103 protein-coding genes, 2 tRNA genes, 7 pseudogenes and 1 riboswitch (2 of these 113 cut by a window edge) are annotated in these 115,343 nt (G+C 62.2%); of the genes and pseudogenes, 74 read left to right on the forward strand and 38 right to left on the reverse strand.

Annotated elements, in window-relative coordinates:
• The 3 genes in view from HPTL_RS09915 to HPTL_RS09925 are tightly spaced (each overlapping or abutting the next) and all read left to right on the forward strand, a layout consistent with a single transcriptional unit that may run on beyond the window.
• Positions 1-887 carry the end of a RelA/SpoT family protein gene (locus tag HPTL_RS09915; protein WP_119335830.1) on the forward strand. It extends 1,327 nt beyond the left edge of the window, so the window shows 887 of its 2,214 coding nt (coding positions 1,328-2,214); the start codon falls outside the window, past its left edge; the stop codon is at positions 885-887.
• Positions 871-1,905, forward strand: coding sequence for a tRNA glutamyl-Q(34) synthetase GluQRS (gene gluQRS, locus HPTL_RS09920; protein WP_119335831.1), 1,035 nt, complete (start codon positions 871-873; stop codon positions 1,903-1,905). Before HPTL_RS09915 ends, gluQRS begins: the two co-directional genes overlap by 17 nt.
• Positions 1,902-2,324 carry a CoA-binding protein gene (locus tag HPTL_RS09925; protein WP_119335832.1) on the forward strand — a complete coding sequence of 141 codons (423 nt, stop codon included), beginning with the start codon at positions 1,902-1,904 and terminating at the stop codon, positions 2,322-2,324. The genes gluQRS and HPTL_RS09925 overlap by 4 nt, the downstream gene beginning before the upstream one ends.
• On the opposite strand, the gene HPTL_RS09930 is transcribed toward HPTL_RS09925, so the two are convergent.
• Complete coding sequence (locus HPTL_RS09930; RefSeq protein ID WP_119335833.1) at positions 2,308-3,966, reverse strand: ATP-binding protein; 1,659 nt, start codon at positions 3,964-3,966, stop codon at positions 2,308-2,310. The two genes, HPTL_RS09925 and HPTL_RS09930, sit on opposite strands and share 17 nt — an antisense overlap.
• Before the next feature lie 208 nt (positions 3,967-4,174).
• On the opposite strand from HPTL_RS09930, the gene HPTL_RS09935 reads away from it, so the two are divergent.
• The gene (locus HPTL_RS09935) at positions 4,175-5,131 is read left to right on the forward strand and encodes a DnaJ C-terminal domain-containing protein (RefSeq protein WP_119335834.1); all 957 of its coding nucleotides are present in this window, start codon (positions 4,175-4,177) and stop codon (positions 5,129-5,131) included.
• A 200-nt stretch (positions 5,132-5,331) separates the two neighbouring features.
• Here the strand turns inward: HPTL_RS09935 and HPTL_RS09940 are convergent, their stop codons facing one another.
• Complete coding sequence (locus tag HPTL_RS09940; protein WP_119335835.1) at positions 5,332-6,519, reverse strand: porin; 1,188 nt, start codon at positions 6,517-6,519, stop codon at positions 5,332-5,334.
• A gap of 271 nt (positions 6,520-6,790) precedes the next feature.
• Between HPTL_RS09940 and rpoH the strand changes: the two genes are divergently transcribed.
• Both rpoH and thiD read left to right on the forward strand, forming a co-directional pair.
• Entirely contained in the window at positions 6,791-7,720 is a 930-nt protein-coding gene (rpoH, locus tag HPTL_RS09945) for an RNA polymerase sigma factor RpoH (protein WP_119335836.1), read from the forward strand.
• The gene (gene thiD / locus HPTL_RS09950; RefSeq protein WP_119335837.1) at positions 7,717-8,640 is read left to right on the forward strand and encodes a bifunctional hydroxymethylpyrimidine kinase/phosphomethylpyrimidine kinase; all 924 of its coding nucleotides are present in this window, start codon (positions 7,717-7,719) and stop codon (positions 8,638-8,640) included. Before rpoH ends, thiD begins: the two co-directional genes overlap by 4 nt.
• On the opposite strand, the gene HPTL_RS09955 is transcribed toward thiD, so the two are convergent.
• Entirely contained in the window at positions 8,628-9,569 is a 942-nt protein-coding gene (locus tag HPTL_RS09955) for a CysB family HTH-type transcriptional regulator (protein ID WP_119335838.1), read from the reverse strand. The two genes, thiD and HPTL_RS09955, sit on opposite strands and share 13 nt — an antisense overlap.
• A 123-nt stretch (positions 9,570-9,692) precedes the next feature.
• On the opposite strand from HPTL_RS09955, the gene HPTL_RS09960 reads away from it, so the two are divergent.
• Positions 9,693-10,460, forward strand: a complete 768-nt coding sequence (locus HPTL_RS09960; protein ID WP_179949078.1) for an IclR family transcriptional regulator — start codon at positions 9,693-9,695, stop codon at positions 10,458-10,460.
• 27 nt (positions 10,461-10,487) lie between these two features.
• On the opposite strand, the gene HPTL_RS09965 is transcribed toward HPTL_RS09960, so the two are convergent.
• The gene (locus HPTL_RS09965) at positions 10,488-11,348 is read right to left on the reverse strand and encodes a serine hydrolase (protein ID WP_170141339.1); all 861 of its coding nucleotides are present in this window, start codon (positions 11,346-11,348) and stop codon (positions 10,488-10,490) included.
• Between the two features lie 77 nt (positions 11,349-11,425).
• Between HPTL_RS09965 and HPTL_RS09970 the strand changes: the two genes are divergently transcribed.
• From HPTL_RS09970 to HPTL_RS09985, 4 genes are all read left to right on the forward strand, one after another.
• Positions 11,426-12,598, forward strand: coding sequence for an aminotransferase class I/II-fold pyridoxal phosphate-dependent enzyme (locus HPTL_RS09970; protein ID WP_119335841.1), 1,173 nt, complete (start codon positions 11,426-11,428; stop codon positions 12,596-12,598).
• Positions 12,599-12,722: 124 nt separating this feature from the next.
• A complete protein-coding gene (locus tag HPTL_RS09975) occupies positions 12,723-13,730 on the forward strand; it encodes a Fe(3+) ABC transporter substrate-binding protein (RefSeq protein WP_119335842.1) in 1,008 nt (335 codons plus the stop codon).
• Positions 13,731-13,762: 32 nt separating this feature from the next.
• Entirely contained in the window at positions 13,763-15,409 is a 1,647-nt protein-coding gene (locus tag HPTL_RS09980; RefSeq protein ID WP_197713684.1) for an ABC transporter permease, read from the forward strand.
• Positions 15,403-16,506: an ABC transporter ATP-binding protein gene (locus tag HPTL_RS09985; RefSeq protein ID WP_119335843.1), complete on the forward strand. Its 1,104-nt coding sequence runs from the start codon at positions 15,403-15,405 to the stop codon at positions 16,504-16,506. The genes HPTL_RS09980 and HPTL_RS09985 overlap by 7 nt, the downstream gene beginning before the upstream one ends.
• Here HPTL_RS09985 and HPTL_RS09990 read toward each other — a convergent pair.
• From HPTL_RS09990 to HPTL_RS10025, 8 genes are all read right to left on the reverse strand, one after another.
• Positions 16,438-17,226: a transglycosylase SLT domain-containing protein gene (locus HPTL_RS09990; protein WP_119335844.1), complete on the reverse strand. Its 789-nt coding sequence runs from the start codon at positions 17,224-17,226 to the stop codon at positions 16,438-16,440. The two genes, HPTL_RS09985 and HPTL_RS09990, sit on opposite strands and share 69 nt — an antisense overlap.
• Positions 17,227-17,426: 200 nt before the next feature.
• Positions 17,427-17,981, reverse strand: coding sequence for a 1,6-anhydro-N-acetylmuramyl-L-alanine amidase AmpD (ampD, locus tag HPTL_RS09995; RefSeq protein ID WP_119335845.1), 555 nt, complete (start codon positions 17,979-17,981; stop codon positions 17,427-17,429).
• A gap of 3 nt (positions 17,982-17,984) precedes the next feature.
• The gene (locus tag HPTL_RS10000; protein WP_119335846.1) at positions 17,985-19,286 is read right to left on the reverse strand and encodes a cobyrinate a,c-diamide synthase; all 1,302 of its coding nucleotides are present in this window, start codon (positions 19,284-19,286) and stop codon (positions 17,985-17,987) included.
• A complete protein-coding gene (gene cobO / locus HPTL_RS10005; RefSeq protein WP_119335847.1) occupies positions 19,283-19,930 on the reverse strand; it encodes a cob(I)yrinic acid a,c-diamide adenosyltransferase in 648 nt (215 codons plus the stop codon). The genes HPTL_RS10000 and cobO overlap by 4 nt, the downstream gene beginning before the upstream one ends.
• 16 nt (positions 19,931-19,946) lie before the next feature.
• A complete protein-coding gene (locus HPTL_RS10010; RefSeq protein WP_119335848.1) occupies positions 19,947-20,252 on the reverse strand; it encodes a helix-turn-helix domain-containing protein in 306 nt (101 codons plus the stop codon).
• Entirely contained in the window at positions 20,236-20,748 is a 513-nt protein-coding gene (locus HPTL_RS10015; RefSeq protein ID WP_119335849.1) for a copper chaperone PCu(A)C, read from the reverse strand. The genes HPTL_RS10010 and HPTL_RS10015 overlap by 17 nt, the downstream gene beginning before the upstream one ends.
• A gap of 59 nt (positions 20,749-20,807) precedes the next feature.
• A complete protein-coding gene (locus HPTL_RS10020) occupies positions 20,808-21,407 on the reverse strand; it encodes an SCO family protein (RefSeq protein WP_119335850.1) in 600 nt (199 codons plus the stop codon).
• Between the two features lie 51 nt (positions 21,408-21,458).
• Positions 21,459-21,827 (reverse strand): DUF2946 family protein, encoded by a 369-nt coding sequence (locus HPTL_RS10025; RefSeq protein WP_119335851.1) that lies wholly within the window; start codon positions 21,825-21,827, stop codon positions 21,459-21,461.
• 143 nt (positions 21,828-21,970) lie between these two features.
• On the opposite strand from HPTL_RS10025, the gene HPTL_RS10030 reads away from it, so the two are divergent.
• From HPTL_RS10030 to HPTL_RS10130, 21 genes are all read left to right on the forward strand, one after another.
• Complete coding sequence (locus HPTL_RS10030) at positions 21,971-24,244, forward strand: TonB-dependent receptor plug domain-containing protein (RefSeq protein ID WP_119335852.1); 2,274 nt, start codon at positions 21,971-21,973, stop codon at positions 24,242-24,244.
• Positions 24,245-24,497: 253 nt separating this feature from the next.
• Positions 24,498-25,160 carry an energy transducer TonB gene (locus tag HPTL_RS11570; protein ID WP_269461311.1) on the forward strand — a complete coding sequence of 221 codons (663 nt, stop codon included), beginning with the start codon at positions 24,498-24,500 and terminating at the stop codon, positions 25,158-25,160.
• Positions 25,161-25,202: 42 nt separating this feature from the next.
• Positions 25,203-25,895, forward strand: a complete 693-nt coding sequence (locus HPTL_RS10040) for a MotA/TolQ/ExbB proton channel family protein (protein ID WP_119335854.1) — start codon at positions 25,203-25,205, stop codon at positions 25,893-25,895.
• Entirely contained in the window at positions 25,892-26,329 is a 438-nt protein-coding gene (locus tag HPTL_RS10045) for an ExbD/TolR family protein (RefSeq protein WP_119335855.1), read from the forward strand. Before HPTL_RS10040 ends, HPTL_RS10045 begins: the two co-directional genes overlap by 4 nt.
• A gap of 59 nt (positions 26,330-26,388) precedes the next feature.
• Positions 26,389-26,574: riboswitch (cobalamin riboswitch) on the forward strand.
• A gap of 114 nt (positions 26,575-26,688) precedes the next feature.
• The gene (locus HPTL_RS10050; protein ID WP_119335856.1) at positions 26,689-27,387 is read left to right on the forward strand and encodes an energy-coupling factor ABC transporter permease; all 699 of its coding nucleotides are present in this window, start codon (positions 26,689-26,691) and stop codon (positions 27,385-27,387) included.
• 27 nt (positions 27,388-27,414) lie between these two features.
• Entirely contained in the window at positions 27,415-28,245 is an 831-nt protein-coding gene (cobM, locus tag HPTL_RS10055; protein WP_197713685.1) for a precorrin-4 C(11)-methyltransferase, read from the forward strand.
• Entirely contained in the window at positions 28,242-29,219 is a 978-nt protein-coding gene (locus HPTL_RS10060; RefSeq protein WP_119335857.1) for a sirohydrochlorin chelatase, read from the forward strand. Before cobM ends, HPTL_RS10060 begins: the two co-directional genes overlap by 4 nt.
• Positions 29,216-29,896: a precorrin-8X methylmutase gene (locus HPTL_RS10065; protein WP_119335858.1), complete on the forward strand. Its 681-nt coding sequence runs from the start codon at positions 29,216-29,218 to the stop codon at positions 29,894-29,896. The genes HPTL_RS10060 and HPTL_RS10065 overlap by 4 nt, the downstream gene beginning before the upstream one ends.
• Positions 29,897-29,910: 14 nt before the next feature.
• Entirely contained in the window at positions 29,911-31,149 is a 1,239-nt protein-coding gene (locus HPTL_RS10070; RefSeq protein WP_119335859.1) for a cobalt-precorrin-5B (C(1))-methyltransferase, read from the forward strand.
• The gene (cbiE, locus tag HPTL_RS10075) at positions 31,146-32,414 is read left to right on the forward strand and encodes a precorrin-6y C5,15-methyltransferase (decarboxylating) subunit CbiE (protein WP_170141340.1); all 1,269 of its coding nucleotides are present in this window, start codon (positions 31,146-31,148) and stop codon (positions 32,412-32,414) included. The genes HPTL_RS10070 and cbiE overlap by 4 nt, the downstream gene beginning before the upstream one ends.
• Positions 32,411-33,331 (forward strand): precorrin-2 C(20)-methyltransferase, encoded by a 921-nt coding sequence (cobI, locus tag HPTL_RS10080; RefSeq protein ID WP_119335861.1) that lies wholly within the window; start codon positions 32,411-32,413, stop codon positions 33,329-33,331. Before cbiE ends, cobI begins: the two co-directional genes overlap by 4 nt.
• 7 nt (positions 33,332-33,338) lie before the next feature.
• The gene (locus HPTL_RS10085; RefSeq protein WP_231999987.1) at positions 33,339-34,721 is read left to right on the forward strand and encodes a cobalt-precorrin 5A hydrolase; all 1,383 of its coding nucleotides are present in this window, start codon (positions 33,339-33,341) and stop codon (positions 34,719-34,721) included.
• A 12-nt stretch (positions 34,722-34,733) separates the two neighbouring features.
• Positions 34,734-35,693 (forward strand): precorrin-3B C(17)-methyltransferase, encoded by a 960-nt coding sequence (cobJ, locus tag HPTL_RS10090; protein ID WP_119335862.1) that lies wholly within the window; start codon positions 34,734-34,736, stop codon positions 35,691-35,693.
• Positions 35,683-36,381, forward strand: coding sequence for a 5,6-dimethylbenzimidazole synthase (gene bluB, locus HPTL_RS10095; protein WP_119335863.1), 699 nt, complete (start codon positions 35,683-35,685; stop codon positions 36,379-36,381). Before cobJ ends, bluB begins: the two co-directional genes overlap by 11 nt.
• Positions 36,382-36,388: 7 nt before the next feature.
• On the forward strand, positions 36,389-36,700 hold the full coding sequence (locus HPTL_RS10100) for a 4a-hydroxytetrahydrobiopterin dehydratase (protein ID WP_119335864.1): 312 nt from the start codon (positions 36,389-36,391) through the stop codon (positions 36,698-36,700).
• 9 nt (positions 36,701-36,709) lie between these two features.
• Positions 36,710-37,318: a bifunctional adenosylcobinamide kinase/adenosylcobinamide-phosphate guanylyltransferase gene (cobU, locus tag HPTL_RS10105; protein ID WP_119335865.1), complete on the forward strand. Its 609-nt coding sequence runs from the start codon at positions 36,710-36,712 to the stop codon at positions 37,316-37,318.
• An 11-nt stretch (positions 37,319-37,329) separates the two neighbouring features.
• Entirely contained in the window at positions 37,330-38,364 is a 1,035-nt protein-coding gene (gene cobT, locus HPTL_RS10110) for a nicotinate-nucleotide--dimethylbenzimidazole phosphoribosyltransferase (protein ID WP_119335866.1), read from the forward strand.
• Positions 38,365-38,393: 29 nt separating this feature from the next.
• Positions 38,394-39,182, forward strand: a complete 789-nt coding sequence (locus HPTL_RS10115; protein WP_170141341.1) for an adenosylcobinamide-GDP ribazoletransferase — start codon at positions 38,394-38,396, stop codon at positions 39,180-39,182.
• Positions 39,167-39,724, forward strand: coding sequence for a histidine phosphatase family protein (locus tag HPTL_RS10120; protein WP_119335868.1), 558 nt, complete (start codon positions 39,167-39,169; stop codon positions 39,722-39,724). The genes HPTL_RS10115 and HPTL_RS10120 overlap by 16 nt, the downstream gene beginning before the upstream one ends.
• A 10-nt stretch (positions 39,725-39,734) precedes the next feature.
• Positions 39,735-40,877: a glycosyltransferase family 4 protein gene (locus tag HPTL_RS10125; protein ID WP_119335869.1), complete on the forward strand. Its 1,143-nt coding sequence runs from the start codon at positions 39,735-39,737 to the stop codon at positions 40,875-40,877.
• Between the two features lie 242 nt (positions 40,878-41,119).
• On the forward strand, positions 41,120-42,103 hold the full coding sequence (locus HPTL_RS10130) for an IS5 family transposase (protein ID WP_108079864.1): 984 nt from the start codon (positions 41,120-41,122) through the stop codon (positions 42,101-42,103).
• A 119-nt stretch (positions 42,104-42,222) separates the two neighbouring features.
• Here HPTL_RS10130 and HPTL_RS10135 read toward each other — a convergent pair whose 3' ends face one another.
• From HPTL_RS10135 to HPTL_RS10145, 3 genes are read right to left on the reverse strand one after another with little or no spacing between them, the layout of a single operon-like run.
• On the reverse strand, positions 42,223-43,569 hold the full coding sequence (locus HPTL_RS10135; protein ID WP_232000037.1) for an O-antigen ligase family protein: 1,347 nt from the start codon (positions 43,567-43,569) through the stop codon (positions 42,223-42,225).
• A gap of 10 nt (positions 43,570-43,579) precedes the next feature.
• Positions 43,580-43,996: a DUF2782 domain-containing protein gene (locus tag HPTL_RS10140; protein WP_197713687.1), complete on the reverse strand. Its 417-nt coding sequence runs from the start codon at positions 43,994-43,996 to the stop codon at positions 43,580-43,582.
• A gap of 12 nt (positions 43,997-44,008) precedes the next feature.
• Positions 44,009-44,734, reverse strand: coding sequence for an LOG family protein (locus HPTL_RS10145; RefSeq protein ID WP_119335871.1), 726 nt, complete (start codon positions 44,732-44,734; stop codon positions 44,009-44,011).
• A 76-nt stretch (positions 44,735-44,810) separates the two neighbouring features.
• Between HPTL_RS10145 and polA the strand changes: the two genes are divergently transcribed.
• The 4 genes from polA to HPTL_RS10165 all read left to right on the forward strand — a co-directional run bounded on the left by polA (position 44,811) and on the right by HPTL_RS10165 (position 51,649).
• A complete protein-coding gene (gene polA, locus HPTL_RS10150; protein WP_119335872.1) occupies positions 44,811-47,729 on the forward strand; it encodes a DNA polymerase I in 2,919 nt (972 codons plus the stop codon).
• Positions 47,726-49,759 carry an ABC transporter ATP-binding protein gene (locus HPTL_RS10155; protein ID WP_119335873.1) on the forward strand — a complete coding sequence of 678 codons (2,034 nt, stop codon included), beginning with the start codon at positions 47,726-47,728 and terminating at the stop codon, positions 49,757-49,759. Before polA ends, HPTL_RS10155 begins: the two co-directional genes overlap by 4 nt.
• 134 nt (positions 49,760-49,893) lie before the next feature.
• Positions 49,894-50,541: a DUF1640 domain-containing protein gene (locus HPTL_RS10160; RefSeq protein ID WP_119335874.1), complete on the forward strand. Its 648-nt coding sequence runs from the start codon at positions 49,894-49,896 to the stop codon at positions 50,539-50,541.
• 13 nt (positions 50,542-50,554) lie between these two features.
• The gene (locus HPTL_RS10165) at positions 50,555-51,649 is read left to right on the forward strand and encodes a mitochondrial fission ELM1 family protein (RefSeq protein WP_119335875.1); all 1,095 of its coding nucleotides are present in this window, start codon (positions 50,555-50,557) and stop codon (positions 51,647-51,649) included.
• A gap of 71 nt (positions 51,650-51,720) precedes the next feature.
• Here the strand turns inward: HPTL_RS10165 and rlmD are convergent, their stop codons facing one another.
• From rlmD to HPTL_RS10200, 7 genes are read right to left on the reverse strand one after another with little or no spacing between them, the layout of a single operon-like run.
• On the reverse strand, positions 51,721-53,058 hold the full coding sequence (gene rlmD, locus HPTL_RS10170) for a 23S rRNA (uracil(1939)-C(5))-methyltransferase RlmD (RefSeq protein ID WP_119335876.1): 1,338 nt from the start codon (positions 53,056-53,058) through the stop codon (positions 51,721-51,723).
• Positions 53,058-54,320 (reverse strand): outer membrane protein assembly factor BamC, encoded by a 1,263-nt coding sequence (bamC, locus tag HPTL_RS10175; protein WP_119335877.1) that lies wholly within the window; start codon positions 54,318-54,320, stop codon positions 53,058-53,060. The genes rlmD and bamC overlap by 1 nt, the downstream gene beginning before the upstream one ends.
• Positions 54,321-54,343: 23 nt before the next feature.
• Entirely contained in the window at positions 54,344-55,234 is an 891-nt protein-coding gene (gene dapA / locus HPTL_RS10180) for a 4-hydroxy-tetrahydrodipicolinate synthase (protein WP_119335878.1), read from the reverse strand.
• 42 nt (positions 55,235-55,276) lie between these two features.
• Positions 55,277-56,452 (reverse strand): cardiolipin synthase ClsB, encoded by a 1,176-nt coding sequence (gene clsB, locus HPTL_RS10185; protein ID WP_408610122.1) that lies wholly within the window; start codon positions 56,450-56,452, stop codon positions 55,277-55,279.
• Between the two features lie 16 nt (positions 56,453-56,468).
• On the reverse strand, positions 56,469-57,215 hold the full coding sequence (locus tag HPTL_RS10190) for an endonuclease/exonuclease/phosphatase family protein (RefSeq protein ID WP_170141342.1): 747 nt from the start codon (positions 57,213-57,215) through the stop codon (positions 56,469-56,471).
• A 14-nt stretch (positions 57,216-57,229) separates the two neighbouring features.
• Positions 57,230-58,381 carry a quinolinate synthase NadA gene (nadA, locus tag HPTL_RS10195; RefSeq protein WP_119335881.1) on the reverse strand — a complete coding sequence of 384 codons (1,152 nt, stop codon included), beginning with the start codon at positions 58,379-58,381 and terminating at the stop codon, positions 57,230-57,232.
• A 17-nt stretch (positions 58,382-58,398) separates the two neighbouring features.
• The gene (locus HPTL_RS10200) at positions 58,399-58,851 is read right to left on the reverse strand and encodes a rhodanese-like domain-containing protein (RefSeq protein ID WP_119336185.1); all 453 of its coding nucleotides are present in this window, start codon (positions 58,849-58,851) and stop codon (positions 58,399-58,401) included.
• Between the two features lie 164 nt (positions 58,852-59,015).
• Between HPTL_RS10200 and HPTL_RS10205 the strand changes: the two genes are divergently transcribed.
• From HPTL_RS10205 to HPTL_RS10270, 14 genes and pseudogenes are all read left to right on the forward strand, one after another.
• Positions 59,016-60,137, forward strand: coding sequence for a cation diffusion facilitator family transporter (locus tag HPTL_RS10205; RefSeq protein WP_170141343.1), 1,122 nt, complete (start codon positions 59,016-59,018; stop codon positions 60,135-60,137).
• A 139-nt stretch (positions 60,138-60,276) separates the two neighbouring features.
• Positions 60,277-61,686, forward strand: coding sequence for a type I glutamate--ammonia ligase (glnA, locus tag HPTL_RS10210; RefSeq protein WP_119335883.1), 1,410 nt, complete (start codon positions 60,277-60,279; stop codon positions 61,684-61,686).
• On the forward strand, positions 61,683-62,144 hold the full coding sequence (locus HPTL_RS11300) for a hypothetical protein (protein WP_170141344.1): 462 nt from the start codon (positions 61,683-61,685) through the stop codon (positions 62,142-62,144). Before glnA ends, HPTL_RS11300 begins: the two co-directional genes overlap by 4 nt.
• Positions 62,122-63,198 (forward strand): nitrogen regulation protein NR(II), encoded by a 1,077-nt coding sequence (gene glnL, locus HPTL_RS10215; protein WP_170141345.1) that lies wholly within the window; start codon positions 62,122-62,124, stop codon positions 63,196-63,198. Before HPTL_RS11300 ends, glnL begins: the two co-directional genes overlap by 23 nt.
• The gene (gene ntrC, locus HPTL_RS10220) at positions 63,195-64,838 is read left to right on the forward strand and encodes a nitrogen regulation protein NR(I) (RefSeq protein WP_119335885.1); all 1,644 of its coding nucleotides are present in this window, start codon (positions 63,195-63,197) and stop codon (positions 64,836-64,838) included. Before glnL ends, ntrC begins: the two co-directional genes overlap by 4 nt.
• 47 nt (positions 64,839-64,885) lie before the next feature.
• On the forward strand, positions 64,886-65,155 hold the full coding sequence (locus HPTL_RS10225; protein WP_119335886.1) for a DUF4160 domain-containing protein: 270 nt from the start codon (positions 64,886-64,888) through the stop codon (positions 65,153-65,155).
• Positions 65,148-65,405 (forward strand): DUF2442 domain-containing protein, encoded by a 258-nt coding sequence (locus HPTL_RS10230; protein WP_119335887.1) that lies wholly within the window; start codon positions 65,148-65,150, stop codon positions 65,403-65,405. Before HPTL_RS10225 ends, HPTL_RS10230 begins: the two co-directional genes overlap by 8 nt.
• Before the next feature lie 49 nt (positions 65,406-65,454).
• On the forward strand, positions 65,455-65,889 hold the full coding sequence (dksA, locus tag HPTL_RS10235; protein ID WP_119335888.1) for an RNA polymerase-binding protein DksA: 435 nt from the start codon (positions 65,455-65,457) through the stop codon (positions 65,887-65,889).
• Between the two features lie 84 nt (positions 65,890-65,973).
• Positions 65,974-67,383, forward strand: a pseudogene (gene cysS / locus HPTL_RS11385) (cysteine--tRNA ligase); the annotation flags it as partial.
• Between the two features lie 204 nt (positions 67,384-67,587).
• Positions 67,588-67,740, forward strand: a pseudogene (locus tag HPTL_RS11690) (CysS/YqeB C-terminal domain-containing protein); the annotation flags it as partial.
• A gap of 390 nt (positions 67,741-68,130) precedes the next feature.
• Positions 68,131-68,874, forward strand: a complete 744-nt coding sequence (locus HPTL_RS10255; RefSeq protein WP_119335890.1) for a YjbF family lipoprotein — start codon at positions 68,131-68,133, stop codon at positions 68,872-68,874.
• Complete coding sequence (locus HPTL_RS10260) at positions 68,823-72,383, forward strand: YjbH domain-containing protein (RefSeq protein ID WP_231999988.1); 3,561 nt, start codon at positions 68,823-68,825, stop codon at positions 72,381-72,383. Before HPTL_RS10255 ends, HPTL_RS10260 begins: the two co-directional genes overlap by 52 nt.
• Positions 72,384-72,555: 172 nt before the next feature.
• Positions 72,556-74,751, forward strand: a complete 2,196-nt coding sequence (locus HPTL_RS10265; protein ID WP_197713689.1) for an SLBB domain-containing protein — start codon at positions 72,556-72,558, stop codon at positions 74,749-74,751.
• Positions 74,752-74,764: 13 nt separating this feature from the next.
• The gene (locus tag HPTL_RS10270) at positions 74,765-75,928 is read left to right on the forward strand and encodes a GumC family protein (protein ID WP_197713690.1); all 1,164 of its coding nucleotides are present in this window, start codon (positions 74,765-74,767) and stop codon (positions 75,926-75,928) included.
• A 3-nt stretch (positions 75,929-75,931) separates the two neighbouring features.
• Here HPTL_RS10270 and HPTL_RS10275 read toward each other — a convergent pair whose 3' ends face one another.
• The 4 genes and pseudogenes from HPTL_RS10275 to HPTL_RS10290 form a co-directional block, all read right to left on the reverse strand.
• On the reverse strand, positions 75,932-77,005 hold the full coding sequence (locus HPTL_RS10275; RefSeq protein WP_197713691.1) for an MraY family glycosyltransferase: 1,074 nt from the start codon (positions 77,003-77,005) through the stop codon (positions 75,932-75,934).
• Positions 77,006-77,050: 45 nt separating this feature from the next.
• Positions 77,051-77,581, reverse strand: a complete 531-nt coding sequence (locus tag HPTL_RS10280; RefSeq protein WP_331838638.1) for a glycosyltransferase family 4 protein — start codon at positions 77,579-77,581, stop codon at positions 77,051-77,053.
• A 150-nt stretch (positions 77,582-77,731) separates the two neighbouring features.
• Entirely contained in the window at positions 77,732-78,715 is a 984-nt protein-coding gene (locus HPTL_RS10285) for an IS5 family transposase (protein ID WP_108079952.1), read from the reverse strand.
• Positions 78,716-78,805: 90 nt separating this feature from the next.
• Positions 78,806-79,048: pseudogene (locus HPTL_RS10290) on the reverse strand (IS3 family transposase); the annotation flags it as partial.
• A 99-nt stretch (positions 79,049-79,147) separates the two neighbouring features.
• Here HPTL_RS10290 and istA point away from each other — a divergent pair.
• Together istA and istB are read left to right on the forward strand one after the other, a co-directional pair.
• Positions 79,148-80,291, forward strand: a pseudogene (gene istA / locus HPTL_RS10295) (IS21 family transposase).
• Positions 80,279-80,927, forward strand: a pseudogene (gene istB / locus HPTL_RS10300) (IS21-like element helper ATPase IstB). The pseudogenes istA and istB overlap by 13 nt, the downstream one beginning before the upstream one ends.
• A 95-nt stretch (positions 80,928-81,022) precedes the next feature.
• Here istB and HPTL_RS11505 read toward each other — a convergent pair.
• From HPTL_RS11505 to HPTL_RS10335, 7 genes and pseudogenes are all read right to left on the reverse strand, one after another.
• Positions 81,023-81,241 (reverse strand): annotated as a pseudogene (locus HPTL_RS11505) (IS3 family transposase); the annotation flags it as partial.
• A 70-nt stretch (positions 81,242-81,311) separates the two neighbouring features.
• Positions 81,312-82,686 (reverse strand): annotated as a pseudogene (locus HPTL_RS10310) (IS701 family transposase).
• A gap of 87 nt (positions 82,687-82,773) precedes the next feature.
• The gene (locus HPTL_RS10315) at positions 82,774-85,131 is read right to left on the reverse strand and encodes a polysaccharide pyruvyl transferase family protein (RefSeq protein ID WP_119335896.1); all 2,358 of its coding nucleotides are present in this window, start codon (positions 85,129-85,131) and stop codon (positions 82,774-82,776) included.
• 9 nt (positions 85,132-85,140) lie between these two features.
• Positions 85,141-86,415: a flippase gene (locus HPTL_RS10320; RefSeq protein WP_119335897.1), complete on the reverse strand. Its 1,275-nt coding sequence runs from the start codon at positions 86,413-86,415 to the stop codon at positions 85,141-85,143.
• A 174-nt stretch (positions 86,416-86,589) separates the two neighbouring features.
• Entirely contained in the window at positions 86,590-87,663 is a 1,074-nt protein-coding gene (locus HPTL_RS10325) for a GDP-L-fucose synthase family protein (protein WP_119336187.1), read from the reverse strand.
• A gap of 23 nt (positions 87,664-87,686) precedes the next feature.
• Positions 87,687-88,769 carry a GDP-mannose 4,6-dehydratase gene (gmd, locus tag HPTL_RS10330; RefSeq protein ID WP_119335898.1) on the reverse strand — a complete coding sequence of 361 codons (1,083 nt, stop codon included), beginning with the start codon at positions 88,767-88,769 and terminating at the stop codon, positions 87,687-87,689.
• Position 88,770: 1 nt separating this feature from the next.
• Positions 88,771-90,198, reverse strand: a complete 1,428-nt coding sequence (locus tag HPTL_RS10335) for a mannose-1-phosphate guanylyltransferase/mannose-6-phosphate isomerase (protein WP_119336188.1) — start codon at positions 90,196-90,198, stop codon at positions 88,771-88,773.
• A 160-nt stretch (positions 90,199-90,358) separates the two neighbouring features.
• Here HPTL_RS10335 and HPTL_RS10340 point away from each other — a divergent pair, with 160 nt between their 5' ends.
• Genes HPTL_RS10340 through ptsP form a run of 4 tightly spaced genes read left to right on the forward strand, consistent with a single transcriptional unit; the run spans position 90,359 to position 94,094 of the window.
• Positions 90,359-90,646 (forward strand): DUF3460 family protein, encoded by a 288-nt coding sequence (locus HPTL_RS10340; protein WP_119335899.1) that lies wholly within the window; start codon positions 90,359-90,361, stop codon positions 90,644-90,646.
• Between the two features lie 17 nt (positions 90,647-90,663).
• Positions 90,664-92,067, forward strand: coding sequence for an exonuclease domain-containing protein (locus tag HPTL_RS10345; protein WP_170141347.1), 1,404 nt, complete (start codon positions 90,664-90,666; stop codon positions 92,065-92,067).
• A 4-nt stretch (positions 92,068-92,071) separates the two neighbouring features.
• Positions 92,072-92,341, forward strand: coding sequence for an HPr family phosphocarrier protein (locus tag HPTL_RS10350; protein ID WP_119335901.1), 270 nt, complete (start codon positions 92,072-92,074; stop codon positions 92,339-92,341).
• A gap of 4 nt (positions 92,342-92,345) precedes the next feature.
• On the forward strand, positions 92,346-94,094 hold the full coding sequence (gene ptsP / locus HPTL_RS10355) for a phosphoenolpyruvate--protein phosphotransferase (RefSeq protein ID WP_119335902.1): 1,749 nt from the start codon (positions 92,346-92,348) through the stop codon (positions 94,092-94,094).
• A 39-nt stretch (positions 94,095-94,133) separates the two neighbouring features.
• Here ptsP and HPTL_RS10360 read toward each other — a convergent pair whose 3' ends face one another.
• The 3 genes from HPTL_RS10360 to HPTL_RS10370 form a co-directional block, all read right to left on the reverse strand.
• Positions 94,134-95,489, reverse strand: coding sequence for a TolC family outer membrane protein (locus HPTL_RS10360; protein WP_231999989.1), 1,356 nt, complete (start codon positions 95,487-95,489; stop codon positions 94,134-94,136).
• A 185-nt stretch (positions 95,490-95,674) separates the two neighbouring features.
• Positions 95,675-97,135, reverse strand: a complete 1,461-nt coding sequence (locus HPTL_RS10365; RefSeq protein WP_119335904.1) for an HlyD family type I secretion periplasmic adaptor subunit — start codon at positions 97,133-97,135, stop codon at positions 95,675-95,677.
• Positions 97,135-98,988, reverse strand: coding sequence for a type I secretion system permease/ATPase (locus HPTL_RS10370; protein ID WP_119335905.1), 1,854 nt, complete (start codon positions 98,986-98,988; stop codon positions 97,135-97,137). The genes HPTL_RS10365 and HPTL_RS10370 overlap by 1 nt, the downstream gene beginning before the upstream one ends.
• A gap of 306 nt (positions 98,989-99,294) precedes the next feature.
• Here HPTL_RS10370 and HPTL_RS10375 point away from each other — a divergent pair.
• The 4 genes from HPTL_RS10375 to HPTL_RS10390 all read left to right on the forward strand — a co-directional run bounded on the left by HPTL_RS10375 (position 99,295) and on the right by HPTL_RS10390 (position 102,227).
• Positions 99,295-99,370 (forward strand) — tRNA-Asn (locus tag HPTL_RS10375).
• Positions 99,371-99,455: 85 nt separating this feature from the next.
• Positions 99,456-100,331: a tRNA 2-thiocytidine(32) synthetase TtcA gene (gene ttcA, locus HPTL_RS10380; RefSeq protein ID WP_119335906.1), complete on the forward strand. Its 876-nt coding sequence runs from the start codon at positions 99,456-99,458 to the stop codon at positions 100,329-100,331.
• A 122-nt stretch (positions 100,332-100,453) separates the two neighbouring features.
• Entirely contained in the window at positions 100,454-101,500 is a 1,047-nt protein-coding gene (locus tag HPTL_RS10385; RefSeq protein WP_119335907.1) for a histidine kinase, read from the forward strand.
• A gap of 10 nt (positions 101,501-101,510) precedes the next feature.
• Complete coding sequence (locus HPTL_RS10390) at positions 101,511-102,227, forward strand: LytR/AlgR family response regulator transcription factor (protein ID WP_145981815.1); 717 nt, start codon at positions 101,511-101,513, stop codon at positions 102,225-102,227.
• 42 nt (positions 102,228-102,269) lie between these two features.
• Here the strand turns inward: HPTL_RS10390 and HPTL_RS10395 are convergent.
• Positions 102,270-102,343 (reverse strand) — tRNA-Gly (locus HPTL_RS10395).
• 102 nt (positions 102,344-102,445) lie between these two features.
• Positions 102,446-102,937 (reverse strand): flavin reductase family protein, encoded by a 492-nt coding sequence (locus HPTL_RS10400; RefSeq protein ID WP_119335909.1) that lies wholly within the window; start codon positions 102,935-102,937, stop codon positions 102,446-102,448.
• Positions 102,938-102,949: 12 nt separating this feature from the next.
• Between HPTL_RS10400 and mutY the strand changes: the two genes are divergently transcribed.
• The 14 genes from mutY to HPTL_RS10470 all read left to right on the forward strand — a co-directional run.
• Positions 102,950-104,017 (forward strand): A/G-specific adenine glycosylase, encoded by a 1,068-nt coding sequence (gene mutY / locus HPTL_RS10405; protein WP_119335910.1) that lies wholly within the window; start codon positions 102,950-102,952, stop codon positions 104,015-104,017.
• Between the two features lie 39 nt (positions 104,018-104,056).
• Positions 104,057-104,737, forward strand: a complete 681-nt coding sequence (locus HPTL_RS10410) for a thiopurine S-methyltransferase (RefSeq protein ID WP_119335911.1) — start codon at positions 104,057-104,059, stop codon at positions 104,735-104,737.
• A 26-nt stretch (positions 104,738-104,763) separates the two neighbouring features.
• Positions 104,764-105,783, forward strand: a complete 1,020-nt coding sequence (gene msrB, locus HPTL_RS10415; protein WP_119335912.1) for a peptide-methionine (R)-S-oxide reductase MsrB — start codon at positions 104,764-104,766, stop codon at positions 105,781-105,783.
• Positions 105,783-106,970 (forward strand): multidrug effflux MFS transporter, encoded by a 1,188-nt coding sequence (locus HPTL_RS10420; protein ID WP_119335913.1) that lies wholly within the window; start codon positions 105,783-105,785, stop codon positions 106,968-106,970. Before msrB ends, HPTL_RS10420 begins: the two co-directional genes overlap by 1 nt.
• Before the next feature lie 121 nt (positions 106,971-107,091).
• Entirely contained in the window at positions 107,092-107,601 is a 510-nt protein-coding gene (locus tag HPTL_RS10425; protein ID WP_119335914.1) for a YeeE/YedE thiosulfate transporter family protein, read from the forward strand.
• Between the two features lie 3 nt (positions 107,602-107,604).
• Positions 107,605-108,192, forward strand: a complete 588-nt coding sequence (locus tag HPTL_RS10430) for a YeeE/YedE thiosulfate transporter family protein (RefSeq protein ID WP_119335915.1) — start codon at positions 107,605-107,607, stop codon at positions 108,190-108,192.
• A 66-nt stretch (positions 108,193-108,258) separates the two neighbouring features.
• Positions 108,259-108,642 (forward strand): hypothetical protein, encoded by a 384-nt coding sequence (locus HPTL_RS10435; protein WP_119335916.1) that lies wholly within the window; start codon positions 108,259-108,261, stop codon positions 108,640-108,642.
• A 29-nt stretch (positions 108,643-108,671) separates the two neighbouring features.
• Positions 108,672-109,634, forward strand: a complete 963-nt coding sequence (locus HPTL_RS10440) for a sulfurtransferase (protein ID WP_119335917.1) — start codon at positions 108,672-108,674, stop codon at positions 109,632-109,634.
• Positions 109,580-110,335, forward strand: a complete 756-nt coding sequence (locus HPTL_RS10445) for a DUF6969 family protein (protein ID WP_119335918.1) — start codon at positions 109,580-109,582, stop codon at positions 110,333-110,335. The genes HPTL_RS10440 and HPTL_RS10445 overlap by 55 nt, the downstream gene beginning before the upstream one ends.
• Before the next feature lie 17 nt (positions 110,336-110,352).
• Positions 110,353-110,709, forward strand: coding sequence for a divalent-cation tolerance protein CutA (cutA, locus tag HPTL_RS10450; protein ID WP_119335919.1), 357 nt, complete (start codon positions 110,353-110,355; stop codon positions 110,707-110,709).
• A 20-nt stretch (positions 110,710-110,729) separates the two neighbouring features.
• Entirely contained in the window at positions 110,730-112,754 is a 2,025-nt protein-coding gene (dsbD, locus tag HPTL_RS10455; protein WP_170141349.1) for a protein-disulfide reductase DsbD, read from the forward strand.
• 41 nt (positions 112,755-112,795) lie between these two features.
• Positions 112,796-113,608: a molybdate ABC transporter substrate-binding protein gene (modA, locus tag HPTL_RS10460; RefSeq protein WP_197713692.1), complete on the forward strand. Its 813-nt coding sequence runs from the start codon at positions 112,796-112,798 to the stop codon at positions 113,606-113,608.
• A gap of 28 nt (positions 113,609-113,636) precedes the next feature.
• Entirely contained in the window at positions 113,637-114,311 is a 675-nt protein-coding gene (gene modB, locus HPTL_RS10465) for a molybdate ABC transporter permease subunit (protein WP_119335921.1), read from the forward strand.
• Between the two features lie 4 nt (positions 114,312-114,315).
• Positions 114,316-115,343 carry the 5' portion of an ABC transporter ATP-binding protein gene (locus HPTL_RS10470; protein WP_119335922.1) on the forward strand. The gene runs 124 nt beyond the window's last position, so 1,028 of the gene's 1,152 nt are visible here — the first part of the coding sequence; its start codon is at positions 114,316-114,318; the stop codon falls past the right edge of the window.

Raw genomic sequence — 115,343 nt, forward strand, 5'->3', positions numbered from 1 at the left:
CAGCGATCGCGTGCCGCATCAACGGTGAGCTGATGCCGCTGCGCACCGAGCTCAACAACGGCGACCGCGTCGAAATCATCACCAGCAACACCCCAAGCCCCAACCCCGCGTGGCTCAACTTCGTCCGCACCGCGCGCGCCCGCGCCGCGATCCGCCGCTTCCTGCGGCAAGAGACCCAAGAGCAGGCGGTGATCCTGGGTGAACGGCTGCTCGACCAAGCGCTGCGCCCCTACGGTCTGACCTTGGGCGCGATCTCCGCGCTCACGTGGGACCGGCTGCTGCGCCAACTCTCGGGCAAAAGCAAAAAGCAACTCCTGCAAGAGGTGGGTTTGGGGCACCGCAACGCGATCGCGCTCGCTGAACTCCTCGTTGCCGCACAGGACCACGAGAGCGGCCGCAGCGGCCTTCTGAAACCACAACCGCTCTCCCGCCTCAAAGTGGGCGAACGCGCCGACGCCTCGATCACCTTCGCCACCTGTTGCCGCCCCGTGCCCGGCGACGACATCGTCGGCATCCTGCGGCAAGGGCACGGCCTCGACATCCACCGCAGCGAATGCCCCATCGTGCGCCGCGGCGGCAAACCGCGCTGGGTCGAAGTCACATGGAGCGACACCATCCCCGAATCGCGTCACTTCCCCGCGGCGCTCACCGTCGTCGCCCGTGACGAAATCGGAATGCTTGCGCGGATCAGCGCCGCAATCGCACAGGAAGGCGGCAACATCGTCCATGTCCAGCTCGACGCGCAACCCGAAGCCACCACCCTGATCCAATTCGTGATCGACGTGCGCGACCGCGTCCATTTGGCGCGCATCATCAAACGGCTCCGCCGGGAACGGGGCCTTGTGCGCATCCAACGCCTTTTGGCAAACCATGGTGAACGCCGCTAACGCGAACCCAACCGCGGCACCTGCAGCCAGCGCTGACCCAAACCCCGCCACGGAACCCGCACCACCGCCCTTCGCGTATCACGGCCGCTTCGCCCCCTCGCCCACCGGGGCGCTCCACTTCGGCTCGCTCGTCGCGGCGCTCGCGAGCTACTGCGACGCGCGCGCGCATCAGGGATATTGGCACGTTCGGATCGACGACCTCGACACCCCTCGGGTCGTTCCGGGTGCCGCCGAAACGATCCTTCGCCAACTCGAAGCGTGCGCACTCGAATGGGACGGCCCCGTCACCTACCAGTCGCACCACCGCGACGCCTACCGCGACGCGTTCGAAACCTTACGCCAAAACGGTCGCCTCTACCCGTGCGGCTGCACGCGCAAAGACCTTGCCGACGCCCCGCGCGCCATCGACGGCAGTCGCCGCTACCCCGGCACCTGCCGCAACGGCCTTGCCCCTCAGCGCACACCCCGGGCGTGGCGCTACCGCACCACCGAAACCCTGAGCTTTTGCGACCGCATCCAAGGGCGCGTCACTGAAAACCTCCCCGAAGATCTGGGCGACTTCATCGTCTGGCGTGCCGATGGGGTTGCCGCGTACCAGCTGGCGGTCGTGGTCGACGACGCGCAGATCGGCGTCACCCACGTCGTCCGCGGCGCCGATCTCCTCGGCTCCACCTGCCGCCAGATTGCGCTCGCTCGGGCGCTGGACCTACCCGTTCCCCAGTACGCCCACGTACCGGTCGCGCTTGCAGCGAACGGCCAGAAACTCTCGAAACAGAACCTCGCGCCACCGCTCCCCTACGACGACCCCCGAACACTTGCCGCTGCGCTCGTTGCCGCGCTCACCTTTTTGCGGCAAAATCCCCCAAAGGCGCTCTGCAACGCATCCCCGAAAACCATCGTGGCATGGGCCGTTGCCCACTGGACCCCAGCCGCGATACCCGCAGTCACCACGTTGCCGGTGGCCGGTACGACCGCAGCTTCACTTGGCACATTGACCCTTTCCGGAGCCACACGATGATCCCCAACCCAAACGACGAAACGCTCAAAACGCTCCTTACGAACGCGCGCCGCATCGCAGTGGTCGGCATCTCCGACAAGCCCGACCGCGCGAGCTACCGCGTCGCACGCTATCTGCGCGACGCCGGCTACGAAATCCTCCCGATCAACCCGCGGCTAACCACCTGGGAAGGCTTGCCCGCCTACCCGACGCTCGCTGACGTGCCCGGTGCGATCGACATCATCGACGTCTTTCGCAAAGCCGAAGACGTCCCGCCAGTGGTCACCGCAGCGCTCGCCAAAGGGTGCCAAACCTTCTGGCTACAGCTTGGGATCCGCAACGACGCAGCGGTAGAACCCCTGATCGCGCGCGGCATCACCGTCGTGCAAGACCGATGCCTCAAAATCGAACATCAGCGGCTCATCACCCCGCCGAACTGACCGCAATCCGATTCACCTCCCAACCGGCAATGCGCTTTGTGCGCGGCGAAAAGGCCACCCCGACCTCGACCACTTGGGTCACGCCGGGTGCATTGCGGTACTTCGCGGCATAATCCCGGGCTCGAAGCTGAGCAAGCGCCTCCTGTGCCCCTTGCCCTTCCCCCACCTTGAATTCGAAGACCCAAACGGTACCGCCGTGCTGCACCGTCAGATCGATCCGACCCTGGTTCGTGACATCCTCGGCAACGATGGTCACGCCCAGGCTTGCCAAATGGCTGTAACAGACACTCGCGAAATAGCCCTCGTACTGCGCGATCGGGTTCTTACGATACCAATCGTGCGGTATCGCCGCAAAAAGCCGTTCGAAATGATCGCGCAGCGCGGTCGCATCACCCTTGGCCAAAATGTCGTACACAGCAAAGGTAGCCGCGTTGGCAAGCGCATTGACCTGTGGCGGCGCCCAGACGGTGAGCAACGCCTCGTTGAGCGCAGAGCGCACCTCTTGGTTAGGCAACCGCAAGCGGTAGACCACTCCCCTATGGGAAGGGATAGCCGCCTCGATCGTCAGGTAACCGCTCTGCCACAGCATCGCTTCCGGTTCGATATGATCGACATCGAACGCCGACAGCAGCTGTTCCGTGGCGAAGGTCTGTTCCAGCGCAGGGGTAAAGTAGCCGCGTGAGCGAAGCCAGTCGACCAAATACGAAGAGGTCCCCGTCTCGAACCACCAGGGCCGAAAGACACGTTCGGCAAAAAGCAGCAAGATGTCGAACGGGTTGTATACCGGCTCGCCCTCCCACGCGTACCCGTTATACCATCGGCGCACCGTTTCCCGCTCCAATGGCACACCCGCTTCTGCCGCTGCGGCGAACTCGGGCTGAAAAACGGAATCGAGATCGTGCTCCGTATAGCCACAGATCGTGGCGAACGCGCGCGACAAAGTAATGTCACGCAGATGGTTCAACCCGGAATAGAGCGAAACCTTGCTGAACTTCGAAACGCCGGTCAGCAATACGAAGCGCAGATCGGCATCACGCCCCTTCAGTACCGAGTAGAAGTTTCGCAACCCCTCGCGCATCGCCCGCGCCACCTGCGGTTCGGTGAGATTGTCGAGGATCGGCTTGTCGTACTCGTCGATCAATACCACCACCCGCTCGCCGTACCGCTCTGCCACGCGCGAAATCAGCTGTTGAAACCGGATATGGACGTCGCTTGCGCGATCCGAGATCGGCACTGCTAACCGCTCCGCGTTCTCTTCCAGGACCGCATGGATGTGTTCCTCGAGCTGCGCCCGCCGCTCCAATCGCCCCTCGGCAAACGAAACCCGAACGATCGGATGGCGCTTGCCCCAATCCCAATGGTCGGCAAGATAAAGCCGCGGGCGCGCAGCCGCTTGCGGATCAGCCCCAAGCCGCTCGGCGCGCGCTCCCCCCTCGAACAGCACACGATTTCCGGCAAAAGCTTCGGCCACGGTATCGAGGAAAAGCGACTTGCCGAAGCGGCGTGGACGAGACAGAAAATAGGCGCCGCCACTCTCGGCAAGCAGGGCAACGAGCGGGGTCTTATCCACGTAGTAGTAACCTTCGTTGCGGATCTTCGCAAAGGTCTGAATACCAATGGGAAGTTTGCGACGGCCGAGCATAGAGCACCTCCCCAAGCTGTTGCCCGATTCTACCGCACCACCTTGTCACCCCGTTTGGCCTTGCCCGCCACAACCGCACCACCTTGCCGCCCCGTTTAGGCTTGTCCACCACAACCGCTCCGCTCCCACCCGCAGCGCGCCACTTGAAAACCCATCCGCGCGCGCCTACATTGAAAACAGGCAATGCAAGCAGAAAAAGGCTGAGCGGATGGAATTTCGCGACTACTACCAAATCTTGGGTGTGCCGCGCACTGCGACCCAGGACGAGATCAAAAAAGCGTACCGCAAACTGGCGCGGCAGTACCACCCAGACGTCTCGAAGGAGCCGGATGCCGAACAGAAGATGAAAGCGATCAACGAAGCCTACGCGGTCCTTTCCGACCCGGAAAAGCGCGCCGCGTACGACCAACTGGGCGCCCACTACCAGGCCGGGCAAGAGTTCCGGCCGCCACCCGGGTGGGACGCCGGCTTCGAATTTCGCGGCGGCCCCTTCGACGCTGCCGAGATGGGCGACTTCTCCGACTTTTTCGCCGAACTCTTCGGCCGCATGGGTGCCGGACACCGAGCCCATCACCGCGCCCACACCGGAACCCAAGCGTTTCGCGGCGAAGACCACCACGCGAAGATCCTCATCGACCTGGAAGAGGCCTACCGCGGTGGCACCAAAACCGTGACCTTGCGCACTGCGGAGTTCGACGCGCACGGCCATCTCGTGGTCAAACCGCGTACGCTCGAAATCAAGATCCCCAAAGGCATCCGCGAAGGGCAGATCATCCGGCTGGCAGGCCAAGGGGGCCCTGGGATCCACGGCGGCCCGAACGGCGACCTGCTGCTCGAAGTCCATTTTCGCCCGAGCGCCGACTACCGCGTCACCGGGCGTGACGTCTACCGGAAACTGCCGCTCGCACCGTGGGAAGCAGCGCTGGGCGCGGTCGTCCCGGTGCGACTGCCCGACGGCAGCGAACTCAAAGTCCGCGTGCCGGCGGGCGCGCAGAACGGCAAGACGCTGCGCGTCAAAGGCCGCGGGATTCCCGGAAACCCGCCGGGCGACCTCTATCTGGAACTCACCGTCGTCCTTCCGCAACCTGCGAACGACGCGCAACGCGCCGCGTATGAGGCGCTTGCGAACGCCTTCCCGGAATTTGACGCAAGGAGCCACGCATGAAAGCGCCGCGCCGAATTGCGTTCGACGCGGATTTGCTGGAACAACGCGCGATGCGCAACAACCGCCGCTGACGGAAGAATAGCGCACCGAACGCCAACCGCAACGTTTAGGTAGTTCGGTACGCATGGAGCACAAAAGGCAAAAAGAAAAGGGCGCCTGCGCGCCCTTTTCATCATGATCGAACCGTTCAGCCGATGCGATCAGAACTTGTGGTTCAAGCCGACCACGAAGAGGTCTTTGTCGTCAGCCTTGGTCTTACGGTCGTTCAAGCCATCGTAGTCAACTTTCTGATAGCCAGCGTACGCGGTGGTGCGCTTGGAGAACGGATAGGTGTACGCCAAGGTGTAGGAGGCAGGTTTCCAGTCCTTAGCGCTGTTAACACCACCCCACGCTTTGGTTGCCGTCAACACATTATCCACGGTGCTTTGCGCGTAGGCGAAGTGGAGGTTGCCACCGCCCAGCGGCACGATCACACCCAGGTTCCACAACTTGGCGTCGAGATCCCGGAAATTGCCAGAATCCGACACCTTCTGATAAGAACCGACCACTTTGGCCACACCAAAGTCATACCCAGCACCGATCAACCACTCCTTCTGGTCCGGATTGGAACCCGGGCCACCCACGTTGTGGTAGATCACGCCGACATTGACCGGGCCATTGGCGTAAGCGGCCGACAAGCCATATTTGTTGTCATCGTTGACGCCGGTAACATCCGATTCAGTGTTACCCATCGAGTAGATGGCTTGCACGTTTACCGCGTCGAAGCTACCCGTGTACTTCACGGAGTTGTCCCAACGTGCTGGCGAGTTTGGCGTAATGGTCATGCCGTTCAGAACGGAAAGCGTGGATTGCGGGCTGATCGCAGAACTCAGCAATGCGTCATAATCGGCCACGAAGTACCCCGGCGCGTATTGACGACCCAGCGACACCGTACCGAAGCTGCCCTGCAGCCCGACCCACGCTTGACGGCTGAAGACGCTGTCACCGACGGACGGACTGGCCGCACCGGTATCGATTGCGTAACCTTGCTCCAGGGTAAAGACCGCTTTCAAGCCATTACCCAGATCTTCCGACCCTTTGAAACCGATACGGGAACCGGCCAGCCCGCCGCTATTGATTGACGACAGGTCTTTATTGGAAATCGACATGGTTGGCGCAAATCCAGTAATCTGCGATACAGACTTAGGAGAATTGTCTTGAATCTTGCCGTTACCATCCAGATCATAATTTACAATCTTTTCATTTGCGCCAGTCCCAACGGAAAAACCAGGCTCGCTCCCAAACCCAAAATAGGCGTCCGCCACGCCATAAATCGTCACGTTCGACTGAGCCATCGCCGGCGCAGCGACCAGCCCGGCAACTGCCAGAGCGATCAGTTTCTTTTGCATCGTGCTTCTCCTCTGCATGAGATGTTAACCCTGGGTGCGCCTGCACCCGCCAACTGAGCACCGCAAGCGCGAATGCTTGCCGCTTATTGTGACCACGATCACGCCCCAACGCAAGAGGGGCGGAACAATTGTTCCGCTCTCTGCGTACCGAGCTGTTGCATTTGCGCCACAAAAGGTTCGAGACGGTTTTTTGCGGAACTTTCCGTCCGTTTTAGCACTCGAAAGGTAAGAGTGCTAAAATGACCATCGGGTCGAGGAAGGAGGGATCACGATGCGCGAAGCCACAACGATGCTACCCCAACCGCTTGCATCTGGCGTCCACAGCACCGCGGCGCTGCCCGCGGCGTGGCAGGGGTCGCTACCCAGTCCGGTAAGCAGTTTGTCCCGCTACATTCAGGCGGTGAACCGTTTTCCCGTGCTTTCTGAAGCGGAAGAACACGAACTGGCACGCCGCTTTCATGAAACGAACGACCTGGACGCCGCGCGCAAGCTGGTGCTCGCGAACCTGCGCTACGTGGTGATGATCGCCCGGCAATATTTCGGCTACGGTTTGCCGGAAGCCGACCTCATCCAAGAGGGCAACGTGGGGCTCCTCAAAGCGGTGCGCCGCTTCGACCCGTACAAAGGGGTGCGCTTCATCACGTTTGCGGCGTACTGGATCAAAGCGGAGATCCACGACTATATCCTGCGCAACTGGCGGCTGGTGAAGATCGCGACCACCAAGGCGCAGAAAAAACTCTTCTTCAACCTGCGCAAACTCCTGGGCAGCGAACCGCTCACCCGCGCGAAAGCCGACGCGATCGCCGAAACGCTGGCGGTGAAACCGGAAGAGGTCGCAGAGATGCACGCGCGCTTTGCCGGTGGCGACGTTGCGCTGGAGGCGCCGATCGATAGCGACGAAGAGGCCGACTGGCGCGCGCCGCTCGCCTACCTGCCCGACCCCAGCGGCACGCCGGAAGAAGCGGTTGCCGAAGCGGAAGCGGAACGGTTGAGCCATGAGGGGTTGCAGCAGGCGCTCACGCAGCTCGACGAACGCAGCCGCGCGATCGTCACCCGCCGCTGGCTCACCGAAAAACCGGCAACCCTCCACGAGCTTGCTGCGGAATACGGCATCTCCGCCGAACGGGTGCGGCAGATCGAAGCGGCGGCGCTGAAAAAACTGCGGGTGTGGCTCTCGCCGCAAGCAGACGCGGTGTTATGACCGAACCCCACTCCACCCCTATCCCCAACTGCGTCGCGATCGCCGGTGTCGACCCGTCTGGCGGCGCGGGGCTCTTGGCCGACATCAAGACCTTCACCGCACTGGGCGCGTTCGGCTGCGGCGTGGTCACTGCGCTCACCGCGCAGAATACCTGCGGCGTCACTGCGATTCACACCCCGCCCCCCACCTTCCTTGCCGCGCAGCTCGACACCCTCTTCGCCGACCTCCCCGTTGCCGCGATCAAAACCGGGATGCTGGGTAACCGCGCGGTGATCGAAACGGTTGCGGCAGCGTTGCGCCGCTGGTTTCCCGACCCTGCAGCACTGCCGCCCCTTGTCGTCGACCCGGTGATGATCGCGACCAGTGGCGACCGGCTGCTCGATGCCGACGCGGTCTCCGTTTTGGTCGAACAGCTGCTGCCACTTGCGACCGTGGTAACCCCGAACCTGCCGGAAGCCGCAGCGCTCACTGGCTTACCGGAAGCGACGTCGCGCGCCGAAATGCGCCGCACCGCGGAACGGCTGCGTGCACTCCTTCCCGCCACATCCGGGCGATGGGTCGTGCTCAAAGGAGGGCATCTGCCGGGCGACGAGCTGATCGATCTGGCGTTCGATGGGGAAACGATGCTGGAATTCCGCGCCCCCCGCCAACCCTATGGTGCGCTTCACGGCACCGGTTGTACGCTTGCCGCGGCGCTCACTGCGGAACTCGGCTTTTGGTATACAGAAAAGAAAGCGGCTTCCGCACGCAGCCCCAAAGCGACCCCACTCCCCCCGATCCTTACCGCCGATGCCGCCCAAATCTGTTTTGCCGCGGCGCACCGCTACCTGCAACGCGCGATCGGTGCGTGCCCCCACATTGCTGCTGGGCGCGGCGCGCAGCCCCTTGGCCACATGCCGCTTCGCGGTCACAATTCGTAAAAACTGCCCTCACCGCGTACCACGCGCGCCACCACGTCGCGCTTCAAATGGGGCGCAAGCGTTTCGATGAACGCATAGACGAAGCCGCGCAGGTAGGCGTTGCGCAGGATCCCGATGCGGGTGACGTTCGATTCGATCAAATGGCCGAGATCCCGCTGCACCAGATCGCCATCGACAGCGGGGTCGAACGCCATCTTCGCGATGATCCCAACCCCCAGCCCCAAACGCACGTAGGTCTTGATCACGTCGGAGTCGATCGCCGTGAGCGCTACCGTTGGTTTCAGCGCCCGCCCCAAGAACGCTTTGTTGATGTGGTCGCGCCCCGTGAACGCGCCGTCGTACGTGATGAGCGGATAGTGCGCGATCGCTTCGAGCGAGAGCGGCTCGACGGTAGCGAGCGGATGCCCTTTGGGCACCACCAGCGAATGGGTCCATTGGTAGCACGGCAATTCGACCAGTTCCGGGTATTGGCTGATCGCTTCGGTGGCGATCACCAGGTCGGCATCGCCCGCCAAGACCATTTCGCACGCGTACCGGGGGCTCCCCTGATGGAGCGAAAAGCGCACTTTCGGGTAGAGGCGACGAAAGCGGTCGATCACCGGCGGTAGCACATAGCGCGCTTGGGTATGGGTGGTGGCGATCGCCAACACGCCGTCGTCGCTTTTCGCGAACTCTTCCGCAACGGTATAGAGGCTATGGACGTCGCGCAGAATCCGCTCACAGAGCGCAACCACCTGTTTGCCCGGCTCCGTCAATCCGGTGAGGCGCTTGCCGTGGCGCACGAAAATCTCGACACCCAGCTCCTCCTCGAGCGCCCGAATCTGTTTCGAAACACCAGGCTGCGAGGTAAACATCGATTCGGCGGCGTCGGAAACGTTCATGCCGTGGCGAATCACCTCGACCACATAACGCAACTGCTGTAGATTCATGTGCAGGACACCTTTCGCTGTTTCGTGCACTCTAAACAGTTCGAATCCTACCGTCAAGGGAAGCGTTATTCCATATGATGGAAAGTACGGTACAATGACGGGATCGTGATCAGCCCAAAAAAGATGAACGCCCCCCACGAGAAGCCCTCCGGAATCCAAGTCATCGACCGCCTGGTGCGCCTCCTCGATCTCCTGGCCGAACACAACGCCCCCGTTGCACTCCGGGATCTGGCCGCGCAGGTGGGGCTCCCGCCGTCCACCGTGCACCGCATCCTCAACGCAGTCGTCCCAAGCGGCCTCGTCGAACGACTCGACGGCGGCCAATATCAACTGGGGCTGCGCCTCTTGGAACTCGGCGCGAAGGTGAAAGAGCGGCTCACCGTGCGGGACGTCGCACTTCCCTATCTCCAACAGCTCCACGACGCCACGGGCGAGAGCGTGAATCTGGGGGTACGCGATGGCGACGAGATCGTCTATATCGAGCGCGCCTCGGGTGGCCGCTCGTCGGTACGCGTGGTCCATATCGTCGGCTCGCGCGCGCCGCTCCATACCACCGCCACCGGCAAGTGGTTCTTGGCCGAGATGTCGCCCTCTGAGCGCGCCGCCTATTGTGCCCGTACGGGTCTGGCGCCGCAAACCCCCCATTCGTTAACCACGCGTGCTGCACTCGAAGCCGAACTCGCCAAGTTGCCTCAGGAGGGGGTTGCGTACGACTTGGAAGAACAGGAGCTCGGCGTGCGCTGCATCGCCGCACCGATCCGCGACGAAACCGGGACACTCGTTGCCGGCATTTCGCTTTCGACCCCTGCGGAACGGTTCGACCGCGACAAAGCACCACTCGTCAAAGCCACCGCGGCAGCGATTTCGCGCGCGCTTGGGCACAAGCAGTAGCCGAACGCAACCGGCCCGTACCCACGGTCAACCGGTACGGCGACCACCCTGCTGCGCGCGGGCAGGCAACGGTTTGCCCGTTTCCAACCAATAGCGCAACCGCTTGGCGTCGGCAATGCGGGTATATTTCCCCCAGCTGTTCAAGAGGACGAAAATGGTTGGGCGCCCTTTGACCGGAGTCACCAGCGCCAGACAACGCCCCGCTTCGCGGGTATAGCCCGTCTTTTGCAGCGCAACGGGCATGGAGTCGTTGCGCACCAACGCATTGGTGGAACGAAACCGCACCAAGCCGCTTCGGGTTCGCACCACGGTTTCCTCTTGCGTCGAATAGTCGCGGATCAACGGGTGTTGGTAGGCGGCGCGCACCAAGCGCACCAGGTCGGCCATCGACGCGACGTTCTCTGGGGACAACCCCGCGGGATCGACGAAGCGGCTGTGGCGCATGCCAAGCATCTTGGCCTTCACGTTCATCGCGCGCACGAACGCCGCTTGTCCGCCAGGGTAGTGGCGCGCAAGCGCCATTGCCGCGCGGTTGTCGGAAGCCATCAGCGCCACTTTGAGCGCTTCGCTGCGGGTGAGCTGCGTTCCCGCAGACAACGGGGATCGCGTTCCCTTGATCCGGTCGTAATCGGCGTGGGTGATCGTGATCCGCTCGTCCAACGGTTGCTGGGCGTCGAGCACCACGAGCGCCGTCAAGAGCTTGGTGATCGACGCAATGGGCCGCGGCTCTTCTGGATTCCCGTGCTGCGCCAACACCGCGAGCGTCTGGGCGTCGACCGCCAGATAGGCTTCCGACCGCACCCCTGGGCCTGCGGCATGGGCGAACGACAGCCACATGCCTAAGAGGAAACCCACGGCCACACGCCGTATGACCTGCATCATCGCCATCTGCACGCATCCTCTAGCCAATCGCTGGCGAACATGATAAAACATTGGCGCTTGTCTGACAACGTGAGTAGGAAACGATGCCCTCCTGGACGCTCGCCCCACGGGTTGCGGAAATCGCCCCTTTTCATGTGATGGAACTGCTGCGCCGCGCGCACGCGCTCGAACGCGCCGGTCACGACGTGATCCACATGGAGGTGGGCGAACCGGACTTCCCCACACCGGAACCGATCGTCGCCGCAGCTGAACGGTTTCTACGATCGGGGCGTGTCCCCTACACCAATGCCGCAGGCCTTCCCGAGCTGCGCGAAGCGATCGCCCATGATTACACCGAACGGTTGGGGGCGGCGGTTACCCCAGAACAGATCGTCGTCACCGCGGGCGCGTCGGCTGCGCTGACGTTGGCCTTGGCGCTCACCACCCATCCGGGGGACGAATGGCTGCTGCCCGACCCCTCTTACCCCTGCAACCGCCATCTGATCCGCCTCTTCGAAGGGCACGCTCGGTTGCTCCCCGTGCATCCCGAAACAGCGTTCCAACCGACGCCGCAGGCCGTTGCCGAGGCTTGGACGCCGCGCACCCGTGGACTGCTTCTCGCCTCTCCCAGCAATCCCACGGGTACGATGATCACCCCCGCGCAGGCTGCCGCGCTTGCCGACGTGGTCCGTGCCCATTACGGCGTGCTGATCCTGGATGAAATCTACCAGGGGTTGACGTTTGAGAGCCCTCGCGCAACGCTCTACCAAACGGTTCCCGACGCCTTCCTCGTCAATAGCTTTTCGAAATATTTTGGCATGACCGGCTGGCGGCTCGGTTGGTTGCTGTGCCCCGACGCCGCGATCGCGCGCGAAGCGGAAAAACTCGCGCAGCACCTCTACATCGCGCCTTCTACCGTGGCGCAACACGCCGCACTCGCTGCGTTCTCGCCGGAGACGCTGGCAATTTTGGAGGCACGGCGCCAGGCGTTTGCTGAGCGCCGCGAAACGCTCCTTGCAGGGTTGGCCGCGCTTCACCTCACCCCGCCCGCGCACCCGCAAGGGGCGTTTTACGCCTACGTCGACATCGCGTCGCTTGGAGACGACGCCGACACCTGGGCCCACCGTTTCCTGGAAGAAGCGTACGTCGCGGTGACCCCGGGGCGCGATTTCGGCGAACACAACGCCCACCGCTACCTGCGCTTTGCTTACACCACCGACGCCGATCGCATCGCCGAAGCGTGCGTTCGGATCGCGCGCCTGCTCACTGTCGACTGAGCGGGAAACTTACGCCTCTCTTTCGGCGTCTTTGCTGCGCACAAAATTTCTCGGAAGTTATTGCAAACGATTCTTGTTTGTTTTATCATGGCGCGTGTCTTCAACATCACAGGAGCCCACAGCAATGCAACGCCGAACGTTTCTGACCGCACTCACCGCAGCGCTGATCGCTGCGCCCGTTTCGGCAACCGTTGCGGCCGAGACGCTTACCGTCTATACGTCGCGCAACGAACAGTTGATCCAACCGGTGTTCGATGCGTTCACCAAAGCCACTGGCATCACCGTCCGCTTTACCACGGACAAAGACGGCGCGTTGATCGAACGGCTCAAAGCCGAAGGCGAAAACACACCAGCCGACGTCTTGATCACCGTCGACGCGGGCAACTTGTGGCTTGCGAAGAGATCTGGTGTGCTGCAACCGCTTACCAGCGACGTCGTCTTGCAAAAAATTCCCGCCCATCTGCGCGATGCAGACAACCACTGGTTTGGCGTGAGCCTGCGCGCCCGCACCGTGATGCGCCACGTCGAGCGGGTCCGCGCCGACGAAATCGCGCGCTATGAGGATTTGGCCGATCCGAAATGGAAAGGGCGTTTGTGCCTGCGCACGTCGAAAAACGTCTACAACCAATCGCTCGTTGCGACGATGATCGCCGATCTGGGTGAAGCCAAAACCGAAGCGATCGTCAAAGGGTGGGTCGCGAACCTTGCCACGCTCCCCTTCCCCAACGACACGGCCGTCCTGGAAGCGATCGCGCAAGGAATCTGCGATGTCGGTATCACCAACACCTACTACCTGGGACGGTTGGTCGCCAAAGACCCACAATTCCCCGTGGTGCCGGTGTGGCCGAATCAACAGGACCGCGGCGTGCATGTCAATGTCTCAGGGGTTGGCGTGACGAAACACGCCAAACACCCGGAACTGGCGAAACGGTTCATCGAGTGGTTGGTTACCTCTGACGCGCAAAAGATCTTTGCCGAGCAGAACCACGAATACCCGGTGGTGGAAGGCACACCGGTGAGCCCCGTCGTCGCCCGCTGGGGTACTTTCCAAGCGAGCCAGACGCCGCTCAGCAAAGCGGGTGAATTGCAGCGCGCAGCGGTACAATTGATGGATCGCGCAGGCTGGCGCTAATCGGTCACTTGTATACGTTGAAACGCTTTGCCGTGACGGGCACACCTACGGGTGTGCCCCGTTTCACTTTTTGGCACGTGGTCGTGGCGGGGCTCGTTGCCCTTGCCGCCGCACCGCTCGTTGCGATCGTCGCGTCGTTTCGCGCGATCGATTCTGACGTGTGGCACCATCTCACCACCTATCTCTTACCGACACAACTCCTAGAGACGGCGCAGTTGCTGCTCGTCGTCTTGCTCTTGGCGTTCGGGTTGGGGGTGGGGCTGGCGTGGCTTACCACCGCGTACCGATTTCCCGGCGTAGCGCTCTTTCGTTGGGCGCTTTTGCTGCCACTCGCGATGCCTGCATACGTGCTCGGCTTCGTCTATCTTGCCTGGTTCGACGTCACCGGTAGCGTCACCCTCCTCTTGCGGCGCTGGGATATTCCCCTACCGCAGGTGCGTACGCTCTGGGGCGCAGCTTGGGTCCTTGCGCTCGCGCTCTACCCTTACGTCTATTTGGCGGCGCGCGTTGCCTTCGTGACCACCAGCGCCCGGGCGCTGGAGGTGGGTCAAGCGCTGGGGCTGACCCGGCGACAAGCCTTTTGGCGTGTCGCCGTCCCGCTTGCTCGTCCGGCGATCGTTGCGGGGTGCGCGCTCGTTGCGTTCGAAGTGCTTGCCGATTTCGGGGTCGTCGCGCTTTTCGGCGTCGAAACGTTGAGCGTCGGGATCTACAAGGCGTGGTATGCGCTCTTTTCCTTACCGACTGCGATGCAGATCGCCGCACTGCTTGCGTTTTTGGCAATTCTGGCGCTGCTCTTCGAACAGTGGGCGCGCAAGCGGGCACGTTTCACCACCACGGGCCGCAGTCAGCCACTTGCTCCGACACGGCTCGCATCACTCCCCGCCTGGAGCGCAACGCTCGTCTGCACCGTGGTGTTGGCAGTCGCGCTCCTCTTGCCCGTTGCGCAACTCGGCGTTTGGGCGTGGACACTGGGGCGGGACGCGTTGACGAGCCGTTACTGGCACTTTTTCGCCAATTCGCTCTTGCTGGGCGGTAGTGGCGCATTCGTTACCGTGTTGCTCGCGGTGCTCCTTGCCTACGCGCAGCGGCTCGATGGTCGCCCGCTCATGCACACCGCAGTTCGCATCGCCACCGTGGGCTATGCGCTGCCGGGTGCAGTTCTGGCGGTGGGCGTCGTTGCGGTTACCAGCGCGGTCGATCACGCGTGGGTCGCGCTGGGCAGAGGGTTCGGAGCCCAATGGGCACCGCTTTTGGGCGGGACAGTCGTGGCAATGCTCATCGCCTATGCGATCCGTTTTCTGGTGGTCGCGTTCGGCCCTGTCCAGTCGGCACTGGGACGGGTGACGACGCGAATGGACGAAGCGGCGCACAGTTTGGGCGAAACCCAATACGGCGTTCTGCGCCGCATCCATCTTCCGCTGTTGCGTCCGGCCCTTTTCGCCGCGGCTGCGCTCGTCTTCATCGATATTTTGAAAGAGTTGCCGATCACCCTCATGACCCGCCCCTTCGGTTGGGAGACGCTCGCCACCCGTATTTTCGAATTGACCAACGACGGGCGCTGGGAAGAGGCGGCACTCCCGGCATTGGCGGTGACGTTGGCGGGCACCGTTCCCGCCTGGTTCCTTGCCAAAGAGGTCACCCATCCCACCTCGGCACACACTCGGGAAACACCATGCTGACACTGGAGCAGGTCACGAAGCGATTTGGCACCCATACGGTTCTGCGCGATTTCTCGCTGACGCTCGATGCGGGCATGATCGGCTGCCTGCTGGGGCCGAGCGGAAGCGGCAAGACGACGGTGCTGCGGCTGATCGCCGGTTTCGAGACACCCGACGCCGGAACGATCGCGATCGGCGGCGCGCCCGTTGCCGATGCCCGTCGCGCGCTCGAACCCCATCGCCGCCGGGTGGGCATGGTATTTCAGGACCATGCGCTCTTTCCCCACTTGACGGTGGCCGAAAACATCGCGTTCGGGTTACGGGCGTGGCACCCCACGGAACGCACGGCGCGCGTTACCGCGCTGCTGCGCTTGATCGATCTCGACGACGCTGCGCACAAGTATCCGCATGAACTCTCCGGGGGACAGCAGCAACGCGTTGCGCTAGCCCGGGCGCTTGCGCCACGGCCTCGGCTTCTGCTCTTGGATGAGCCGTTCTCTAACCTCGATTCGATGCTCCGCGAACGCTTGGCGATGGAAGTGCGCCGCATCCTCAAACACGAAGCGGTCACGGCGCTACTTGTCACCCACGACCCATTCGAGGCATTTGCAATCGCCGACCGTTTGGGCGTGGTGGCAAACGGCCAGCTTGCCCAATGGGATACCCCGTATGGGCTCTACCATCAACCGCACAACCGCTTCGTTGCTGAATTCATCGGAGAGGGGGCATTTCTACCAGGAACTTTCGAAGCGCCCAACCAAGTGCGCACCGAATTGGGGACGTTACCCTGTCAGGACGAACCCGCCCTTTCTCCGGGAGATGCGGTCGACGTGCTGCTGCGGCCAGATGATCTCGTACACGACGAAGCCAGTCCGGTGATCGCGCGCCCGATCCATGCGGTCTTTCGCGGTTCGATCATTCGCTACACGTTGCGGCTTGCAAGCGGCGCCACCGTTCTCATGGACCACCCCAGCCACGACCCTTTGCCGCTCGAGAGCGCAATCGGCGTACGGCTCGACACCCGCCACGTCGTGGTGTTTCGCCGGACCTCAGCGGGTATCGTCGGTGCCGGGCACAACCGCAACGCGCGCACCTTCGAGCCCAGCCACACGCTGTAATTGCCGATAGCGCGCCAGCACCTTTTTGCTGTAGCGCTTTTGTGGATCTTTCAAACTGCCGTTGTAGTACTGCAGCGCCAATTCCAACGAACCGAAACGCTGCAACCCTTCGGCCAACACTTCGATCCCCACCGCGATATTGACTTCGGGATTAAAGAGGTGGTCCGCTTGCGGCTCGCCATCGACACGCGCATCGATCTTGTCCAGGTGCCACTTGGGGATCACCTGCATCAGGCCCAATGCCCCTTGATCGCTCTTCGCTTTCGGGTCGAACCCCGATTCGACCGCGATCATCGCGACGATCAGCAGCGGATCGAAGCCATAACGGCGCGCTTCGGTCTCGATCGCCTTGAACCAGCGCACCAATTGCTGCTCCGGCGTATCGTAGCGCTTCGCGACGAAACGGCGCAGTTTTCTGAGTTCCGGCGTACTTTCCGTGAGCGAATAGATCTGCAACGAGGTTTGGGCACCGAATTCGGCGCGATCGTCGCCTTGCGTTACGGCGACCCTGGAACGACCCTCTGCGTTCGCGGGAATCGCCAGCGGACGATCCTCGCCTTGGTATCCGACGAACGCCGGCGGAAGCGCAGGCAAATTGGCGGCGTTCACCGGTTCGATCGACCAGGTCAAGAGCGGACGAGGATCGTGATGGGCAACATAAAGCAGCCCGGAAAAAAAAGTCAGGGCGGCCGCCTGACCAAACCACTGTACCCATCTCATTGTGTGACTCCTTTTTTTTGGACCACCCGACTCGTGTCGGGCGAAGAAGTTCCCACCGCTTTAGGCAAACGCCCAGCGGCAGTGTCTTCTCTTTGGGGGTGTCGCTAGGATAGCGCCAAAAGCTTGACGTTTCAAGAAAAATTACGCAAAAACAAGCAGAAAGCGGATAAGGTTGTGGCGAATCTGCGACACCGCTGCGATCACGTGTGGGGAAAGTGCCAGGATAGGCCGGTAGGGTACAAGCGCTCAGCGAGTGCCGCCCATGAGAAAAGCGGCCCGGGATCGGTTTTACGACCGGGCGCGATATCGCAATGGCCCGCGAGGTCGACCATGTGCGGGAAACGGTGACGCAGCGCCGTCAGCAATGTGGCGAGGCGATCGTACTGCGCCCGCGCAAACGGCGTGCTGTCGTCGCCTTCGAGCTCGATCCCGATCGAAAAGTCGTTACACCGATCGCGCCCGCGCCAGCGGGAAACTCCCGCGTGCCACGCCCGTCGTTCGGGCGGGACGAACGCGATGGTCGTACCATCGCGTCGAATCAGGTAATGCGCCGAGACGCGAAGCCCGACAATCGTGCGAAAAAACGGGTGCGCGTCTGGGTCGAGTCTGCCGAGGAAAAAGCGCTCGATCGCGTCTCCGGCAAAGTGGCCCGGCGGCAGGCTGATCGCATGGATCACCGCGAGCGTCACCACGGCGTCGGACGGGCGTGCGTCGGCATGGGGGGAATCGAGGACGCGATCGACCGGCAAGCGCACCGCTCACTCCGGCTTGCCACCCAACCAGGCGGCGATCACGGCAGGTGCCGAAGGGAAATACCAGTGGACGTAGCTTGCCGTCAATGACTCCACCCGGTAGATCGCTTCGCCGTGCGCTCCCTTGTCCCGTGGGGGGTGATATTCCGCGAAGCGCCACGGCGTCTGCGGTGGCGTTTCCCAACGGGAATAGTGAAAGGTGTGGCCTGTGAGGGTCCCTTCCGGCAGCACCAGCCGCTGCCCGCCCAATGCCGCAAGGCGCGACTGCATCACGACATGCCCCGGGAGCAATCCAGCCATCGGATATCGCTGCCCATCGAGCGTTTCGAGCGTGGTCGCCACCGCCACCATCCCGCCACATTCGGCAAGGATCGGAACCCCAGCAGCATGGGCGGCGCGAAGGCTCATGCGAAACCGCTCTGCTGCCGCCAGCTCCGCTGCGAAACGCTCGGGGTACCCCCCGGGGAGCCAGACGGCGTCGGCAGCCGATGGCACAGCCTCATTGGCAACGGGGGAAAACGGGATGAGCGTTGCCCCCAGTGCTTCAAGACATTCGCGGTTCGCTGGGTAGAGGAACGAAAACGCCGCGTCCTCTGCCACCGCGATGCGCTTGCCCGCAAGCAGCGGCGGCAGGTTCGGTGCAGGCGCATCCGGCAAATCAACCTCAGGCCAGGGAGCGTCGGCAACCCACGGCAGAATCGCGTCGGCCAATGCGTCGAGCCGCGCGTCGAGGTCGGCGATCTCAGCAGCCTGGAAAAGCCCCAGATGGCGTTCGGGCAACTGCGCCTCGGATCGCTTAGGCAACGCGCCGACGAATGCCAGCCCAGACGGCAACCGTTCGCTGAGCATTGCCGCGTGACGCGCCCCCGCGACACGATTCGCCACGACCCCCCAAACGTGCAATTCGGGGTCGAACGACGCCAACCCGTGCGCGATCGCCGCAAAGGTCTGCGCCATCTTGCCTGCGTCGATGAGCAGCAACACCGGCAATCCGAGGCGTTTTGCCAGTTCGGCCGCCGACGGATCGCCGTCGAACAGGCCCATCACCCCTTCGACGAGCACCACGTCGGCATCCCGAGCCGCACGCGCCAACCGCCAGCGCGCATCGTCGAGCCCACACATCGCAAGGTCGACGTTCTCCACCGGCGCGTCTGAGGCCGCAGCGAGCACCATCGGATCGAGAAAATCGGGACCGCACTTGAAGAGCCGCACACGTCGCCCCAGCTTGCGGTGCGCGCGCGCAAGCGCCGCGGTTACCACCGTCTTCCCCTGCCCCGACGCTGGGGCAGCAAGCAACGAAGCGATCAAAACTCCACCCCCGGCATCGCGGCAACGCCCGCCTGAAACGCATGCTTCACGAGCCGCATCTCGGTCACCGTATCGGCAGCGGCGAGCAGTTCCGGCGGCGCGCCGCGCCCCGTGATCACCACGTGCTGCATCGCCGGACGGTTGGCGAGCGCCGTCAACACCCGCTCGAGCGGCAGGTAGCGGTACTTCAGCACGATATTGAGTTCGTCGAGCACCACGAGACCAACCGTAGGGTCCGCCAGCGCCGTTTCGGCTGCATGCCACCCCGCTTCTGCCGCCGCGACATCGCGCGCTCGACTCTGCGTCTCCCAGGTAAACCCTTCGCCGCTCACCACCCAGGTGACGTTCGCCTGCCGCCGGAAAAAGGCCTCTTCGCCCGTGTCGCTTCGCCCCTTCACGAACTGCACGACGACGGCACGCAAGCCATGACCGAGCGCCCGCGCCAGCAACCCAAACGCCGCGGTCGATTTCCCTTTGCCTGGCCCCGTATGGACCAACACCACACCGCGTTCGGTTTTCGCCGCAGCGATCTTCTGGTCGATTACCGCTTTTTTGCGCGCCATCCGCGCCTGGTGGCGCGCTTCGGTTGCATCGGTTTGCGTGGGCGCTGGCGTTGCCAGCGCCCGTTCGGGTGCGTCTGCCATCGTCGGGGAAATCCGGTCACGAACACGAAGCGACAATCCTACCACGCTCTCGTGACAGGAGGCGCGAGACCGTCTCCACCTGCAACCCAGTGATCGCGGCGATGTCGCGCAGCCTTGGCCACGGCGCCCCCGGTGCAGCACGGTCGAGCAGCCTGCGCAACCGTTGGAGCCGCGCGAGCGCCGAACCTGAGCGCAAGAGCGCCCCTTCGTGCGCCCGTTCGGCGTGGCGCGTGGCATGCGCCTGCTTCAGAGGATGAGCGGGTACCGTAGCTGCGACCGACTCGACCGACCCCCCAAGAAGCGCTTCAACGCTGAGGCCCATGGCCAAGCCCTCCGTGCGACATCGGGCGTCCCATCCGCCCCAGCGGGCGGACTTCCGCCTCGATATCGACGTCCAATCGCTCTCCGTTGGTCGTGGTAAACGTCAAGGTGAGGGGAACCTTCTGCCCCACCTCGACCGCTTTCGGCAAATCGATCAACATCACGTGGTAACCACCGGGCTCGAGCGCAACCGTCTGCCCAGCTCCAATCGCCAAGCCATTGGGGAGCGCGCGCATCTGCATGCGGTCGCCTACCATCTTCATTTCGTGGATCTCCACCACCGGGGCAACCGGTGTCTTGCCGCCCACCAGCGTCACCGCTTCGTGCGCGGTGATTTGCAGGAACGCGCCGGTGGCTTTCTGACCAGGTACCGTCGCCCGTACCCACGGATCGGTTATCGTCACTGGCGCTTGTGCGTGTGCCGTGGCGGTCACCCCAGCCACTGCGCCAACCACCAGCCAAGCCAACAGATTACGGCGAACCACAAAACGTGTCATTTCCACGGCAAATCCTTTCCTCGTTCCGGGTAGGGTTTGCACACCCACCCAATCGTCACTCACGGCGCTTCGGCCAAGAGCCGCGCGACGTCCTCAGCGAACTGCGTCGCACCCATCGCATGCGGCACGGCCAAGCGCAATTTCCCTTTCGGGTCGTAAACGAACGTGGTTGCCGTGTGGTCCATCGTATAGCTCGCACCCGTAGGCACCTTGCGGTAAAAGACACGGAACGCCTTCGCGGTGGCTTCGAGCGTCGCTGCATCGGGCGGAATCAACCCGACGAACGTCGGATCGAACGCGTCCAAGTACGCACGAACCACCCCGGGTCTGTCGCGTTCGGGATCGACAGTGATGAACACCACGCGAAAACGCTCGCCCTGCGCGCCCAAAAGGCGTTTCACCTCGACGGCACGCGCAAGCGCCGTTGGGCAGACGTCCGGACATTGAATGAAACCGAAATAGAGCGCGACCACCTCACCACGGAAATCGGCAAGGCGGCGAACTTGCCCTTCGGTATCCGGCAACGCGAAATCGCGCCCAAATTCGGCGCCAGTGATCTCTTGCGCGTGAAACGACGCTCGATCCGAACAGGCGGAGAGCACTACCGCACATAACAACACCCAGATGATACGGCGCAAAGCGCCGATGAAACGTCCCATTGCATGCTCCGCTGATGCGATGACTCCACGACAACCTCAACGATCGGGGTATCAGCGGGGCGGCGCGCGCACCGGAGGGAGACGATGCGCGATGGCATCGGCAAAAACGGAAGCAAAGGCGACGGGCAGCGCCGCGACGGTGACAACCCACCCCCATGGCGCGGCCCATGGCGACGCAATGCCCGGGTGGGTCGTTGCAAGAAGACAGTAACCGCACGCCGCGAAGGGATCGTGATGGTCGTGTGCCGCAGGAGGCGCCTGGGATGGCGCCTTCCCTGCCGCGGCATCGGCAGCGTCACTGACTAAGGAGCAAACGTCGGAAAAACTGCGCTGCGCCCGCACTTCCCACGACACCAGCGGGAAGAACGCAGTCAGACACCACCACAAGGCAACCAACAGCGCAGCGTTTCGACGGTTCATGGTTCAAGTATAGCCGAAGCGATCGAGATGCGACATTGACCAGAATCAACAAACAGCAACAAACGAGTTGATCGCTGTCAATTGCTTGCGTTCGGCCTCATCCTCAAAATAGGGTGCTGCAGTTCGTTTTTTGGAGCTCATCGATGCGTAGGCAACCCATCATCACCCTCTTCGTAGCATTGGTTTCCCTGCCTGCTACAGCCCAACAGACACTTCCTGCGATCACGGTCACGGACAAGGCGATCGAAGACGGCGGCAACGCGCTCGCCTTGACCCCGGAAAATATCCGTTCGCTACGCGCTCGGCATCAAACCACCACAGCGCTGCTCAGCGAATTGCCTGGCGTCACGACCCTGGCTGGCGGAGCCCTTTCGCCGCTACCGGTAGTGCGCGGGTTGGCCGACGAACGGCTTCGGGTGACGATCGATGGTGCAGATCTCACCGCAACCTGCCCCAACCATATGAATACGCCGCTCTCTTACACGTCGCCCACGAATATCGAACAGCTCACCCTCTACCCGAGCGTCACCCCCGTTTCGGTGGGCGGCGACGCGATCGGCGGCGCGGTGGTGGTGGAACGGCGCAAAGCGCCATTCGCGAGCGACTCAACGCCCGTTCGTGGTGGCGAAGCGGGCGCCACCTACCGCAGCAACGGCAACGGAAAAGCGGCCGACTTCGCTGCTTGGTACGGCACCGAGACCTTCGCAGCGCAATACCAGGGCAGTTTTGCCGAAAGCGACAACCTGCGCGCTGGCAGCCCCTTCAAAAACTACCGCTTTACTGGACGAGCTGGCCACACCTTGGATACCGACGCAATCGGCTCAACTGCCTACCAGGTACGCAACCACGCCGTCGACTTCGGCTGGAAGAGCGGCGAACACGAGGTACGTGCCGAAGTGGGGCTGCAGCAGCAACCCTACCAGTTCTACCCCAACCAACGGATGGATCTTTTGGACAACGAAGAGAAGCGCGCCGCGTTGGCCTACCGCGGCCGTTTTGCGTGGGGAACGCTTGAAGCACAGCTCTACCATGAGACGGTCGACCACTTCATGGATTTCGGCGCAGACAAACGCTACTGGTACGGGATGGCGTCAGGCGGCCCAACCGCCGTTGACGGTTCCCCGTGCGCCCCCCTCGGTTTCACCTGCGCCGCCGGGATGCCGATGTACGCGTCGAGCACCACCGACGGCGCGAAGGTCAAAGCGACGGTCGCACTCGATACCGCGTCGCTTGTGCGCGTAGGCGGTGAGTGGAACCGCTACACCCTGGACGACTGGTGGCCTCCCTCGGGTAGCGGGATGTGGCCCGACATCTTCTGGAACATCCGCAACGGAGAGCGGGAACGGACCGCACTCTTTGCCGAATGGGAACGCGCCATCAGCCCGACGTGGCGCACCACACTCGGGGCACGAATCGAGCAAGTCACCACCGACGCCGATCCGGTACACGGCTACGCCAACAGCGACGGCACCGCGCCACGCTTCACTTATCAACTGCGCGACAGTACCGCGTTCAATACAAGCGACCGCTCCCGCAGCGACACCCTCTGGAACCTGGTTTGGTCCAACAGTTGGCAACTCTCGCCGGAATGGAGCGCAGCGCTCGACCTGGCGCATCAGAGCCGCGCACCGAGCCTCTATGAGCGCTACCCGTGGAGCACCTGGCAAATGGCGGCGCTCATGAACAATTTCGTCGGCGACGGTAACGGCTACATCGGCAACCTCGATCTGAAGCCGGAGCAGGCCTACACTGCTGCAGCACGCCTGGCTTGGCAAGCAAGCGACCAAGGGTGGCGCATCGAGTGGCGCCCCTACCTCACCGTGATCGAAGACTACATCGACGCCGTGCAGTGGGACGCCACCGCCAACGCCCCCCGCGCCACCCCCGTCACCAACCGGTTCACGGTACTCAAATATGTGAACCAACGGGCGAAGCTCTACGGGCATGAGTTGACGCTACGCGGGCCCCTTGCCCGCAACGGCTGGGGCGCTTGGGCGTTTGCCGCAACGCTCGCGTGTAGCCGCGGCAGCAATACCGAAACGGGCGACAACCTCTACGGGGTGATGCCGCGCAACGTCAAGCTCACGCTTGACCAGACGCGTGGGCAGTGGCAACAGCGTTTCATCGTCGAAGCGGTCGAACGCAAATCGCGGACCAACCGCATACGCAACGAAATTCCGACAGCGGGCTACGCGCTGCTTCACTGGCAAGGGAGCCTGACGCTCTCCAACGCCGTGACGTGGCATTTCGGCATCGACAACGTGTTCGACCGCTCTTACGCCCACCCGCTTGGCGGCGCCTACATTGGTCAAGGGACGACGATGACCAACCCGACGCCCCCCAACGTGCCGCAGTGGGGTACCCCAGTCCCTGGCCCTGGGCGTACCCTGTGGACCAGTCTGCGCGTGCGCTTCTGAACACGCACAGGCAGCGCATGCCGATGGTATGCTTCGTGGGATGAAACTCTGGCAAACCCGGGAACGCGCGATCGGCGCGTTCCTTGCATGGCTCTTGGTAGGTAGCGCAGCTGGCGTTGCCATGCACCGCAGTTCTTTTTCCCTATCGACGCCGGTCCCTGCGCCCACCTCATTGGCGATCGGGTGGGTAGTTCCAGCCACCGCACCAACTTCCCACGCCACGGCTCCTACCCAGACCAACGAAGCCACCCGCATGGCTTCTAAGGAATCTGCAGCCCACGAAGCGCGCTTTGCGCCAGTTCCGAATGCGACCCCACCGGCTACAGCGAACAGAAAGCAGCGGCCGCACCGCACCCAACCGGCACGAAACGTAGCCCCAGCGCAAAACCTGATACCGAAAGAGACACCAGAGCCCAAACAAAACCCCAAACCCAAACCTACCCCCACACCAAAACCCACACCGAGAGCGCCATCCCCGGCACCGCACCCTCGCCCTCCCGAACCCATCGCGGCGCGGGATAGCGCTTTCGCAGACAGCCGTGCGGCAACCGCCTTGTCGCCTCCCAACGTTCTTTCCGCTCCTTTGGCCCACGCGTCGGCACGCCCCGCTGCGCCGGAACCTTCCTCGATCGAGCTCAAAGTCCTCTGCCATCATCGTCCACCACCGCTGTACCCATTCATTGCACGACGGATGGGAATCGAAGGCACGGTCACCGTCCAGGTCACCCTCGATGCCCAGGGAACGATCGTGGCGGCGGAAATCGACCCGCCCCGCTCGACCACCCGCCATCCCGCGCTCACGGCCGCTGCGCTTGACGCCGTGCGGCAATGGCGATGCACCTTGCCAACGGCCTGGCGCGTGGGTACCGTTACGGTTTGGCAACCGTTCCGTTTCCAACTGACCGGCGCGCCATGATGCCACGCCCCAACGCATACGGAACCAGACGATAGGAAGACCATGTCGCTCACCTGGCAAACCCTTGTTCCCCACCCTTTTCTGACGCGCCTCGACGCGATCGGTTGGACGGTCCTCGCCACGCTGATCGGACTCTTGTTCGCCGCTGTCGGCGTGATCGGTGCCCGCGTCTGGTTGGCGTGGCGCGAAAGTCCGCTTGCCACGGCGTTTCGCACCGCGTTTGCGCAAATCGACACCCTGGCCGACTTCGCCGCATTGGTGAATCGACCAGAGGCTACCTGCCATCCCTTCGGGCGGATTGCCGCTGCGGCGTGCGCGGCATGGACAACCTCAGAGCGACGCGCGCCGTTACACCGCAGCGAGTGGCTCTATCGCGCGCTCCAAACGCAGCTCGAACGCGAAGTGGCCGAACGGGAGTGGGGCCTGACCCTTCTTGCCACCGCAGCCAACACCGCCCCCTATATCGGCCTTTTCGGTACCGTCTGGAGCATCTACCACGCCTTGACCGCGATCGCGATCTCCGGCGAAGCGTCCCTCACCGCCGTTGCCGGTCCGGTTGGCGAAGCGCTCATCATGACCGCGATCGGGCTTGCGGTCGCGATTCCCGCTGCGATCGCGCATAACCTCTTCGTGCGCCACAACCGCCTGGTGATTCCCGAACTCGAAGCGTTCGCGCACGAGTGCTACCTGCTCCTCACCGCAGAAAACGAAGAGAACGCGCCCCGAACGCCATGAAACAATACCCATTGCCGTTCCTCACCGTGAAGAGTCGCACCACGGTGAACCCGACGATCCATATCGTCCCACTCGTCGATGTGCTCCTCGTGCTCCTCGTGATCCTGCTCGTCACCGCGCCCGCCCTGTTACACACAGTCCGTACGAAACTGCCCCACGCCGCTGCCGAACCGGCAACGCCACCGCGCGAAACGGTCACTTTGACCCTGACCGCGTCGGGTACGCTGCTCTGGAATGGTGAGCCGCTCCCCCGTGACGCACTGCCAGAGCGGCTAGCAGCGCTCGTTACCGACGCCCACGATGCTGCGCCACCCCCGGTGCTGCTTGCGGTGGAACGCACGGTGCCGTTCGAAGCCGCGGCGCAACTGATGGTGGCGCTCACCCAAGCGGGGATCACGGACGCACGGTTTTTGCTCGATCCCGCCTCTCCTTGATGGTGGAATCGGATTTGGCGCCGCATCGCACTGTTGACTTGGGCAGCGGTTTTCCCGATAATGAACCGACGCGTGACGATAGCGGCGAACCTTCGCCGCACGGGAAGTCCGGTGCAAATCCGGCGCAGCCCCCGCTACTGTGAGCCTGACTGACGCGACACGATGCCACTGGAGCAACCGCTCTGGGAAGGCGTCGCGGCAGGGCGACGGCAAGCCAGGAGACCGATCGTGACGCGCAAACCCAACTGCGCCGCGGGGTGACGGCACGTGGGATAGCGTCATCGTACTCCGTATTCACGGTTTCGCTGTTTCCCCCGAGCGCAGAATTTTCGTAACGGCATGGCTCGGAGGGAAGCACGATGCATATCGAACCTGGACTCTTGACCGGGGCCAAGATGGCCCTCTCCTACCTCACTGGCACGGCCGCACTCTTCGGCGCGGCGCGCTCTGTCTGGACGACGCTGTTCGTTTCCGAACGCGTGGTTCCGGCGTTTGCACACTTCCTGCGCTTTTTGGTGCGCAGCGTATGCGCGTTCGCGATCGCATTTGCGGCGTTCGAACTGCTGCCACACCCCGCGGTGGGCGTTTCCGAAGTGCACCTCATCTTGGGCAGCACGCTCTTCTTGCTCTTTGGCGTTGCCCCGGCAGCGGTCGGTTTGGCCACGGCGTTGCTCGTTCAGGGCCTCTTCTTCGCCCCGTACGATCTGCCGCAATATTTCGCGAACGTCACCACCCTTCTCGCCCCGCTCTTTGCCGTCGCGGCGGTCGCAAAACGGACCATCGCGCCGCACACCCCCTACACCGATTTGCGCTACCGTGACGTGTTTCGTCTCTCCCTCACGTACCAGGGTGGTGTGGTGCTGTGGGTCGCGTTCTGGGCCTTCCTGGGACTGGGTGCACAAGCGTGGCAGCAGATCGCGACCTTTGGTGCTGCCTATTTGAGCGTCTTGGTGGTCGAACCGGCGCTCGATTTGGCGCTCCTTGCCGCAGCGAAACACGCCAAACCGTGGCTCGGCGAAGACACGCTCTTTACCGCTCGTCTGCATCGCGCCGCGTAACGGTCGCGCACTGGTAGGTAACACCCCGTGTCTTTGCCACCGCTTAGCCCCTGCCCCGGCACCGTCTGGTTCGTCGGGGCGGGCCCTGGCGACCCAGAACTCATTACCGTCAAAGGGCAGCGGCTGCTCAGTGAAGCCGGCGCGGTGCTCTACGCCGGTTCGCTCGTCGACGAGGCGGTCGCGCGCTACGCACCGCAGTCGGCCGAAATTGCCGATTCGAAAGGTATGACGCTCGAGGCGATCGCCGAGTGGCTGACCACACGGGCGCAACGCCACGCTACCGTGGTGCGGCTCCAAACAGGGGATCCCACGCTCTACGGCGCACTCACCGAAATGGCGCGGCTGCTCGACGCAGCAGGTGTCCCATGGCGCGCGGTGCCAGGCGTTTCGTCGGCGTTTGCCGCTGCCGCGGCAGCCGGTGAATCCCTCACGCTGCCAGAGGTCACCCAGACGGTGATCTTGACCCGTGCGGAAGGACGAACCCCGATGCCGCCGCGCGAACGGCTCGAGGCGCTCGCCGCGCACCAAGCCACGGTCTGTCTCTTTCTGTCGATCACACTGACGCGGGAAATCGAACGCGCCTTCCTTGCCGCCGGCTGGGCGCCGGAGAGCCCGGTGCTGGTGGTCCACAAAGCGTCATGGCCGCAAGAGCGGATCGTCCGCACCACCTTGTCCGAACTCAGCACCGCTTGCCGCGCCGCAAAGATCGTCTCGCAAGCGATGATCATCGTTTCGCCAGCGCTCGGTGCGCGACAATGGGACGCTGCCCCCCGCAGTAAGCTCTACGACCCAACCTTCACCCACCGCTTTCGTCGTGCAGACAAGGCACCCGAAAAACCCAACGGAGGAGCGTCGTGAGCCCTTCCGCCAACCCCGTCGTCCTCATCGTCGGCCACGGTTCGCGTGAACCCGCAGGCAACCATGAAGTCGAGCAGTTCGCCGCAGCCGCCCGCAAACGCCATCCGCACCACACCATCCTCACCTGCTTCATCGAGTTTGCCGAAGTGCTTTTGCCCGAAGGGTTGGCCCATGCTGCCCAAACCGCACGCGCGGCAGCCCCAGAGGCAGCGACAGTTTTGGTAATCCCCCTCATCATCAACGCCGCGGGTCACGTCAAGATGGAGATCCCGCAAGCCGTCGCCCAAGCCGCACGCGCCTTTCCCGACGTCACATTCACCATCACCCCGCAAGTGGGAACCGGCGACGAACTCTTTGCCGCGCTTCAAGGCGAACGCAAGCGTGCGATGCGCCGCCTGGCGATGCCCGATCCGCAGACCACAGGGGTGATCCTATTGGGGCGCGGTTCGAGTGACCCCGGGGCAAATGCCGAATTGGCGAAACTCGCGCGACGCCTTTTCGAAGCGACCGACCACGAACTGGTCGACCTCGCCTTCACCGGTGTCACCTACCCGCGGCTGGAACGGGTTGCGCAGCGCTTCGTCACCTGGGGCATGACCCAGATCATCGTGCTGCCGGTCTATCTCTTCACCGGCGTTTTGATCGAACGGATCCGCGCGCAGGTGGCGCGTCTCGAGCGGCAATATCCCACCGTCGCGTGGGCGCTTGGTGATTACCTCGGGTTTCGCCCTGAGATCGCCGCCTGGTTCGACGGACTCCTCACCCAACCGCACGAAACGCTGCCGACGCTCGCCTGCACCGGGTGCAAATACCGCACATTTGCGCTCGCACACGGGCTTGGCCATCATCACCACGATCATCACGACCACCATCTCCACCACCACCGTGGCGTTCACGAACCCCACGACCACCCCCATCACAAAAACGGCCCCGATCTCCACTTCCACACTGAGCAACTCCAGGAACAAGTATGACGAACCCGTTACCCACTCCGCGTGTTACCGAACAACTTACCGCTGCCGGTGCCGCAATCGAGCACGAATCGTTCGCGATCATCGACCGTGAAGTGGGCGCCCACGCCTACCCTGCGCACGAATGGCCCGTGGTGCGACGCATGATCCACGCCTCGGCCGACTTCGAAATGAACGGGCTTGTGCAGTTTCATCCCGAGGCGGTCTCCGCCGCGATCGCAGCGATACGGCGCGGCGCCTCCTTCATCGTCGACGTCGAGATGATCCGTGTTGGGCTCTCGAAACCTCGGCTACAGCACTTCGGCATCGAAGTGCATGAGTTCATCTCGGATCCCGAAGTGATCGCCGCGGCAAAAGCGGCGAATACCACACGTGCGGTGATGGCGATGCGCCGTGCCGCCGAACAGGGCCTCTTGGCCGGTTCGGTCGTCGCGATCGGGAACGCCCCCACCGCGCTCCTCGAAGTGGTTCGACTCATGGAAGCCGGGCAAGCACAGCCGGCGGTGGTCCTGGGTATGCCTGTCGGGTTCGTCTCCGCCGCCGAATCGAAAGAGGCACTGATTGCCAGCAACCGTGCCCCGTGGATCGTCGTGCGCGGGCGCAAAGGGGGATCGACGTTGGTGGTTGCGGCACTTCACGCATTGATGGCGCTCGCGGAAACGGCGGATTCGGAACGCTGAAGGAATCGCGCGCTGTGACCGGCCACGCAGATCCCAACGCCAAGCGGCGCGCCCACCGCGGTCGCACCGGATTCACCACCGGCGCGTGTGCCGCCGCAGCAGCGCGTGCGGCGGCACAAGGGTTACTCACCGGCGCGATCCCGGATGCGATCGAAACCAAGCTCCCCAACGGGCAACGCGTCGTCTTCCCCATCCACGAAAAGCGCCTTTATCCCGACGGACGCGCCACCGCGGTCGTGATCAAAGACGCAGGAGACGACCCCGACGTCACCGACAAAGCGCCCATCACCGCAACCGTTGCCTGGGTCTCCGTCCCTGGCCTTTTCGTGGCTGCTGGCGAAGGGGTTGGCATCGTCACGCGCCCTGGCATTGGTCTTCCCGTGGGCGAACCCGCGATCAACCCGGTGCCGCGGCAAAATTTGTGTGAGAATCTGAGCGAACTGTTGGGTGCAGCACCTCCAGCCACCTGCGCCGCGCTACCCACTTCCCCCCTTCCCGAACGCGCTGTCTGCCTGACGCCGGAACTTCCGAACTGCGCGGACCACGGTCTTCTCGTCACCATCGCAGTGCCTGGGGGCGAAACGCTTGCCAAACGCACGCTCAACCCGCGTTTGGGAATCGTGGGCGGCATTTCGATCCTGGGAACTACCGGCATCGTTCGCCCATACTCCACCGCGGCGTTTCGCGCAAGCGTCGTCCAAGCGATCGGGGTTGCGCGTGCCCAAGGGTGTGACACCGTCGTATTGACCACCGGTGGGCGCACCGAAAAGGCGATGATGGCGCTGTGGCCGGAGCTGCCCGAAGCGGCGTTCGTCCAGATGGGGGACTTCGTCCGCACCGCGTTCGATGCCGCGCGCAAAAACGGGATCCGCCACCTGATCATCGGCGCGATGGTCGGCAAACTCACCAAAATGGCGCAAGGAATGCCCGTCACCCACGCCGGAAAAGGGGAGGTAGATCGCACCTTGCTTGCCGACTGCGCGCGGGCCGTCGGCGCGCCGTCCGCCCTGGTTGCTGAGATCGCCGCCGCCGAAACGGCCCGTTTTGCCGCAGAACGATTGGCCGAACTTGGCCTCGACGTCGCGTTTCACTCGGCGCTTGCTGCACGCGCCTGGCACACGCTCAAAACGAAATATTGGCCGGGGTCGGCTCGGCGGCTCACCATCCAAACCGTCGATTTTGCCGGCAATGCGGTGGCGCGCATCGATGAATCCACAGCGCCGCAGTGGCTTGCAGAATGGGAGGAACGATGAATCCGACCGTCATCGGCTGGCTACCCGGAGAACCGCTTCTGCCCGCAGTCACCGACGCGCTGGCACAGGCCACCCTCGTTTTCGGGGCGAAGGGGTTTGCCCCGCTTGCCGAACGGTTTGCGCCCAACGCCCATTTCGAACCGTTCGAAGCGTGGCTCGCGCAACTGCCAGAGCGGTGCGCTCGTGCGATCGTACAAGGAGAACGGGTGGTCGTTGCGACCACGGGGGATCCCCTCTTTCACGGCGCAGCGGCCGCACTGCTTGCGCACTTCGGTCCCGACGCGGTCACGGTGCTGCCTGAGCGCAGTTCGGTCCAACTGGCCTGTGCGCGTCTGGGTATCCCCTGGCACAACGCCACGCTCGTCTCCGCGCACGGCAAAGTACGCGAACCGTGGTCGTGGAAGAACGCTCCCCACCATCCGTTGCGCCCCGTGCTCGTAGCGGCTGCGCACAACCGATCACCGATCGTCGCATTGACGGCGCCCGGTGCTGGCGCAACCGAAATCGCCAGTGCGCTCACCGAGCTATCCCTGGCGCATCGGTACCGCATCAGCGTCGCTGCGCGCATCGGGCTCGACGGCGAAGCGCTGTGGCGCGATCTCGAACCGTCGCAGGCTGCCGCAACCGCGTTTCCCCACCCGCACATCGCGATCTTGACCAGCACCACCCCCGGCACCGAAGCGGCTTTCGGCTGGGACGACGACGCTTACGCCCAACGACAACCGGAAAAAGGGCTGATCACCAAACGGGAAGTGCGCGCGGTGGCGCTTGCGCTTCTTGCCCTCACCCCACACGACACCGTCTGGGACATCGGCGCCGGGTCGGGCAGCGTCGGCCTCGAAGCGGCCCGCCTCACCCCCGAAGGGGCGGTATGGGCATTCGAAAAAAACGCAGACGACGTCGCGATCGCCCTGACCAACGCGCGCCGCTTTCACGCGGCCAACTGGACGATTCGCCACACCAAAGCGCCCGCTGGGCTCGAGGAAGCCCCCGACCCCAACGCGGTCTTCATCGGCGGCTCCGGTGGCGAACTGGCCGAACTCCTGACCTACTGTTGGCAACGCATCGCCCCTGGCGGACGGCTCATCGCCACCTTCGTGACCCTGGAAAACTTGGCTACCGCCACCGCGGCGATGACCGCACTCGACGCCCCGTGGCACGCCACCCAACTGTGGGCGGCACGCACCAAACCCATCCTGGCGATGCACCGCTTCGCCGCCGAAAACCCGGTCTGGCTCGTTGCGGCGACGAAGGAGCCATCATGACTGTTTCGCCACACTTCCTGTCTGAGACCACACCTCCAGCCGCCGCAACGACCGAGGCGCTGGGCACCCTTTACGGAATCTCGCTTGGCCCCGGCAACCCGGATTGGATCACCCGCGGCGCATGGCGCATCCTCACCGGCACGGCACGGTGGGCCTATCCGGTACGCAAACAGGGTGGCGAATCGGTCGCGCTGACGATCGCGAACCGGGCAGGCTTGACCACCCCGGCGGACGCGATCGAACTCCATTTCCCGATGAGCCACGATCCCCTTGTCCTCACCAGGGCGTGGGCCCGCGCCGCGGAGGCGATCCTACCCACCCTGCTTGCGGGTCGCGACGTTGCGGTTCTTGTCGAAGGCGACGCCTCGACCTACGCCACGTTCCAATATCTGGCTGCGGCCGTGCGCGAACGCGCCCCCCGGATTCGCGTCGACACCCTACCCGGCGTCAATAGCTTCACTGCTGCCGCGGCAGCCGCAGCGATTCCCCTTGCTGCACAGGAAGAACGCATCGCGGTGCTTCCCGCCAACTATGGTTTGTCACTCATCGAAACGGTCTTGCCCCACTTCGAGACCCTGATCCTGCTCAAAGTCAAACCCCTCTGGCCTACGCTCGTTGCCTGGCTCAGCGAACGGTCGTTGCTTGCGCATGCGCTCCTTGCGGAACGGATCGGCATGCCCGACGAACGCATCCTTCGCGGCGAAGCGCTTCACGACCTTGCCGACGCCACGCTCAGTTACCTCGCGCTCCTCATCCTGCGTAACCCCAACGCGACGCCGGTCGGCGAACGCATTCGCGGCTGTCGCAAAAAGACCGCGGCATCTCCACGCACCAGCGTGACCGTTCCCGCATCCGAAGCGAAACCCCATGAATCCCACGCCGCTGTCGCAAGCCCCAGGAACCCAGGCCCCCAGTAACGCCACGATGACACCAACGATGCCCCCCAAGCCAACGAACCCGACGCCAGAAGCCCCGACTCAAACATCTCCCAACCAAGCTGCCATCTGGCAAGCGGCGCGCAGTACGTTCGCCGCCCCTGCGTTCGTCGCGATCACCCGCCACGGCGCTCAGACCGCGGCCCGCGCGCGCGCCGCGGTCGCCCCACACGCACCGCTCTACCTCCCCGAAAAATATGCCGCAACGCTTGGCGAAGCGGCTCATATTCGCCCCTACGCCAGCAAAACGGCGGACGCGATCGCGACGCTGTGGCAGCAACACGACGCCCTTGTCGCGGTCGTCTCACTGGGTGCGATCGTCCGCCTCATTGCGCCGCTCCTTGCCGACAAAAACCGCGACCCAGCGGTCGTCGTGATCGACGACTCCGGCCGCTTCGTCATCCCCGTGCTCTCGGGCCACTTGGGTGGCGCCAACGCGTTGGCGCAAGCGATTGCCGAAGCGCTGGGAGCCACCTGTGTGCTCACCACCGCATCCGACAGCCAGAAAAGCCTTGCGGTCGACCTTTTGGGCCGCGAACTCGACTGGCGCTTCCAAGCCAGCCACGACACGGTCGTCCATGTCTCGGCTGCCGTCGTCAATGGGGACCCCGTGCTCCTGTGGCAAACGTGCGACCACGACCGCGACTGGTGGTCCCACCACGCCGGCGGCCGCCGCGGCATACCACTGCCCCAACACATCCACGTGCGGCACGTTTCGCCGGACAGCCCCTTTCCCAGCGAACTCGCCAACCACTTCCGCGCGCTCCTTTGGGTGGGTCGCATCCCACCCCCGCCGCAGGTCCGCGCAGCGTTCCCAGAACGGCTCATCCATTACGCGCCGCCGGAGCGGATCGACCGCACCCGCGTTGCCGTCGGTGTCGGTTGCGACCGGGGCACCCCTGCGGAAACGATCGCCACGGCCCTGCAGGAAGCGTTGGCACGTCTGCCCGAACCGGCCACAATCGTCCATTGCGCGTCGATCACCCTGAAGCGCGACGAATCGGGGTTACACGAAGCGTTGGCGCCCTACCTTCACGCTGGCGCCAGCCTCTCGTTCTACCCGCCCGAAGCGCTCGCCGCGATTCCGGTTCCTTCCCCTTCGGAGACGGTGCGCCGTTATACCGGCACCCCTTCGGTTGCCGAAGCGGCGGCGCTGCTCGCAGCGGGGTGGCGCGCATCGACCCTGGCCGAACATCCGGGCTACCCGATGCTCCCGGTGGAAAAACTGCGCCGTCGCGGCAGTGACGGGCGCAACGTCACCATCTCCCTCGCCTACTGTTACCAACCCCCTGAAGGAACGAAACCCGATGGCGCAACCCGCAACGCATCCGAACGCGACGTGTACCGCTCGCTTTGCTCTGAACCCCGCTGAAGGAGCTAGCGTATGAGTACCAAAGGAACGCTCTATCTCGTCGGCATCGGCCCTGGGAGCGAAGCGCACATGACCGATGCCGCGCGCGCAGCGATCGCAGCGGCCGATGTGGTGATCGGCTACGTCACCTATTTGCGGCTCGTTGCCGATCTCACCGCCGGGAAAACGATCATCAAAAAAGGGATGACCGAAGAGATCGACCGCGCACAAGAAGCGATCGCATACGCCCGACGCGGACACACCGTCGCGTTGATCTCCTCCGGGGACGTCGGCATCTACGGCATGGCTGGCCCCACCTTCGAAGCGCTTTTGGCCAGCGGCTGGCGCCCCGATGCCGAAGCGGATATTCAGGTCGAGGTCGTACCGGGCGTCACCGCGCTCTCTGCGGTCGCGGCTCTTGTCGGCGCACCGCTCACCCACGACTTCTGCGCGATCTCGCTTTCTGACCTCCTAACGCCGTGGCCGGTGATTGCCCGACGCATCGCCGCCGCTGCCGCCGCCGACTTCGTCGTCGCGCTCTACAACCCCAAATCGGGACGACGCACCCAGCAGATCGTCGAAGCGCAATGGCTGCTTTTGCAACACCGTGCCTCCACCACACCAGTAGCCATCGTCAAATCGGCATACCGCAAACGGCAGCAGATCCAGATGACGACGCTTGCCGAAATGGCCGAATGCGAAATCGGTATGCTCTCGACCGTGCTTGTGGGCAACAGCAACACCTTCGTCGCGCACGGAAAAATGGTCACACCGCGCGGCTACGGCAACAAATACGCCGCCGACGGTACCCCGTTACCCGGCGAACGCCCGGCACACTCGCTCTCGCAGGGGCTCAGCGGCACGATTGCCGCGATTCAAACTTCCCCAGCCAGCAACGAAGCGCTCGCGGCCCAACTGCAGTTACCGCTTGCCTACATCGAACGGCTCCGCACCTTGTCACCGCACCCGAGCACGTCCGGAGATGATCGCTAACGCTTTCGCTCCCGCTGAACGCGCTGCGGTCTACCGCGCGATTACCGAACGGCGCGACGTGCGCCGCCACTTTCTCCCCGACCCCATCCCGGAACCGCTTCTGATGCGCCTCTTGGACGCTGCGCACCATGCCCCTTCCGTCGGATTTTCCCAACCGTGGGAATTTGTCATCGTGCGCGACCCACAAACCAAAGCACGGGTGCACGCCGCATTTGCCAAAGCCAACGAAGAAGCCGCAATGCGCTTCAGCGGCGAACGGCGCACCCGCTATCGCCAACTCAAACTCGAAGGGATTCGCGAAGCCCCGATCAACCTCCTGGTTGCCTGCAACCGTCGCCGCGGCGGCCCCGTGGTACTCGGTCGCACCCACCAGCGTTCGATGGATCTCTTCTCCTGCGTCTGCGCGATCCAAAACCTCTGGCTGGCGGCGCGCGCCGAAGGGATCGGCGTCGGCTGGGTCAGCATCATTCGGCGCCAAGCACTCCGAGAGATCTTTCATTTGCCCCACCACGTCGTCCCGATCGCCTATCTCTGCCTGGGATGGGTGCGCGAATTCCTTCCCGAACCGGAATTGCAGCAAGTCGGTTGGGCCAAGCGCGACCCCCTTTCAGACCACCTCCACTGGGAGCGCTACGCAGCACCAGCGAACGAATTGGGTATCATCGACGGATCGACGCCACAGGAGTAACCGCAAAATGGCTCAGCTCGACGACACCGACCGGCAGACCCTCGAAACCGTTCTGTTTCCGCGCGGCTGGCAACGCGACGGCGAAACACTCAAACGCACCTACCGCTTTGCCGACTTTGTCCAGGCGTTCGGCTGGATGAACCAAGTAGCACTCGTTGCCGAACGGATAAACCACCACCCCGAATGGCGCAACGTCTGGAACCGGGTCGAAGTCACCCTCACGACCCACGACGCCGGTGGCCTCACCGCGAAGGACGTCGCGCTTGCCCAAGCGATGGAACAACTCGCGATGCCGTTCTTGGCCGACCGCACCGCGTAGCGTCAACCGATGCCGCCGACACCCAGCGCCCAAGCAACCGTCCACCTCATTTTGGGGGGCGCCCGCTCCGGCAAGAGCCGCTACGCCGAATCGCTCGCGCACGCCGCCCCGCCCCCCGTTGCGTACCTCGCAACCGCCCATGCGGGCGACGACGAAATGGCGACGCGCATTGCCCACCACCGCGCGCAGCGACCGAACACGTGGCACACGATCGAAGCGCCCTACCACCTGAGCAGAGCGCTCGACGCAGCGCTCACCAACGCCAACACCGTCGTGATCGACTGCCTCACCCTCTGGCTGAGCAATTGGCTGCTCTGGTGGGAAACGGCATGGTCTCCCCCGCACGCTCTGCCACCGACACCACGAGACGCCTCCGATGTCACCCGGCGCGCAGCGTGGGAAGCCGAACGCGCCGCGCTCTTGGAAAATCTCGCCAAAGCGGCCCCGCACCACACGATTCTTCTCGTGGCCAACGAAGTGGGGCTGGGCATCGTCCCCAACGACCCCCTCGCTCGTCACTTCCGTGACGAAGCGGGCTGGCTCAACCAGGCGGTTGCGGCCGTTGCCACCCGGGTTACCTTCGTCGCTGCAGGACTTCCCCTCCCGCTCAAATCCTGAAAGGAACACCCATGCGCCCAACACCCGCGCCGATCGACGAAACCCTGGCCCCCAAACTCCAACACAAAATCGACCGCAAAACGAAACCCCTGGGTGCGCTGGGGCGGCTCGAAGCGGTGGCGTTGCAACTCGGATTGATCCAGAACCGCCTCGACCCAAGCGCGCACCACCCCTACGCCCTCGTCTTCGCCGCCGATCACGGCCTCACCCGTGCCCACCCGGTCTCTGCCTACCCCCGTGAAGTCACCTGGCAGATGGTGCTGAACTTCCTCGCAGGGGGCGCTGCGATCAACGTCTTTTGCCGCACCTTCGGCATTCCGCTGAAAGTGGTCGACGCTGGGGTCGACCACCTCTTCACACCGCACCCCGATCTCATCGACGCGAAACTCGCTTTTGGCAGCAACGATGCGGTCACCGCACCCGCGCTGGGCTTGGAACTCGCCCACCGCGCCGTCGCCACCGGAGCGGAAATCGTCAACCGCCTACCGGATTCCCTCGACGTCCTGATCCTGGGCGAAATGGGGATCGGCAACACCGCTACCGCCACCCTCTTGTTGCACTGCTTCACGGGGTTGCCGCTTGCCACGCTGGTCGGTCGCGGCACAGGGCTCGACGACGCCGGCGTCGCGCGCAAACGCGCCGTGCTGGAAACCGCATTGGCGCGCGGCGGCATTTCTTCGGACCCGTGGCAGATCCTCGCCGAATATGGCGGACTGGAAATCGCCCAAATGGCGGGCGCGATGCTCGCCGCCAGCGAACGCCGCGTCGCGGTGCTGGTCGACGGCTTCATCGCCACCGCAGCGGCCGTCACGGCGCTGGCGATCACCCCCGAAATCCGCCCCTACCTGATCTTCACCCACTGCTCGAACGAACAGGGACACCGCGCCGTGCTCGACCACCTGGGCGTATCGCCCCTCCTTGACCTCGACCTGCGGCTGGGCGAAGGGACCGGCGCGGCGCTCGCCTACCCGCTCGTACAAGCCGCCGCCGCGTTTCTCAACGAAATGGCGAGCTTCGAATCGGCTGGCGTCGCCGACCGCGCGTGAACCGCTATCAGCAAATGCCGCCCCGCTGGATGCGTTCTTTACACCGTGAATGGAGGCGCTTCGCGCAAGCGCTCCGCTACTTCACGCGCTTACCCTGCCCAAGCGCCGGGCGCTATCGCGCCGCGCACGTTCCGCGCACCCTGCCCTATTTTCCCTGGGTCGGACTCATCGTAGGGGGACTGAGCGCAGGCGCGTACCTCGTCGCTTCCACCCTTTTCGCCAGTGCCTCGCTTGCGGCGCTCTGCGCCCTAGCAACCCACCTTATCGTCACAGGCGCATTTCACGAAGACGGACTGGCCGACACCGTCGATGGCTTTGGCGGCGGCTACGATACAATTCGCGTTCTTGCCATCATGAAGGATTCTCGCGTCGGCACGTTCGGCGCAGTCGCACTGTGGCTGGCATTGACCCTGCAGTGGCAGGCGCTCACCCTGCTGGGCAGCGCCCATGGTGTTTTCGCCGTCTGCAGCGCGCTCGTCGCTGCCCATGCGGCTGCCCGCTTCATCGTTCTCATACCGATGACGCGCCTGCCCTATTTGCGTTCCGCCGATGGCAGCAAGGCCTACCCCTTCGCCGCCGCCAAACTGACTCGCGGCGAATGGGCGAAAGCGGGACTGGCGATCGTACTGCCCTTAGCCGCGCTGCCGCTTGCGGTGGCATCGGGCATGATCGCCGGCATCGGGCTTGGTGCCGGCTACTGGATCTGGCGCACCGACAAGCGCTTGGGCGGCTTTACCGGTGACGTGCTCGGCGCGATCGAATCGACGGCCTTTACCACAGGATTACTAGGAATTTTGTGCGCATGGAACTCTATTTGATCCGACACCCCAAAACGGCAGCACCCGACGGCGTCTGCTACGGCCAGAGCGAATGGCCACTCGCGGAAGACCCGGAAGCGGTCGCAGCGCGCCTCACGCCACTGCTGCCCGAACACTTCCACCTCTACAGCAGCCCCAGCGAACGGGCCGCGGAACTCGCCCGCGCGTTGGGCCGTCCGTCCTACGACGACCGGTTATTGGAAATCGATTTTGGCGAATGGGAAGGCGTCCCGTTTGCGACGATCGACCCCGAGCTCATCGCCCGGTGGGCGGCGAACCCGTTCGGCTTCCAGCCCCCCGGCGGCGAATCGGCCGCCGAAATGGCGATCCGCGCGCTCGAATGGTGGCAGGAGACGCGCGAACGCCGTCTCGACGTCGATGCCATCGTCGTCGTCGCCCACGCCGGCCCGTTGAAAGCGATTGCCGGACACCTCTTGGGGCTGCCGCGCGAACGGTGGCTCGCACTCGACTTTGCCTGTAGTCACGCCACCCGCATCGACGTCGCACCCTGGGGCGCGACACTGAAATGGTTCAACCGCTAGCCTTTTCCCCATGCACGCGCGGCCACGCACCGTCGTCCAGATGTTACCGGCGCTCCACTCGGGGGGCGTCGAACGCGGTACCGTCGAGATCGCCGAAGCGCTGGTTGCCGCGGGGCACCGGGCGATCGTGATCGCCGACGGGGGCCGCTACGCCGACCATCTGCGCGCGATCGGCGCAGAATGGATTCCTTGGCCCGTAGGCAAAAAGTCAGTCGCCACCCTCTGGCGTTTCGTTCCCAAAGTGCGCGACCTCCTCATGCGCGAGCGGGTCGATATCCTCCACCTGCGCTCTCGCTTCCCTGCCTGGGTCGGTTACCTCGCCTGGCGTCGCATTCCACCCGCTTTGCGTCCCCGGCTGGTGACCACCGTGCACGGCTTCTACTCCGTGAACCGCTACAGCGCCGTGATGACCCGCGGCGAAACGGTGATCTGCGTCTCCGAAGCAATCCGCCGCTACGTGCTCCGCCACTACCCGAGAACCGACCCGGCGCGTTTGGTCGTCATCCCACGCGGCATCGACCCGGCTGCCTATCCGCGCGGCTACCGCCCTGATCCCGACTGGTTCACCCAGTGGTACGCGCAGTTCCCGGAAACCCGCGGCAAACGTTGGGTGACCCTCCCCGCGCGGCTCACCCGCTGGAAAGGACAAGCGGAACTGCTGACGGTGTGGCGGGAGATCATCGCCCGCCACCCGGACGCGCACGCGCTGCTCGTGGGCGGCTACGACGCACGGCGGCGCGACTATGTCGCCGAGCTGCAACAAACCATCCGCGCGCACGGTTTGGAAAACCACGTCACCCTCACCGGCGACCGCCCCGATCTCAAAAACATCCTGGCCGCCTCCACCGTCGTCCTCTCGCTTTCCACCGACCCCGAAGCGTTTGGGCGCACCACTCTGGAAGCGCTGGCCCTGGGTACGCGCGTCATCGGCTACCATCACGGCGGCGTTGCCGAGCAACTCGCGGCGATCTACCCCGAAGGGTCGGTTGCCGTGGGCGACCAAACCGCGCTTGCCCGCCAGATCCGCGCCGCGCTCGACGGTACGCTGCCACCGGTGACCCAACCGCTCCCGGAACGCTTCACGCTCGCCGCGATGCAGCACGAAACGCTCGCCCTGTATCAGCGGTTGGCAGAGCGGGTTTCACTGCTGTAACTGAAGTACCCTCACCGGGCTTTGCAATCCACACAAACGCTTACATCGACCCGAAGCAGTGATCGTACTTGCGCTAGTAGCGCAAACCATGCTTTGCCTACCCAGGGCAATCGCATGCAGTCCACTGTCGTGGACTGCATGCGATTGCCCTAGGGACACACTGATTTATTCGCAGATCGATGGGCCGAACTCATCCCTGACATGCGAGAATTGAAGTACTGACATTTGATAGGCACTTGACGATGCAAGCGAGCTTTTCCGAACTTGAATATGCGAGCAAGAAGAAAGTGACGCGGCGCGACCGGTTTCTTGCCGAAATCGATGCGGTAACGCCTTGGTCGGCGCTGGTGGCTGAGATCGAACCGTTCTACCCGAAGGGAACCGGACGAGGCCGGCCGCCGATTGGCGTGGAACGCATGCTGCGCATGTATATTGCCCAGCAGTGCTTCGGATTGTCCGATGAAGGGATCGAAGACGCCATCTACGACAGCCAGGCCATCCGGCGCTTCGTTGGCATCGACCTGTCGCGGGAGTCTGCGCCCGATGCCACCACCCTGCTCAAGTTTCGCCGCCTGCTGGAAACGCACCATCTGACCGAGCGCATCTTTGCTGCCATCAATACCGTGCTGGCGCAGAAGGGTTTGATCCTCAAGGAAGGCACGGTCGTTGATGCCACGATCATCGCCGCACCGTCCTCGACCAAGAACCGAAGCGGCAAGCGCGATCCGGAAATGCATCAAACCAAGAAGGGCAATCAGTGGTACTTTGGCATGAAAGCCCACATTGGCGTCGATGCCGAAACCGGCATCACCCACACGCTGGTGACCACCCCGGCCAACACCAATGATGTCACCCAAGCCCATGCCCTGCTGCATGGAGAAGAGAAAGTGGCCTTTGGCGATGCGGGCTACCAGGGCGTCGAGAAGCGGCAAGAGAACCGCAACGGCAAGGTTCGATGGGAAGTCGCGATGCGTCCGGGCAAACGCAAGGCGCTGCCGAAGACGGCGATGGGCAGGTTGATCGACAAGATCGAGCAACTCAAGGCAAGCGTGCGTGCCAAGGTCGAGCACCCGTTTCACATCGTCAAGAACCTCTTCGGCATGAAGAAGGTACGCTACAAGGGATTGGCGAAGAACACTGCGCAGCTCTACACGCTCTTTGGGTTGGCGAATCTGCTGATCGCCAAGCGGCAATTGTTTGCGCTCAACGCCCAAGGTGCGTCCTGAGAGGGGCGAAATGAGGAAATTCGCCGAGAAACGAGGCGAAAGCCAGCCGAAAATGGCGGCAAAAAAGACATTTCTTGCCCACCGAGGTGTCAATGTCGAAGGGATACGGTCAATCTCGCTCATTTCCAGTCAAATGCTGATTTGTTCAGCGTGTCCTTAGTAGTCAGTCGGTGTGACGCAACGGAAAGCGAAAACCCCGTCAACAAGAGCCAAACAACGGGAAGCCACTGTACCGTCAAAAGCACAGGCTGGGATTGAACAGGAAATGCGTAAGCAGCCAATGCTATTGCCCATGGTGCGCATTTTTGACGGGCTGTCACATCTGATCGTAGAAAAAGGGTCACCCCCAACACAATCATGGCAAGCAACCACAGTAGCCCCATTACCCCCATCTCAGCCCATAGTGCGAAATAAAGGTGATGCGCATGGAATGGATCACTGTTGTGAAAGACATCGTTCTCATCAGAATATTGCGCATAGACATGTCGATACTGCTTGGCGCCCACACCCAGAAAGGGGTGATCGTTCCCCATTTTTACGGCATTTCGCCACAACTCCCAACGATAAGTTAGGATTTTATCCAACGCCTTGTCAGCTTCTTGTTCATTTCCCGATTGGATAGCATGAATGACCGAAAGGGTCCCTTCATAAGTATTGATCGCACGAACTGTCAAGGGCTTACTCAGTCCAACCGCCAACGCGCCAATGATCAGCACACCAACTCCCACAACGACCAAAAACCTTTTTGGCCAAAACCAAAAAATCGGAATTGAAGTCAAAAGTAGCAACACGAAAGAACTACGGAATCCCGAGAGCAAAACTAGCCACACAGTCAAAAACCACAGTCCAAGCACGAACGCATATTTCCTCCGCAGTGGCCAAGCAGCAAAAGGAAAAAGCATCGCAAGAAAACTGGAAAACCGGATCGAATCAGGGAAAGGGCCTACAAGCCTACCCTCATAATAAGACTGATTATAAGGAACCCCAATCAAATCATAGCCAAAAGCATACTGAAACAATCCATCCACAAGAAAAACAAAAAAAGTCAGCGCCAAAACCTTCCGCAAAATTTCGCCAACATCGGGCAATCGAGTTGCAGCCCAACCTACAGCAAGCGTTGCCACAGCAAAACCCAGTGCAATAACGGCATAGCCGATTCCAGCGCTCGGCTTAGGGGCGCCAATCAAAGACAGTGCAATAATGGCAGCGAGCGCGCCCCAAAGATACGCGAACCAAACACTCTCTCTTGGAAAATCTGCCCCACGGTAGCGAAACACAAGCCATAAACTCAGCGCCATCAACAACAGCGCGGGTACCCTGGGGCCACCCGGTAGCGGTTGTGCCCAAACCAATGCAGAAGCCAAAAAAACGACCACGGCTGCGAGACGCCTTTCGGTATCAGCCGTTTTCCACCAATCTACTCTGCGCTGCCAAAATCCAAAAATCACTTCAGAAAACGAAAGCATGCTCACCACCTCACCGCCACTGCTTGATCACCCACATCGGTGGCGCAATATGCGCGCCGCCCGGCAGCCGTTCGAAGGTGCCATCCCCGCTCTTATCCACCAAATAGTAGGGCTCACCGCGCGCAGGCACCACCTTCATCAGATACACCTTACCGCCCACACGGTATTCGGTCACCGTATTCTCCCCTTCCTGCCGAATCACCACCTCGGGTTCGACCAGATCTTCTTCGGTGATCGGCCCAGGGATCGCAGGCGGTGGCGGTGCGTCGGCAAAAACGGTCGGCTCACCACGGTCACGCCCCCCCACATCGCGCTCGGCTCCGCGCTCGCTTTGCTGTCCATCCTGCGCCATTTGGGCCACAGCCCCCTGCCATGCGCCCACGATCGCCAGCAACGCGCCCACCATCCATACTTTCCCAGTCCGCATTGGAATACTCCCTCACAACTGCAACATCAACTGCCGCTCGTGCGGCAACGGTTCGAAACCACGCGTCTCGTAATGTTTGAATATCGCCGCGACGATCGCATCGGGATCATCGATCACTTGCGCAATCAGCAGATCGTCCGGGTCGATCATCCCCTCTCCCGCGAGCTTCGCTTCGAGCCAATCCAAAAAACCTTGCCAGAACGGGCGATGCACCAAAATCACCGGAATCCGGCGGCTCTTCCCGGTCTGGATCAACGTCATCACCTCCAGGAGCTCGTCGAGCGTCCCAAACCCCCCGGGCATCACCACGTACGCCGACGCAAAACGCACGAACATGTACTTGCGCGCAAAGAAATGGCGGAACGTTTGCGAAACATCCTGATAAGGATTGGCGTGCTGTTCGTGCGGCAACTGGATATTGAGCCCAACCGACGGGCTGCGACCGAAAAAGGCCCCCTTGTTCGCCGCTTCCATGATCCCCGGCCCACCGCCGGAAATCACCGCAAATCCCGCATCGGAGAGTTTGCGTGCGATACGTTCGGCCAACTGATAATAAGGATGCTCCGGCGCCAACCGTGCGCTGCCGAACATCGAAACTGCCGGGCGAATCGGCGAGAGGCGCTCGGCCCCTTCGACGAATTCGGACAAAATCCCCAACAACCGCCACGCCTCGCGGCCATTCTCCATGATATCTTTGGGATCATCGACCCCGACAGGCACCTTGTCTCGCAGCGACATCGTCCGCATCACTCCTCTTCGACAACCGCTATGCTACCCTAACGGCCAGCAAAAAGAGAGTGACGCGAGAAGACTCATGACCCGGCTCGTACTCGTCGACGGCAGCAGCTTCCTCTACCGTGCCTTCCACGCGCTGCCCGACCTGCGCACCGCCCAAGGCGAACCCACGGGCGCGATCCGCGGCGTCGTCACCATGCTCACCAGGCTCGAAGCCCGCTTCCCTGCCGAATACCGCGCGTGCGTCTTCGACGCCCCCGGGCCCACGTTCCGCGACGAACTCTTTGCCGAATACAAAGCCCACCGCCCGCCGATGCCGGAAGCGCTCGCAGCCCAGATCGAAACGCTCCACCAACTCGTCCCCCTCATGGGTTGGCCACTGATCGTCGAGCCAGGTGTCGAGGCCGACGACGTCATCGCCACCCTCACTACGCAAGCGCGTGCCCGCGGGTGGGAAGTCGTGATCGCCACCGGCGACAAAGACCTTACCCAGCTCGTTGTTCCCGGTGTCCTCTGGGTCGACACCATGCGCAACGAAACGCTCGACCAAGCAGGCGTCGTCGCCAAATTCGGCGTCACGCCAGCACAAATCCCCGACTACCTCGCGCTTGTCGGTGACAGCGTCGACAACATCCCCGGCGTCGCAGGCTGTGGCCCCAAAACCGCTGCGAAATGGCTCAACCAATACGCCACGCTCGACGAACTCATCGCCCATGCGGACGAAATCGGCGGCAAGGTGGGTGAAAACCTCCGTGCCGCGCGCGAATGGCTCCCCAAAGCACGCGAACTCACCACCGTCAAACGCGATCTCACGCTGCCCTTCACCCTCGACGACCTCGCCACCCGCCCCGTCGACTGGCCCGCCCTCAGCCGTTGGTTCGAACGTCTCGAATTCCGCACCCTCGCCAAACAGTTCGAAGCGCACCTTGGCGCCGCGCTCCACCCTTCCGATACCAACCCTGCCCCTTCCGGCAGCGAAACCTCCGCTCACCCCTCAACCAACCCCGACGCCACCGCTGCTGACGCGGTTCCCCGTGAAACCAGCGCGGCGCACGGCACCCTTCACCAGGAGACCGCCCACCACCTGCCGGAACCGGCACTCGAACCATCTGATGCCGCCGAAGCGCGCCGCGCCCGCTACCGCACCATCGCCACACCGGAAGCGCTCGACGCCCTCGCTCACCGGCTACAGGCCGCCGCCGCGTCCCAAGCGGTCGTTGCGTTCGACACCGAAACCACCAGCCTCGACGCCCGCAACGCCGCGTTGGTCGGCATCTCGTTCGCCTTTGCCGAAGGAGACGCCTGCTACCTCCCGCTTGCGCACCGCAGCCTGGAAGCGACCGAACAACTGCCGCGCGATGCGGTTCGCGCCGCGCTCGCCCCGTGGTTTGCCAACGCATTGGCGCCCAAAGTCGCGCAAAACGCCAAATTCGACCTCCACGTTCTGGCCGCCCACGGCATGCCGGTTGCCGGAACACCGGACGACACGATGCTCATCGATTACGTGCTCGCCAGCGACCGCGAACACGACCTCGACCGTCTTGCCGAACGCGAACTCCACCTTCGTCCCCTCACCTACCAAGCGGTCTGCGGCAAAGGCAAACAAGCGATCTCGTTTGCCGACGTCGAACTCCCCGTCGCCACCCGTTACGCAGCCGAAGACGCCGACCTCACCTGGCGGCTCTACCACCACCTGCGCCCGCAACTCGAAGCCGACGCCAAGCGCAACCGAGTCTATACCCGGATCGAACGACCGCTCGTCCCAGTGCTCACCGCCATCGAAGCGGCGGGCGTCAAAATCGACACCGCGCAGTTGGCCGCCCAATCGGAACGCTTCGCCGCCGAAATCGCGGAATGCGAAACCCGCGCCGCGAAACTCGCGGGCCGCCCCTTCAACCTTGCCTCCCCCAAACAGGTTGGCGAACTCCTCTTCGCGGAACTTGGCCTCAAACCCCCGAAAAAGACCGCGACCGGCCAGGCGAGCACCAGCGAAGAGGCGCTTGCGCTCTTAGCCGAACGGCTCGACCCCAGCACGCGGGAATATCAGCTCATCGCCACACTCCTTGAACACCGGCGGCTGGCGAAACTCAAGAGCACCTACCTCGACAAACTCCCGCGCATGGTCGACCCCAAGACCGGCCGCGTCCATACCACCTTCTCACAAGCGGCGGTCGTCACCGGGCGGCTCTCCTCTTCGGAACCCAACCTGCAGAACATCCCCGTACGCACCGACGAAGGGCGCGCCATTCGCCGCGCCTTCGTCGCCGAACCGGGCTACCGGCTCCTTTCTGCCGACTACTCGCAAATCGAACTGCGTATCATGGCCCACCTCTCCGGCGATGAGACGCTCATTGCCGCGTTTCGCCACGGCGAAGACATCCACCGCCACACTGCCGCCGAACTCCTTGGCAAACCGCCGGAAGCAGTCACCGCCGACGAACGGCGCCTGGCCAAAACCATCAACTTCGGCCTCATCTACGGCATGGGCGCCCCAGGACTTGCGCGCTCGCTCGGTCTCTCGAAAAAAGCGGCCGAAGCCTACATCGCGCAATACTTCGCCCGCTACCCCGGCGTGCACCGCTACATGGAACGCGCCCGCGAACAGGCGCGACAGCAAGGCTACGTCGAAACCCTCTTCGGCCGCCGACTGTGGCTGCGCAACATCCATTCCCGCAACGCCGGTGTGCGCGCCGCCGACGAACGCGCCGCGATCAACGCCCCGATGCAAGGCACCGCGGCGGACCTCATCAAACTCGCGATGATCGACCTCGCCGCAGCGCTCGCTGAACGCCACCCCCACGCGCACATCGTCCTGCAAGTGCACGACGAACTCCTCATCGAAGCGCCGGAAGCCGAATGCGCGGCGGTCGCGCACCTCGTCAAAACACAGATGGAAGGCGTTGCCGACCGCCACGCGGCAGCGTTTGCGATCGAACCGCTCGCCGTCCCGCTCGTCGTCGACGTCGGCATCGGCACCAACTGGGACGAAGCCCATTGAACGCCGTCCCCGATCGCGACCTCGCCCTCTACCGCCGCTTGTGGCGCTACGTCCGCCCCTACTACGGTGCGTGGGCGATCGCCCTCGTCGGCTTCCTGCTCTTTGCCAGCGGTCAGCCGATGCTTGCGGTTGCCCTCAAATACTTCGTCGACGGGCTTACCGACCCGCAACTCGCGCGCGTCACCCTGCCTTGGGGTGAAAGCGTCAACCTGCTGCCGTGGATTCCCCTCATTCTCGTTGCCGTCGCGCTGTGGCAAGGAATCGGCACCTTCTTGGGCCAATACGGCATGGCGAAGGTCGCTGCGGGCGTCGTCCATGACCTGCGCCGCGACCTCTTCGCCCATCTCCTGACGCTTCCCATCGCCTACTTTCGCGACCACGACAGCGGCCGAACCATCTCGCGCCTCACCCACGACGTCACGATGACCACCACCGCGGTCACCGACGCGGTGCGCGTATTGGTCCGCGAAGGACTCACCGTGCTCGCGCTCCTCCTTTACCTCCTGTGGTCGAACTGGCGGTTGACGCTTGCGCTCCTCATCGTCCTGCCGCTCATCGCGCTCGTGGTACGCCACACCCAAAAACGGCTGCGCCAAGCGGCACGGGCACTGCAAGAAGCCGTTGGCGAACTCACCGGGCTTGCCACCGAAACGGTGCGCGCAATCTCCGACCTGCGCGCGTTCGGCGCAGAAACCCGCATCCAAGAACGGTTCGCTGCCGCGAACGACGCCGAAGAGGCGCGACAACAGCGTCTCGCGCGCATCGCCGCTCGGCAAACCGCGTTCACCCAGCTCCTCACCTTCACCGCGATGGGCGTCGTGCTCTGGCTCGTCCTGCAACTGCGCGGCGACGCCACCGTCGGCGAACTGGTCGCCTACGTCTCGGCCGCGGGACTCCTGCCCAAACCGTTGCGGCAACTCTCGGAAGTCGGCAGCCGCTTCGCGCGCGGCCTGGCGGGCGCCGAAAGCGCGTTCCAGCTCCTCGACACCCCGCCCGAACCCGAAACGGGCCACTACGCGCCGCCCCATTCAGCGCCACCACCCGCAGCCGCATCAACGGTTTCCCCTCCCCCCACCTTCGCCGCCGACCCGCGCGCCCCCAGCGCTGCTGCCGACGCGCTCGCCCCAACTCCTGGTGCCGACCGATGCGCACCCAACGCTCCGACCACACCCGGAACCGCCTTCCTGGCACGCAGCACGACTTCTGCCTGCTCGTACGCTCCTGCGGCACACGGAACTGCCCCTTCGCTCCTCACCGCTACACCCCATCACGGCGCCCACGTCGCGTTCGACCACGTCTCCTATCGCTATCCCAACGCCGCCACGCTCGCCCTGGAAACGATCACGTTCGAACTGCGCCCCAATCAGTTCACCGCGCTCATCGGACGCTCTGGAAGCGGAAAATCGACCCTCGTCCAACTGCTGCTACGCTTTGCCGACCCCACTTCCGGAACGATCACCTTCAACGGCGTACCGCTTCCCGAATGGCAACGTGCGGCGCTGCGCCGCCAGATCGCCTACGTCCCGCAAGCCCCGGTCCTGTTCGCTGGGACCATCGCGGAAAACGTCGCGCTCGGCGTCGGTAACGAACCGGTGCCCCGCGACGCGATCATCGCTGCGCTCAAAGCCGCGCACGCCTGGGAATTCGTCGCACCACTGCCGCACGGCATCGATACCCCGATCGGAGAAAATGGCGCACAGCTCTCGGGCGGCCAGCGCCAACGGATCGCGCTGGCTCGCGCCTTCCTCAAACGCGCCCCACTCCTCATTTTGGACGAAGCTACCTCGGCGCTCGACAGCGAAACGGAAGCCGCGGTGCACGAAGCGCTAGAGCAACTCCGCCACCACACCACCCTCCTGGTCATCGCCCACCGCCTCTCGACCATCGAACGCGCCGACACCATCGTCGTTCTGGAAGCGGGCCGCGTCGTCGAAACCGGAACTCACGCAACGCTCTCGCAAAACCGCTCCCGCTACGCGCAACTCCTGGCCGCAACTGCCCCGAACGCCACGCGCACCGCTTCCACCTAGCAACCCGCCGCGTTCTTCCGCTCACGCACCGCACCCTTTCGCGGCACTGCACCACTTTTCCCCAGTGTGACGTCACTACTTTTCCCCAGAGTGGCTATAATTGGCGTCACAGCCTTCCGCACACCGTTACCGCGATGACCTCCGTAATCGACCTCTACGAAAAACTGCGTCTGGCACCCGACGAAACCGCCCGCGCCCGCATCATTGCGGAAGCGTTCGAAGCGCTCGAAAACCGCTACCCCCACCTCGACTACCTGGTGACCACCCGCCACCTCTCAGAAACCGAACTCAAACTCACCAAAGAGATCGAGCAGGTTCGGCTCGACGTCGAGCAAGTCCGCTCCGAACTCAAAGCCACCGAGCTCAAACTCACCAAAGAGATCGAGCAGGTTCGGCTCGAAGTCGAGCAAGTCCGCTCCGAACTCAAAGCTACCGAACTCAAGCTCACCAAAGAAATCGAGCAGGTTCGGCTCGACGTCGAGCAAGTCCGCTCCGAACTCAAAGCCACCGAGCTCAAACTCACCAAGGAAATCGAAGACGTTCGCCTCGAAGTCGAGCAAGTCCGCTCCGAACTCAAAGCCACCGAGCTCAAACTCACCAAAGAGATCGAGCAAGTTCGCCTCGAAATCGTTCAAGCTTCCGAACGCACCCGCAGCGAAACCCTGACCGCGATTGCCGAAAGCAAGGCATCGCTCATCAAATGGAGCTTTCTCTTCTGGCTCAGCCAAATGGGGGCGATCCTCCTCCTGCTTTGGCGGCTCTTCCCCAACCGCGGCGGCTGACGTTGTCCAACCCATGACGCTCATCCCTGCAGCCCCCCAATGGCAGGGCTACCGCGCTACCGCGGATCCAAAACTCCTCGCGGCGCTCACCCCGTTTCGCGGGCACACACCGCTCTGGGTCGTAACCAGCGGCGAAGCGGGCATGCGGGCGCAGGCGCTTGGCCTTGCTGAAGCGCTCGATACCCCCTATACCGAATGGGTGTGGCCTTTGGCGCCGCCCTGGCGCCGCTGGCCTGCCTGCGCGCTGCTGCTCACCTGGCTGCTCCGCCACGCGCTCCCGCGCCGCCGCGACACCACGCCATTTGCCACCGCTTGGCAAACCTTGTGCCGCTACCTGGAAGGCCCACCGCAACAAGCAAAGTGCGCCCCGCCGCACGCGCTCGACTTACCCGCGCTCCACGCGTGGCCGCAAACAGACACCCCTGCACCACCCCGGCTCATCGTCGCGTGCGGCCGTCGCGTGATCGCACCTGTCCTGTGGCTCAAACGCGCCGCGCCCACCCGGCCCAAAGTCCTCTACGTGCAAGACCCGCGCACGCTGAGCGCTCATTTCGACCTCATCGTCGCCCCCGCCCACGACCCGATCCGCGGCGCGAACGTCGTCCCCACCCCCTTTGCGCTACACCGCATCACCCCGGAACGGCTCGCACACGCTGCGGCCATTTGGCAACCGAAATGGGCGCCCTACCCCAAACCGTGGTGGGGACTGGTCGTTGGCGGCCCCAGCCGCTCGGTCCAATGGGACGAAGCGCTGGCGCGAACAGCGATTCGAGCCTGGCTGGAACAGGCACGCGCCGCAGGCGCCACGCTCTTTGCCACCACCGCCCGGCGCACCCCCGCTGCTACCCGAGCGTGGCTTGCTCAGTCCCTGGCCGCAATTTGCCCTGGGAGTCCACCCCCCTTTACCGGCGAAGGGGAAAACCCCTACCTCGCGATCCTCGCGCTCACCGCCCAACGCGCGATCACCAGTGATTCGGTCTCGATGCTCTCCGAAACCCTTGCCGCACCCGGCACCAGCGTGCGGCTCGAAGTCGGAACCTACCGTCCGCGCCTGCAACGCTTTCACCGCGTTTGGGATCAGGGCGCCACACCCAGTGCCGACTCATAGAGCGGTTTAACCAGAGCAAAATCTGCCGCCGCCCGCTACTTCAAACGACCGGCGCCCGACGAGCAAATGCCTTACGCGCTTTGGAAAACCGCCATCGACTCCACATGCCCCGTGTGCGGGAACATGTTCGCAATCCCCGCTGCCACAAGACGATAGCCTTTTTCGTGCACCAAGATCGCCGTGTCGCGCGCCAACGTCCCCGGATGGCAGGAGACATAGACGATGCGGGTGGGCGCCACCTCAGGGGTGATCGCCTTCACCAACGCCGCCGCGCCATCGCGTGGTGGATCGAGCAGCCATTTATCGAAGCGACCGAACCCCGCGAGCGCCGCTTCGGTCATCTCGAAGAGGTTCGCACTATAAAATGCCGTATTGCCGCCCAACCCATGCGCGTCCGCCAGCGCCGCAGCGCGTTGCGTCATCGTTTCGGAACCTTCCACCCCGACCACGGTCGCGCCCGAACGCGCGATCGGCAGCGTGAAATTGCCCAAACCGCTGAACCAATCGGCCACGCGCTCTCCAGCCTGCGGCGCCAACCACTGCACAGCCCGCCGTACCAACGCCCGGTTGATCTGCGGATTCACCTGGGTGAAGTCGCTCGGCAAAAAGGTCAGCGTGACGTCGAATTCCGGGTGGCGATATGCCAACGTCCGGTCATCCGCGGCGGTGAGCGGCGCCATCGTCTGCGGCCCACCCGGTTGCACCCAGACCGCCACCTCATGGGTGCGGCCAAACGCGGCCAACATCGCTTCATCTTGCGCCGTCAAGGGCACCAGATGGCGAAAGACCAGTACGATCGTCCCATCGTCGCCTGCTGCGAACTCGATCTGCGGAATCCGATCGGGACACGACAACCCACCGATCAACCGCCGCAGCTCGGGCAACAGCACCGAGACGCGTTGCGGCAACACGTGGCAGGAGCGCATATCGGCGATATGACTCGAATTCCGTTCACGGAAACCGACAAGCACCCCCCCCTTCTTCGGCACCAGTCGTGCGCCGATGCGCGCCCGATGGCGATACCCCCAGTACGGCCCGTAAAGCGGCGGCAACACCTGCTCCGGGCGCACCCGCGCAATATGCCAAAGCGTGTCTTCCAGCACCCGCTGTTTCGCAGCCACCTGCGCGGAGGCATCGAAATGCTGCATCGCGCACCCGCCACACACCCCGAAATGGGGGCAGCGCGGCGTCACCCGCCAACACGAAGCCCGCTCCACCGCAACCAATTCGCCTTGCGCGTAACTGGCCCGATCACGGGTACGGACGAAACGCACCACCTCCCCGGGCAACGCCCCGCTGATGAACACCGCCTTGCCATCGACGTGCGCGACCCCCCGCCCCTCGAGGTCAAGCGACGCCACCGCCGCGCGTTCGACCGGCGCGGTCGCAGACAACCGCGCTTTACCCATCAACGCAGCTCTTCGTAGAGCATTTCCAAGATCTGCTTCGCAGTGGCGTCGTTCACCGCGTTGCCCGCGTCGTCGAGCACCACCACGCGGCTCTGCTCGCCCGCGCCCACTACGCGCACCCGGTATTCGCTGTTGAGTTTCGGCCTCTTGTCGTCACGCCAAAACGCCAGCCGTGACCAGAAGCTCTTGCGCTCCTCCTCGGCCACCACCGCCGGATCGTCGTAGCGCACAAGGTAGGTACCCGCGCGGCGATCGCGCTCCAGCACCGAAAAGCCCAGCCGGTCGAGCGCCAACCCCACGCGCCGCCACGCCCGGTCGAAGCCATCACGCAGCTCGAGTTCCGCCCGCTGACCATCGAGATGGAGCAGCGCGCGCTCTTGCGAAACCGCACCAGCTACCATCCGTTTCGCCGCCTCTTCCTGCGCCCCAAGGAAAACCATCAATCGACGCAACATCTCCGCCTCGAGCTCCGGATCCGCCGGACGCGGCTGCCACACCGTGTGATCCTTCTGCGCCGAATCGTAGACCTCGACCATCCCGCGGTGCGAGATATAGACCTCGACCTCGCCCGGATTTTTCCCCGGCTCGATCCGGGTACGGAATTTGTCCCGCTCACCGGTGGAATAGAGCGAATCGAACACCTTGCCAAGGGTGCGGCGGATGATGTCGTCTTGAATCTTCGCCCGATTCTCGGCCCAATCGGTCTCGATCACCCCCAAATCGGGGCGTTCCACCGCCAACGTGAACCCAAGCTGCTGCCAAAAGTCCTTCAATTTCAGCCACAACTGATCGGGTGCAGCCTGCACCACCAACCAGCGGGTATCGCCAGCCCGCTCGATGCGCATCCCCGGCTGCTCCGGCAACACCCCAGATGCCGCCGCTGCCGCCGCGCTCCCTGGCTGCACCCGCTCGCTCTGATACGCCAAGAGCGACGTCGCACCACGCCGCGTCGGCAACTGGAAGCGCTCCCCTTGCGCCGGATTGATCAGATCGGGCGGCACCTCGAGCGGCCGCTCCAAGCGCTTTTCGCTCTTGTAGTCGATCTCGCTCTTTTTCTCCAGCCACTCGTTCGGCGAAAACGACGAACAGCCGCTCACCGCAGCGCCCAACAGCCCCGCAAGGAGCCCCACTCCCCAGCGCTGCACGGTACCGCGCCCCTGACCGAACCGCGCCGCAGTTGTCGCCACACCGGCACCACGCTGCGCTACCGTTTTCGCCGCGCTCACGCCGCACGTCCCACTCGCCACCACCTGTTGCGCCATTTGCGCTTCCTTTCCAACCAAACTCACGCGCCTACCGCGATACCCGCACGCGCCAACGCCGCGCGCACCCGCTCCTGATTGCTGCTGCTCAAAGGCGTCAAAGGCAGCCGAATCCCGTCGGCGATTCGCCCCATCTGCGCCAACGCCCACTTCACCGGAATCGGGTTCGCCTCACAGAAAAGCGCCCGATGCAGCCCCAAGAGCTTCTGGTTGATCGCCACCGCCTCGGCCACGTTGCCGCTCATTGCCGCCACGCACATCTCGTGCATCGCGCGCGGCGCCACGTTCGCCGTGACCGAAATCACCCCTTTGCCGCCCAAAAGCAGGAACGGCAACGCAGTCAGGTCATCGCCGGTGTAACAGAGGAACCCGTCCGGCACCCGCTCGAAGAGATCGTACGCGCGGTCGATACTCCCCGTCGCATCCTTGATCCCGACGATATTGGGAATCTCGGCCAGACGCACCACGGTGTCGTTGCTGAGATCCGCCACCGTCCGCCCCGGCACGTTGTAGAGAATGAGCGGCAGATCCACCGCTTCGGCAATCGCGCGAAAATGGCGGTATAGCCCCTCTTGGGTCGGCTTGTTGTAATAAGGCACCACCGAAAGGTGGGCATCCGCCCCGGCACGTTTCGCCGCACGCGCCAGAAAGATCGCCTCCTCGGTGCTGTTCGCGCCCGTGCCCGCGATGATCGGAATCCGGCCTGCCGCATGCTTCACCGCCCGTTCGATCAACTGCACGTGCTCATCGAACGACACGGTGGGCGACTCCCCAGTCGTCCCCACCACCACGATCCCATCGGTCCCTTCCGCGATGTGCCAATCGATCAGCGCATCGAAGCGGGTCCAATCGATCGCCCCATCAGGCAACATCGGCGTGACGATTGCCACGATCGAACCAGTGAGCGAAAACATAACCCTTCCCTTCTGCGACGAGACGCAACGATTGTAACCCAATCACCCCTCCATCTCGCGGCGAATCCCCGCCCAGCCGATCGCCAGCCGCACCCCCCAGAGCACCACCCAGCTCGCCATCCGCTGATACCACGGCAGCCGCCGCACCCGCTCCAGCGTCAGCGCCTCGGCCCCTTCCGCCACCGCCTGCGTGATGCGCTGCCGCAGCTCCTCAGCCAACGCCGGATCGTCCACCCACGCGTTCGCCTCGCGCGCCAGAAACAGGCTGAACGGATCGATATTGCTCGACCCCACCGTCGCGTACCGGTCATCGACCACCGCCACCTTCGCGTGCATCATCGCGCGGGTGTATTCGTAAAGCGCGATCCCATTTTCCAGCAACCACGGATAGAGCGACCGGGTGGCGTAGTGCAGGATGGGATGATCCGAAAGACCTTGCAACACCAAACGCACCCGCACCCCCCGTTGCGCGCACGCCTCCAGCGCACGGCGAAAGCGCCGCCCTGGGAAAAAGTAGGCACAGACGATCCACACCTCCTGCTGCGCGGTCGCCAACGCGTTGAGGTAGCTCTGCTCGATCGCATGCCGATGGCGAAACGAATCGCGCAACACCAACGCCGCGCGATGGGACCCCGCTTGAGCTACCGCAAATGGCGGATCACGCGGCACCACCACCCGCCCCCGCCGCGACGCCCACGCCACCAGCCGCCACAACCGCGCCATCGCAGCGCGCACCTCCGCAGCCACTGGCCCTTCCAACCGCACGGCGAAATCCCAACGCGGATAGCGGGGGTTTGGCTCAGGTTGCCGTCGAAAATCTGAAACGATATTGATCCCGCCAACGAACGCCTCCACCCCGTCGCGACACGCCAATTTGCGGTGCAAACGCCGCATCCGGTTCGGACGCCACCACCGTCCGCCAGACGCCAGTGGCCGATAGACCTGCACCGCCACGCCCGCAGCACGCAAGCGCTCGGCATGGTCACGAACGAATTCGAGACTGCCAAAACCGTCGACCAGAAGGCGCACCATCACCCCGCGCTGCGCCGCGCGCACCAGCGCCGCGATCACTGCGGAACCGACCTCGTCGACCTCGAAAATATAGGTTTCCAGCCAGAATTCGACCTGTGCGCGGTCGATCGCCGCGATGAGCGCCGGGAAGAACGCCGCCCCATTTTCCAGCAGCGTTACCTGGTGCCCGGAACGAAACGGCGCGATCGTCACAACCAACCGCCTACGCCACCCACGCCAGCCGCGCCAACAGCGGCAGATGGTCGGAGAGCCGCGACCACGGCGCGCGTCGCAACACCTGCGCATCGAGTACGGCGAACCCACGCACATAAAGCCGGTCGAGGCGGCCAAACCGCCACCCACGCGCCGGATAGGTGCGTAACGGCCGCTTCAACCCCGCATCCACCCGCTGCAACCCCAACGGCGCCGCGAAACGCAGGCACGCGGCACGCTCCCAATCGTTGAAATCGCCACCGACGATCACCGGCCGCCCCTCCGGCACAGCGGCCACCAGCTCGCGCAGCCGCGCCAACTGCCATTGGCGCCAACGGTGTCGCAACCCCAAGTGAAGGGAAAAGAGATGCACGCGCTGCGCGCCCATTGCCACCACCACTTCGAGCGCCCCACGCGACTCCCACCGCGGCGCAGCCGAGAGATCGTGGTTACGCTGCGCCACGATCGGAAAACGCGAAAGCACCGCATTGCCATGGTGCCCCGCCACGGTGAAGCGGTTTGCCCCGTACGCCACATACGGCCACGCCCCTTCCGCCAAATAGCGGTGTTGCGGCACGTGCTCGCGCGCAGCCCGCTCGGGATCGAAGAGCGCCCCGCGCACCTCCTGCAACAACACGAAGTCGGGTGCCACGGCGCGCAACGCCTCGCGCATCGCCGCAATCGTCACCCGTGTGCGCCACGGCGCCCACCCCTTGTGGATGTTGTAGGTCAGAACCGAAACGGTTGGTGGCGTCACCGCGTTCGGCAACCTCAACCGACCGCCAGCATCCGATCCAGCGCCACCCGTGCCCAGTGCGCCACGGACTCCGGTACCTGGATGCGGTTCACCACGACCCCGTTGGCCAGATTCGCCAACGTCCACGCCAGATGCTGCGGGTCGATGCGCTGCATCGTCGAACACATGCACACCACCCCGCCCATGAAATGGACCACCTTCTCTTCAGCCGCCATCTCCTCGGCCAGGCGGCTCACCAGGTTGAGCTCGGTCCCCACCAGCCACTTCGTGCCCCGCGGTGCTTCGCGGATCGTCTTCTGGATGAATTCGGTGCTCCCGACGTAGTCGGACTTCAAGCAGACCTCGAGCGAACACTCCGGGTGCGCAATCACGAAGCCATCGGGGTACTTCGCTTTCCAGCGGTCGATCTGCTGCGGCGTAAACATCTGATGCACCGAACAGTGTCCTTTCCACAGCAGAATCTCGGCATCGCGAATCGCCTCTGGGGTCAGCCCCCCATAGGGCAGATCGGGATCCCACACCTTCATCTTCTCGAGCGCAATCCCGCGCTTATAACCCGTCCATCGCCCCAGATGCTGATCCGGGAAGAAGAGGAGCTTCGGCCGCTCTTTGAGCGCCCAATCGACGATCTGCGGCGCGTTGGTCGAGGTGCACACGATCCCGCCATGTTGCCCACAAAACGCCTTCAGGTCGGCCGCGGAATTGATATAGGTCACCGGCGTGTAGGTCTGTTCCGGGTCGTCGCCCAACACCTCGCCCAATTCGCGCCACGCGCGGGTCACCTTGGGCAGGTCGGCCATATCGGCCATCGAGCAACCGGCAGAAAGGTCGGGCAGAATCGCCACCTGCTGGGGCTTACTCAAAATATCGGCCACTTCGGCCATGAAATGGACGCCACAAAAGACGATATACCGCGCATCGGTCTGCGCTGCCAGACGCGCCAATTTCAACGAATCGCCGGTGAGGTCGGCGTGCCGATAAACATCAGCCCGCTGGTAGTGGTGACAAAGGATCACCGCCTCACTTCCCAGCTTCGTGCGGGCCGCGACGATCCGCTCCTGACACGCCTCGTCGCTCAATCCGGCGAATTCCGCAAACGGAATCGCTTCACCCGCGCTCTTTTGCGGCTCAGCAACCTCGGCCAGCGCCTGATCGAATGCACTCATCGCAAAATCCTCACTGCTTACGGCGAAAGCCAGGGCAACCCGTGGAATTTCCACCCACCCACGGTGCCGCGGTGGCCTTCGGCATCTTTGTCGCCTTCGAAACCTTCCAAAATATTATAAGCGCTCGCATACCCGGCCGCCGCCGCAGCGCTCGCCGCATGGTGCGACCGCGCCCCAGAGCGGCACAAAAAGAGCACCACCGCCTCCGGGTCGACCTGTCGGCGCAATTGGGTCAAAAAATGGGGGTTCAGCGTCATCTCCGGGTAGGTCACCCACTCGATCTCCACTGCGCCGGGCACGCGTCCCACCCAATCCCATTCGGCGCGCGTCCGGCAATCGACGAGTACCGCGCCGGGAATCCCACGCCAAACGGCATACGCCTCGGGCGGCGTCAATGCCCCGGCGTAGGGCAACCCCAATTCCGTACGCCGCCGCCCCGCCGCTGCTAAAATGTCATGCAGTTCGCTCATCGATGCCTCCAGACGTGCCGCACCCGATCATACCCCCGAATCCTGCTCCCGAAAAAGAGACCGCGCCAAGGGAAAAACGTTCGCCCCCAGAAAAGCGTACGACACCCTCCGCCACCCAGACGCACCTTCGCAACCAGCAGGTCGCGCGCGCCAGCATCACCGCGATGGCGACGAACGCCGCGCTGGCACTCATACAGATCGTCGTCGGGCTTCTGGCCAACGCCTTCAGCTTGGTTGCCGACGCGTTCCATACCCTCGCCGACCTCACCACCGACGCGCTGATCGCCTGGGCAAGTCGCCGCGCGGGCGCACCACCCGACGCCGATCACCCTTACGGTCACGGTCGGCTGGAGACGCTCGCCAGCCTCACGCTGGGCATCGTTCTCGTCGCTGTCGGCGGCGGTTTCGTCTGGGCCGCTGCCAACCGCCTGCAAGCCACCGAACCGCTCCCACCCGTCACCTACCCCGCGCTCGTCGTCGCGTTGCTTGTCCTTGCCAGCAAAGAGGGACTCTACCATTGGCTCAAACACCGCGGCAAAAAACTCAATGCACCCGTGCTCGTCGCGGCCGCGTGGCACGCCCGCTCGGACGCCGCGTCGTCGTTCGTCGTCGCCGTCGGCATCGGCGCGAGCCTGCTCGGCGCCCCGGCGCTCGAACCGATCGCCGCCGCGATCGTCGGTTTCCTCATCGCGTCGATGGGCGTGCGTTTCGCCTATCGTGCGCTCGCCGAACTGGTCGACACCGCGCTCGAACCCGAGCAGGTCTCCGCGATTGCCGAAACGATTCGTGCTACGCCGGGCGTAATCGACGTCCACGAACTGCGCACCCGGCGGATGGGGCACCAGGCGCTCGTCGACGCGCACGTCCAAGTCGCGCCGCGCCTCACCGTCTCCGAAGGACACCGCGTTGCCGAAAAGGTCATCTCGCGCCTCAAAACCCGTTTCCACGAAGAACACGAGCTCACGGTCGGCGACGTCACCATCCACATCGACCACGAACCGGACCAAGCCCCGGACGCCCCAGCGCACGCCCCTGTGCCCGAACGCGCCGAACTTCTCGCCGCGGTGCGCCACGCGCTGGGCTTTCCCGCGTTTGCCACCGAATGGCTCCAGATCCACTACCTCAACGGTCGGTGCGAGCTCGATCTCCTCCTTCCCGCACCCGTACCCCAAGCCCTTCGCCCATTCGTCGACCACCCGGAACGGCGCGCCGAAGCCACGGCTATCCTGCGTCAGCAAATGCCATGCATCAAATCGGTGCATTGGTACCTTGCCCTTGAACCATAATCGTGCAACAATGCACCAAAAATGTGCATTACCGCATCGTTTGAGTGCACAACCGCCGTGATTCGACCGTTTCCTAAAATGGCACGCAGTTTGCTGATAAGATCGCTACTCGCTTTTTCACCACTCAGGAGCATTCCCGATGAACACCGAAGACGTGATGCGCCTCGTATCGGAAAACGACGTTCAATTCGTCGACCTTCGTTTCACCGACATTCGCGGCAAAGAACAACACACCACGCTCCCCATCTCGGCATTCGAAGAAGAGATCTTCGAGCGCGGCCAGCCGTTCGACGGCTCGTCGATCGCCGGTTGGAAAGGGATCCAAGCCTCCGACATGCTCCTTTTGCCGGATCCCGCCACGGCCTACATCGACCCGTTCTATGAAGAGACCACGCTGGTCCTCACCTGCGACGTGATCGAACCCGCCGACGGCAAAGGATACGACCGCGACCCGCGCTCGATCGCGAAACGCGCCGAAGCCTACCTCAAATCGACCGGTCTCGGGGACACCGCCTACTTCGGCCCCGAACCCGAGTTCTTCATCTTCGACTCGGTCGAATGGTCCGCGGACATGTCCGGCAGCTACGTCAAAATCTTCTCCGAAGAGGCGGCGTGGGCAACCGCGGAAAAATTCGAAGGCGGCAACAAAGGACACCGCCCGCGCGTCAAAGGTGGCTACTTCCCGGTCCCGCCGGTCGACAGCCTCCACGACCTGCGCGCTGCGATGGTGCTCACCCTCGAAGCGATCGGCATTCCGGTCGAAGTCTTCCACCACGAAGTGGCCACCGCGGGGCAGTGCGAAATCGGCACCAAGTTCAACACCCTCACCCGCCGTGCCGACTGGACGCAAACCCTCAAATACGTCGTCCACAACACCGCACACCAATACGGCAAAACCGCCACCTTCATGCCCAAACCGATCGTCGGCGACAACGGCAGCGGCATGCACGTCCACCAGTCGGTCTGGAAAGACGGGCAGAACCTCTTCGCCGGCAACGGCTACGCCGGGCTTTCCGAATTCGCCCTCTACTACATCGGCGGCATCATCAAGCACGCCCGGGCGCTGAACGCGATCACCAACCCCGCCACCAACTCCTACAAGCGGTTGGTGCCCCACTTCGAAGCGCCGGTCAAACTCGCCTACTCGGCGCGCAACCGCTCGGCGTCGATCCGCATCCCCTACGTCGCCAACCCGAAAGCGCGTCGTATCGAAACCCGCTTCCCCGACCCGGCGGCGAACCCCTACCTGGCGTTCGCGGCGCTCCTGATGGCCGGGCTCGACGGCGTGCAGAACAAGATCCACCCGGGCGACCCGGCGGACAAGAACCTCTACGACCTGCCGCCGGAAGAAGACGCGAAGATCCCCACCGTCTGCCACAGCCTCGACCAGGCGCTCGAAGCGCTCGACGCAGACCGTGAATTCCTCACCCGCGGTGGCGTCTTCTCCAACGACTTCATCGACGCCTACATCGACCTCAAGATGGAAGAGGTGCAGCGGCTGCGCATGACCACCCATCCGGTCGAATTCGAGCTCTACTACAGCGTGTGATCGCACCCCGACACACTCTGAGCACCTCGTCACTACTTTGGGGATGCGCTGCGCTTGCCGCAGCGCTCCTCGTGCCGCAGCCTGCATGGGCGCGGCTCTGGAAATGCGACGCCGGCCATGGCGAAGTCCTCTACACCAACGACATGCGCGTCACGCGCGGCAAACGGTGCGAGCTCCTTACCCTCCCCGAGGCCCAACCAGGACCCTCGCGTCGCGCCGGAAACACCACGCCAACGACATCCCGCCCCGTCGGCGAACCCGCGCAACTCGTCCCCCGTGACGACCTGCGCCGCCGCATCCTCCGCACCGAACTCGAAAACGAACAGAAACAGATCGCAACCCTCGAAACCGAACTCGCCACCGCCCCCGCCGACGCGCAGGCCACCCTGCGGCAACGCCTCGAACGCCACCGCCGCAACCTCGAAGCGATCACCCGTGAACTCGACCGCCTCCGCTGACCGGATGCTCCCCACCCTGGACGAACTGGCCACTGCGGTGCTCGTTCTCGACGCGCACGCCCGCATCACCTTCGTCAACGCCGCCGCCGAACACCTCCTCAACCGCAGCCGCAACCAACTCGCCGGCCAACCCGTCACCGCGATGCTGGGCACCGCACCCGGACTCACCCAAGCGCTCGACGCCGCGGCCCGCTCGGGCTGGTTCTACACCACCACCGACACCCTCCTCTCCCACCCCGACGGCGACCCCTGGCACGCCGACCTCACCGTCAGCCCCCGCCCCAACCCACCGGGCGGTTTCCTCGTCGAACTCAAAGCCGTCGACCGCCAACGCCTCACCACCGAAGCCGAACAACGGCAACGGCTGCAACACGCCGTGCAAGAGATGGCACGCGCGATCGCGCACGAAATCAAAAACCCCCTGGGCGGCATCAAAGGAGCCGCGCAGCTCCTTGCCCTGGAGCTCGCCAACACCCCCCACGCCGAATACGCCGAAGTGATCGTCCGCGAAGCCGACCGGCTCCACACCCTGCTCACGCGCCTCACCACCACCCACCAGCACCCCCACCTCCACCCGACCGACCTCCACCAGCCCCTCGAACAGGCCCGTCGGCTCATCGCCGCCGAATACCCCGAACTTACGATCACCCGCGACTACGACGTCAGCATCCCACCGCTGCTTCTTGACAGCGAACGGTTCGTCCAACTCTTCCTCAATCTTCTCAAAAACGCCGCGCAAGCCACCGACGGCCGCGGCACGATCACCCTCAAAACCCGCGTCGCCCGCCAAGTCACCCTGGGCAAAAAACGGTGGCGGCTCGCTGCCCGCATCGACATCGCCGACAACGGCCCCGGCATCCCCGAAACGCTGCGCGACCACCTCTTCTACCCCCTCGTGAGCAACCGTCCTGGCGGCAGCGGCCTGGGGCTTGCGATCGCCCACGAAATCGCCACCGAACACGGCGGCGCGATCCATTTCACCAGCAACGCGCGCGGCACCACCTTCACCGTCCTCCTCCCCATTCCCGACCCCCAATGGGAGCGTGACCGATGACCACCCCGGAAATCTGGATCGTCGACGACGACGACGCCATCCGCTGGGTGCTCGGCAAAGCGCTCGAACGGGCCCACCTCCCGCACCGCCTCTTCGCCGACCCGCAAACCGCGCTCGCCGCTGCGAAAACCCACCCCCCCGCGGTCCTCGTCACCGACGTGCGCATGCCCGGCATCGACGGCTTCTCCCTCGTCGCCGCACTCAAAGAGCAGCACTCCAACCTCACCGCGATCCTCATGACCGCCTACTCCGACCTCGACGCCGCCGTCCAAGCGTTCCAGGTCGGCGCGTTCGAATACCTCCCCAAACCCTTCGACGTCAATGACGCCGTCGCCCTGATCACCCGAGCCTGGCAAACCGCACAACGGCCCATGGACAGACAACCCGCGGAAGCGGCGACAACGCCACCCCCGCATACCCCTGAACTGATCGGCGCATCCCCAGCCATGCAAGCCGTCTACCGCGCCATCGGCCGCCTCTCCACCTCGCACGCTACCGTTCTCATCATCGGCGAAACCGGCACCGGCAAAGAACTGGTCGCGCGAGCGCTGCACCGCCACAGCCCCCGCGCGCCAGGCCCTTTCGTCGCGATCAACACCGCTGCGATCCCGCGCGACCTCCTCGAAGCCGAACTCTTCGGCGTCGAAAAAGGGGCCTACACCGGCGCCACCACCGCCCGTCCCGGCCGCTTCGAAGAGGCCCACCGCGGCACCCTCTTCCTCGACGAAATCGGCGACATGCCGCTCGAACTCCAAACCCGGCTGCTGCGCGTCCTGGCGCTTGGCGAATTCCACCGCCTGGGCGGACGCGAACTCAAACGGGTCGACGTGCGCATCATCGCCGCCACCCACCAGAATCTGGCCGCGAAAGTCGCCGACGGCACCTTTCGCGAAGACCTCTACCACCGCCTCAACGTCATTCGCCTCACCCTCCCGCCGCTGCGCGAACGCCAAGAAGACATCCCACTCCTTGCCGACCACTTCCTCAAACGCGCCGCGCAACAACTCGGCGTCGAACCCAAACGCCTGAGCCCCGACGCAATCGCCTGCCTCACCCACCACCCCTTCCCCGGCAACGTCCGCGAACTCGAAAACCTCTGCCACTGGCTCACCGTGATGGCGCCCGCCGCCACGATCACCCCCGAAGACCTCCCCGAAACGTTCCGGCCATCCCCCCCGCAACCCGCCGAACCCCCCCTTTCGCTAGAGTCCCCAGCTCGACACCTCTCCCCCGCGACCGCAACACCGCTCAAAACGCTGCGCGAAACGCAACCCCAAACGCAACCCCAAACACCACTTCAAACAGCCCCCCACCACGCGGCACCCCCAGACGCCACCCAACCCCCTTCGCCTTCCCGCGAGCCTGCCGTACCACCCCCTTCAGCCAACGCAACCACACATCCAACGCTACCCGACTGGCAAACCGCCCTCGCCGCAACCCTTCGCACCCTCCTTGCCCAAGCCGAAACCGCCCCGCCTGCCACACCGCTCTACGCCCAACTGCGCGAACAGTTCGACACCTGCCTCCTGCACACCGCGCTCGACTACACCCACGGCCACAAACAGCGCGCCGCGCAACTTCTGGGCGTCAGCCGCAACGTCTTCGCGCGGAAGTTGGGGCGCCACGAAGATGACGAATAACAGTACAATCGAACCCGTTTCAAACCCGTTTCACACCGAGATTTCGTATGCCCATCATCGCGACCTTCTTTGGTATCCTCGTCCGCATGTGGCATGACGACCATCCACCGCCGCATATCCACGTCTCTTACCAAGGGTTTGAAGCACTAGTCGAAATCCGCAGCGGTCAAATCCTGGAAGGAACGCTACCTAAGAAAGCCGCCGCCATCGTCAAAGAATGGTGTTTGAAACACCAGAATGCACTCCTTGACAACTGGGCGCGGGCGCAACGGTTCGAACCTTTGGAACGCATCCCCGGAGCCGACCTCGATGATTAAAATCATTCACGCAACCTATCGCGGTAATTACCAAATCGACCTCACCTTCTCTGATGGCCAGCACGGCATCTTGGACGGTAAAGCACTCCTGCAGCGACAAGGCCCTCTGTTGGAGCCGCTGCGTGACGAAACCTATTTTCAGCGCTTTTTCCTCGATGCCGGAGCACTTTGCTGGCCCAATGGCCTCGAACTCTCCCCTGCCACGCTGTACCAAAAAACCGTAACCCCACGCACATTGGCAACGACCTAAGGTACAATCGCCACCTTACCCGCCAACCAAACGGGAAGAGGAGAACCCCATGGACCTCAGCAACAAACCTGCGGATTTACCCACCGTCGAAGAACTCCTCGCGATGCCCGAAGAGGAGTACATGAACGAACGGCAACTCGCGTTCTTCCGCTGGCTGCTCCTCGAAGAAAAGCGCAAACTCATGGAAAACGCGCAACAAACCACGCAGCACCTCGCGGAAGAGAACGTCGCCACCCCGGATTGGACCGACCGCGCCACCATCGAAGAAGAACAGGCGCTCGAACTGCGCGTGCGTGACCGCGAACGCAAACTCATGAAAAAGATCGACGAAGCGCTCAAACGCATCGACGAAGGCACCTACGGCTACTGCGAAGAGACCGGAGAGCCGATCGGTCTCAGACGCCTCCTCGCGCGCCCCACCGCCACGCTCTCGATCGAAGCGCAAGAACGCCACGAACGGATGGAAAAACTGCGCGCCGGGTAACCGCCGCGCGCACTTTTTTCGAGCTGGCGCCTCCCGGTTTCTTCGCCGCAAACCGTTTTGCCCGCACCCATGCCCGTTACGCCGATGCAGATCACCCTTCACGACACCCGAACCCGCAGCGACCGCCTTTTCACCCCGGCCGACCCCAACCGCATCACGCTTTACGTCTGCGGCCCCACCGTCTACAACTACATCCACATCGGCAACGCCCGCCCCGTCGTCGTCTTCGACACCTTCGTGCGCCTCCTGCGCCTGGCCTACCCCACCGTCCGCTACGCGCGCAACATCACCGACGTCGACGACAAAATCAACGCCGCCGCCGCAGCCGAAGGCATCCCCATCCGGCAACTCGCCGAACGCTACGCCCAGGCGTTTCACGAAGACATCGCTCAACTCGGCGCGCTCCCGCCCGACGTCGAACCCTACGCCACCGACCACATCCCGGAGATGATCGCGCTCATCGAGCGGCTGATCGCCCGCGGCCACGCCTACGAAGCCGAAGGGCACGTCCTCTTCCACGTCCCCTCGGACCCCTCCTACGGCTGCCTCTCCCACCGCCAGCGCGACGAAATGATCGCCGGCGCGCGTGTCGAAGTCGCCCCGTACAAAAAAGACCCGGCCGACTTCGTCCTCTGGAAACCCTCCCCGCCCGAACTCCCCGGCTGGGACTCCCCGTGGGGCCGCGGCCGCCCGGGCTGGCACATCGAATGCACCGCGATGATCGCCAAACACCTGGGGCTTCCCATCGACATCCACGGCGGCGGGCAAGACCTCATCTTCCCCCACCACGAAAACGAAATCGCGCAAGGCTGCTGCGCCCACGGCACCAGCGAATACGCCCGCTACTGGATGCACAACGGCTACCTCACCATCGCCGGCGAAAAAATGTCCAAATCGCTCGGCAACTTCCGCACCGTGCGCGAACTCCTCGCCCAATACCCGGGCGAAGTGATCCGCGCCGTGCTCCTTACGGGCCACTACCGCAAACCGCTCGACTTCACCCCCGAAGCGCTCGCGCAAGCCGCGCGCGCGCTCGACCGCCTCTACACCACGCTTGCGCGCACCGCGGAAATCCCGCCCGCCGCGATCGACCTCACCGCATGGGGCCGCGCCATCGGTCTCTCGGAAACCCGCATCACCCAACTCACCCAACGATTCGGCCCCACCCACACCCCGTGGGACGCCACTCAAGGCCCCAACCCCGCCTACCCGGGCCTTTCGCCTCAGGACGCCCACCACCCAAGCGCCTTGACCGCAGAAACCGCCTCAAGCGCCCCCGCTGCAAACCCCGCCCCGCAACTCCTCGGCCTTGGTGCCCACCCAGCGGTCGTTGCCGCGCTGGCGAACGACTGCAACACCCCAGCAGCCCTTGCGGCGCTCCACGAACTCGCCGCAGAACTGCGCGCCCAACCCACGCCGGAGCGCAAAGCGGCGTTCCTGGCCAGCGCCGAACTCCTCGGGCTCCTCTACACCGGCCTACCAGCCTGGCGCCAGGGCCTCCCAGCCCAACCTACTATCGCCACGCCCCACACAGCGGCATCTGGCCAAAGCGAACCCAGTCCCGACGTCCCGGCGCACCCCAACCCGACCACCCCGCCAACCGCGGACACGGGCACCGCGGGTGCTGACCGCACCTGCGCTGCGGATACCGCGGGCGCTGCCCCTGCTTCTGGCACCCTGACCCACCCGCTCACCCCGGAAACCATCGAAGCGCTCATCGCGGAACGGGCCGCCGCCCGCAAAGCACGCGACTTCGCCCGCGCCGACGCCATTCGCGCACAACTCCTGGAAGCAGGCATCATCCTCGAAGACACCCCCAGCGGCACTTCGTGGCGGCGGAAAATAACTTGAAATTTTTTGAACACAAAAATGTTGACTTACAGGAATCTCTTTGTACAATGATGGATATGTCCCATCAGGAGTGATCGCCATGAACAAACGCATCGTCCCAGCCTTATTATTCTCTTTATTCCTGACCAGTAGCCAAGCATTCGCTCAAGTGCCGCAGGGTGGCGCAGCTCCGGGAACAGGCGCAGCAGGTTCAGGTGCTGGCTCAGCTGCAAGCACTGGGGCTGCTGGTGGCGCAGGTGCAACAGCTGCAACTGGCGCGGCAATAGGTGGAATCAGTATCGGTGCTGCAGTAGGTCTAGGTGTGTTAGCGGTTGCAGCCGTAGCAGCGGCATCCGGTAGTGATGGCGGCACAACCGGCACTACAGGAACAACCGGTACGACGCAATAACCTTGTCGCAAAAATTCGCTGAAAAAGGCCGAAGCGCGTTCTTCGGCCTTTTTCCTTGTCCGTTTATGAAGCTTTTTCTCTTTTCTCTTTTAATTATTTCTTTATACGGTTGCACCCCCGAGTCGAAGAGTCTTTTCGGAACCGTAACAACGCTGCTTCCTCATACCCGTAATGCTATCCAGCCCCAACTAAATCCCGCCTATGCCTACCTCCGTGTCACAGCCGGAGACCGCGTCGCGTACCTCGTCAAAGGCTACGATGCTCCTGCCAAATTTGGTAGAATACGCTCGGTTTGGTATAGCCAGCAGGGCGAAGTGCTACAAATCGAAGATGGCCGGATCGTCGCTACCGCTGGTCTTACCACAGATTGGGTCGATGTTCGTTATCAGGATTTACCCTCGTGGGAACGCACCCTGAACGAATCCGGTCCCTGGCACTATCAGCGCACGCGTGACCTCATGCCTGGATACCGTTTTGGCATTACTGAACGGCTCACACTCAGTCGAATTCCTCCTCCAAAGACATACCATTTGGTAAACGTGGCCGCAACCGAACTGCAGTGGTTCGAAGAACGCACCGAACCCCTCTCGTCCGCCGCCAGCGAAACCGCACATCTCCCGCCTGCTCGCTATGCGGTTCTTAAAGCTCCAGTTCCTCTGGTGATATACGCGGAAGTCTGTCTAGATCCCCAACTTTGCCTTGCCTGGCAAGCTTGGCAACCAGAAAACTCCCGAAAAACGAACTGATGCGGCGTGCTCCATACCTCGGTAACATTCTCTTTCTTACTACGCTTGTTCTTTGCTTTTCCGCTCTGATTGCGAACCCTTCACTCGCTGCAGAAGGGGGGCTACAAGACAAACAAGACAAGACAGTCGCCTCATGGCTCATTGAACAAGATCTCACCAACATTTACCTGCTAGGACTCATGGTGCTCGATGAGGAAGCCGCAGAGGAACAGGCCTACCTCAAACGCCAACTTCTGGTCGATTTTGCGCTCGATGAGCGAGCGGCAGACATAGATGTACGGCGACGTTTTACGGAATGGATATCAAGGCTCCCAACGACAGGACGTCTTATCCTAGAAAAACCTGATCCATACTGGTTACTCGCCCATCCCAAATTCGACCCACCACTTACCGCAAACAGACGGGTTGTTCTCAACCCTTACCCGCAAAGTGTCACGGTCATCACCCATGACGGTTTCCGCTGCCATATTCGGTACACTCCCGGAGCCTACGTGCTCGCCTACTTGCGCGTCTGCGGCGAAGCGAAAGCACGTGACTACGCGTACATTGTGCAGCCCGACGGTCGCATCGAAAAGGCCGCGATCGCCAACTGGAACACAAGCGAACAAAATCCGCCGGCCCCGGGCGCTTGGATCTGGGCGCCTCCCCGAAATGATACCCGGTTGGCAAACATCACACCCCGACTCACTGCGTTCTTGGCCACGCAAGGACCGGCCTATCCTGACATAGATGAAGCTGTACATCCGGCGATACCACAAGGCTTGGCCGATGACCTGAAAAAACAACGCAGCATTACCGCCACTGCCAACGACTGGGGCTTCGCTGGGCTTTTGCAAACCCCTTCAGCACGAATGGCCCCTGCTGGAACCATGCGTTTTCATTTCAGCCGAGTCTATCCCTATAACCGTGGTTCCGTTGTCTTCCAACCCACCGATTGGCTGGAAGCCGGGTTTCGCTACACCGATATCGCCAACCGCTTGTACGGTCCTGAAATTGCTGGGGATCAAACCTACAAAGACAAAAGTATCGACCTCAAACTCCTGCTCCATGAAGAAACCGCTCACACTCCGGCGCTTGCACTGGGTGCCATCGACATTGGCGGGACCGGCCTCTTTTCCAGTGAGTACCTTGTGGCCAGCAAACGGTGGCGTAACCTTGATTTCTCTCTGGGCATCGGCTGGGGCTATCTTGCTGGGCGCGGAGACCTGAAAAACCCCTTCTCGCTTCTTTTCGGCAAACAGTTCGATGTCCGGTCGCGCAATGATTCGGCTGGCGGCACGCTCAACACCAACGCCTATTTCCGTGGCCGCGCCGCGCTCTTTGGCGGAGTCGAAATTCACGACATCCTACCGGACCTCAATCTAAAAATCGAATACGAAGGAAACGACTACCGCCACGAACCACAAGACAACAATCAAAAACAAGGCGCCTCCTTCAACGTCGGGCTGGTCTGGAAAGTATCTCCTTCGGTGGATCTTCACGCCGCAATAGAACGTGGCGGGAAAGAGGCGATGCTTGGATTCACCTTTCACGGCGGACTCAACAGACTCTCCATCCCCAAATTGCTCGACCCACCGGAACCCATCATCCGCCCCGAAGCGCCAACGGAACCAGCCAACTGGGCAGAAGTCGCACAAGAGATCGAGCGGCACACCCAGTGGCGCGTTTTACGGATTGAAAAACGTGGCGCCGCGCTCGTCTTGGTACTGGACAAAACCGAAGGCGCCTATTGGATCGGGCGAATAGACCGCATCACAGCCATCTTGCACGCTGCCGCCCCCGCAGAAATCAAAGCCTTTTGGCTTATCGAAACCGCCCACGGTGTGGAAATTGCCAGCCAAAAAATTGACCGAGGCGACTGGGTTCGCAAAAAAATTCGCTACACTGCCTATTATGATCGAACAGACCCCTTACGCTTCTATCCACCAGGAAGGCAACCCCTAGAAAAACCCTACACACTTTGGGCAAACGAAACCGACTCTTTCCAAATCGGGCTTGCACCCTACTGGACACAAACCATCGGTGGTCCAGACGGATTCATCCTTTACCAGACTGGCGCTACCGCCCCATTTACGTGGCATTTTGGCGAACGAACCTGGCTCTCTGGCCGCATCAATGCCCGTTTGCTCGACAATTATGAACAGTTCAAATACACCGCGCCTAGCCAACTCCCACGGGTTCGTACCTACTTGCGGGAATACCTCACCACATCGTCTGTAACGATCCCCAATTTACAAATTACCCACTGGGGTGAGCTGAATCGGAACCACTACTACAGCCTTTATGGTGGTCTTCTCGAACCCATGTTTGCCGGCATCGGCGCCGAATGGCTCTATCGCCCATGGCAAGGCAACTGGGCGTTCGGCGTCGATCTCAACTGGGTCAAACAACGCGCCTTTGAACAAGATTTCTCATTGCGTCACTACCATACCCTCACCGGGCACGCGACACTCTATTGGAACACCCGCTGGCACGGCATTCAAGCCAAACTCCAAGTAGGCCAATATCTGGCAAAAGACCGCGGCGTAACGCTTGAACTCAGTCGTACGTTCGATAACGGTGTCACCCTGGGCGCCTATGCCACCAAAACCGATGTCTCTGCAGCGCAATTCGGCGAAGGAAGTTTCGATAAAGGCATCTATGTCACAATCCCATTCGATGCCATGCTGCCGCGAACAACCCCAGGAACCGCAAACTTTTTGTGGAACCCCTTGACCCGCGATGGCGGCGCAAGACTGTATCGGGCTCAGTCGCTCTATGAACTCACGCGCAGTCGCGATCGTAGAACTTCGCGACTCCACCCAGCAACCGATCAAAACGCGCCATCGATCCCTGGTCCGCAAGAGGCATTGGCGGATTTTGGTGACACGCTCGTAGGCACATTCAACCTTTTGGACCATGTGTCATGGGGCAAAGCGGCCCTTTTGGGCGGCGGGCTTACCATTGCCGCCCACCGGTTTGATACCAAGTTCGACGACTGGGCAAAACGGCACCAATCGGGTACCTACAACAAGCTGGGTAATGCAACCAACCTGATTCCCTGGGGGCTAGCGCTTGGGGCCACCCTGCTCTGGAGCAGCAACGACGATTACGCTTCCGATACCGGCTGGACTGCGCTCAAAGCCGCCGGAATCGCGCTGGGAACAGAACTAACTGCTAAATACCTTTTTGGCCGCGCTGCGCCACGCGAAGGAAACTCAGCAACCGTTTTTTCCTTGGGACGAAGCCTCAGAAAAGCCAGCTTTCCATCAGGTCACGTGACCCTGGCATTCGCTCTGGCAACGCCCATTGCACGGCGTTACGACGCCCCGTGGCTCTACGGGCTGGCTGCTGCAACCGCCTTTGGTCGGGTACAATCACGGGAGCATTGGTTCTCGGATACCGTTGCCGGAGGCCTCTTGGGCTACGCGATTGGCACGCTCGTCGATACCTACGATCAACAAAATCGCGATTTTCGTATTGGCATCGATCCGGTCGAAAAACGGGTATTGATGGCTTGGGAATTTTGATGGGGTGGAAACTATGAATTGCCTTACTCATTGGCGCAAAAAACTATCACTAACGCTCCTTAGCCTTGGGCTTTCGCTAACCGCTATCACTGCGTACTCGCAAAACGAATCCAGTACCACATTGACGACTCACACGTTTACCACCCCCAATTCCTCCTCATTACCCAACGGCATGATCAACACCACTACCGTGCCAAGTGATGCCACCTTCGCTCAACCCAATTTTGAACAAACGCCCGCCTCTTCTGCGCAATCCAATGTGCCATCTGAAGCGGAGCCCTCTGGAATGCAATCTAGGGAGCAGTCCCAACCCGTGATTACACCTCAGCGCCCGCAATATGGCCCAACCTTATTCCAGCAATTCGTCCAAGAAAATACCGGTCAGCTCTTACCCATTTATGGCAGCCAATTCTTTTCTACCCCACAACTCTACGCTCCTGTCTTGAACACGCAACCCCCAGACAATTACATTCTGGGTCCCGGCGATGAAATCCAACTCGACCTCACCGGTGCCGCAAACCTCCAGTACACCTTCCGCATCGACCCAGATGGACGCGTCACCATTCCCACCGTTGGTCCCATCACCTTGGCTGGCGTGCGTGCCGCAGATCTAGAGCGCGTGCTTCGTCAACACATGGCCAAGGTCTACACCAACTTCCAGCTCGCAGCCAAAATTGCGCGCTTGCGTGCCATCCAAGTTTATTTGGTCGGCCATGCAGCAGCACCTGGCACCTATACCCTTTCCAACCTCTCTACCGTAATCAATGCCCTTTTCGCAAGTGGCGGCCCTGCGCCAACTGGCACCATGCGCGCCATCGAAGTGCGTCGCCAAGGAAAACGAATCGGACGCATTGACCTCTATGATTTCATCACCCGTGGGGATACAAGCAAAGACATCACATTGCAGCCTGGGGACGTCATTACTATCCCACCCGTCGGGCCACAAGTGGCACTCACAGGCGCAGTCGACAGTGCAGCCATTTACGAATTGCCGCACACCGGCGGCACCTTGGGTGAGGTTATCGAGCTGGCTGGTGGCTTGCCCGCGCTCGCCTCGCCACAAAAAGCGATCATTGAACGGATCGACGCCAAAGACCCGCAAGCTCCTCGACGTGTGATCGTAGTGGCGCTCGATGCGAACGGCCTAAAAACTCCGCTGAAAGATGGCGATATCATTCGCCTATTTGCGCTTCAACCTGCATTCGGGGAAACAGTAACGCTGCAAGGTCACGTGGCCAGTCCGCTCCGTTATGCTTGGTTCCCCGGAATGCGCATCCTTGATCTCATCCCGGACGCGCAAGCACTCATCAAGCCGGACTACTACCGCCAACTCAACCAACGGGTCATGACGTTGAAGCCAGCTGGTGACCCGCTTAATCAAATACGCGTCGAACACCTCTCCATCAACTGGGACTACGCCGTCATCGAACGCTTGGACCGCCAAACCCTCAGGAAGCGTCTCATCCCCTTCAATTTGGGAAAAGCGGTGTTGCAACGGGACCCCGCGCACAACCTCCCTCTGGAGCCGGGTGACGTCGTGACCGTGTTCGATCACAAAGACATGACGCTGCCCTTGCGTCGCCGTTCTCGTTTCGTTCTGGTTGAAGGCGAAGTAGCAGCACCGGGCCTCTACGAAGTGGCGCCAGACGAAACCCTGCCACAACTCCTTGCCCGCATCGGGGGCGTTACCCCGCAAGCCTACCTGTACGGGTTAGCAATTACCCGCGAATCCGTTCGCCAACAACAACAGGCAAACCTCGACAAACTGATCACGCAACTGGAACGCTCACTGTTCGACCAATCTGGAGAGACTTTGAGCAATGTCGCGGGTCTCACCAGTGAACAGGTGAAAATTCTGCGCGACCAGCAACGCAACACTGCAAAACGGCAATTGGACCTGCTCCGCCAACAGAAGAGCTCGGGACGCTTTGCGCTGCACCTGAAGCCAGAAATTGATCTACCGCTGGATGCGCTTCCCAGCATCACTTTGGAGGATGGAGACCGCATCGTTGTGCCACCGCGCCCCTCTTTCGTCGCGGTATTTGGCGCCGTGCGTAATGAAAACGCGCTGGTTTGGCGTGAAGGAATTACCGTCGGCGATGCCTTGCGGCTTGCTGGCGTGAGTGACGACGCGGAAACGGCAGAAATTTTCGTCCTGCGCGCGGACGGCACGGTTGTTGCCAATCGCGACCGCTCCTCTTGGTTTGCAGGAATTCAGGGTGAGCTGCTCATGCCCGGCGATACCGTCGTGGTTCCCTTCAAAGCAGACCGCGAAACCAAATGGAGCTTCTTCATGCGTAACCTGAAAGACATCACCCAAATCTTCTCCAACCTGGGTCTTGGTCTGGCTGCGCTCAATTCGCTGTAATTGGGGGAATCGCATGAACCACAACACAGAAGCGATGATGCCACCCGAAGATGAGATCGACCTGCTCGATCTCATCGCAACCCTCGCTGAATCCTGGAAACTGCTTCTGTTTGGGCCGCTCCTTGCGGGGTTGGCTGCACTTGGTATTTCGTTCGTGATACCCCCCACCTACACTGCTACCACCACCATCCTGCCCCCACAACAACTGCAAAGCAGCGCTGCAGCCATTCTTCAGAGCTTGGGGGCGGCGGGGGGATTGGCCTCTGCTGCTACCGGACTCAAAAACCCTGCTGACCAATACGTAGCCATACTCAGAAGTCGGTCCATAGCCGATCGGCTGATCGACCGTTTTCAGCTCATGGCTCGGTATGAACAAGAGTACCGCTTATCCATGTATAAGGCATTAGAAAAAATTGCGGACATACAAACGGGAAAAGACGGTTTGATCACCATCTCTGTGGATGACAAAGATCCCCAATTCGCGGCAAACTTAGCCAATGCGTACGTTGAAGAACTCAAAAACCTATTGGGAACGCTTGCCGTTACCGAAGCGCAACAGCGGCGGCTCTTTTTTGAAAAACTGTTGGAAGAGACCAAAGACAAACTCACAGCCGCTCAGCAAGCGCTGCAAGCATCCGGCTTGAGCCCAGACACCATCAAAAACAGCCCAGATGCTGCCGTGGGTAATGTCGCCCAGTTGCAGGCACAAATTGCCGCTGCCGAGGTCCGCCTGGGACGTTTGCGTGGCTTTTTAGCGGAAAATGCCCCGGAAGTCCAACAAACCCAAAGAGAAATTGCTGCACTGCGCGCTCAACTGGCTAAGCTGGAGGCTGGAGGCCACGCGGGCGACCGGAACAGCGCCGACTACATTGCCCGCTACCGCGACTTCAAATACTACGAAACCTTGTTCGAAATGTACGCCAAACAGTATGAATTGGCGCGGGCCGACGAAGCGCGTGACGCCCCACTCATCCAGGTGATCGACCCCGCTGTACCGCCAGATTACAAAAGCAAACCCAAACGGGGACTGATCGCCGTTTTGGTAACGCTGGGAACTGGTTTTATTCTCGTACTTTTCGTTTTCCTGCGCCGTGCCTGGCGCAATGCCCAAGAAGACCCTGAAGCCAGAGCAAAGATCGCTGTTATTCGATCAAATTTAGGCTTAGGGAAACGCTAATCTTTAGTTCAGCCGGCGAATCAACCACTTTGGTGTGCTAAATGTAACGATCATCCTATAAAACCCAATGTAGACCACCGCAAAGAGGGCACACGACACAACCATCACCGCGGGATATTGCCACCACAAAACAGCGGGAAAAACCGCAATTAGGGTGAGCACCCATAGATAAGGCGAAGTAGCAGAATTGCGTGCTACTGTACGGGAACACGGGTTAGAACTGCACCGAACAAGGCGCAGATATACCAAAGAGTGCAAATGCATACGGTCTGGAAGTCCTGGTGAAGCACCTCGAGAGAATTTACGGCGGCAAATTGAAAAAAGCGTTTCCGTAACCGGATAAGAACAAACGAGCAAGCAAAACCACGGCGAAACTTGCGGATGGCGTACCACCAAAAGCACAGCAACTTCCGCCAACACGAAACCGACCAGATAGGCCCCTCCATCACCCAAGAAAATTTTTCCGCCGGGCCAATTCCAAGCCATAAAACCAAGGAGTGCTCCGATCATCGTCAAGCACACCTGCAAAAGCAAGGCATCTTCCAGCTGCCATGCCACCAGCCCAAAAGCTGAAAACATCAGGATCGACGAACCAGAGGCAAGACCGTTGAAGCCATCGATAATGTTGATTGCGTTCGCCACTCCCGCTACCGCCACCATCGTCAGCACCCAGGCCAGAAATGGCACGTTACTCAACAGATCATCCACCCCCGGAATCCCTAATCGGTTCAATACCGAACCTACCAACCCCATGCCCCATGCAGCAGAAATCCCTGTTGCCAACAACCGAGGTAACACCCCAACACGTTTCGTCAAATCTTCAGCAAGGCCTGTCGCAAAAGCCGGCAGCCCCGCCAACAGAAGAAAAACCGCATCTGGGGATTGCTGTTCCCACAACCAAGAAGCACTCCATGCCAGCAACAATGCCAACAGAATACTGACACCACCAATTCGAGGAACGGGCTGAGCATGAAATTTCTGCACACCATTCAAATCATGATCCGCTGTCAAATGGTGATGCCAATGGCTCCATCGCACAATGACCGCTGTAACAGACCATGCAACCACCGCAGCCATGACAAGCACAACTAGTCCAAAAGTAGTCATCGATCCCTCACGCTTTTATGAAGTAATTCCCAGAATCTGCATCAAGCGTTGGTTTACAACGCGGACATCAAACCGCTCTTCTGCCAAACGACGGCTTTCTGTCCCCATGGAACGGATCAAATTCGGGTTGGCAATAAACCGCTCCATTGCCGCCACCAATGCATCGACATCTCTTGGCGGAATCAAAAAGCCATTGACCCCATCCATGACCGTTTCACGGCAACCAGGCGCATCGGTAGTGATCACTGGCCGCGCCATCGCCATCGCTTCCTGTGTACTTCGAGGTACCCCTTCTCGATAAGAAGGCAACACAAATACACTGGTTTGCGCTAACCAAGGACGCACATCGGCAACCTGACCAGCCCACTCCACCACTCCTTCTCGCACCCAAGACTCGATTTCTTCTTTTTGGATGCTTCCTGGATTGGGATGTAATCCTCCAACCAGTACGAAACGTACCTCAGGGTAATTCGCTTTGATGCGGCGCGCTGCGGCTACAAACTCGAGCACTCCTTTTTCGCGCAGCATGTGCGCTACTAGGGACACGCTGAACAAATCAGCATTTGACTGGAAATGAGCGAGAGTGACCGTATCCCTTCGACATTGACACCTCGGTGGGCAAGAAATGTCTTTTTTGCCGCCATTTTCGGCTGGCTTTCGCCCCGTTTCTCGGCGAATTTCCTCATTTCGCCCCTCTCAGGACGCACCTTGGGCGTTGAGCGCAAACAATTGCCGCTTGGCGATCAGCAGATTCGCCAACCCAAAGAGCGTGTAGAGCTGCGCAGTGTTCTTCGCCAATCCCTTGTAGCGTACCTTCTTCATGCCGAAGAGGTTCTTGACGATGTGAAACGGGTGCTCGACCTTGGCACGCACGCTTGCCTTGAGTTGCTCGATCTTGTCGATCAATCTGCCCATCGCCGTCTTCGGCAGCGCCTTGCGTTTGCCCGGACGCATCGCGACTTCCCATCGAACCTTGCCGTTGCGGTTCTCTTGCCGCTTCTCGACGCCCTGGTAGCCCGCATCGCCAAAGGCCACTTTCTCTTCTCCATGCAGCAGGGCATGGGCTTGGGTGACATCATTGGTGTTGGCCGGGGTGGTCACCAGCGTGTGGGTGATGCCGGTTTCGGCATCGACGCCAATGTGGGCTTTCATGCCAAAGTACCACTGATTGCCCTTCTTGGTTTGATGCATTTCCGGATCGCGCTTGCCGCTTCGGTTCTTGGTCGAGGACGGTGCGGCGATGATCGTGGCATCAACGACCGTGCCTTCCTTGAGGATCAAACCCTTCTGCGCCAGCACGGTATTGATGGCAGCAAAGATGCGCTCGGTCAGATGGTGCTTTTCCAGCAGGCGGCGAAACTTGAGCAGGGTGGTGGCATCGGGCGCAGACTCCCGCGACAGGTCGATGCCAACGAAGCGCCGGATGGCCTGGCTGTCGTAGATGGCGTCTTCGATCCCTTCATCGGACAATCCGAAGCACTGCTGGGCAATATACATGCGCAGCATGCGTTCCACGCCAATCGGCGGCCGGCCTCGTCCGGTTCCCTTCGGGTAGAACGGTTCGATCTCGGCCACCAGCGCCGACCAAGGCGTTACCGCGTCGATTTCGGCAAGAAACCGGTCGCGCCGCGTCACTTTCTTCTTGCTCGCATATTCAAGTTCGGAAAAGCTCGCTTGCATCGTCAAGTGCCTATCAAATGTCAGTACTTCAATTGTCGCATGTCAGGGATGAGTTCAGCCCATCGATCTGCGAATAAATCAGTGTGTCCCTAGCCCCTCGCGATTGTAATCATCGATGACATTCAACAGTCTGAACTTGCGCCTGCTCTCCAGCTCGTGGTGCATGAAATCCATGGACCAGACCTGATTGATCCCTTCAGGCTTGGCCAGCGGTTCCGGCCTTTGCCGCACGATTCTCAGTCGTGGCTTGATGCGCATGTTCAGCTCCAGCTCCTTGTAGATCCGGTAGACGCGCTTGTGGTTCCATCTGAATCCCTTGACGTTGCGCAGGTGTCAGCACCGATGGTAAATGTCCGCAAAACACCGGTTTGAGATGTCCTCCCGACAAAGCTGGTGCATCCTTGTGTTGTGTCAAGAAGCAAGGAAAGCGCCATGCTCAACCGAGAGGACTGGCTCATGATACGCGAAATGCGAGAAAAGGGGTGTTATCTCCGTGAGATTGCCGAAGAAGTGGGATGCTCGGAGCGAACCGTGCGTCGGGCGCTGCTGCGCGGTGGGCCGCCGCCGCGACGGCGAAGCGGGATTCGGTCCAGCAAACTCGACCCTTACAAGGCGCAAGTGGATCGGCTGCTTGCCGAAGGGGTCTGGAACGCCACGGTGATCTTTGCCGAGATCCAGGCGATGGGCTACCGCGGCGGGATCAGTATTCTGCGTGACTACATTCGACCCAAGCAAGCGCAGAGAAAGCCCAAGGGCACGGTGCGCTTTGAGACCGCGCCGGGGCGGCAATTGCAAAGCGACTGGGGGCAGATCGAGACCGAGGTGGGTGGGCGATTGCTGCGGGTTCATTTCGCGGTCAATACCTTGGGCTATTCGCGGCGCTTTCATGTCTGGGCGGCCCCGTGTGCGGATGCCGAACACACCTACGAGGGGCTGATTCGCGCTTTCGAACACTTTGGCGGCGTGCCGGGTGAAGTCTGGGTGGACAACCAGAAAGCAGCGGTGCTTGCCCACGGGCTCGATGGAGGCGTGCGGTTCAATCCGGGCTTTTTAGCGCTTGCCGCACACTACGGGTTTCGCCCCAAGGCCTGCCGACCGCACTGGCCGCAGACTTCAGCGCCACCGGGCGTTTGAAAGCCTGGCGCACCTCAACCGGTTGCTCCAAAAGTGGCTTGCCGAGGTGGCCGACGAGCGGGTGCACGGTACCCACAAAGAGGTCGTGCGCGAGCGCTTCGAAGCGGAACGCGCGCATCTTGCCCCGTTGCCGCCGGTGCGCTTCGATACCAGCTACCGGAAGACCCGACGGGTGGCGCTCGATGCCTTCATCGACGTGCGCGGCAACCGCTACAGCGTGCCCGCACACTTGTGTGGGCAGCAAACCGTATTCATCCACATGGCCCTGGACGGTACGCTCAAAGTGTTCGACAGCGAAGGCACGGTGGTAGCCGAACACCGGCTGCGCCCGAAGCGAACAGGTTGGAGCGTCGTGCCCGAGCACCATGCCCGGCTGTGGCAGGAACTCAAGGTCGAGACCAGAAGCCTGACCGCTTACGCGGAGGCGGCATCATGGAACTGATGCACCTGATGCGCCAACTCAAGATGGAGTACCTGATCGCAAATCTCGACGCCCTGTGCGAACAAGCGGCAAAGCAAGAGCTCGACTACCGCAGCTTTCTTGCCGATGATCCGAAGCCTTGCCGGACTGGCGTTTGTGCAGCGGGCAGAGAACGTCATCCTGTTAGGGCCACCGGGCGTGGGCAAGACCCACCTGGCCATCGCGCTTGGCGTGAAGGCTGCCGAAGCGGGTCATCGGGTGCTGTTTCTGACGCTGGAGGAAGTGATGAACCGGCTCAAGCGTGCCCAGCAGGAGAAACGCCTGGAGCGGCAACTGCAGCAGCTTACCTACCCCAAGGTGCTGATCGTCGATGAGATCGGCTACCTGCCGCTTGAACGACAGGAAGCGAGCCTTTTCTTTCGATTGGTGGCCCGACGCTACGAAAAAGGCTCGATCATTCTCACCTCGAACAAAGGGTTTGCCGACTGGGGCGAGATCTTTGCCGACCAAGTGGTGGCCACGGCCATTCTCGACCGGCTGCTGCATCATGCCACCACCCTCAACATCAAGGGCGAGAGCTTCCGGCTCAAGGAAAAGCGCAAAGCCGGGCTCCTGACCAAAGCGGCTAACCTACCCCAACCAGAAGGAGACAGGTAGCCCACCATCTACGGCCTGGGCAGCCAAGCAGCATTCCGTTGAAAACCGGACATCTCGAATCGGTGAAAAGCGGTCAATTGTGGTCGGTGTTGACACAGGTAAAAGAAACAGAGGCCAAATCCCCAGTTCTTCTCCTTGTCCGTAAGCCTGAGCAACCAGTGCGCAATTTCCGCGTTCTCTGCACTCAGAACCGGTTTGTAGCGGTAGCATGTTTCGCTGATGCCGAAGACTTCGCAGGCCAGGCGAATGCTGATACCTCGCTCCCTCACGGCACGTCTGGCCATCTCTTTACGATGAGATGACCTTACAACTTTCCCTCCAGGGCATCCTTGCGCAGCTCGGCCTTAATTTGACTGTGTCACAAAATTTTTCTTCACCCTCTACCTACGCGTTCTCCCGCAGCAGGGACACCTCAGAAGCTGTCGGGCGATGTGTTGGGCAATCCAATAGCGAATCGTTGCGATCGAGTCGGGTACGTGGCGTTGTGCTCTTGGGGCTACCCCGGGGGATATACCCTTGGGGTAAGGGAGGCGCTTTGCTGAGCGCACGGTTTTTTTTGTCAGGGTCTTTGAGTCGTTGCAGGAGCAAAAAGCCGTAGGCGGCAATCGTGAGCGTAGCATGGTGGTGAAACCCGCGCCAGTTGCGCCCTTCGTAGTGGCCAAGCCCCACTTCCTGTTTGAGTTCGCGGTAATCGCGCTCGATGCGCCAGCGCATCTTGACGGTATGAACCAGCTGCGTCAATGAGTAGGTCTCGGGAAGCGTGCAGAGAAAGTAGTGGCTCGGTTCGCTTTCCGTTTCCGGCCATTCGATGAGCAGCCACTCGGGTTCGCGAAGGGTGGATCGCCAATAGTCACGGTGCGCGGCACGTACCCGCACCGCGGCAAAGCGTGAGCGCAACACCCCCATTGCTGCCTTCGCGCCAGGTGACCGTCCGGTAGGCGCTCTGCGGAAGGCTCAGTGCCAGCGCCTTGACCGATACCGGTTCGTGCCCAGGGCTACGACGCAGGTTTTTGGCCGGTCGCCCCCGTCCTGTGTACGGTTCCGGTTGTAAGGGTTCGACCCCAGGCGGCCACACGGTGGTCGCTTCCCGTACCGCTACCGCGTAGCGAAGACCCCACGCGGTGAGTTGATCGCGAAAATGGGTGGTGTCGCCATAAACCGCATCGGCAAGTACGACCCCAGGGGGAACGCCTGCGGCAAGCGCCTCCGAGATCTGACTGAGTGCGATTTCGGGTTTCGTCGCAAACGTCACCGTTTCCGGCACCCCCGCTTTGTTGCGCCGCTCGGGGTCATTGGCCCACGCTTCGGGTAGGTAGAGACGAAAGGCAATCGGTAGGCTTCCTTTCTCGCTTGCCAAAGAGAGCGACACAGCGACCTGGCAGTTTTCGTTTTTACCCACCTGCCCGCAGTATTGCCGGGCAACGCCCACCGAGTGGCGACCCTGTTTGGGAATGCCGGTCTCATCGACGATCCAGTAGCACGCCTCATCGAGTGCCAGGTGCGGAGCGACGATTTCGCGCACTTTGCGTAATACCGCTTCGTCCGACCACGGAGATTTCGCCACGAAGTGGTGTAGCGCCTGGTGCTTGGCTTGAACCCGCTCAGGGTCGAGGTGCGCGGCAATCGGTTCGATGCTTTTGCGCGCAATCGGCAAAAGAAGCCCCCGGCAGTAGTCCTTGAGCCCCGCATGACGATCGGCGTGGCCAAGCACCTCGGCAAGCTCTGTGAGGTAGCACTCCAGTTCGTCAGCCGGTGTCATCAAGGCGCCCCTTTGGAAGGGGGTAAGATAGGAGGATGTGTAGTTTTTTGACACAATCAAATTAGACACGCTGGATGCGGAGTGGATTCATGGGTTGACCTCGGTATTGCATACCGCAAAGTCGAGCACTCCGAGCGCGGTATGCATGGCGCTGGTGAATGAGGGCTCAAACCCAGGCGCCTGAGGAAGAGGCGTTTCCAGTAGTTTCGAAATTTCTCGTATGAGGAAGTCTGCATCGATTTCGCTCAAGCTGCGGTAGGGCACGCCGAACCGTTCTGCTAGCGCAAAGACTTTGCCCAGCCCAAGGGTATAGTCGATAGCCACTGCGGGTACTTCGAGCGCCAGCGCAAACACTAAGGAATGAAACCGCATGGTAAGCGCGACGGTTGCTTGCATAAAAGCGTCACAGTAGTCTTTGGGAGCGAGCTCTGCGCCCAACAGAGAAAGGTCGAGGCGGTCAGCGAGCTGATGATTTCCCCGGAACAAATGCCGGTAGTACCAGCGATCATCACCACCAAAATGGTTGGTGCACATGGGCAGGGGGCGTATGACTAGATCGGGATATTTCTCAATTAGTTGGGTCAGTGCTTCGAGCACAGCCTTCTCGCAGCGTCGCTTGGTTTCTAGACAAGCTGCTTTACTCAGGTGGCGTGCGTAGTGCTCGTAGGGAAAATCGCGCAATCCCAGAAGCAGGATTTTGCCCGTGTGAGGGCGCTTCGTATGCAAAAGTGTTTGACGTTGGATTGCAAGCCACGTGAAGGCCGGATCTTCGGCAACCAGATCCGTCTCAACGTTTACACCCAGCTTGGCGGCGACGCTGCGTGACTGTTCGTCGCGGTAGATACGTGCGTCGGCCTTATGGAGAATTTGCCCGATTGCTTCGTTGTGCCATGAAGCGCCGAGTGGCCCCACTCCACATCCAGATACCAGGGTCTTGCGCCCAGCATTTTTGGCCACCTCGAAAATGACCAGCATGTCTGCTATTTCATCAATCGCCATCAATGGGCCACCGCCGAACACCACTAAATCTGCCTGGGATGCTAGTTGTACGCCTTGTTCGCGGGGCACAATATGGACGCTTTTGAGCTCTTCCATCTGACGCCTAGTCATTTCGCTAACATAGGGAAATAGGGACACAAGAACGACATCGATAGTTCCGAGGTGTTCCCGCAAGGCCTGGAGCACGCCACCGAGAATAGCCTTGTCGCCTAGGGTTTCTGTCCCGTACCAACCACAAATCAACACGCGAACGCCGTTGCCGCTGGACGGCCACAGTATGGCTGTATTACCAAGTGCTCGAAGATTGTCGATTCTTTTGGCAAATTCTATCCTGCGGCGGTAATCACTTCTGAAGATGTGGCGATACGCACTTTTCAGAAGGTTTTTTGCGCGCAGTTTGTCAGCCGCTTGCAGGATTAGCTCCTTGAGGTATTGCGCGCGCGGAGGAATACCAACGTAGTCGTGGTGGCAACTGGCGCAGTGAACTTGAAGGATCTCCTTCAAATGGTCTTCATTTCCGAAATACAATTGTTCGCTGTCATGCTTAGTGATGTTGCCCAGCACTTTGCTTTGCACTGCGCAGTACAGCAGTTCACCCTTGGACGTGATAGTGGCACCGCGATGCTGCCAGTCGCACCCGGCCTTGCGTGGAGCGGCGTGAACGATTTGGTCTATCAGCGACCGATAGAAGAACTTCTGTCGCTCACTCGTTTCATAGTGGGCAATCAAGCCTTCCAGGAACTCCGCGATGTGATACTTCTCTGCAGCATCAAGCGCATATGGGTCAAGCAGGTTCTGTGTGTACAGCCGTTGGTGCGGTATGCCCAGGCGGTACTTTATGTACAGCCCTTTAGACTGGCAAAATTCTAACAGATCACTTAACCCGTACACGTTCTCTTTGATGATGGTGCACCCAATGCGCACGTTGTGCACCAGCGGGGAAGCTTGGGCAAATTCGATGACGTGCTGTGCGTGCACAAAGTTGCCGGGTTTTCCACGCACCTTGTCATGCAGTTCACCGAAGCCATCTAGCGAGATCATCACGTCAAGCTTGCCGCCGTGTTGTTTGACCACCTCGCCAACTTCCGTGATCCGCGCTATCACTTCGTCGTACTTATAGGCATTGGTGATCAGGGATATGGTATGCAGCTTGGGCAGCTCTTCAAAAAGTACCGCTGTCAGTTGCCCAAGATCCTTGCGCAATGTGGGCTCGCCTCCGTTGAGACCAACAACCGACACCTCACTGAACAAGGGGTTTCGCAGCCCAGTCCTTAGCTGTTCTGGTGTGAGGACGTCCGATTTCTTGTTTTCCCAGATACGGCACATCTGACATTGCGAATTGCAAATGTCGATAACTGGGAACTGTAGCACGATGGGCTTTTCCAGCGGGAACGGACGTGGAATGATAATGTATTTCGCAATTTTGTATAAAGTATTTAGATTCACAGAAACCCCCTACTTACAGATCAAAAAAATTGCTTTTAGTTTGAGCATACCTATGTGGCGGGTCTGTGGGTTTAAAAAGTCGCTCAAGAGGTATGCAAAGCTGAGTGACAAAAGTGTGCCGACGGCTGCACCAACGGTGCCGTAGCGCGGGAGCAGATAGAGGTTGAATGCAACATTGGTCACCGCACCGATTACATTTCGAGTGAGATTCAAAATGGGTTTGGCTTCGGCCATGATCCAGGAGCCAGATACCACCCCCAATGAAACGAACAAACCACTCCAGACAAGGACAACCAGAATATCGGCCGAGCGCGTATATGCCTGTCCAAACAGCTTCGTGATGGCCCAGGGCGCCAGGAATGTTACCGCCACTGCAACGACATAAGAAATGGCTACTAGTACGACCAGGAGTTGATGGATGCGCTTGAGGTATAGCACCCGGTCACGTCTGCGTTGTCGAACAATGGCGGGAAAGGAAGAGGCGACCAGAGCACTCGGGATAAAGTACCAGGCCTCAGCAAGGCGCGATGCAACGGCGTATTGACCGGCAGCTTCGTCACCCAGCACGTTGCCAACCATGATTTGATCAATGCGCATAAAAACCAGGCAGGCAAAACCGGCAAACAGTTCTGGCCAACTTTGCGCGATTAGGCTCCATCCGTAGCGCATATCGATGTCGCCAGCACTGAGCTTGATACCGAAGGCACGGATCGCCCACCACAGAGCGAGAGCATTGCCCATCGCTTCAAGAGTTGTGACGACCGCAAAATGCAACACGCCTGAGTTGCCCAGCAGCAGACCCACCTTGATGCAGAGGAAGCCGAAGAAACTGACGCTGCGTGCGAGAACGCAGTAGCGAGATGCTGTCTTGGATTGAAAGTACAGATCGATGACGTCAAACGATGTGAACGCTAGGGTGGCAGAAACGATGCCGACCAGCAGCGGGTTGCCTTGATCAAATACCAAACTGATTGTTACCGTGGCTACGTAACAAAGAATCGAAAAAAGTAGGCGCCACACAAGCGTAGAGGCCACTATGCGGCGGACAAATTTTTCTTCGTTAGCGTGAAGGGTCAGCTCTCGAACCACCGCGCGATTCAGGCCAAGGGTAGCGAACACACCTACCAAGGAGGAAAGTGCCAATGCAAGGCTCAGCGCACCGTAGTCGTTGGGTCCCAGGTGACGGGCAATCCAGATGCCGATGAGGACACCCGCAACCGTCCGAGCTACCTGGTCGGCTGCCATCCAGCTGAAGTTTTTGAGAATATGCTCGAGCCCTTGCATCGTCCATTTATGCTCTGAGCGGTGGTATCAGATACGCGAGTCAGCAATATTTGCTGCGTAACGCCGACAACTCTGATAGGCAAGAAGCCTGCCAAAGGTCGCTTTGAGGGTGGTCAGCACAGTTCCTTCCGCGGGGAGTTTTTCAGCGGTCGGCGATGGTGAAGCAACTTTCGATCAACACGCATCTTGATAAGCCTTGACAAGGCCAGCCCATAAATCGTGTTTCGCCTGCCAGCCCATGGCTCTGAGGCGGGAAACATCCAGCACCTTCCTCGGCGTGCCGTCGGGCTTGCTGGCATCGAACACGATTTCCCCCTCATACCCAACCACCAGCCGCACGAGTTCGGCAAGCTCGCGGATGGTGAGGTCCGTTCCAGTGCCGATGTTTACCAGAGGGGCAAGGGGCAAAGTACAAGGTTCTAGGGAGGTGGCGGGCCTGAGGAGTTGGTCGAATTTGTCGTCTGGCAGATTCATGAGGTAGATGCAGGCGTCGGCCATGTCGTCGCTGTAGAGAAATTCGCGCCGAGGGGTTCCAGTTCCCCAAAGCACAACCCTTGGTGGTCTGCCTTCGAAACAAGTAGCATAGAGGTCGCGCTTGATGTCTTCCGGAATAGGACCATGGAGACGCTCATCGGCTTCGACGGCGGACCAGTTCTTTTCCATCGCCAGCTTGGCCAAATGGAATTTGCGCAGCATCGCCGGAATGACGTGGCTGTTTTGTAGGTCGTAGTTGTCGTTGGGGCCGTAGAGGTTGGTAGGCATGACGGCGAGGAAGCGCGTCCCGTACTGCCGGTTGTAGGCCGAGCACATTTCTATGCCTGCAATCTTGGCCACGGCGTAGGGCCGGTTGGTAAGCTCCAGCGGCCCGGTGAGAAGGTATTCCTCCTTGATGGGTTGCGGGCAGTCTCGAGGGTAGATGCAGGAGGAACCCAGGAACAGCAGGCGCTTGACACCATATTGCCAAGCGGCGTGGATGACGTTGGTCTGGATGGCTAGGTTCTGGTGGATGAACTCCGCCGGATACGTGTTGTTGGCGTAAATGCCCCCCACTTTCGCCGCGGCGAGAAAGACATATTCCGGCCGCTCGGCGGCAAAGAAGGCTTCAACGTCCGCCTGGCGGGTGAGGTCAAGTTCCGCGTGGGTGCGAGTGAGCAGGTTCGTATAGCCCTGCGCCGTGAACTGGCGCATAAGGGCGGAGCCCACCAGGCCGCAGTGGCCGGCCACATAGATGCGCGCGTCAATGGGCATAGCGTGGTCGGTTTGCATGGGGCTCACTCCTGGCGGTTTGGCACCGTGTGGCCATGGGCGCGCATGAGCTGCTCACGCTGTGCCTCTTTCAGGTCGGCCTGCACCATTTCCCTGACCAACTCGTCGAATGTCACGCGCGGGCACCATCCGAGTTTTTCCCGAGCCTTCTTGGCATCACCCAGCAAGGTTTCGACCTCGGTGGGGCGGAAGTAGCGCGGATCAACGGCGATGATGCAGCGGCCTTGGGCGTCAAAGCCTTTTTCCTCCACGCTCTTGCCTTCCCAACGGATTTCAATACCCAGTTCTTGCGCGGCGGCGTTGACGAAGTCCCGCACGCTGTATTGCTCTCCCGTGGCAATGACGAAGTCTTCCGGCTGCGGCTGCTGCAACATGAGCCACATGGCTTCGACGTAATCCCGAGCATGCCCCCAGTCCCGCTTGGCGTCGAGGTTCCCCAGGTAGAGACACTTTTGTAGCCCCAATTTGATGCGCGCAAGCCCTCTGGTGATCTTGCGCGTGACAAACGTTTCACCGCGGATGGGTGATTCATGGTTGAAGAGGATACCGTTACACGCGAAGATTCCGTAGGCTTCACGGTAGTTGACAGTAATCCAGTAGGCGTAGAGCTTGGCGGCGGCGTACGGGCTGCGCGGGTAGAAGGGTGTAGTCTCTTTTTGTGGAATTTCTTGAACTTTGCCAAAGAGTTCTGAGGTTGAGGCTTGGTAGAAGCGCGTCTGCTTCGTCAGACCCAACGTGCGAATCGCTTCCAGAATGCGCAACGTCCCCAACGCATCCGCATTGGCGGTGTATTCCGGCTCTTCGAAAGAAACCGCTACATGGCTTTGCGCAGCAAGGTTGTAGATTTCGTCTGGCTGCACTTTCTGGATGATGTGCATGAGGCTAGAGGAGTCGGTCATGTCCCCATGGTGGAGAAAGAACCGGGTTTGCCCCTCGCGCGGATCGATGAACAGGTGGTCGATACGTTGGGTATTGAAGAGACTCGTGCGCCGTTTGATGCCGTGCACTTCGTAGCCTTTGGCGAGCAAAAATTCGGCAAGATAGGCCCCATCTTGCCCGGTGATCCCTGTGATGAGCGCTTTTTTCATACTAGGCTTTCCTTCCGTATTGGTCTTCGATACGGACGATATCGTCTTCGCCCAGGTATTCACCACATTGCACCTCGATCATGATCAACGGGATGGTGCCCGGGTTCATGAGACGGTGCGGTTGTCCAGCAGGAATATAGGTCGATTCGTTGGGACGCACGAAGAATTCTTGTGAGCCATTGATGACTTTTGCCATACCCGTGACGACAACCCAGTGTTCCGAGCGGTGGTGGTGTAATTGCAGGCTGAGGCTGGCACCCGGTTTGACCTCTATGCGTTTGATTTTGAAGCGGGGCCTCTCCTCGAGCACGGTATAACTCCCCCACGGACGATAAACAGTGCGGTGGACGCGGAACGCTTCGTGGTTGCAATCCTTGAGGTGCTTGACGATCCGTTTCACGTCCTGTGCTTTCTCTTTGTGGGCAACGAGCGTGGCATCTGGGGTATCGACAATGATGAGGTCTTGTACGCCCACTGCTGCGACGAGATGCGCTTCGCTTTGGACGAAGGTATTGTGGCAATCCAAAAGCATCGTCTCCCCGATGGTGCGGTTGCCCGCATCGTCGGCTTGCGCTAGCTCAACCAACGCGTTCCACGAGCCAATATCACTCCATCCCAAGTCGCAGGGGACCACCGCAACGTTCGCGGCCTTTTCCATCAGCGCGTAGTCGATGGAAATGTCTGGCAATTCGTTGAATGGTACTTTGGGGAGCTCCACCGGGTTTGCCGCCGGTTCAGTCTGCTGCCAAACGGTGCGCGCAGCAGCAAAAAGATCTGGGCAGGTCGTTTCCATTGCGGTAAGCAGCGCTTCTGCGGTAAAGCAGAACATGCCAGCGTTCCAAAAGAAGCGACCGGCGGCAAGGTATTCAGCAGCGCGGACGGCATCCGGCTTTTCGACGAAGCGCACAGCCACCCTGCCAGCGCCATCTTGCACGGGGAGGGGATCGCCCGCTTCGATGTAGCCAAAGCCGGTTTCTGGCGCGGAGGGAGTGATACCGAAAGTGACGAGCCACCCTTGCTGCGCCAATACCACCGCCGTAGCAAAGGCCTGATGAAAAGCTTCGAGTTTTTTGATCAGATGATCGGCTGGCAGAATGAGGAGGGTCGTTTGTAGACCAAATCGGTCATGCGCATAAAGAGCAGCAAGCGCCACGGCAGGCGCGGTGTTGCGGCTACAAGGTTCCAGCAGGTAGATTGGTTCAGCCGAAGGCGCAAGCGGTTGATATTCGTCTTTGGTTTGAAAGTAATAGTCGCGGTTGGTGACGGTAAGAATGCGCTGCACGCCGGGCAGGCTTGCCGCGCGGAGAAAAGTCTTTTGCAAGAGGCTCTGCCCATCCGGCAGCCGAATAAAGGGCTTGGGGTGCGCTTCACGTGAAACCGGCCACAGGCGAGTACCCGCGCCGCCAGAAAGAATAACCGGGAGCAAGATGTTCATAACCTTTATGCTATCCGTGGTTACGTCAATTTTCGCACAAAAAAGAAAAAAGACATAGCGATATGCCCACTTCCGCTTGCGTCATTTTGGATAAACATCTTCTTTTCCTATTTATGCTACCATTTTGCTGTTTTTTTGATGAGGTACCACAACCATGACCGGCTACGTCTCTGAAGCCACCCGTTTCCTGCAGGACTACCTCGACAACCACCCGGAGCAGCGCGAAGTGGCGCGGCAAGGGCGCGCGTTGTGGTGGGATAAGCCGCAAGACCCGGAAACCACGGCGCAGTTTGCCGCAGCGCGGGTTCCCACCTACCCGTACTATTACGACACCAGCCATCCGCAGCTCGATCCCTTTCGCGCAGAGGGGTACCGACCGGCGCTGCCGCCGCGCTTGGCTGCGCGCGTCATGGAGCGTTCTGCCCAGACGGAGCACGCCTGAAGGCTCTACCTGCCTCTGTGCTGCCCACGCCGTACGTCCTGCTCGATCTCGAGACCACAGGCGCGCATCCGGAGCGTGACCGGATCATCGAGGTAGCGCTCACCCGGGTCACGGATTCTGCGTCGCCCGCTGAGCGGTGGGAGACGCTGATCAACCCTGAAGTGCCCATTCCACCGGTGATCGAACGGCTGGTGGGGATCAGCAGTGCGATGGTCGCCGAAGCGCCAACGTTTGCCGAAATTGCGGAAACGTTGCGCGCGTTCTTGGCCGATGCGGTGCTCGTCGCGCACAATGTCCGTTTCGATTATGGGTTTTTGAAGCAGGCGTTTGCCCGCTGCGGCATTGCGTTTTCTGTGCCCCTTTTTTGCACGGTGAAGTTCGCGAAAGCGCTGGAACCGGAGCACCGCCGCCACGGGCTCGACGCGCTGATCGAACGGCACGGCTTTTCGTGTCCGGCCCGCCACCGCGCACGCGGTGACGTTGCGGTGCTCGAACAGTATCTGGCCTTTGCGCAGGCCCATTTTCCGCCCGAACGGCTGTTGATCGCTCGCGAAGCGGCGATGAAGCACCCCGCGCGCCCGCCGGGGTTGGCCGAAGGGGTGATCGAGGCGATTCCCGAAACGGCGGGTGTCTATCTCTTTTTCGGCGACAACGATCTGCCGCTCTATATCGGCAAGAGCAAAGGGCTGCGCAGCCGCGTCACTGCGCATTTCAGCGCAGCTACCCGCAACGCGACGGACGCGGAGATCGCGCGGCAGATCCGCCGCATCGAGTGGTTGGAGACCGCGGGAGACCTGCACGCGCAGCTGGTAGAGGCCGAATTGGTTCAGTCGATGAAGCCGCGCTACAACAAGCGGCTGCGCCACAATCAGGTGGCCGTGGCGATCCACGTCGCGGGTTTGAATGCGGCTACCCGCGCACCGCTCACCGTCACCTATCTGCCCATCCAGGGCACCGATCCCCGCGCTTGGCCTGCTGGGACGTTTGGCGCGTTCTCCAACCGCAAACAGGCGGAACAGACGTTGCGGCAATTGGCGAAAAACCATGGGCTTTGTCCGGTGCGGCTCGGTTGGGAGCCTGCTTCGCGCCGCGCGTGCAGTGCGCATCAGTTGCGTCATTGCCACGGTTGGTGCGCAGGCAAAGAGTCCGCCACGGAACACGACGCGCGCTTGCTTGCGGCATTGCAGCAATTGGCGCCACACCCGTGGCCGCACGACGGTCCAGTTCTTCTCCCTGAAGCAAACGAAACAGGCAGCCGCACGGTCTGGTTTCTGGTCGACCAGTGGTGTCTGCTCGCGCGTTTCGAACGCGAGCCGACACCGGACGAGATTGCCGCCGCGTGCGCAAAACCCTACCGCTTCGATCTCGACGTGTTTCGCATCCTCAAAGCCCACGGGCTTGCCAAACTCTCGGTACAATAGCGCTATGCCACGCACCGATATCGAAATCATCAACAAACTGGGGTTGCACGCGCGCGCCAGCGCCAAGCTTGCGGAGCTGGCGAACCGCTTCCCGTGCGAGATCTGGCTCGAGCGTAATGGTAGGCGGGTGAACGCCAAAAGCATCATGGGGATTTTGATGCTCGCCGCGGCGAAAGGGACCACGGTAACCGTTGAGACGCAAGGCGAAGAGGCTGAAGCAGCGCTCGCGGCGATCGTCGATCTTGTCCAGAACCGCTTCGGCGAACCGGAGTAACGCGGTGTCCGCCGTTGCGTTCACGCTCCACGGGCTTGGGGTCTCTTCCGGGATCGCGATCGGTCGCGTCCATCTGGTCTCCCACGCGCTGCTGGAGGTACCGCACTACGAAATCCCGCCGGAACGGGTTGCGGAGGAGCGCACGCGTCTCAAAGAGGCGGTGGATGCGGTACGCACCGAACTGCGTTTGTTGCGCGCAGCGGCCGACCAGAGCGCCGCACAGCAAGAGCTCGACGCGTTCATCGACCTGCAGATCTTGATGCTCGACGACCCGATGCTCATCGACGCGGCGCTGGAGCGAATCGCGGCAAACGGGATCAACGCCGAATGGGCGTTGGCGCAACAGCTCGAGGAGCTCCTGGCGGCGTTCGAGGCGATCGACGACGCCTACCTGCGCGAACGCAGGCAGGATGTGATTCAAACCGTCGAGCGGCTGATGAAGGAGTTGCGCGGCCTGGCGCGACCGATGCGCGCGCGGCACGAAGATTGGCCGACGATCATCGTCGCGCACGACCTCTCTCCTGCCGATACCATCGGGTTTCGCGGGCAACGGATTGGCGGATTTCTTACCGACGTCGGTAGCCCCACGTCGCACACTGCGATCGTCGCGCGTAGCCTCAAGCTCCCTGCGGTGGTAGGGGTGCGCCACGCGCGCCAGCTCTTGGAAGACGACGAACTGGTCATCATCGACGCGCGCCGCGGGGTGGCGATTGCCAATCCACCGCCAGAGGTGGTCGAAGAGTATCGGTTACGCAAAGCGGAGCTCGATCTCGAGCGCACCCGTCTGGCGCGACTCAAAGAATCGGCGACGCGCACCCTCGACGGCACCGAGATTCAGCTCCACGCCAACATCGAGTCGCCGAAGGATTTGCCTGCCGTGCGTGCGGTAGGAGCGGACGGAATTGGCCTTTACCGCACCGAGTTCCTGTTCACCGAACGCGCCGACCGGCCGTCGGAAGCCGAGCAGTTCGAAGCCTACCGCGAGGTGGTGCGCGGCATGAAGGGCAAACCGGTGACGATTCGCACCTTCGACCTGGGCGCGGACAAAGATTTCGACCTGAGCGATGAGCGGCGCGCACCCGCAAACCCGGCGCTAGGGTTGCGCGGGATCCGCTACTGCCTGGCCGAACCCGCCTTTTTCCTCACCCAATTGCGGGCGATCTTGCGCGCCGCGGCGTGCGGGCCGGTGAAAATTTTGCTGCCGATGGTGATGCACGCGAGCGAAATCGATCGGGCGCGGCAACTGATCGCGCAGGCGCGCAGCGAACTCGTCGCCGAAGGAGTCAAAGTGCCGGAACAGATACCGGTGGGCGCGATGATCGAAGTCCCTGCGGCGGCGATCGCGTTGCCGATGATCGCGCGCCGGGTCGATTTTCTTTCGATCGGCACGAACGACCTCATTCAATATACGCTGGCGATCGACCGCCAAGACGACGCCGTTGCCGAACTCTACGATCCGCTCCACCCCGCGGTGCTGCGCCTGCTCGCTGGGATTCTTTCGTTTGCGGCGCGGATCGATCTCCCTGTTTCGCTGTGCGGCGAATTGGCAGGCGACCCGGACTACGCGTGGCTCCTTGCTGCGCTGGGGTTACGCGAATTCTCGATGCATCCGGAGCGGTTGCTGGAGGTACGGCAGCGGCTGCTCTATGCGAACCTGGACGAATTGGCGCCCAAAGCGCAACGTTTGGTAAAACTGGACGAACCACAAAAGATCCGCGAGGCGTTTGCGCGCTTCAACGACGGGGCGCGGTAGCCGCAGTCGCTCGCTCGGATGCCGGTGCGTACTGACTGGTCAATTGGGCGTGCGCTCTGCAGCGTTCTGCGCGTGCGCGCGTGGCTGTACGCTTGCGGTGGCAGTATGACGCGGTTCAAGATGCGGGGCAACGGCATCGGCGAGTTGCACGAGTACCGCATCCACCCCCCCTTCGGCGGCGCTCCAAAGGTCGATCGCAGCGACGAGCACCTGGTACGCGGCGTCGATGCGACTGGCGCGCACCTTCGCCAATTCTTGCTGCGCGTTCAGCAGATCGACCGCGTTGCGGGTTCCCGCCTGAATCCCCTTTTCGGTGCCGATCACCGCTTGCTGCGCAGAGCGTTCCGCCTGTTCGAGCGCTTGCCACTGCGCGTAGCCAAAGCGCAGCGCGGTGTAGGCCTGAGTCACCGATTGGGTGAGTTCGCGCCGTTTCGCTTCGGTTTTGAGTTGCGCTTCTTCGAGCGCCGCAAGCGCCGCACGCACCGACGCGTCGATCCCACCCCCTGCGTAGAGCGGAATCTGCAGTTGGACCGCGGCGCTGGTGGTGTCGTACTGCTGACCGATCGTGGTTTCGGTGTCGCTGCGGCTCATCCGCCGGGTCACCACCAGATCCACGATGGGTTTGTGCTGCCCACGCTGTTGTTCGACCTGCTGCCGTGCCGCGGCTTCTTGCGCGACGAGCGCGCGCACCTCGGGGTGGTGGGTATGGGCTGCATCGATCCACGCCGTGAGCGGCTTGGCAAGCGCCCGTTCGGCAAGTGGCGGCACCGCCTGCATCGCATCGAGTTCGTCCTCACTGACCGAGCGCCCGATGAGCGCTGCGAGCGCCGCGAGCGCCTGCTGCAACGTCCCCTCTTGCTTCAAGACGGCCGCTTGGGCGATATCGAGCCGCGCTTTGGCATCTTCGACGTCGGTCCGTGTGGCGTTACCGAGCGCAAAAGCGCGCTGCGCCTGTTTGAGGACGAGTTCGTACCGGGCTACGTCCTGTTGCGCGACGGCTTTTTGCGCGCGCGCCGAGAGCGCTTGCGCGTACGCCTGCGCCACCTGCCGTAACAGACGCACCCGTGCGGCTTCCACGGTAATTTGGCTCGCTTCGGCCTGCGCCTCGGCCCGTTTCCATCCGGCCCAATCGCTGGGACGGTAAAGCGGCTGCCGAGCAGTCAGGCTCCAATTGCGCGATTGGTAGTCGTTGCTCACGGTGCGCCCTTTGGAAAGACCGCTCAGATATTCCGTGTCGGTTTTCGCCCGCCCCGCTGCAGCGGAAAAGGTGAGCGAAGGAAGGAGCCGCGCACGCGCCACGTCGACCCCCGCGGCGTCGCTTTCCGCCCGTTTCTGGCTCACTGCGAAATTGGGGTCGTTCTGTTCCGCCAACCGGAACGCTTCGGTGAGGTTCAACGCGTACGCCGCGTGGGCCGAAAAAACCGCCAATAACGCAGCGACGGTCTTTTGACGCCACCCGATTCGGGAGCGACGAGTTCCAAGGCTTCGCGATGCCGATCCCCTTTGGTGACACATGGTGCGGTCTCTGCCGCGCTCGGGCAGGCGCTGAAGCATCGCGGGTTCAAAGGCTTTTCGTGGGTTCATGGCTCTTTCACCGCGCTGTGGAGACGCTCCCAGATCGGTTTGATCAAGTACTGCAAGAAGGTGCGCTCTCCGGTCTTGATGAGTACCGTCACCGGCATCCCAGGTTGAAGGTGGCGGTTGGGGCCGAGCGTCTGCCAACCGTTTTCGGTCAATTCGACGCGCGCAACATAGTGCGGCGGGAGCGGTTGCCCGGACGGTGTCTGGCGTTGATCGGTGACCAGATCGGCAGAGACCGAGATCACCCGCCCTTCGAGCACCTTACCCGCCAAATCGTGGAAATTGGCGAGTTGCACTTCGGCAAGCAACCCGGGATGGACCCGCTCGATGTGGTGCGGCGGAACCTGCACTTCGAAGACCAGTTTTTCGTCTTTCGGGATGATCTCAAGGAGCGGCTCGCCGGGGCGGATCACACCGCCGACAGTATGCACCGCGAGCGCATTGACGTAGCCGGTTACCGGCGCGCGGATCACGGTGCGGTCGAGCTCCTCTTTGAGCGCCCGCACCCGCTCTTCCACCACCGCCAGTTGTTTGGTGACTTCCGCCAGTTGCGTTTCGACCTCTTTGCGGTACTCTTCTTGCAGGGACTGCGCGCGCAGCCGCGCCTCCAAGGCTTGCTGTTTCGCAAGCGTGATCTGGTTTTGCAGTTCCAACGCCTGCCGTTCCAGCTCCAGCTGGGTGTTGCGCGGCGCGTACCCTTCCTGTGCCAACGCCCGCATTCCGTCGAGCTGCTCCTTGAGGAATTTGAGCTGTTCGGCCCGCGCCGCAGCGTTCTGTTCCGCAGTGCGCGCAGTTTCGTCGAGCACACGCAGCTGCGCCGCGAGCGCCTCTTTCCGCGAATGAAAGAGCGCTTGCTGCTGCGCGATCTGCGCCACTGCATCGCCTGCTTCACCGATTGCGCGGAGGCTTTCCGGGAAGGTCACGGTTGCGGCGCCGTCACGCTCCGCTTCGAGCCGCGCTTTCGTCGCGAGGAGCGCTGCGTACTCCTTGAGCGCGCTCTGGTATTGGGCGGAAATCGTGGTGTCGTCGAGAATGATCAACGGTTCTCCTTCTTCGACGAACGCCATGTCTTTGACCAGAATCGCTTTGACGATGCCGCCCGTGAGGTGCGAAACGGTTTTGCGCTTCGATTCGACGATGGTCACGCCTGGCGCAGGTACACCGGAATCGAGCGGCGCGGTCGCAGCCCACACCAGGAACCCGCCAAAGAAGAGCAACAAGATCCAAACGCCAACACGCAGGAACCGGCTCGCTTCATCCGGCAACACTTCGTGCGCCACCTCTTCCACTGGTCGCGCATCGGCTTCCAGCGTGAACGGTTCCACTGTGCCTCTCGAGCCGCGTGCGGTTTGGCCGCGTTCCGAGGCCGGCACGGCGGCGGTGCTGCGTTCGGGTGGACTTTGCCGGCTTTCGGGGAGCGATTGCGCCGTCACGTTCGTTTCACCGGGTTGAGACACCATCAACTCTCCTGCGCTCGGGTAACGGAAGCATTGGGCGCCGCGTCACGGGCGGACGATGCGGCTGCAGGCGTACCCGCAGACGCGGTTTGTGGGGCCGCTTGCCCAGACGACGGTGCCTGCGCAGCCGGCGGTTGCGCTGCGTGTTGTTGCGCCGCTTGCTGAGCCTGTTGCGCTGCTTGCTGCAACGCGGCAAGGACCTGATCCCGCGGCCCATAGGCATGCAACATGCCGTCGCGCATCACCGCGAGCCGATCGACCACTTGCAGTACGCTTGTACGATGGGTGATCACCACCACGGTACGCCCTTGACGTTTCATCTCCGCCAACGCGCGCACCAAAAGCGTTTCGCCGATGTCGTCGAGGTTGGAGTTGGGTTCGTCCAATACGATGAGGCGTACGTCGCCATAGAGCGCGCGCGCCAGCGCAACCCGCTGCCGTTGCCCGCCAGAAAGGACCATGCCACCGGGACCGATCGGCGTGTCGTACCCTTGCGGCAGGCGCAAGATGAGGTCGTGCACTCCTGCGCGTTGCGCCGCTTCGACGATTCGCTCCGAATCGAGCGGCCCGAAACGGGCGATGTTTTCCGCGATCGTGCCGTCGAAGAGTTCGATGTCTTGCGGCAGATACCCGATATAGGGGCCCAGTTCCGCTTTGTCCCACTGGGTGACGTCGGCGCCATCCAACCGCACTTTGCCCGCAGCGGGCGCCCAGACGCCGACCAACAGCCGCGCGAGCGTCGATTTCCCCGAACCTGAGGGGCCGATCACGCCGACGACCGTTCCCGGCGGGATCTCCATCGTCACACCGCGCACCACCGGCGTTTGGCTGCCCGGCGGGACCGCGACCACCCCCTCGACCGACACATGCCCTTTCGGTGGTGGAAGCGACAAACGCGGTGGCCGTGCCGGGAACGCGGTGAGCAGCTCTCCCAACCGTTCGTACGCCAGCCGCGCCTGGACGAATCCGCGCCAATTGGCGATCAGTTGGTCGATCGGCGCGAGCGCCCGCCCCATCAAAATGGAGCCGACGATCATCGCGCCGGGGGTCAATTCATTCTGCAACACCAACCACGCGCCCAGCCCCAAGACGAGCGACTGTGAAGTGATGCGCACGAAACGGGTAATCGCTGAGATGAGCCCCGCGCGGTCGCTCGCCACCGCTTGCAACACCAGGTGCTGCACGTGCCGCGCCTTCCAGCGCTGGCGCAGCGCCGGGAGCATCCCCATCGCTTCGACCACTTCGGCGTTCGCCAGCTGATTGTGGGCGAAGTTGGTCGCTTGGTTGGCGTACTTGTTCGCTTCGGCCAGGGGTTTTTGCGTCGCCACCTCGGTGACCACCGTGAGCACGATCAGGATCAGCGCCGCACCCACACTGAACCAGCCCATAAGGGGATGGAGTACGAAACAGGCGGCCAGGTAGATCGGAAACCAAGGGGCGTCGAAAAAGGCAAAGGGGCCGTTACCGGTGACGAACTGGCGCAATTGGGTGAGATCGCTGAGCGCCTGCCGCGCGTTCGCGCCGCCGCGGCGCAACGTGGCTTCGAACGCGGCGTCGAAGATGCGCTGATTGATTTTGGCTTCCATCGCCGCCCCCACCCGCACGAGTACGCGCGAACGGATGAACTCGATCACCGCCATGAGGAGAAAGAGCCCCACCACCAGAATGGTCAGCACCAAAAGCGTGGTGGTGTTGTGGCTGCTGAGCACCCGGTCATAGACCTGTAGCATGTAGAGCGGCGCGGTGAATTGCAGTAAATTGATCACGAACGAAAACGCGCCCACCCCAACGAAATAGCGGCGCATCTCGGTAAAGAGCTGCGCCAGCTCGGGAAACCGGCTCTCTTTTTTGGCCATTGGTAGTGACTTCCTCTCTTGCTGCCGCGGTTGGTGCGCTGCGGCAAAACGGGATTGTCGCACAATGCGAAAGAGGGTGCCAAGGGATATATGCAGTTTTTTTGCGCTCGATCACTCTGCCGTGACGGCGATCACAACTCTGTTTCACGGCGGCTCGTGCAATCGAGTACGGCATCGTGATTCACGCACAGCTCTTCCCACTGCACGACGGTACGATTTTGGAACGAAACGGCACGGCGCAAAATCCATTGTCGCAAAGTGGTTGACTGATACCCAGCATTTAAAGATAATAGCGCTCTCTCGCGTTCCCCGATAGCTCAGCTGGTAGAGCAACGGACTGTTAATCCGTGGGTCGCAGGTTCGAGCCCTGCTCGGGGAGCCAGAGAACCAAGCAAACGCTCGATTCATTTCGATAGTCACAGAGCGAAAGCCACGTTTTGTGGCTTTTTTCATTTAGAGGTCACCCGATGTCGGTTGCCATCGCCACCGTGCCGCTTGCCGCGGTCACGGCAACGCTGCACGAAAACGACGCAGAGGACGCGCCGCGCGACCGCTCCCACAAAGCCGAAAAGCTGGAAAAGTCGCTGTTGCGCGCGGTGGGTGCTGCGATTGCCGATTACGCGATGATCGGCGACGGTGACCGGATCATGGTCTGCGTCTCCGGTGGCAAGGATTCGCTGACGCTTCTTTCGCTTTTGTTGCTCCTCCAGGCGCGCGCGCCCGTTTCGTTCGAACTCGTTGCGGTCAATCTCGACCAAGGACAACCGGGTTTTCCCGCTGAGACACTACCGCGCCACTTCGAAGCGCTCGGGGTCCCGTACCGGATCGTGCGCGAAGACACCTATTCGATCGTCCAAGAGAAGATCCCCGCGGGCAAAACCACCTGTTCGCTCTGCTCGCGGCTGCGGCGTGGCATCCTCTACCGTACGGCACGGGAGTTGGGGTGCAACAAGCTTGCGCTGGGCCACCACCGCGACGACATCCTGGAAACCTTCTTTCTCAACCTCTTTTTCGGTGGCCATTTGAAAGCGATGCCGCCGAAATTGGTGAATGACGACGGCGACCTGATCGTAATCCGACCGCTTGCCTACTGCCGCGAACGCGAGATCGAGCGCTACGCCCGTGCGATGGCCTTCCCGATCATCCCGTGCAACCTCTGCGGCAGCCAGGAGCACGCGCAGCGCAAACAGATCAAGGCGATGCTGCGCGCGTGGGAGGCCGAAGACCCACGCCGCGTCGCGTCGATCTTCACCGCATTGCAAAACGTCACGCCATCCCACCTTCTGGATCGCACGCTTTTCGATTTCGTCGGATTGCACACGACTCCTACCCCGCATCCCTAAGGTGTCCGACCAGACGCCACGTTCGTACGAGCCCCACGCCATCTCACACACAACATGGCCCGGGGCGAAGAGACATCCTATACTTTTGTCTCTGACGAACAGCGCATGGTGGGACATCTCCCGTGACTCGGGATACGAAAGCAACGAACGGCAACCGCGACCCGTCGTGGGCCGGCCTGTGCCGTGCCGCGACGCTGGCGTACGCGCTTTTGGCGGTAGTGGCGCTTGCGATCGCGCTTACGTTGGCGCAACCGGCGTTTCCGGACTACACGGACGCGCTCCTTTTCTTTGCTGCGGTGGTTTTCTGGGGCGCGTGGGCGGTCGTGCCCACACTTGCGCTGCTCTGCGCGCTGGGACGGTGGCGCACCCCGCGTACCCCCCGTGCGCAGAGCGTTCTTCTCTGGCTCCTGCTCGTTTGTTGTACCGGGCTGACGGGCGGTGTTGGCGTCCTGTTGGGTTGGATCGAAGCCCCGTCGACGGTGTGGCGCGCCACTGGCATTGCCGCGATGCTCGGTTTGGGGATCGGTTGGGTCGTCACCGGGTGGCAGGAGCGGCAGGCGCTCATCGACGCAGCGCGAACGGCGCAAGCCGCGGCGCTGCAGGCGCGCACCCATCCGCACTTCCTGCTCAACAGCCTCAACGTGATCGCAGGGCTGCTCCCTGACGCGCCACACCGCGCAGAACGCGCGATCGAAAATCTGGCGGTTTTGCTGCAAGCAGCGCTCAGCGACCCCCATCCTTGGCCGTTGGCGGCGGAGCTCGACGCGGCGCAAGCGTACTTGGCGTTGGCCCAGTTGCGCTACGGTGACCGTCTGGTGCTCGACTGGCAGATCGACTGCCCGGAAGCGGTGCGTTCCCAACGGGTACCCCGCTGGTGTCTTGTGCCGCTCATCGAAAACGTGGTGACGCACGGGGTGGCGCGCCGCCGCGAGCCGACGACGGTTTCGGTTACACTCCGGGTGACCGAAAATCAATTGACCGTGCGCGTTGGTAACCCGGTCGCGGAACGCGCGCAACACCCCACACGCTCCGATTCCGGCTTTGGCGTTGGCTTGGCGGCGGTGACGCGCCAGATCGTCGCTGCAGGCGGCACGGTGCAGCAGGTTCAGGAAGCGGGTTGGCACTGGGTGACGCTGACGCTACCGCTTGATCCGCGCAACCGCGCATGAAGAGGGTGCGATGCAGATCTGGATCGTAGAAGACGAACCGTTGGCTGCAAGTCGCCTGGCCCGCTTGCTGACCCCGCTGGGCCATACGGTTCGGACCTTTCCCGACGCCGAAACCACCCGAGCCGAAGCGGCACGGACACTACCGGACGTCGTCCTGTTGGATATCGAACTGCCCGGCGAATCGGGGCTTGCGCTTGCGCGCTGGTTCGATACGCTGCCGCAGCCGCCCGCGGTGGTCATGGTGACCGCGTACCCGGAACACGCGCTTGCGGCGTTCGCGGCCCATGCGGTCGATTACCTGGTGAAGCCCGTTCGCGCTGAGGCGCTCGCGCGCGCACTCCAAGCCGCGGCACGTCCCCGCCGCCCTCAGGCTGCGGCCGCGTCGGACGAGCCGATCTGGACCTTCTCGTTGGGCCGACAGCGAGTACAGGTACCGCAGTCGGCGATCCGCTATCTCTCTGCGGAGGCGAAAACGGTCTGGGCAGAAACGACGCTGGGGCGACTCGCTGCCGAAGGGTCGCTCACCCAGTGGGCAGCGCAGTTGGGAGAGAGCTTCGTGCGCACCCATCGTGCCTATTTGGTGAATCGCGCCTGGTTGGCCGCATGGGTACCCGACGCCAGCGAAGGGGGCGGCATCGTCGCGTTACGGGATGGTACGACGCTACCGGTGAGCCGCCGCCACGCCGCAGCCGTTCGTGCGCTCTTCCAACAAAAAAGCCAAGCGTGACGCTTGGCGGCAGATTCAGAAAATTCGATCACGGAAAGGGATTGGAGCGGGTGATGGGAATCGAACCCACGTTCTCAGCTTGGGAAGCTGATGTTCTACCATTGAACTACACCCGCTCGACGGCCGCATATTATAACCCAGTTTGCAAAAACTCTGTCAACAGCCGCTTCTTCTTTTGCGACATCGGAAAGGGGCGCCCACCGCCCTCATTCAGGACGTTATGCTGCAGTTTCGGGCAGAAGCCGCCGGTAGCGCCCGGCGAAATAGACGAGCGGTTCCCCGTCGAACCAGGCGTGGCGCACCACCCGCGCAAGGAAGAGGCGATGGTCCCCGCCGTCGTGTTCGGCGTAGGGCGCGAGTTCAAAATGCGCCAGCGCCGGTTCGATGAGCGGGACGCCATGGGCACCGTCGCGCCACGTCGTCGCGGCAAACGCATCGACACCCGGCGTGGCGAACGCCGTCGATACCGACTCCTGGTCGGCACGCAAGAGCGAAATCCCGTACCATTGCGCCTGTTGGAAAACAGAGAGCCGCCGCAGCCCCAACCCGAGGCTGAAGACCACGAGTGGCGGATCGAGCGAGACCGAATTGAACGAATTGATGGTGAGCCCCACCGGCGCCCCATCGCGGTCCCGCGCGGTCAGAATACCGATACCCGTAGCGAAACGTCCCAACGTGTCGCGCAACGCGCGCGACGCTTGATCTAGCATCGGGAGACCCCATTGGCAAAAAAACGCGAGAAGGGTAAATCATTCCCACCACAATGGCAAGCACTTTGGGCCGAACGCCTGATCGCCTGGCACCGCGTCGCAGGGCGCCGTACCCTTCCGTGGCACACCCGCGACCCCTATCGTATTTGGCTCTCCGAAGTGATGCTCCAGCAGACGCAAGTACCCACCGTGATCCCTTATTACGAACGGTTCGTCGCGACGTGGCCCACGGTCGAAGCGCTTGCGGCAGCGCCGCTCGAAGCGGTGTTGGCGGCGTGGAGTGGACTGGGGTATTACGCCCGCGCGCGAAACCTTCACCGCGCTGCGCAGCAGATCGTTCGCGCTTGGGGCGGCACATGGCCGCGTGATCCGGACGCTTGGGCGCAACTGCCGGGCGTGGGACGGTCGACTGCCGCGGCGATCTGCGCGTTCGCGTTCGGCACGCGCGCCGCGATCCTCGACGGCAACGTCGAGCGCGTGCTCGTCCGCCTCTTCGGGATCGCGACGCCACTGCCAGATACCGCAGTGAAGCGGCAATTGTGGCAGATCGCCGAAGCGCTGCTGCCAGAGTCACCCACGGCGATGCCGGAATACACCCAAGCACAGATGGACTTGGGCGCGCTCGTCTGCACCCGCGGCATTCCCAACTGCGCGTACTGCCCGGTCGCTCAGTGGTGCACCGCCTATGCGGTGGGTATCGCCGCCGCGCTCCCACAGCGCAAAGCGCGTGCGCCGGTTCCGGAGATCGATTGGACATTGCGCGCCTACCGCTGCGGTACCCGTTACTGGTGGGTACAGCGTCCCAACCAGGGGATCTGGGGCGGACTCTGGGCGCTACCGCACGCCGATGAGCCACCTCCGCCCGGTTCGTGGCAGCGCGCCAGTAGCGAAGCGTTGCCTGCGCATCGCCTCACGCACCGTCGGTTACGGATCACCATCGAAGAATGGACGACGCCGGCCCACCTCTGTTACGATTGCGAATCCTCCACGCAGGGGCGCTGGGCAACCGCGCGCGAAGCGTTGGCGTGGGGCCTGCCGCGTCCGTTGGCGGCGTGGGCGGAGACGCGCGCGGTGTCCTGACGCCTGACCCAGCAGGCCTGACCCAGAAAGGAGCAGACGATGGAACCCGGTTTTTGGCACGAACGCTGGCAAAAAGGAGAGATTGGTTTTCACCTCGACCGTTTCAACCCCAAGCTCCTCGCCTACTGGCCCCGGCTTGCCGTCCCGGTTGAGGCGACCGTCTTCGTTCCACTCTGCGGCAAAACCCTGGATATGTTGTGGTTGCGGGAGCAAGGCCACCGCGTGGTTGGGGTCGAATTGAGCCCAGTGGCCGTCAGTCAATTCTTCGAAGAGAACGACGCAACGCCCGAAGTCACCGCGTGCCCCCCACACGCCGCCTACACCACCGACGGGATTCGTCTCTATCTGGGCGACTATTTCGCCCTCACGCCGGAACAGGTGTGGCATTGGGGCCCGAAAGCGCCAGCGCACACCGCGATCTACGACCGTGCCGCACTGGTGGCGTTGCCGCCCGAGATGCGCCCCCGCTACGCGGCACAGTTGCGGAGTCTGGCCCGCCCGGGCACGAAAATGCTTTTGGTCACGCTGGAATACCCGCAGGCGGAACGCGCCGGACCGCCGTTCAGCGTCCCGCCAGACGAAGTGTTTCGCCATTTCGCCGACGTGTCTTCGATCGAACATTGGTCCGACGACGACGTGCTCCCGGAACACCCCCACTGGCAGGCACGCGGCATTTCCTACCTGCGCGAACACGTCTTCGCGCTCACCTGGCACCGCTGAAACGAAACCGCGCGCAGGAGCTCACGATGGCACAGGAAATCACCCTCTACTTCGGCATGGGCTGCTTCTGGGGCGCGCAACAGCGGTTGCGTGTTCTCCCCGGTGTGGTTGCCACCGAGGTCGGTTACGCCGGGGGGGACGATCCGAACCCCACCTACGAACGGGTTCTGGCGTTCGAGCGCGCGCTGCGCGCGGGAGTCGCCTCGGGCCGCAACCACGCCGAAGTGGTCAAGGTGGTATGGGAACCACCGCGCAGCGAGGCCGACCAGCTCGTTCCGCTGCTTGCGCAGCTCCTGGCCGCGTTCTGGGCAGGACACGACCCGACGCAGCGCGACCGGCAAGGCAACGACATCGGCAGCAACTACCGCAGCGCGCTCTATTACGAAGCGAACGACGACGCGGTTTGGCTGCTGCCGCTGCTTCTGGCCAGCCGCGCCGCGTACGCGTGGGCGTTGTGGCAGGCAGCGGGGGGCGCGCCCCGCTTTTCGGCGCCGACCACCGAGATCGCCCCGGTGCGCCACTACACCCCTGCGGAAAGCTACCATCAGGACTACCTGATCAAACACCCGGACGGTTACTGCGGTTTGGGGGGAACCGGTGTTCACCTACCCCCGTACCCCTGGACGCTACCGGGTGCCGAGTTACGCGCCTTCTGGGCCTGGCTGGGGCAAGCGGTACTATCCCCCGAAGCGTTCGCAATCGCGTTCGAACACGGTACAGAACGGCCGTTCACCGGTTGCCACCTCCACGAAAAACGCCCCGGACGGTTTTTCGATCCCCTCTCTGGTGCGCTGCTCTTTCGCTCCGCGACAAAATTCGAAAGCGGTAGCGGCTGGCCCAGCTTTTTCGCCGCGGAACCGGATGCGGTCACCGAGCACGAAGACCGCTCCTATGGGATGGTGCGCACCGAAGTACGCAGCCGCGCCACCGGCATCCATCTGGGCCACGTCTTTCCAGATGGCCCACCGCCGACGGGGCTGCGCTACTGCATCAACGGCAATGTGCTCGCGTTCGCGCCGGGTGCCGAAGCCGAAGGGGCCGCTTGATGGCACAGCCTTCACCTACCCTCTTTGTGCTCATCATCGCGCTCGTTGCGCTTGGGCCGCTTTCGACCGACCTCTACCTTCCGGCGCTGCCCGCGCTCGTTGCCGACCTCGAAACCGACGTCGCCCACGGGCAGCTGACACTCACCGCGTACATGATCGGCTTTGCGTTCGGCCAGCTCGTCTACGGCCCCCTTTCCGACCGCTTCGGGCGCAAGCCGGTGATCCTCTCGGGCCTGGCGCTCTATGCGGCAGCATCGCTCGCCTGTGTCTGGACCGAAAACATCACCATGCTGCTCGCGGCACGGGTGGTCCAAGCCGTCGGCGCCTGTGTCGGCCCAGTGCTTGGGCGAACGATCGTGCGCGACGTCTATGGGCCGGTAGACGCGACGCGGATGCTCGCGCACGTCGGCTCGGCGATGGCGATCGCACCGATGGTCGCACCGCTCATAGGCGGCGTGATCACCAGCCATTTCGCCTGGCGCGGCAATTTCGTCGCGCTTTTTTGCTACGCCGCGGTGACGCTCGTGGCGATCCTTTGGGCGTTACCGGAAACCAACGCCCACCGCGGCAAAGCGTCGTTCGGCTTTCTTCGCTCCTTTTCGGTGCTGTTGAGCGACCGGCGCTTTCGTTGGCTGCTGCTCTCGAACGCCTGCGGCTACGCGGCGCTCTTTGCGTTCATTTCCGGTTCGAGTTTCGTCTTCATCGGCATGTTCGGGTTCACGCCCGTGCAGATGGGGCTGGCATTCGCGGTGATGGTCACCGGCTTTTTCGCCGGTTCGGTCGCAAGCGCCCGCCTGTCACGCCGGCTGGGGGCGGAACGGTTGCTGCGGCTGGGTGGTTGGATCGGCTTGGGGGGTGGTAGTGCGATGGGGCTTTGGCTGTTGCTCGCGCCATCCCCGCTGGGCGTGATGCTCCCGATGTGGCTGTGCGGCGCTGCGGCCGGACTGTTGATGCCCAACGCAACCGGGTTGGCGCTCGCCCCCTATCCAAAGATCGCGGGCGCCGCGGCGTCCCTTTTGGGCTTTTCGCAGATGGGCATCGCCGCGGTTGCCGGAACCCTGGTGGGGCATCTCCTGGGCGAAACCCCGTTGCCAATGGCAGCGGTGATCGCGATCGTGATGGCGATTTCGTGGTGGAGCACCCAGCAAGCGGCGCCAGCAAATTGCCGGGGCGCGCCAACCTCCTGACGCGGTTGGCGGAAACCGCGAGTCCGTAGAAGAAAAAAGCGATGGCGCGTGACTTGCAAAATAAATCGAAAATAACTAATATAAGTTTATAACAACATTGTCATCCAACAGGAGCAGGCCCATGACGGAACGCACGCACGCACCTCGTCCGCTCTGGCACCCGCTGGTTGCGGGTATTGCGCTTGGCGTGACGCTGGTCTTCACCTTCTTACTGACCGGTAACGGCTTGGGCGCCAGCGGCGCCTTTGCCCGTACCGCGGCCTGGCTGGGCGGCGAAAGCGCGAAAACCAACGCCTACCTGAGCGCTTTCTGGCAAAGCGGTCACCCGTTGAACAATTGGATCGTCTGGGTCGTGGTGGGCGTTATCCTTGGCGCGTTGCTTTCCGCGATCAACAGCGGGCGGTTTCGCTGGAAACTGGAAGGTGCCGCAGCAATCGGTGCGGGCAAACGGATCGCCACCGCATTCGTGGGTGGCGTGCTCGCGGGGTTCGGCTCCCGTGTTGCCGCGGGTTGCACGAGCGGCCTAGGGCTTTCGGGCGGTGCGACGCTCGCCGTTTCGGCGTTCGTGTTTCTTGCGTTCTTCTTCGTTACCGGAATCGTTGTGTCGCGGATAATGCCCAAAGGAGCCTGAACGATGCCTTTTTACGATTATTCGCTTGCCTCCGGGTTGCTTTGCGGCATTCTGTTCGGTTACATCCTAGAATCAGCGGGCTTTGGCAGCGCTTGTAAACTCACCGCGCAGTTTCGGTTCTCGGATTGGGCGGTGCTCAAAGTGATGTTCACCGCGATCGTCGTTGCGGCGATCGGGCTCTACGCGCTCAGCGCAACGGGCGTGATCGCGTACCCAGATATCTACGTTCCGCCCGCCTACCTGGGCGGCGCCGCCATCGGTGGGCTTCTGATCGGCGCCGGATTCGCGGTAGGCGGCTACTGCCCCGGCACCGCCGCGAGCGCGTTCGGATCGGGTAGACTGGATGGCCTCGTCTTCATGATTGGCATGGTGGTGGGTGTCGGCCTCTTCGCCGCTGGCTACGATACTTTTGGGTCGTGGGTCACCCTTGGCGCGATTCAAACCAGCCGGTTACCCGAACTCCTTGGGATATCCGAGCCGGTGTTGCTCGCCCTCTTTGCGTTGCTGGCCGCGGTTATTTTCTGGCTTGGCTCCCGCGTGGAACGCAAGCTCGGTGGTGCGCTCACCGCAGAAGCGCTCGATGCGCGCTGACGGGGTGCGCACCTATCTGGACCCATCGTCACCCCCGCTTTCCCAGACACCTCAAAGGAGATGCCCATGAAATTGCCCAAGATCGTTCGCCGTGTGGCCCCCGCGGTTGCGGTAGCGCTCGCCACCGCGGTCACTCCGCCCGTGACCAGTGCGCAGGGCAATCCGTGCGCGCCCGCACGCCGGAGTATGAACCCGTGTGCGGCAGGAAACCCCTGCGCCCCCAGACGCCGTGCAGCCAATCCCTGTACTGCGGGGAATCCGTGTGCCCCTGTCCGCCGCGGCGGCAATCCGTGCGCCGCGGGGAATCCCTGCGCGCCGGTGCGGCGCGGCAGCAACCCCTGCGCCGCGGGGAATCCGTGTGCTCCCGTGCGACGCAGCAGCAACCCCTGCGCGGCCGGGAACCCCTGTGCGCCGAAACGCCGTGCTGCCAATCCGTGCGCAGCCAATTGATCAAGCATAACCGAATAGGAGGAGTCATCATGCGTGTTCGCTTCGTTTTGGCCGGTTTGCTCATCACCGGCACGGTTTCCGCTGCTGAACTCCCTGGCCCTGTCGTCACCGTCGACTGGCTTGCACAAAACCTCGATAGGGTGCAGGTCGTACAAGTCCATGCTCCGGACCTTTTCACCGCGCAACCGCAATACAAGAAAGACGAAAAAAGTGGCCAGACGAAATTGGTCGATGTCGGCGGTCACATTCCCGGCGCGCTGTTCGTCAATCCCAAAAAAATGCGCACTGAGCGCCAAATCGGCGACTTGAAGGTGAAGTATCTACTGCCACCGGCTGCAGAATTCACGCAATTCGTCCAGGCCAATGGGATCCAAGCCGGCAAACCGATCGTGCTCGTGCCAACGGGGACTTCGCCTGCCGAATTCAACGACGCTGCCCGCCTCTATTGGCAGTTCAAGTACTACGGCGAAAAGGATATCGCGATCCTCGACGGTGGCCTCGCGGCATGGATCCAGGCGGGGCAGAAAGTGGAATCGACCCCGGTGAAAGCACAACCGGGTAATTGGCAACCACAAGGAGAGAACCCGTCGATTCTGGCCACCAGCGAGGACGTTGCGGCGGGCAAAGCGCAATTGGTCGATGCACGCCCAATCAGCATGGCGTTCGGCTACACCAAACGCGACTACGTCTACGATTACGGCCACATCGCCGGCGCCAAGGTCTTCCCGCCGGAACTGCACACGATCCAAAAAGGGATCGCGCACCATCTCTTGAGCGCCGAAACCTACACGAAAGTCTTCCAAGCGATGGGCATCGACCCGAAAGCGCCGTCGATCACCTACTGCAACAGCGGCCACCTCTCGTCGGGTCCGTGGTTCATCCTGCACGAAGTGATGGGGAACCCGAACGTCGAACTCTATGATGGGTCGCTCCATCAATGGACGCTCGAGAAGCGCCCGCTCGTCTCGCTGATCCCGCACGGATCGCGGTAAGCGCTCCGGAAACGTGGTCCGCGCGGGCGCAAAGACGCGCGCGGACCGCGGTCAAAGACTGGGCGCTGGCAGAAGGGGCGTTACGCGCCGCCGGCAGTGACGTGGTGCGCGAAATGCTCCGTACTGCAGCGCGTTTTGTCACCTTGGACCACTACCCCGAAGGGGACGTTCTCGATGCCCACACTGGGGCCCAGTATTACTACCACGCCCATCGCAGCGGCGAGCACGGTCACTTCCATTGCTTTGCCCGCCCACCGCTCCTTTCGCCCGAAGCCGCCTGGCAATCGCGTGAGGGTAAGCGCTTTGGCCCCCAGGGAGATGAGGCGATCGCACACCTCGTTGCGATCGGGATGGACGCGTGGGGACGGCCGATCTCACTGTTTCTCACCAACCGCTGGGTGACCGACGAAACGTGGGTTCCAGCGCACCGCTTGCTCCCATTGGTAAACCGATTCGCCGTGACCCACGCGTACCCCAACTGGGCAGCGAACATTTGGCTCACGACGTTCATTCGAGCGGTCCAACCCTGGATCGTCGCGCTGCTGCGGGCCCGTGACGCGCGCATCGCGGCGCACCTTGCCGCCCAACCCGAATTGCTCGAAGACCGTTCGGTCGAAGTGATCGTGCAGATGGAGCTTACCACCGCGTGGCCCGCGCTGGCAGCGTGGGCCGGGTTAGAATTGCCACCGATCCCAGAATAGACGAGGAGACCGGTTCGATGCGTGAAGCCGCTGACGCACCCCAACCGACTGCGACCGACGCGCGCGTGGTCTTGGTCACCGCACCCGATGAAGCCACGGCGCTTACCCTGGCACGCACGCTCGTCGATGAGTCGCTGGCTGCGTGTTGCAGCCTCATCCCCGGCATCCGTTCGGTCTACCGCTGGCAAGGAGAGCGCTGCGAAGAGGCGGAGTGGCTCCTGGTGATCAAAACCACCGCACCGGCGCTTGCGCGCTTGACGCAGCGGGTGATCGAACTGCACTCGTACGAGGTGCCCGAGGTGGTCGCGTTGCCGATCGTTGGCGGCGCGGAACCTTACCTGGAATGGGTCGCTCAAAGCGTCATCGCCTCTTGAGCGTACCGCGGGAGCCCCTCTTGCCACACGCTGCATGTTCGTTCTTTTTGCGGTTGATCGTCGTAGCACGCGCTTTGCCGCGTAGGCTCGCGCGCGGCGTACTGGCAGCGCTGCTATTCGGCGCTCTGTCGTTCGCGTCCGCCGCCGACCCAGTTCCGCCCGAAGAGGCTTACCCCGCCGAGGCGTACCGCCTCGACGCGCAGACGATTGCGGTCGAATTCACGATTCGGCGCGACTACTACCTCTACCGCGACAAAATTCGCGTCGAACCGCTCACGCCGGGGCTGCAACTGGGAACGCCGACCATTCCCCCCGGTAAACGGAAAAAAGACGACTTTTTCGGGGAAACGGAGGTCTTCTACGATACCCTCAAGGTCACGGTACCGGTCGAATCGGCTCCGGCGACAGAAGCACCGTGGCGCATACGGGTGATCAGTCAAGGGTGCTGGAATGGCGGGGTCTGTTACCCGCCGCTCGAACAGACGCTGACGGTCGCCGACGCGCCACCGCAACGCTCATGGCTGGGGAAACTCGTCGGCAGTGTGACCGCGCCGGATGCCGATGCACCACGCAGCAGCGATTCGAATCCCCCGAGTAGCACCGCTGCGCCGAGCGGTACGGCACCATCCATGGCTCGTGCCAGCGTGCCAACTGGTTCCGCGACCGCAGCAACCGCGCCGGCACCCTCTTCGACCAGCGAACCGCCGCTCGCACGCGCTGCCGCACCCTTGACGGACGAAGCCGGGTCGCTTGCGGCGTTCATCGCCCAGCAAAACCGTGCGGCAGTCCTTGCCGCATTCTTCGGTTTTGGGTTGCTCCTTGCGTTCACGCCGTGCGTCTTTCCGATGATCCCGATCCTCTCCGGAATCATCGTCGGTCAAGGGGAAGCGATTTCGCGCGTACGGGCGCTCGGGCTCACGCTCACCTATGTCCTGGCGATGGCGATCACCTACGCCCTTGCCGGGGTTGCGGCGGGCCTTTCGGGGACGATGTTGCAAGCGGCGTTGCAACATCCGGCGGTACTGGTCACGTTTGCGCTCCTATTCGTGGCGCTTGCGCTGTCGCTCTTTGGCTTCTATGAGCTGCAACTGCCCCCGAGCTGGCAAACCCGACTCAACCAACTGGCTGGCAGCCAACAAGGGGGGCAGCTGATCGGCGTTGCGGTAATGGGCGTCCTTTCGGCGCTGATCGTCGGTCCGTGCGTGGCACCGCCACTCGTCGGGGCACTGCTCTACGTTTCCCAGACCGGTGACGCCGTGTTCGGGGGCGTCGCGCTCTTTGCGCTCGGGCTGGGGATGGGGGCACCGCTCATCGCGGTAGGTGTCGGTGCGCGCGCGCTGCTTCCGAAGAGCGGCCCGTGGATGAACGGCGTCAAAGCGGCAATGGGCGTGGTGATGCTCGCGCTCGCGTGGTGGCTCGTTCGCCCCGTGGTCGCCGATCTTTGGTGGCTCGTCGGTTGGGCGGTGCTCGCGGTGGGCACGGCAGTAGCGCTGGGGGCTCTTGAACCGCTTCCCATCGGTGCGCGCTGGCCGAAACGGATGGGGAAAGCGCTCGGGCTCCTGCTTCTTGCGTACGGCGTCGCGGCGTTTTGGGGGGCGCTCGCGGGCAATCGCGACCCGTTGCAACCGCTCGCAGGCTTTGCTGGCGGCAATGGGGGAATACCGACCGCGAACCGCGAAGCGCTCACATTCCAGCCCATCCGCTCCGTCAAGGAACTGGAAGCGCGCGTTGCCAACAGCACGCGTCCGGTGCTGGTCGATGTGCGTGCCGACTGGTGCATCTCCTGCATCGAGCTCGAGCGCTACACCTTTACCGATCCTCAGGTGGTCGCGCTTCTGCGCAACGTCACACTGCTCAAAATGGACGTCACCGAAAACAGCGAGCGCGACAAGGCGTTCCTACGCCACTTCCAGATCTTCGGTCCACCGGCGTTGCTCTTTTTCGCGCCAGGAAACCCTGAAGAGCTGCGCCAATACCGGGTTACGGGCTTCGTCGATGGGCCGACGTTCGCGACGCACCTCCGTCGGTGGCTCGGCCAGACCTGAAGAGCGAGACGGCTCGACCAGACCCGAGGAGCGATCACCCGTTGAACCGCCGAGATTTCCTGCGCCGTTTCCCCGCGATGGTGTCCGCTGTTGCGTCGGCGGCGGTTGCACCGGCAGTGCTGTTACGCGCCGCAACCGCAGGCGCGGCGAACCGCGCGGCGGTGGTTGCCGCGGCGTCCGACCTCAAATATGCGTTGGATGCGGTTGCCGAACGGTACGCCGCGCAAGGGAATCCGAAGCCGAAGCTGATCTTTGGTTCCTCCGGCAATTTCACGCGCCAAATTCAACAGGGCGCGCCGTTCGACCTTTTTCTCTCTGCGGACGAATCCTACATCGCCCAACTGGTCGCTTCCGGACTGACCCGAGACGCGGGCGTCGTCTATGCGGTGGGGCGGATCGGGATTGCGGTGCCGCCAGGATCCCCCGTCCAAGCCGACCGCGATCTGGCCGGTCTTCGCCGTGCGTTGGCCGCGGGCAAGGTCAAGCGCTTTGCGATCGCCAACCCGGAACACGCTCCCTACGGCAAGCGGGCGCAAGAGGCGTTGCAGTACGCGGGCCTTTGGGAGGCGATTCAGCCCTATCTGGTGCTTGGCGAAAACATCGCGCAAGCGATGCAGTTTGCCCTCTCAGGGGGCGCGCAAGGGGGGATCATCGCGCTTTCGCTGGCGAAAGCGCCGCCGGTGGCTCCCCGCTTGGGGGGCTTTGCCCTCATTCCCGAAGCGTGGCACACCCCGCTTGTGCAACGCATGGCGCTGCTGCGCGCAGCCCATCCCGAAGCAGAACGCTTCTACGCCTACTTGCAAGGCAACGACGCCCGCGCGATCCTGGCGCAATACGGTTTCGTGCTACCCTAACCCCTTCGCTTTCGGGGTTGCACCACGCATGGAGTGGGACGCATTCTGGCTGTCGTGCCAATTGGCTGCCGCGACGTTGGTGCTGCTCATGCCGTTCGGCGTCTGGGCAGGGCGCGCTTTGGCCTACCACACCTTTCGCGGTAAAGCGCTGATCGAAGGTCTGGTGCTTCTACCGCTCGTGCTGCCACCCACGGTGCTCGGCTTCTATCTGCTCGTCGTGCTCGGCGGCGCGTCACCGTTGGGCGAGTGGCTGCACGAGACATTCGGTGTCACGCTGGTGTTCAACTTCACTGGCCTCATCCTGGCATCGCTCCTCTTCAACCTGCCGTTCGTGATCCCGCCGGCGCAGCGGGCGTTCGAAGCGATCGATCCGCGGTTGCGCGAAGCGGCGCGCGTGATGGGGTTACCCCGCTACCGCATCTTTTGGCAGGTGGAGCTGCCGCTCACCTGGCGCGCGCTCGTTGCTGCGGCAGTGCTCACGTTTGTCCATACTTTGGGCGAATTCGGGGTCGTCTTGATGGTAGGGGGTAACATTCCCGGCGAAACGCGGACGATCGCGATCGCAATCTACGACCGCGTCCAAGCCTTCGATCTCGCCGCGGCGAACCAGATGGCGCTGGTTCTGCTCCTTCTGTCGCTTGCCGCGGTGGTCACCACCTTTGCCCTCTCTGCACGCGCAGCGGTTCCGCGTCGTTCGGAATGACGCGATGGACGGGACCGAAACGCAGACGCTCACGGTTGCGGTCGATCAACGCGAACCGATCCCGCTGACGGGCCGCTTGACCGTGCCCGCAGGGAAACTGGTGGCGCTGGTCGGTCCTTCGGGCGCCGGCAAGAGTTCGCTGCTGCGGATCGTCGCGGGGCTTCTGCGTCCGCAGCACGGCGTCGTCAAACTGGGCGCCAGTTGTTGGCTCGATACCGAACGCCGCGTCTGGCTTCCTCCGGAAGCGCGGCACGTGGGGATGCTCTTTCAGCACTATGCGCTGATGCCCCACTGTAGCGCGGAGGTGAACGTCGCCATGGCGCTGTGGCGACTGCCGCGGCGGGATCGCCAGCGCCTTGCGCGTGCATGGCTCGAACGGGTGGGTCTTCCCGAATCCCACTGGCATCGCCTGCCGAACGCGCTCTCCGGAGGGGAACAGCAGCGCGTCGCATTGGCACGCGCGCTGGCTGCACACCCCAAGGTCTTGCTCCTGGACGAACCCTTCTCCGCGGTCGATGCGTTGCGGCGCAGCGAGCTTTACGCGTTGCTCGCCACCTTGCGGCAGGAATTGACGATGCCGATCGTGATGGTCACCCACGACCTCATGGAAGCGCGGCTCCTTGCCGACGAAATCGCGGTGATCGACCGTGGGGAGCTGTTGCAACAGGGCCCAACCGAACACCTCTACCGCAGCCCGCGCAACGCCCGCGTCGCAGCGATTCTCGGGATCCGGAACCGTTTCGTCGGCCGCTGGCTCGGCCCCGATCCGCTGCGCCCGGGCTGGGGACGGCTCGAATGGCGTGCCCACACCGAAAGGGACGACGCGCCCGTAATCGCTGTCCTGCCTGCACGCGACAAAGGGCGGATCCCGCTTGGCCAAGCGGTTCATTGGGTCGTGCAAAACGACGCGCTGACGCTACGCACGTGCGACGCGCCGCCATGCCCGGGTAACCCGGTGCGCCTCGCGGTGACGGTCACTTCGGTGCGCAGCTCCGGCGACTTTTCCCTCGTCGAGGTGGCGCTCACCGCTTC

The organism is Hydrogenophilus thermoluteolus, from assembly GCF_003574215.1.
In the GTDB taxonomy this organism is placed as follows: domain Bacteria; phylum Pseudomonadota; class Gammaproteobacteria; order Burkholderiales; family Rhodocyclaceae; genus Hydrogenophilus; species Hydrogenophilus thermoluteolus.

Excerpts from the sequence above, each read along its gene's own strand:
- gluQRS (WP_119335831.1), top strand. The coding sequence starts at position 871 with ATGGTGAACGCCGCTAACGCGAACCCAACCGCGGCACCTGCAGCCAGC.
- HPTL_RS09925 (WP_119335832.1), top strand. The coding sequence starts at position 1,902 with ATGATCCCCAACCCAAACGACGAAACGCTCAAAACGCTCCTTACGAAC.
- HPTL_RS09930 (WP_119335833.1), bottom strand. The coding sequence starts at position 3,966 with ATGCTCGGCCGTCGCAAACTTCCCATTGGTATTCAGACCTTTGCGAAG.
- HPTL_RS09935 (WP_119335834.1), top strand. The coding sequence starts at position 4,175 with ATGGAATTTCGCGACTACTACCAAATCTTGGGTGTGCCGCGCACTGCG.
- HPTL_RS09940 (WP_119335835.1), bottom strand. The coding sequence starts at position 6,519 with ATGCAAAAGAAACTGATCGCTCTGGCAGTTGCCGGGCTGGTCGCTGCG.
- rpoH (WP_119335836.1), top strand. The coding sequence starts at position 6,791 with ATGCGCGAAGCCACAACGATGCTACCCCAACCGCTTGCATCTGGCGTC.
- thiD (WP_119335837.1), top strand. The coding sequence starts at position 7,717 with ATGACCGAACCCCACTCCACCCCTATCCCCAACTGCGTCGCGATCGCC.
- HPTL_RS09955 (WP_119335838.1), bottom strand. The coding sequence starts at position 9,569 with ATGAATCTACAGCAGTTGCGTTATGTGGTCGAGGTGATTCGCCACGGC.
- HPTL_RS09960 (WP_179949078.1), top strand. The coding sequence starts at position 9,693 with ATGAACGCCCCCCACGAGAAGCCCTCCGGAATCCAAGTCATCGACCGC.
- HPTL_RS09965 (WP_170141339.1), bottom strand. The coding sequence starts at position 11,348 with ATGGCGATGATGCAGGTCATACGGCGTGTGGCCGTGGGTTTCCTCTTA.
- HPTL_RS09970 (WP_119335841.1), top strand. The coding sequence starts at position 11,426 with ATGCCCTCCTGGACGCTCGCCCCACGGGTTGCGGAAATCGCCCCTTTT.
- HPTL_RS09975 (WP_119335842.1), top strand. The coding sequence starts at position 12,723 with ATGCAACGCCGAACGTTTCTGACCGCACTCACCGCAGCGCTGATCGCT.
- HPTL_RS09985 (WP_119335843.1), top strand. The coding sequence starts at position 15,403 with ATGCTGACACTGGAGCAGGTCACGAAGCGATTTGGCACCCATACGGTT.
- HPTL_RS09990 (WP_119335844.1), bottom strand. The coding sequence starts at position 17,226 with ATGAGATGGGTACAGTGGTTTGGTCAGGCGGCCGCCCTGACTTTTTTT.
- cobO (WP_119335847.1), bottom strand. The coding sequence starts at position 19,930 with ATGGCAGACGCACCCGAACGGGCGCTGGCAACGCCAGCGCCCACGCAA.
- HPTL_RS10010 (WP_119335848.1), bottom strand. The coding sequence starts at position 20,252 with ATGGGCCTCAGCGTTGAAGCGCTTCTTGGGGGGTCGGTCGAGTCGGTC.
- HPTL_RS10015 (WP_119335849.1), bottom strand. The coding sequence starts at position 20,748 with ATGACACGTTTTGTGGTTCGCCGTAATCTGTTGGCTTGGCTGGTGGTT.
- HPTL_RS10020 (WP_119335850.1), bottom strand. The coding sequence starts at position 21,407 with ATGGGACGTTTCATCGGCGCTTTGCGCCGTATCATCTGGGTGTTGTTA.
- HPTL_RS10025 (WP_119335851.1), bottom strand. The coding sequence starts at position 21,827 with ATGAACCGTCGAAACGCTGCGCTGTTGGTTGCCTTGTGGTGGTGTCTG.
- HPTL_RS10030 (WP_119335852.1), top strand. The coding sequence starts at position 21,971 with ATGCGTAGGCAACCCATCATCACCCTCTTCGTAGCATTGGTTTCCCTG.
- HPTL_RS11570 (WP_269461311.1), top strand. The coding sequence starts at position 24,498 with ATGGCTTCTAAGGAATCTGCAGCCCACGAAGCGCGCTTTGCGCCAGTT.
- HPTL_RS10040 (WP_119335854.1), top strand. The coding sequence starts at position 25,203 with ATGTCGCTCACCTGGCAAACCCTTGTTCCCCACCCTTTTCTGACGCGC.
- HPTL_RS10045 (WP_119335855.1), top strand. The coding sequence starts at position 25,892 with ATGAAACAATACCCATTGCCGTTCCTCACCGTGAAGAGTCGCACCACG.
- HPTL_RS10050 (WP_119335856.1), top strand. The coding sequence starts at position 26,689 with ATGCATATCGAACCTGGACTCTTGACCGGGGCCAAGATGGCCCTCTCC.
- HPTL_RS10065 (WP_119335858.1), top strand. The coding sequence starts at position 29,216 with ATGACGAACCCGTTACCCACTCCGCGTGTTACCGAACAACTTACCGCT.
- cbiE (WP_170141340.1), top strand. The coding sequence starts at position 31,146 with ATGAATCCGACCGTCATCGGCTGGCTACCCGGAGAACCGCTTCTGCCC.
- cobI (WP_119335861.1), top strand. The coding sequence starts at position 32,411 with ATGACTGTTTCGCCACACTTCCTGTCTGAGACCACACCTCCAGCCGCC.
- HPTL_RS10085 (WP_231999987.1), top strand. The coding sequence starts at position 33,339 with ATGACACCAACGATGCCCCCCAAGCCAACGAACCCGACGCCAGAAGCC.
- cobJ (WP_119335862.1), top strand. The coding sequence starts at position 34,734 with ATGAGTACCAAAGGAACGCTCTATCTCGTCGGCATCGGCCCTGGGAGC.
- bluB (WP_119335863.1), top strand. The coding sequence starts at position 35,683 with ATGATCGCTAACGCTTTCGCTCCCGCTGAACGCGCTGCGGTCTACCGC.
- HPTL_RS10100 (WP_119335864.1), top strand. The coding sequence starts at position 36,389 with ATGGCTCAGCTCGACGACACCGACCGGCAGACCCTCGAAACCGTTCTG.
- cobU (WP_119335865.1), top strand. The coding sequence starts at position 36,710 with ATGCCGCCGACACCCAGCGCCCAAGCAACCGTCCACCTCATTTTGGGG.
- cobT (WP_119335866.1), top strand. The coding sequence starts at position 37,330 with ATGCGCCCAACACCCGCGCCGATCGACGAAACCCTGGCCCCCAAACTC.
- HPTL_RS10115 (WP_170141341.1), top strand. The coding sequence starts at position 38,394 with ATGCGTTCTTTACACCGTGAATGGAGGCGCTTCGCGCAAGCGCTCCGC.
- HPTL_RS10120 (WP_119335868.1), top strand. The coding sequence starts at position 39,167 with ATGGAACTCTATTTGATCCGACACCCCAAAACGGCAGCACCCGACGGC.
- HPTL_RS10125 (WP_119335869.1), top strand. The coding sequence starts at position 39,735 with ATGCACGCGCGGCCACGCACCGTCGTCCAGATGTTACCGGCGCTCCAC.
- HPTL_RS10130 (WP_108079864.1), top strand. The coding sequence starts at position 41,120 with ATGCAAGCGAGCTTTTCCGAACTTGAATATGCGAGCAAGAAGAAAGTG.
- HPTL_RS10135 (WP_232000037.1), bottom strand. The coding sequence starts at position 43,569 with ATGCTTTCGTTTTCTGAAGTGATTTTTGGATTTTGGCAGCGCAGAGTA.
- HPTL_RS10140 (WP_197713687.1), bottom strand. The coding sequence starts at position 43,996 with ATGCGGACTGGGAAAGTATGGATGGTGGGCGCGTTGCTGGCGATCGTG.
- HPTL_RS10145 (WP_119335871.1), bottom strand. The coding sequence starts at position 44,734 with ATGTCGCTGCGAGACAAGGTGCCTGTCGGGGTCGATGATCCCAAAGAT.
- polA (WP_119335872.1), top strand. The coding sequence starts at position 44,811 with ATGACCCGGCTCGTACTCGTCGACGGCAGCAGCTTCCTCTACCGTGCC.
- HPTL_RS10160 (WP_119335874.1), top strand. The coding sequence starts at position 49,894 with ATGACCTCCGTAATCGACCTCTACGAAAAACTGCGTCTGGCACCCGAC.
- HPTL_RS10165 (WP_119335875.1), top strand. The coding sequence starts at position 50,555 with ATGACGCTCATCCCTGCAGCCCCCCAATGGCAGGGCTACCGCGCTACC.
- rlmD (WP_119335876.1), bottom strand. The coding sequence starts at position 53,058 with ATGGGTAAAGCGCGGTTGTCTGCGACCGCGCCGGTCGAACGCGCGGCG.
- bamC (WP_119335877.1), bottom strand. The coding sequence starts at position 54,320 with ATGGCGCAACAGGTGGTGGCGAGTGGGACGTGCGGCGTGAGCGCGGCG.
- dapA (WP_119335878.1), bottom strand. The coding sequence starts at position 55,234 with ATGTTTTCGCTCACTGGTTCGATCGTGGCAATCGTCACGCCGATGTTG.
- nadA (WP_119335881.1), bottom strand. The coding sequence starts at position 58,381 with ATGAGTGCATTCGATCAGGCGCTGGCCGAGGTTGCTGAGCCGCAAAAG.
- HPTL_RS10200 (WP_119336185.1), bottom strand. The coding sequence starts at position 58,851 with ATGAGCGAACTGCATGACATTTTAGCAGCGGCGGGGCGGCGGCGTACG.
- HPTL_RS10205 (WP_170141343.1), top strand. The coding sequence starts at position 59,016 with ATGGCGACGAACGCCGCGCTGGCACTCATACAGATCGTCGTCGGGCTT.
- glnA (WP_119335883.1), top strand. The coding sequence starts at position 60,277 with ATGAACACCGAAGACGTGATGCGCCTCGTATCGGAAAACGACGTTCAA.
- ntrC (WP_119335885.1), top strand. The coding sequence starts at position 63,195 with ATGACCACCCCGGAAATCTGGATCGTCGACGACGACGACGCCATCCGC.
- HPTL_RS10225 (WP_119335886.1), top strand. The coding sequence starts at position 64,886 with ATGCCCATCATCGCGACCTTCTTTGGTATCCTCGTCCGCATGTGGCAT.
- HPTL_RS10230 (WP_119335887.1), top strand. The coding sequence starts at position 65,148 with ATGATTAAAATCATTCACGCAACCTATCGCGGTAATTACCAAATCGAC.
- dksA (WP_119335888.1), top strand. The coding sequence starts at position 65,455 with ATGGACCTCAGCAACAAACCTGCGGATTTACCCACCGTCGAAGAACTC.
- HPTL_RS10265 (WP_197713689.1), top strand. The coding sequence starts at position 72,556 with ATGATCAACACCACTACCGTGCCAAGTGATGCCACCTTCGCTCAACCC.
- HPTL_RS10270 (WP_197713690.1), top strand. The coding sequence starts at position 74,765 with ATGAACCACAACACAGAAGCGATGATGCCACCCGAAGATGAGATCGAC.
- HPTL_RS10275 (WP_197713691.1), bottom strand. The coding sequence starts at position 77,005 with ATGGCTGCGGTGGTTGCATGGTCTGTTACAGCGGTCATTGTGCGATGG.
- HPTL_RS10285 (WP_108079952.1), bottom strand. The coding sequence starts at position 78,715 with ATGCAAGCGAGCTTTTCCGAACTTGAATATGCGAGCAAGAAGAAAGTG.
- HPTL_RS10320 (WP_119335897.1), bottom strand. The coding sequence starts at position 86,415 with ATGCAAGGGCTCGAGCATATTCTCAAAAACTTCAGCTGGATGGCAGCC.
- HPTL_RS10325 (WP_119336187.1), bottom strand. The coding sequence starts at position 87,663 with ATGCCCATTGACGCGCGCATCTATGTGGCCGGCCACTGCGGCCTGGTG.
- gmd (WP_119335898.1), bottom strand. The coding sequence starts at position 88,769 with ATGAAAAAAGCGCTCATCACAGGGATCACCGGGCAAGATGGGGCCTAT.
- HPTL_RS10340 (WP_119335899.1), top strand. The coding sequence starts at position 90,359 with ATGACCGGCTACGTCTCTGAAGCCACCCGTTTCCTGCAGGACTACCTC.
- HPTL_RS10350 (WP_119335901.1), top strand. The coding sequence starts at position 92,072 with ATGCCACGCACCGATATCGAAATCATCAACAAACTGGGGTTGCACGCG.
- HPTL_RS10365 (WP_119335904.1), bottom strand. The coding sequence starts at position 97,135 with ATGGTGTCTCAACCCGGTGAAACGAACGTGACGGCGCAATCGCTCCCC.
- HPTL_RS10370 (WP_119335905.1), bottom strand. The coding sequence starts at position 98,988 with ATGGCCAAAAAAGAGAGCCGGTTTCCCGAGCTGGCGCAGCTCTTTACC.
- ttcA (WP_119335906.1), top strand. The coding sequence starts at position 99,456 with ATGTCGGTTGCCATCGCCACCGTGCCGCTTGCCGCGGTCACGGCAACG.
- HPTL_RS10390 (WP_145981815.1), top strand. The coding sequence starts at position 101,511 with ATGCAGATCTGGATCGTAGAAGACGAACCGTTGGCTGCAAGTCGCCTG.
- HPTL_RS10400 (WP_119335909.1), bottom strand. The coding sequence starts at position 102,937 with ATGCTAGATCAAGCGTCGCGCGCGTTGCGCGACACGTTGGGACGTTTC.
- HPTL_RS10410 (WP_119335911.1), top strand. The coding sequence starts at position 104,057 with ATGGAACCCGGTTTTTGGCACGAACGCTGGCAAAAAGGAGAGATTGGT.
- msrB (WP_119335912.1), top strand. The coding sequence starts at position 104,764 with ATGGCACAGGAAATCACCCTCTACTTCGGCATGGGCTGCTTCTGGGGC.
- HPTL_RS10420 (WP_119335913.1), top strand. The coding sequence starts at position 105,783 with ATGGCACAGCCTTCACCTACCCTCTTTGTGCTCATCATCGCGCTCGTT.
- HPTL_RS10425 (WP_119335914.1), top strand. The coding sequence starts at position 107,092 with ATGACGGAACGCACGCACGCACCTCGTCCGCTCTGGCACCCGCTGGTT.
- HPTL_RS10430 (WP_119335915.1), top strand. The coding sequence starts at position 107,605 with ATGCCTTTTTACGATTATTCGCTTGCCTCCGGGTTGCTTTGCGGCATT.
- HPTL_RS10435 (WP_119335916.1), top strand. The coding sequence starts at position 108,259 with ATGAAATTGCCCAAGATCGTTCGCCGTGTGGCCCCCGCGGTTGCGGTA.
- HPTL_RS10440 (WP_119335917.1), top strand. The coding sequence starts at position 108,672 with ATGCGTGTTCGCTTCGTTTTGGCCGGTTTGCTCATCACCGGCACGGTT.
- HPTL_RS10445 (WP_119335918.1), top strand. The coding sequence starts at position 109,580 with ATGGACGCTCGAGAAGCGCCCGCTCGTCTCGCTGATCCCGCACGGATC.
- cutA (WP_119335919.1), top strand. The coding sequence starts at position 110,353 with ATGCGTGAAGCCGCTGACGCACCCCAACCGACTGCGACCGACGCGCGC.
- modB (WP_119335921.1), top strand. The coding sequence starts at position 113,637 with ATGGAGTGGGACGCATTCTGGCTGTCGTGCCAATTGGCTGCCGCGACG.